108 protein-coding genes, 1 tRNA gene, 1 other RNA gene and 1 pseudogene (2 of these 111 only partly in view) are annotated in these 113,269 nt (G+C 64.2%); 54 read left to right on the top strand and 57 right to left on the bottom strand.

Annotation, left to right across the window (positions count from 1 at the left end; all coding sequences use genetic code 11):
- Both nusA and rimP read right to left on the bottom strand, forming a co-directional pair.
- Positions 1 to 1,145, bottom strand: the 5' portion of a protein-coding gene (gene nusA / locus A9K66_RS14640) for a transcription termination factor NusA (protein WP_066996346.1). Its footprint begins 448 nt before the window's first position; 1,145 of the gene's 1,593 nt are visible here — the first part of the coding sequence; it begins with the start codon at positions 1,143 to 1,145; its stop codon lies beyond the left edge, outside the window.
- Between the two features lie 45 nt (positions 1,146 to 1,190).
- Positions 1,191 to 1,826: a ribosome maturation factor RimP gene (rimP, locus tag A9K66_RS14635; RefSeq protein ID WP_067324531.1), complete on the bottom strand. Its 636-nt coding sequence runs from the start codon at positions 1,824 to 1,826 to the stop codon at positions 1,191 to 1,193.
- A gap of 294 nt (positions 1,827 to 2,120) precedes the next feature.
- On the opposite strand from rimP, the gene A9K66_RS30755 reads away from it, so the two are divergent.
- Positions 2,121 to 2,270, top strand: coding sequence for a hypothetical protein (locus A9K66_RS30755; protein WP_164750404.1), 150 nt, complete (start codon positions 2,121 to 2,123; stop codon positions 2,268 to 2,270).
- A gap of 101 nt (positions 2,271 to 2,371) precedes the next feature.
- Here A9K66_RS30755 and A9K66_RS14625 read toward each other — a convergent pair whose 3' ends face one another.
- The 20 genes from A9K66_RS14625 to A9K66_RS14530 form a co-directional block, all read right to left on the bottom strand.
- Entirely contained in the window at positions 2,372 to 2,881 is a 510-nt protein-coding gene (locus tag A9K66_RS14625; protein WP_067324527.1) for a GNAT family N-acetyltransferase, read from the bottom strand.
- Positions 2,882 to 2,884: 3 nt separating this feature from the next.
- Positions 2,885 to 3,184, bottom strand: coding sequence for a DUF1778 domain-containing protein (locus tag A9K66_RS14620; RefSeq protein ID WP_067324525.1), 300 nt, complete (start codon positions 3,182 to 3,184; stop codon positions 2,885 to 2,887).
- Positions 3,185 to 3,356: 172 nt separating this feature from the next.
- Entirely contained in the window at positions 3,357 to 4,058 is a 702-nt protein-coding gene (locus tag A9K66_RS14615) for a tRNA (guanosine(46)-N(7))-methyltransferase TrmB (RefSeq protein WP_067324523.1), read from the bottom strand.
- A 20-nt stretch (positions 4,059 to 4,078) separates the two neighbouring features.
- The gene (gene metK / locus A9K66_RS14610; protein WP_067324521.1) at positions 4,079 to 5,356 is read right to left on the bottom strand and encodes a methionine adenosyltransferase; all 1,278 of its coding nucleotides are present in this window, start codon (positions 5,354 to 5,356) and stop codon (positions 4,079 to 4,081) included.
- A gap of 167 nt (positions 5,357 to 5,523) precedes the next feature.
- Positions 5,524 to 5,946 carry a helix-turn-helix transcriptional regulator gene (locus tag A9K66_RS14605; protein ID WP_066996325.1) on the bottom strand — a complete coding sequence of 141 codons (423 nt, stop codon included), beginning with the start codon at positions 5,944 to 5,946 and terminating at the stop codon, positions 5,524 to 5,526.
- A 139-nt stretch (positions 5,947 to 6,085) separates the two neighbouring features.
- Positions 6,086 to 7,675, bottom strand: a complete 1,590-nt coding sequence (lnt, locus tag A9K66_RS14600; RefSeq protein ID WP_067324519.1) for an apolipoprotein N-acyltransferase — start codon at positions 7,673 to 7,675, stop codon at positions 6,086 to 6,088.
- Between the two features lie 97 nt (positions 7,676 to 7,772).
- Entirely contained in the window at positions 7,773 to 8,243 is a 471-nt protein-coding gene (locus A9K66_RS14595) for a VOC family protein (RefSeq protein ID WP_067324517.1), read from the bottom strand.
- A 9-nt stretch (positions 8,244 to 8,252) separates the two neighbouring features.
- Positions 8,253 to 9,329: a hemolysin family protein gene (locus A9K66_RS14590; protein ID WP_067324766.1), complete on the bottom strand. Its 1,077-nt coding sequence runs from the start codon at positions 9,327 to 9,329 to the stop codon at positions 8,253 to 8,255.
- 27 nt (positions 9,330 to 9,356) lie between these two features.
- Positions 9,357 to 9,854 (bottom strand): rRNA maturation RNase YbeY, encoded by a 498-nt coding sequence (ybeY, locus tag A9K66_RS14585; RefSeq protein WP_066996319.1) that lies wholly within the window; start codon positions 9,852 to 9,854, stop codon positions 9,357 to 9,359.
- A 10-nt stretch (positions 9,855 to 9,864) separates the two neighbouring features.
- Entirely contained in the window at positions 9,865 to 10,857 is a 993-nt protein-coding gene (locus tag A9K66_RS14580; RefSeq protein WP_245299624.1) for a PhoH family protein, read from the bottom strand.
- Between the two features lie 137 nt (positions 10,858 to 10,994).
- Positions 10,995 to 12,404 carry a tRNA (N6-isopentenyl adenosine(37)-C2)-methylthiotransferase MiaB gene (miaB, locus tag A9K66_RS14575; protein ID WP_067324515.1) on the bottom strand — a complete coding sequence of 470 codons (1,410 nt, stop codon included), beginning with the start codon at positions 12,402 to 12,404 and terminating at the stop codon, positions 10,995 to 10,997.
- A gap of 74 nt (positions 12,405 to 12,478) precedes the next feature.
- A complete protein-coding gene (locus A9K66_RS14570; protein WP_067324513.1) occupies positions 12,479 to 13,291 on the bottom strand; it encodes a lysophospholipid acyltransferase family protein in 813 nt (270 codons plus the stop codon).
- Between the two features lie 27 nt (positions 13,292 to 13,318).
- Positions 13,319 to 13,813: a ribosomal protein S18-alanine N-acetyltransferase gene (gene rimI / locus A9K66_RS14565; RefSeq protein ID WP_067324509.1), complete on the bottom strand. Its 495-nt coding sequence runs from the start codon at positions 13,811 to 13,813 to the stop codon at positions 13,319 to 13,321.
- On the bottom strand, positions 13,813 to 14,541 hold the full coding sequence (gene tsaB / locus A9K66_RS14560; protein WP_067324508.1) for a tRNA (adenosine(37)-N6)-threonylcarbamoyltransferase complex dimerization subunit type 1 TsaB: 729 nt from the start codon (positions 14,539 to 14,541) through the stop codon (positions 13,813 to 13,815). Before tsaB ends, rimI begins: the two co-directional genes overlap by 1 nt.
- Positions 14,542 to 14,674: 133 nt before the next feature.
- Positions 14,675 to 15,781 (bottom strand): DUF1513 domain-containing protein, encoded by a 1,107-nt coding sequence (locus tag A9K66_RS14555; protein ID WP_067324762.1) that lies wholly within the window; start codon positions 15,779 to 15,781, stop codon positions 14,675 to 14,677.
- A gap of 4 nt (positions 15,782 to 15,785) precedes the next feature.
- Complete coding sequence (locus A9K66_RS14550; protein WP_082953862.1) at positions 15,786 to 16,865, bottom strand: imelysin family protein; 1,080 nt, start codon at positions 16,863 to 16,865, stop codon at positions 15,786 to 15,788.
- Positions 16,865 to 18,466, bottom strand: a complete 1,602-nt coding sequence (locus A9K66_RS14545; RefSeq protein ID WP_067324506.1) for a di-heme oxidoredictase family protein — start codon at positions 18,464 to 18,466, stop codon at positions 16,865 to 16,867. The genes A9K66_RS14550 and A9K66_RS14545 overlap by 1 nt, the downstream gene beginning before the upstream one ends.
- Before the next feature lie 12 nt (positions 18,467 to 18,478).
- Complete coding sequence (bfr, locus tag A9K66_RS14540) at positions 18,479 to 18,964, bottom strand: bacterioferritin (protein WP_067324504.1); 486 nt, start codon at positions 18,962 to 18,964, stop codon at positions 18,479 to 18,481.
- A complete protein-coding gene (locus A9K66_RS14535) occupies positions 18,930 to 19,241 on the bottom strand; it encodes a (2Fe-2S)-binding protein (protein ID WP_066996295.1) in 312 nt (103 codons plus the stop codon). Before A9K66_RS14535 ends, bfr begins: the two co-directional genes overlap by 35 nt.
- Before the next feature lie 109 nt (positions 19,242 to 19,350).
- The gene (locus A9K66_RS14530) at positions 19,351 to 20,667 is read right to left on the bottom strand and encodes an imelysin family protein (RefSeq protein WP_067324502.1); all 1,317 of its coding nucleotides are present in this window, start codon (positions 20,665 to 20,667) and stop codon (positions 19,351 to 19,353) included.
- A gap of 428 nt (positions 20,668 to 21,095) precedes the next feature.
- Between A9K66_RS14530 and A9K66_RS14525 the strand changes: the two genes are divergently transcribed.
- Genes A9K66_RS14525 through A9K66_RS14515 form a run of 3 tightly spaced genes read left to right on the top strand, consistent with a single transcriptional unit; the run spans position 21,096 to position 22,948 of the window.
- On the top strand, positions 21,096 to 22,349 hold the full coding sequence (locus A9K66_RS14525; RefSeq protein WP_067324500.1) for an FAD-dependent oxidoreductase: 1,254 nt from the start codon (positions 21,096 to 21,098) through the stop codon (positions 22,347 to 22,349).
- Positions 22,350 to 22,387: 38 nt separating this feature from the next.
- A complete protein-coding gene (locus A9K66_RS14520) occupies positions 22,388 to 22,618 on the top strand; it encodes a type II toxin-antitoxin system ParD family antitoxin (protein WP_067324498.1) in 231 nt (76 codons plus the stop codon).
- Positions 22,619 to 22,948, top strand: a complete 330-nt coding sequence (locus A9K66_RS14515) for a type II toxin-antitoxin system RelE/ParE family toxin (RefSeq protein WP_067324496.1) — start codon at positions 22,619 to 22,621, stop codon at positions 22,946 to 22,948. It begins immediately after the preceding gene.
- A 57-nt stretch (positions 22,949 to 23,005) separates the two neighbouring features.
- Here the strand turns inward: A9K66_RS14515 and A9K66_RS14510 are convergent, their stop codons facing one another.
- From A9K66_RS14510 to ffs, 12 genes are all read right to left on the bottom strand, one after another.
- On the bottom strand, positions 23,006 to 24,283 hold the full coding sequence (locus A9K66_RS14510; protein ID WP_067324759.1) for a 4-aminobutyrate--2-oxoglutarate transaminase: 1,278 nt from the start codon (positions 24,281 to 24,283) through the stop codon (positions 23,006 to 23,008).
- Positions 24,284 to 24,678: 395 nt separating this feature from the next.
- Entirely contained in the window at positions 24,679 to 25,425 is a 747-nt protein-coding gene (locus A9K66_RS14500) for an ABC transporter ATP-binding protein (protein ID WP_067324757.1), read from the bottom strand.
- A complete protein-coding gene (locus A9K66_RS14495) occupies positions 25,422 to 26,282 on the bottom strand; it encodes an ABC transporter ATP-binding protein (RefSeq protein ID WP_066996477.1) in 861 nt (286 codons plus the stop codon). Before A9K66_RS14495 ends, A9K66_RS14500 begins: the two co-directional genes overlap by 4 nt.
- Positions 26,283 to 26,306: 24 nt before the next feature.
- Positions 26,307 to 27,227: a nickel transporter permease gene (gene nikC / locus A9K66_RS14490; RefSeq protein ID WP_067324493.1), complete on the bottom strand. Its 921-nt coding sequence runs from the start codon at positions 27,225 to 27,227 to the stop codon at positions 26,307 to 26,309.
- Positions 27,224 to 28,291: an ABC transporter permease gene (locus A9K66_RS14485; protein ID WP_067324491.1), complete on the bottom strand. Its 1,068-nt coding sequence runs from the start codon at positions 28,289 to 28,291 to the stop codon at positions 27,224 to 27,226. The genes nikC and A9K66_RS14485 overlap by 4 nt, the downstream gene beginning before the upstream one ends.
- An 18-nt stretch (positions 28,292 to 28,309) precedes the next feature.
- Positions 28,310 to 29,947 carry an ABC transporter substrate-binding protein gene (locus A9K66_RS14480; RefSeq protein WP_067324489.1) on the bottom strand — a complete coding sequence of 546 codons (1,638 nt, stop codon included), beginning with the start codon at positions 29,945 to 29,947 and terminating at the stop codon, positions 28,310 to 28,312.
- Between the two features lie 275 nt (positions 29,948 to 30,222).
- Positions 30,223 to 31,497 (bottom strand): lytic murein transglycosylase, encoded by a 1,275-nt coding sequence (locus A9K66_RS14475; protein WP_067324487.1) that lies wholly within the window; start codon positions 31,495 to 31,497, stop codon positions 30,223 to 30,225.
- 184 nt (positions 31,498 to 31,681) lie between these two features.
- Positions 31,682 to 32,287: a recombination mediator RecR gene (recR, locus tag A9K66_RS14470; RefSeq protein ID WP_066996262.1), complete on the bottom strand. Its 606-nt coding sequence runs from the start codon at positions 32,285 to 32,287 to the stop codon at positions 31,682 to 31,684.
- Between the two features lie 121 nt (positions 32,288 to 32,408).
- Positions 32,409 to 33,398 (bottom strand): cell wall hydrolase, encoded by a 990-nt coding sequence (locus A9K66_RS14465; protein WP_067324486.1) that lies wholly within the window; start codon positions 33,396 to 33,398, stop codon positions 32,409 to 32,411.
- 216 nt (positions 33,399 to 33,614) lie between these two features.
- Positions 33,615 to 33,938, bottom strand: coding sequence for a YbaB/EbfC family nucleoid-associated protein (locus A9K66_RS14460; protein ID WP_066996259.1), 324 nt, complete (start codon positions 33,936 to 33,938; stop codon positions 33,615 to 33,617).
- Between the two features lie 92 nt (positions 33,939 to 34,030).
- A complete protein-coding gene (locus tag A9K66_RS14455; protein ID WP_067324484.1) occupies positions 34,031 to 35,842 on the bottom strand; it encodes a DNA polymerase III subunit gamma/tau in 1,812 nt (603 codons plus the stop codon).
- A gap of 106 nt (positions 35,843 to 35,948) precedes the next feature.
- An RNA gene (gene ffs / locus A9K66_RS14450) (signal recognition particle sRNA small type) lies at positions 35,949 to 36,045 on the bottom strand.
- 180 nt (positions 36,046 to 36,225) lie between these two features.
- On the opposite strand from ffs, the gene A9K66_RS14445 reads away from it, so the two are divergent.
- The 3 genes from A9K66_RS14445 to A9K66_RS14435 are packed head-to-tail and all read left to right on the top strand — an operon-like array spanning position 36,226 to position 37,939.
- The gene (locus A9K66_RS14445) at positions 36,226 to 36,645 is read left to right on the top strand and encodes an HIT family protein (RefSeq protein WP_066996253.1); all 420 of its coding nucleotides are present in this window, start codon (positions 36,226 to 36,228) and stop codon (positions 36,643 to 36,645) included.
- 39 nt (positions 36,646 to 36,684) lie between these two features.
- Entirely contained in the window at positions 36,685 to 37,626 is a 942-nt protein-coding gene (gene nudC / locus A9K66_RS14440) for an NAD(+) diphosphatase (RefSeq protein ID WP_067324482.1), read from the top strand.
- A 10-nt stretch (positions 37,627 to 37,636) separates the two neighbouring features.
- Positions 37,637 to 37,939, top strand: a complete 303-nt coding sequence (locus tag A9K66_RS14435; protein ID WP_067324480.1) for a Dabb family protein — start codon at positions 37,637 to 37,639, stop codon at positions 37,937 to 37,939.
- Positions 37,940 to 38,209: 270 nt separating this feature from the next.
- Here A9K66_RS14435 and A9K66_RS14430 read toward each other — a convergent pair whose 3' ends face one another.
- Positions 38,210 to 39,073 carry a prephenate dehydratase gene (locus tag A9K66_RS14430; protein ID WP_066996244.1) on the bottom strand — a complete coding sequence of 288 codons (864 nt, stop codon included), beginning with the start codon at positions 39,071 to 39,073 and terminating at the stop codon, positions 38,210 to 38,212.
- A 26-nt stretch (positions 39,074 to 39,099) separates the two neighbouring features.
- Positions 39,100 to 39,828: a 3-deoxy-manno-octulosonate cytidylyltransferase gene (locus A9K66_RS14425; protein WP_067324478.1), complete on the bottom strand. Its 729-nt coding sequence runs from the start codon at positions 39,826 to 39,828 to the stop codon at positions 39,100 to 39,102.
- A gap of 192 nt (positions 39,829 to 40,020) precedes the next feature.
- Here A9K66_RS14425 and A9K66_RS14420 point away from each other — a divergent pair, with 192 nt between their 5' ends.
- The 8 genes from A9K66_RS14420 (at position 40,021) to A9K66_RS14385 (ending at position 49,715) form a co-directional block, all read left to right on the top strand.
- Positions 40,021 to 40,695 carry a cytochrome c family protein gene (locus tag A9K66_RS14420; RefSeq protein WP_067324476.1) on the top strand — a complete coding sequence of 225 codons (675 nt, stop codon included), beginning with the start codon at positions 40,021 to 40,023 and terminating at the stop codon, positions 40,693 to 40,695.
- 156 nt (positions 40,696 to 40,851) lie between these two features.
- On the top strand, positions 40,852 to 42,729 hold the full coding sequence (locus A9K66_RS14415; RefSeq protein ID WP_067324474.1) for an extracellular solute-binding protein: 1,878 nt from the start codon (positions 40,852 to 40,854) through the stop codon (positions 42,727 to 42,729).
- Positions 42,729 to 44,606, top strand: a complete 1,878-nt coding sequence (locus A9K66_RS14410; RefSeq protein ID WP_067324472.1) for an extracellular solute-binding protein — start codon at positions 42,729 to 42,731, stop codon at positions 44,604 to 44,606. Before A9K66_RS14415 ends, A9K66_RS14410 begins: the two co-directional genes overlap by 1 nt.
- The gene (locus A9K66_RS14405; protein WP_067324470.1) at positions 44,593 to 44,886 is read left to right on the top strand and encodes a hypothetical protein; all 294 of its coding nucleotides are present in this window, start codon (positions 44,593 to 44,595) and stop codon (positions 44,884 to 44,886) included. Before A9K66_RS14410 ends, A9K66_RS14405 begins: the two co-directional genes overlap by 14 nt.
- Positions 44,886 to 45,980: a microcin C ABC transporter permease YejB gene (locus tag A9K66_RS14400; RefSeq protein ID WP_066996227.1), complete on the top strand. Its 1,095-nt coding sequence runs from the start codon at positions 44,886 to 44,888 to the stop codon at positions 45,978 to 45,980. Before A9K66_RS14405 ends, A9K66_RS14400 begins: the two co-directional genes overlap by 1 nt.
- Positions 45,980 to 47,119, top strand: a complete 1,140-nt coding sequence (locus A9K66_RS14395; RefSeq protein WP_067324468.1) for an ABC transporter permease — start codon at positions 45,980 to 45,982, stop codon at positions 47,117 to 47,119. Before A9K66_RS14400 ends, A9K66_RS14395 begins: the two co-directional genes overlap by 1 nt.
- Entirely contained in the window at positions 47,116 to 48,744 is a 1,629-nt protein-coding gene (locus A9K66_RS14390; protein ID WP_067324466.1) for an ABC transporter ATP-binding protein, read from the top strand. Before A9K66_RS14395 ends, A9K66_RS14390 begins: the two co-directional genes overlap by 4 nt.
- Positions 48,745 to 48,773: 29 nt before the next feature.
- Entirely contained in the window at positions 48,774 to 49,715 is a 942-nt protein-coding gene (locus tag A9K66_RS14385) for a glyoxylate/hydroxypyruvate reductase A (RefSeq protein ID WP_067324464.1), read from the top strand.
- Here A9K66_RS14385 and A9K66_RS14380 read toward each other — a convergent pair.
- On the bottom strand, positions 49,709 to 50,092 hold the full coding sequence (locus A9K66_RS14380) for a hypothetical protein (protein ID WP_067324462.1): 384 nt from the start codon (positions 50,090 to 50,092) through the stop codon (positions 49,709 to 49,711). The genes A9K66_RS14385 and A9K66_RS14380 overlap by 7 nt on opposite strands.
- A 75-nt stretch (positions 50,093 to 50,167) precedes the next feature.
- Positions 50,168 to 51,085 (bottom strand): methyltransferase domain-containing protein, encoded by a 918-nt coding sequence (locus tag A9K66_RS14375; RefSeq protein ID WP_067324460.1) that lies wholly within the window; start codon positions 51,083 to 51,085, stop codon positions 50,168 to 50,170.
- A 108-nt stretch (positions 51,086 to 51,193) separates the two neighbouring features.
- Between A9K66_RS14375 and A9K66_RS14370 the strand changes: the two genes are divergently transcribed.
- Both A9K66_RS14370 and A9K66_RS14365 read left to right on the top strand, forming a co-directional pair.
- Positions 51,194 to 52,204 carry a ligase-associated DNA damage response exonuclease gene (locus tag A9K66_RS14370; RefSeq protein ID WP_067324755.1) on the top strand — a complete coding sequence of 337 codons (1,011 nt, stop codon included), beginning with the start codon at positions 51,194 to 51,196 and terminating at the stop codon, positions 52,202 to 52,204.
- Positions 52,205 to 52,442: 238 nt separating this feature from the next.
- On the top strand, positions 52,443 to 54,044 hold the full coding sequence (locus A9K66_RS14365; protein WP_067324458.1) for a cisplatin damage response ATP-dependent DNA ligase: 1,602 nt from the start codon (positions 52,443 to 52,445) through the stop codon (positions 54,042 to 54,044).
- A 104-nt stretch (positions 54,045 to 54,148) separates the two neighbouring features.
- Here A9K66_RS14365 and A9K66_RS14360 read toward each other — a convergent pair whose 3' ends face one another.
- Positions 54,149 to 55,351, bottom strand: a complete 1,203-nt coding sequence (locus A9K66_RS14360; protein ID WP_067324456.1) for a hypothetical protein — start codon at positions 55,349 to 55,351, stop codon at positions 54,149 to 54,151.
- Positions 55,352 to 55,697: 346 nt separating this feature from the next.
- Between A9K66_RS14360 and A9K66_RS14355 the strand changes: the two genes are divergently transcribed.
- The 10 genes from A9K66_RS14355 (at position 55,698) to A9K66_RS14310 (ending at position 63,669) form a co-directional block, all read left to right on the top strand.
- Positions 55,698 to 55,773: transfer RNA gene (locus tag A9K66_RS14355), tRNA-Thr, on the top strand.
- A gap of 476 nt (positions 55,774 to 56,249) precedes the next feature.
- The gene (locus tag A9K66_RS14350; protein WP_067324753.1) at positions 56,250 to 57,995 is read left to right on the top strand and encodes an adenylate/guanylate cyclase domain-containing protein; all 1,746 of its coding nucleotides are present in this window, start codon (positions 56,250 to 56,252) and stop codon (positions 57,993 to 57,995) included.
- 172 nt (positions 57,996 to 58,167) lie between these two features.
- A complete protein-coding gene (locus A9K66_RS14345) occupies positions 58,168 to 58,356 on the top strand; it encodes a DUF2158 domain-containing protein (RefSeq protein WP_067324751.1) in 189 nt (62 codons plus the stop codon).
- 155 nt (positions 58,357 to 58,511) lie between these two features.
- Complete coding sequence (locus A9K66_RS14340; protein ID WP_067324454.1) at positions 58,512 to 58,937, top strand: acid-shock protein; 426 nt, start codon at positions 58,512 to 58,514, stop codon at positions 58,935 to 58,937.
- Between the two features lie 45 nt (positions 58,938 to 58,982).
- On the top strand, positions 58,983 to 59,516 hold the full coding sequence (locus A9K66_RS14335) for an RNA polymerase sigma factor (protein ID WP_067324453.1): 534 nt from the start codon (positions 58,983 to 58,985) through the stop codon (positions 59,514 to 59,516).
- 59 nt (positions 59,517 to 59,575) lie between these two features.
- On the top strand, positions 59,576 to 60,025 hold the full coding sequence (locus tag A9K66_RS14330) for a hypothetical protein (protein WP_067324451.1): 450 nt from the start codon (positions 59,576 to 59,578) through the stop codon (positions 60,023 to 60,025).
- Entirely contained in the window at positions 60,022 to 60,468 is a 447-nt protein-coding gene (locus A9K66_RS14325; protein ID WP_067003693.1) for a periplasmic heavy metal sensor, read from the top strand. Before A9K66_RS14330 ends, A9K66_RS14325 begins: the two co-directional genes overlap by 4 nt.
- A 109-nt stretch (positions 60,469 to 60,577) precedes the next feature.
- Positions 60,578 to 60,862: a hypothetical protein gene (locus tag A9K66_RS14320; protein WP_067324449.1), complete on the top strand. Its 285-nt coding sequence runs from the start codon at positions 60,578 to 60,580 to the stop codon at positions 60,860 to 60,862.
- Positions 60,863 to 60,962: 100 nt separating this feature from the next.
- Complete coding sequence (locus A9K66_RS14315) at positions 60,963 to 62,414, top strand: DUF1800 family protein (protein ID WP_197507468.1); 1,452 nt, start codon at positions 60,963 to 60,965, stop codon at positions 62,412 to 62,414.
- A 16-nt stretch (positions 62,415 to 62,430) separates the two neighbouring features.
- Positions 62,431 to 63,669 carry a DUF1501 domain-containing protein gene (locus A9K66_RS14310; protein WP_067324447.1) on the top strand — a complete coding sequence of 413 codons (1,239 nt, stop codon included), beginning with the start codon at positions 62,431 to 62,433 and terminating at the stop codon, positions 63,667 to 63,669.
- A gap of 354 nt (positions 63,670 to 64,023) precedes the next feature.
- Here the strand turns inward: A9K66_RS14310 and A9K66_RS14305 are convergent, their stop codons facing one another.
- From A9K66_RS14305 to A9K66_RS14280, 6 genes are all read right to left on the bottom strand, one after another.
- A complete protein-coding gene (locus A9K66_RS14305; RefSeq protein ID WP_067003684.1) occupies positions 64,024 to 64,287 on the bottom strand; it encodes a hypothetical protein in 264 nt (87 codons plus the stop codon).
- Positions 64,288 to 64,373: 86 nt separating this feature from the next.
- Entirely contained in the window at positions 64,374 to 65,957 is a 1,584-nt protein-coding gene (locus A9K66_RS14300) for an indolepyruvate oxidoreductase subunit beta family protein (RefSeq protein WP_067324445.1), read from the bottom strand.
- Entirely contained in the window at positions 65,950 to 68,103 is a 2,154-nt protein-coding gene (locus A9K66_RS14295; RefSeq protein ID WP_067324443.1) for an indolepyruvate ferredoxin oxidoreductase subunit alpha, read from the bottom strand. The genes A9K66_RS14300 and A9K66_RS14295 overlap by 8 nt, the downstream gene beginning before the upstream one ends.
- Before the next feature lie 50 nt (positions 68,104 to 68,153).
- Complete coding sequence (locus tag A9K66_RS14290) at positions 68,154 to 68,636, bottom strand: MarR family transcriptional regulator (protein ID WP_067324441.1); 483 nt, start codon at positions 68,634 to 68,636, stop codon at positions 68,154 to 68,156.
- Entirely contained in the window at positions 68,636 to 70,207 is a 1,572-nt protein-coding gene (locus tag A9K66_RS14285; protein WP_067324439.1) for an NAD(P)/FAD-dependent oxidoreductase, read from the bottom strand. Before A9K66_RS14285 ends, A9K66_RS14290 begins: the two co-directional genes overlap by 1 nt.
- Before the next feature lie 300 nt (positions 70,208 to 70,507).
- The gene (locus A9K66_RS14280; RefSeq protein WP_067324437.1) at positions 70,508 to 71,299 is read right to left on the bottom strand and encodes a cyclase family protein; all 792 of its coding nucleotides are present in this window, start codon (positions 71,297 to 71,299) and stop codon (positions 70,508 to 70,510) included.
- Between the two features lie 118 nt (positions 71,300 to 71,417).
- Here A9K66_RS14280 and A9K66_RS14275 point away from each other — a divergent pair, with 118 nt between their 5' ends.
- From A9K66_RS14275 to A9K66_RS14190, 18 genes are all read left to right on the top strand, one after another.
- The gene (locus A9K66_RS14275) at positions 71,418 to 72,992 is read left to right on the top strand and encodes an NAD(P)/FAD-dependent oxidoreductase (RefSeq protein ID WP_067324435.1); all 1,575 of its coding nucleotides are present in this window, start codon (positions 71,418 to 71,420) and stop codon (positions 72,990 to 72,992) included.
- Between the two features lie 109 nt (positions 72,993 to 73,101).
- The gene (locus A9K66_RS14270) at positions 73,102 to 74,628 is read left to right on the top strand and encodes an ABC transporter substrate-binding protein (RefSeq protein WP_067324433.1); all 1,527 of its coding nucleotides are present in this window, start codon (positions 73,102 to 73,104) and stop codon (positions 74,626 to 74,628) included.
- Positions 74,629 to 74,729: 101 nt separating this feature from the next.
- Complete coding sequence (locus tag A9K66_RS14265) at positions 74,730 to 75,737, top strand: ABC transporter permease (protein WP_067324431.1); 1,008 nt, start codon at positions 74,730 to 74,732, stop codon at positions 75,735 to 75,737.
- The gene (locus A9K66_RS14260) at positions 75,730 to 76,578 is read left to right on the top strand and encodes an ABC transporter permease (RefSeq protein WP_067324429.1); all 849 of its coding nucleotides are present in this window, start codon (positions 75,730 to 75,732) and stop codon (positions 76,576 to 76,578) included. Before A9K66_RS14265 ends, A9K66_RS14260 begins: the two co-directional genes overlap by 8 nt.
- Entirely contained in the window at positions 76,575 to 77,465 is an 891-nt protein-coding gene (locus A9K66_RS14255; protein ID WP_082953861.1) for an ABC transporter ATP-binding protein, read from the top strand. Before A9K66_RS14260 ends, A9K66_RS14255 begins: the two co-directional genes overlap by 4 nt.
- Entirely contained in the window at positions 77,458 to 78,288 is an 831-nt protein-coding gene (locus A9K66_RS14250; protein WP_067324427.1) for an ATP-binding cassette domain-containing protein, read from the top strand. Before A9K66_RS14255 ends, A9K66_RS14250 begins: the two co-directional genes overlap by 8 nt.
- Positions 78,289 to 78,370: 82 nt before the next feature.
- The gene (locus A9K66_RS14245; RefSeq protein WP_067324425.1) at positions 78,371 to 78,970 is read left to right on the top strand and encodes a VOC family protein; all 600 of its coding nucleotides are present in this window, start codon (positions 78,371 to 78,373) and stop codon (positions 78,968 to 78,970) included.
- Positions 78,971 to 79,157: 187 nt separating this feature from the next.
- Positions 79,158 to 81,452 carry a bifunctional salicylyl-CoA 5-hydroxylase/oxidoreductase gene (locus tag A9K66_RS14240; protein WP_067324423.1) on the top strand — a complete coding sequence of 765 codons (2,295 nt, stop codon included), beginning with the start codon at positions 79,158 to 79,160 and terminating at the stop codon, positions 81,450 to 81,452.
- A gap of 169 nt (positions 81,453 to 81,621) precedes the next feature.
- Complete coding sequence (locus A9K66_RS14235) at positions 81,622 to 82,380, top strand: SDR family NAD(P)-dependent oxidoreductase (protein WP_067324421.1); 759 nt, start codon at positions 81,622 to 81,624, stop codon at positions 82,378 to 82,380.
- Positions 82,374 to 82,838 carry a MarR family transcriptional regulator gene (locus A9K66_RS14230; RefSeq protein WP_067324419.1) on the top strand — a complete coding sequence of 155 codons (465 nt, stop codon included), beginning with the start codon at positions 82,374 to 82,376 and terminating at the stop codon, positions 82,836 to 82,838. The genes A9K66_RS14235 and A9K66_RS14230 overlap by 7 nt, the downstream gene beginning before the upstream one ends.
- The gene (locus A9K66_RS14225; protein WP_067324417.1) at positions 82,835 to 83,647 is read left to right on the top strand and encodes an enoyl-CoA hydratase family protein; all 813 of its coding nucleotides are present in this window, start codon (positions 82,835 to 82,837) and stop codon (positions 83,645 to 83,647) included. The genes A9K66_RS14230 and A9K66_RS14225 overlap by 4 nt, the downstream gene beginning before the upstream one ends.
- Before the next feature lie 231 nt (positions 83,648 to 83,878).
- Positions 83,879 to 85,027, top strand: a complete 1,149-nt coding sequence (locus tag A9K66_RS14220) for an acyl-CoA dehydrogenase family protein (protein ID WP_067324415.1) — start codon at positions 83,879 to 83,881, stop codon at positions 85,025 to 85,027.
- Positions 85,028 to 85,069: 42 nt separating this feature from the next.
- A complete protein-coding gene (locus tag A9K66_RS14215; RefSeq protein ID WP_067324413.1) occupies positions 85,070 to 85,465 on the top strand; it encodes a RidA family protein in 396 nt (131 codons plus the stop codon).
- Positions 85,466 to 85,691: 226 nt separating this feature from the next.
- On the top strand, positions 85,692 to 86,420 hold the full coding sequence (locus A9K66_RS14210) for a GntR family transcriptional regulator (RefSeq protein WP_067324745.1): 729 nt from the start codon (positions 85,692 to 85,694) through the stop codon (positions 86,418 to 86,420).
- A 155-nt stretch (positions 86,421 to 86,575) separates the two neighbouring features.
- On the top strand, positions 86,576 to 87,715 hold the full coding sequence (locus A9K66_RS14205) for an aminotransferase class V-fold PLP-dependent enzyme (RefSeq protein WP_067324411.1): 1,140 nt from the start codon (positions 86,576 to 86,578) through the stop codon (positions 87,713 to 87,715).
- Positions 87,716 to 87,799: 84 nt separating this feature from the next.
- A complete protein-coding gene (locus A9K66_RS14200; protein WP_067003647.1) occupies positions 87,800 to 88,585 on the top strand; it encodes an ABC transporter substrate-binding protein in 786 nt (261 codons plus the stop codon).
- Between the two features lie 108 nt (positions 88,586 to 88,693).
- Positions 88,694 to 89,368, top strand: a complete 675-nt coding sequence (locus tag A9K66_RS14195; RefSeq protein ID WP_067324409.1) for an amino acid ABC transporter permease — start codon at positions 88,694 to 88,696, stop codon at positions 89,366 to 89,368.
- A 39-nt stretch (positions 89,369 to 89,407) separates the two neighbouring features.
- Positions 89,408 to 90,688, top strand: coding sequence for a cysteine desulfurase-like protein (locus A9K66_RS14190; protein WP_067324407.1), 1,281 nt, complete (start codon positions 89,408 to 89,410; stop codon positions 90,686 to 90,688).
- A 21-nt stretch (positions 90,689 to 90,709) separates the two neighbouring features.
- Here the strand turns inward: A9K66_RS14190 and A9K66_RS14185 are convergent, their stop codons facing one another.
- Genes A9K66_RS14185 through A9K66_RS14165 form a run of 5 tightly spaced genes read right to left on the bottom strand, consistent with a single transcriptional unit; the run spans position 90,710 to position 95,966 of the window.
- Positions 90,710 to 91,534: a dipeptide ABC transporter ATP-binding protein gene (locus A9K66_RS14185; protein ID WP_067003757.1), complete on the bottom strand. Its 825-nt coding sequence runs from the start codon at positions 91,532 to 91,534 to the stop codon at positions 90,710 to 90,712.
- Between the two features lie 13 nt (positions 91,535 to 91,547).
- Positions 91,548 to 92,399, bottom strand: a complete 852-nt coding sequence (locus A9K66_RS14180) for an ABC transporter ATP-binding protein (protein ID WP_082953860.1) — start codon at positions 92,397 to 92,399, stop codon at positions 91,548 to 91,550.
- On the bottom strand, positions 92,399 to 93,283 hold the full coding sequence (locus tag A9K66_RS14175) for an ABC transporter permease subunit (RefSeq protein WP_067003755.1): 885 nt from the start codon (positions 93,281 to 93,283) through the stop codon (positions 92,399 to 92,401). Before A9K66_RS14175 ends, A9K66_RS14180 begins: the two co-directional genes overlap by 1 nt.
- A gap of 26 nt (positions 93,284 to 93,309) precedes the next feature.
- Positions 93,310 to 94,317: an ABC transporter permease subunit gene (locus tag A9K66_RS14170; protein WP_067324405.1), complete on the bottom strand. Its 1,008-nt coding sequence runs from the start codon at positions 94,315 to 94,317 to the stop codon at positions 93,310 to 93,312.
- A gap of 50 nt (positions 94,318 to 94,367) precedes the next feature.
- Positions 94,368 to 95,966 carry an ABC transporter substrate-binding protein gene (locus tag A9K66_RS14165; protein WP_067003638.1) on the bottom strand — a complete coding sequence of 533 codons (1,599 nt, stop codon included), beginning with the start codon at positions 95,964 to 95,966 and terminating at the stop codon, positions 94,368 to 94,370.
- Between the two features lie 473 nt (positions 95,967 to 96,439).
- Between A9K66_RS14165 and A9K66_RS14160 the strand changes: the two genes are divergently transcribed.
- Together A9K66_RS14160 and A9K66_RS14155 are read left to right on the top strand one after the other, a co-directional pair.
- A complete protein-coding gene (locus A9K66_RS14160; RefSeq protein ID WP_067324403.1) occupies positions 96,440 to 98,413 on the top strand; it encodes a long-chain fatty acid--CoA ligase in 1,974 nt (657 codons plus the stop codon).
- Complete coding sequence (locus tag A9K66_RS14155) at positions 98,410 to 99,120, top strand: 50S ribosomal protein L11 methyltransferase (protein WP_067324401.1); 711 nt, start codon at positions 98,410 to 98,412, stop codon at positions 99,118 to 99,120. The genes A9K66_RS14160 and A9K66_RS14155 overlap by 4 nt, the downstream gene beginning before the upstream one ends.
- Here the strand turns inward: A9K66_RS14155 and A9K66_RS14150 are convergent, their stop codons facing one another.
- Complete coding sequence (locus tag A9K66_RS14150) at positions 99,121 to 99,846, bottom strand: HAD family hydrolase (RefSeq protein WP_067324399.1); 726 nt, start codon at positions 99,844 to 99,846, stop codon at positions 99,121 to 99,123.
- 5 nt (positions 99,847 to 99,851) lie between these two features.
- Complete coding sequence (pgi, locus tag A9K66_RS14145) at positions 99,852 to 101,495, bottom strand: glucose-6-phosphate isomerase (protein WP_067324398.1); 1,644 nt, start codon at positions 101,493 to 101,495, stop codon at positions 99,852 to 99,854.
- 304 nt (positions 101,496 to 101,799) lie between these two features.
- Between pgi and A9K66_RS14140 the strand changes: the two genes are divergently transcribed.
- Together A9K66_RS14140 and A9K66_RS14135 are read left to right on the top strand one after the other, a co-directional pair.
- The gene (locus A9K66_RS14140) at positions 101,800 to 103,293 is read left to right on the top strand and encodes a PLP-dependent aminotransferase family protein (protein ID WP_067324396.1); all 1,494 of its coding nucleotides are present in this window, start codon (positions 101,800 to 101,802) and stop codon (positions 103,291 to 103,293) included.
- A gap of 221 nt (positions 103,294 to 103,514) precedes the next feature.
- On the top strand, positions 103,515 to 105,104 hold the full coding sequence (locus A9K66_RS14135) for a trimethylamine methyltransferase family protein (protein ID WP_067324395.1): 1,590 nt from the start codon (positions 103,515 to 103,517) through the stop codon (positions 105,102 to 105,104).
- 18 nt (positions 105,105 to 105,122) lie between these two features.
- Here the strand turns inward: A9K66_RS14135 and A9K66_RS14130 are convergent, their stop codons facing one another.
- Positions 105,123 to 105,521, bottom strand: a complete 399-nt coding sequence (locus A9K66_RS14130; RefSeq protein ID WP_082953859.1) for a hypothetical protein — start codon at positions 105,519 to 105,521, stop codon at positions 105,123 to 105,125.
- A gap of 132 nt (positions 105,522 to 105,653) precedes the next feature.
- Positions 105,654 to 107,459: an IlvD/Edd family dehydratase gene (locus A9K66_RS14125; RefSeq protein ID WP_067324393.1), complete on the bottom strand. Its 1,806-nt coding sequence runs from the start codon at positions 107,457 to 107,459 to the stop codon at positions 105,654 to 105,656.
- Between the two features lie 150 nt (positions 107,460 to 107,609).
- Here A9K66_RS14125 and A9K66_RS29500 point away from each other — a divergent pair.
- Positions 107,610 to 107,741: pseudogene (locus tag A9K66_RS29500) on the top strand (SRPBCC domain-containing protein); the annotation flags it as partial.
- Between the two features lie 18 nt (positions 107,742 to 107,759).
- On the opposite strand, the gene A9K66_RS14115 reads toward A9K66_RS29500, so the two are convergent.
- On the bottom strand, positions 107,760 to 108,938 hold the full coding sequence (locus A9K66_RS14115) for an Mrp/NBP35 family ATP-binding protein (RefSeq protein WP_067324388.1): 1,179 nt from the start codon (positions 108,936 to 108,938) through the stop codon (positions 107,760 to 107,762).
- Positions 108,939 to 109,147: 209 nt separating this feature from the next.
- Here A9K66_RS14115 and A9K66_RS14110 point away from each other — a divergent pair, with 209 nt between their 5' ends.
- The gene (locus tag A9K66_RS14110) at positions 109,148 to 109,525 is read left to right on the top strand and encodes a VOC family protein (RefSeq protein WP_067324386.1); all 378 of its coding nucleotides are present in this window, start codon (positions 109,148 to 109,150) and stop codon (positions 109,523 to 109,525) included.
- A gap of 9 nt (positions 109,526 to 109,534) precedes the next feature.
- On the opposite strand, the gene A9K66_RS14105 is transcribed toward A9K66_RS14110, so the two are convergent.
- Positions 109,535 to 110,539 carry an inorganic phosphate transporter gene (locus A9K66_RS14105; RefSeq protein ID WP_067324384.1) on the bottom strand — a complete coding sequence of 335 codons (1,005 nt, stop codon included), beginning with the start codon at positions 110,537 to 110,539 and terminating at the stop codon, positions 109,535 to 109,537.
- A gap of 3 nt (positions 110,540 to 110,542) precedes the next feature.
- The gene (locus A9K66_RS14100; RefSeq protein WP_067003620.1) at positions 110,543 to 111,184 is read right to left on the bottom strand and encodes a DUF47 domain-containing protein; all 642 of its coding nucleotides are present in this window, start codon (positions 111,182 to 111,184) and stop codon (positions 110,543 to 110,545) included.
- 156 nt (positions 111,185 to 111,340) lie between these two features.
- Between A9K66_RS14100 and A9K66_RS14095 the strand changes: the two genes are divergently transcribed.
- The 3 genes from A9K66_RS14095 to A9K66_RS14085 form a co-directional block, all read left to right on the top strand.
- The gene (locus tag A9K66_RS14095) at positions 111,341 to 112,240 is read left to right on the top strand and encodes a LysR family transcriptional regulator (RefSeq protein WP_067324381.1); all 900 of its coding nucleotides are present in this window, start codon (positions 111,341 to 111,343) and stop codon (positions 112,238 to 112,240) included.
- A 194-nt stretch (positions 112,241 to 112,434) separates the two neighbouring features.
- Positions 112,435 to 112,914 carry a formate dehydrogenase subunit gamma gene (locus A9K66_RS14090; RefSeq protein WP_067003616.1) on the top strand — a complete coding sequence of 160 codons (480 nt, stop codon included), beginning with the start codon at positions 112,435 to 112,437 and terminating at the stop codon, positions 112,912 to 112,914.
- Positions 112,911 to 113,269, top strand: partial view of an NADH-quinone oxidoreductase subunit NuoF gene (locus tag A9K66_RS14085; RefSeq protein WP_067324378.1) — the 5' portion only. It continues 1,198 nt past the right edge of the window; the window shows 359 of its 1,557 coding nt (coding positions 1-359); the start codon lies at positions 112,911 to 112,913; its stop codon lies off the right edge, out of view. Before A9K66_RS14090 ends, A9K66_RS14085 begins: the two co-directional genes overlap by 4 nt.

Here is a 113,269-nt window from a genome sequence, read left to right as displayed (position 1 = left end):
AAGCCTTCCGAGGCAAGCACCTGGCCGACCATCTCGTCGACATCGAGGGCTTCCATGAAGAGGGCCGAACGCTCGACGAATTCCTTCTGGCGGCGCTCGCTCTCTTCCTGCTCGGTCAGGATGTCGATGTCCCAGCCGGTGAGCTGCGAGGCAAGACGAACATTCTGGCCGCGGCGGCCGATGGCCAGCGACAGCTGGTCGTCCGGCACGACCACCTCGATGCGCTCGGCATCCTCGTCGAGCACCACCTTGGCGACTTCCGCCGGCTGCAGCGCATTAACGATGAAGGAAGCGGCCGAAGGCGACCACGGAATGATGTCGATCTTCTCGCCCTGCAATTCGCCGACCACCGCCTGGACGCGGCTGCCGCGCATGCCGACGCAGGCGCCGACCGGATCGATGGAGGAATCCCGCGAGATGACGGCGATCTTGGCGCGCGAGCCCGGATCGCGGGCGACCGACTTGATCTCGATGATGCCGTCGTAGATTTCCGGTACTTCCATGGTGAAGAGCTTGGCCATGAACTGCGGATGCGTGCGCGACAGGAAGATTTGCGGGCCGCGCTGCTCGCGGCGCACGTCGTAGACATAGGCGCGGACGCGGTCGCCATATTTGTAGTTCTCGCGCGGGATCAGCTCGTCGCGCCGGATGATCGCCTCGCCGCGGCCGAGGTCGACGATGACGTTGCCATATTCGACGCGTTTGACGGTGCCGTTGACGATCTCGCCGATGCGGTCCTTGTACTCGTCATACTGACGATCGCGCTCGGCCTCGCGCACCTTCTGGACGATGACCTGCTTGGCCGACTGCGCGGCGATGCGGCCGAAATCCATCGGCGGCAGCTGTTCGGCGATGAAGTCGCCGAGTTGGGCGTCGGGATTGCGCTCGCGCGCCGTGGAAAGGGCGATCTGCGTCGCGTAATCCTCGACCTTCTCGACCACTTCCATCAGCCGCTGCAGCTTCATCTCGCCCGTATTGGGATTGATGTCGGCACGGATATTGGTTTCCTGCCCATAACGCGAACGCGCCGCTTTCTGGATCGCATCGGCCATCGCCGCGATGACGATCTGCTTATCGATCGACTTTTCACGCGCGACCGCATCGGCGATCTGCAGCAGTTCGAGCCTGTTGGCGCTTACAACCATTGTCTTTCTCCCGACTTCGCTCCGGGCATCGGCCCTGAAGCTCGATCAACTTTCCTGTTCGGTTTCGCTTTCTTCGCCGGCGACTGCATCTTCTTCCGCTTCGCCTCGGCGTTTTTTTGCTTCCTTGCGGGCCCTGTTGTCCTTCGACAGGGCCTCGCGAATAAGATCGTCGGTCAGCACCAGACGCGCCTCGGCAATCGCGTCATAGGGCACGCGCACCGTCGGCTCTTCGCCATAGGCCGCCTTGTCGCGCTCCAGCAAGATGCCGTCGGAGTCCGCCTCGGCGATCTTGCCTTTGAAGCGCTTGCGGTCGCCGATGAGGACCGACGTCTCCATCTTGACCAGATGGCCGGTCCAGGTGGTGAAATCCGATTTGCGCACCAGCGGCCGGTCGATGCCCGGCGACGAGACTTCGAGATGATACGCCTTTTCGATCGGATCTTCGACATCGAGCGCGGGCGAAACCGCGCGGCTGACCTCTTCGCAATCCTCGACGGTCATGGTGCCGTCGTCGCGCTCGGCCATGATTTGCAGCGTCAGCCCGTTCTGGCCGGTCAGTTGCACCCGCACGAGGCGGAAGCCGATGGCCTTCAGCACCGGCTGTATGATCAGCGCAATGCGCGCATCGATACCGCTTTCGCGGATGATACGGTCGTCGGCCTCGCTTGCCGCTGCGGTCATAAGTTTCCTGTCGCCTTGTCGCTCCGGCCGGCAGGTAACAAAAAAGAGCGGGACCGGGTGGACCCACTCTTCGTCATACCGACCAAGAATTTGAGGCTGATATAAACGATCCCGTCCGGCGTTTCAAGCCTGACGATGCATCGGAAGCCCGACGGTAGCAGCGTTGCGTGCCGAGCATGGCAGCCATGCGCCGGCGCCTCTGTAACCTTCGCCTGCCGACAACCATCTATGTTGCGGTGCAGAAAGAAAGGTCGGGCGCACTGGCGCGCGAAGGTATTTGTCATGGACCGTGGATTGTTTTTTGTGATTGGCGATTTTCTTGGCACGTTCGGCAGCGCGGCTGCCGCATCGCGGGCCGTCGAGGCGAACCGCAAGCCGCGCCGCAGCGACCTGAAGAAACTCGGCATCGACCCGGCCGCTTTCGACAAGCTCGGCCGCTTTTAGGCCGCCCACGGAAGAAACGGACAATAGCTGAGTTCGAGCTTAAGCCTCGAGGCGCAGAATTCGTTGGCGGTCGCGGCTTCTTCGCGAGGCAGCCCTCGCCCCTACTTCTGGGCTTCTACGAGCGACGCTGCGATTGCAGCAATCGAACGGAACAAGACAAGCGGATCGTCCTTCGTCGGCAGAAATCCCCGTCTTTGCCAGAATTGCGCCGCCTCCCCGTCGATTGCATCGACCATGAGCGCACGTCCTCCAATCAGATCTGCAGCCTGAACGCAGCGCTGGAGCGCGTGCTTCAGCAAGCCAGTGCCGACACCGCGCCCAGCCCATTCTGTATCGGTCGCAAGCTGGCCAAGGAGAAGACAGGGCACCGGATCGGGCGGTTGCCCTGTGCGAATCGACCGGGGCAAGATCGACGGCACCACAGCCGTCGGCGCCAAGCCATAATATCCGACCACTCGGCCGGCCTTGTGGACAACGAGAACGGCCGTGAAGCCTTTCTCCTGATTGGAGAGCGCGCGCGTTTTCAGCCAGTGATCAAGTGTAGGTTTCCCGCAGGAAAACCCGGAAACGTCGTGAGCTGCGCCAAGCGGTTCGGGAGCCGATAAGGCCACGGCCTAGCGCTTTGCTGCGTAACCGGCTTCCCAGGGCGCGGGCCGCTTTGCCAATTCCACCATGTCGGGAACCGGAGCGACCGGGGCTGACAGAACCTCGATAAACTCCGCGAAGCCTTCCGGGCTCATGCGGATAAGGCGGCTGTCCATCAACACATCTTCGGCCGCGCGCACGGCAGCATCGCGCACGAAATCCGTGCGGGACCGGCCGCGGAGAGCGGCGGCACGATCAATGATCGCCACGTCCGCCTCCGGCAGGCGCATCGAGATCGGATATTCCTTACGTTCCACCGTGGCGGCCATAGTTAATCTCCCTGCCGTTAATATGGCAGCATGTAGCGCGAACTGCAATACATCAACCGTCCAAGCCGGCCGCAAGCCGAGTTCTCTGCGACCGGAAGACCGCTTTGGCAAGCGGTCCCCCCGCTGCTGAGCGGCTGGTTACCGGTTCCTGGGAAGTTAGTGCTCGGTCGGCCTACTTCCGGATGAAGGTCAGATAGGCGGGCCGTCTTCCCTCGCGAAGGGCCTTGGCCTCGTAGCGGGTGCCGGGCCAGCACTGATAGGGCGTGTGCCAGTCGGCAGCCTCGTTTGCCTGCCAGGCGAAACTGCCATTGGCGCGGCAGGCGAGCAGCGTCCAGTTCACATAGCTGTCGATATCGGAGGCGACGCGGAATCTCCCGCCCGGCTTCAGCACCCGGGCGAACCGGTCGAGATTGGCGGGGCTGACAAAGCGCCGCTTCCAGTGCTTCTTCTTCGGCCACGGATCGGGATAGAGCAGGTCGATGCCGTCGAGCGAGGCTGGCGGCAGCCAGTCGAGCAGACGCGTGGCGTCGTCGTCATAGACTTTCAGATTGGCGAGCGGGCGCTTGTCGAGCGCCGTCATCATCTTGGCCATGCCGTTGACGAAGGGCTCGACGCCGATGAAACCGGTCGCCGGAGCCTCCGTCGCGCGATGCAGAAGATGTTCGCCGCCGCCGAAGCCGATCTCGAGCCGACAGGCTGAAATCTGCGCCTTGAACAGCGTTCCAAGGTCCGCGGGTGCCTCCGCCGTCAGGTCGAGGCGATAGGCGCGCAAGCCACGTTCAAGCGCCTCGGCCTGCTGCGGACGAATGGTCTTGCCGTGCCGGCGGCCGAAAAAACCTTCGGTCGCGCGGCTTGGCCTGTCGGTCGGCTCCATGAACAGGTCTGGCGACGCCGTCAGGCGGCAATCGCATCGGCAACCGCGTCCTTGAGCGCCTTGGCAAGGTCCGTCTTCTCCCAGGAGAAGGAACCGTCCCGGCCGGCCTTGCGGCCGAAATGGCCATAGGACGAGGTTTTCGCGTAGATCGGCTTGTTGAGGCCGAGATGACGGCGGATGCCGGAAGGCGAGAGGTCCATCACCTTGCGCAGCGCCTCCTCGAGCCTGGCCTCGTCGACTCTGCCGGTGCCGTGCAGGTCAACATAGACCGACAGGGGCTGGGCGACGCCGATGGCGTAGGAAAGCTGGATGGTGCAGCGGTCGGCGAGCTTGGCCGCTACCACGTTCTTGGCGAGATAGCGCGCCGCATAAGCCGCCGAACGGTCGACCTTCGTGGTATCCTTGCCGGAGAAGGCGCCGCCGCCATGGGGCGCAGCACCGCCATAGGTATCGACGATGATCTTGCGGCCGGTCAGGCCGGCATCGCCGTCTGGCCCGCCGATCACGAACTTGCCGGTCGGGTTGATGTACCAGTTGCAGTCGTCGGCGACCTTGAGTTCGCCAAGCGCCTCGCGGACGTATGGCTCGACGACATTGCGGACCTTCTTGGAATCCCAGCTCGAGTCGAGGTGCTGGGTGGAAAGCACGATCTGCGTCACTTCCGCCGCCTTGCCGTTGGCATAGCGCACGGTGACCTGGCTCTTGGCGTCCGGGCCGAGCTTGGCGGCCTCGCCGTTGCCTTCGTGGCGCGCGGCGGCAAGCAATTCGAGGATCTTGTGGCTGTAGTAGATTGGTGCCGGCATCAGGTCCGGCGTCTCGCGGCAGGCATAGCCAAACATGATGCCCTGGTCGCCCGCGCCTTCCTCGCCCTGGCGGTCGGCGGCATTGTCGACGCCCTGGCCAATGTCCGGCGACTGGCCGTGCAGCAGCACCTCGATCTTGGCCGTCCTCCAGTGGAAGCCAGCCTGCTCGTAGCCGATCTCACGGATGGCCTTGCGGGCGACCGATTTGAACTTGGTCGGATTGACGACTGGGTGGCCCGCCGCATCCTTGAGGATGTTGCCTTCCTTGTCCTTCTTCAGCAGCGTCTCGGGAACCCTGACCTCGCCGGCGATGACGACGCGGTTGGTGGTGGCCAGCGTCTCGCAGGCAACGCGCACCTTCCACGGGTCCATGCCCGTCTTCCTGGCCTCGCGATAGACGAGATCGACGATCTCGTCGGAGATACGGTCACAGACTTTGTCGGGATGGCCTTCGGAGACGGATTCCGAGGTGAAGAGATAGTTCTGCCGCGTCACGGGTGTCCCCTCTTGAAAAGGATCGGCAAGGCTGCCGATTTTGGCGCGCCACGTGTTAGCGGTGCCGGGCGCCGCTCGTCAAGCGGCGCGACAGATCTGGCATGACTATCGGCACAATCAACTTGTGCCACCGGCGGCAGGGCACCGCCGGCGACATGAGCCTGGATTCACTCGGCGTCGTCCGGCGAAAGGGACTTCACAAGATCGATAATCCGGCGCCGCACCTTGACGTCGGGAATCTTGACGAAGGCACGATTGAGCTGAAGCCCTTCCGGGCTGCCGCAGAATTCGATCGCGAAAGTCATCGAGGCATCCTCGGCAAATCCCCGGTTGCCGGCGACGGCCTCCTGACCCGGGGCGTCCTCGAAGAAGAAGGCGACAGGGACGCTCAGGATGGAGGCGATTGCCTGCAGGCGGCTGGCGCCGACCCTGTTGGTCCCCTTTTCGTACTTCTGTATCTGCTGAAACGTGATGCCGAGATTTTCACCCAGCTTTTCCTGGCTCATTCCAAGCATATTGCGACGCAGCCGAATACGACTGCCGACATGAATGTCGATCGGATTCGGCTTCTTCTTGTTCTCTTCTGTCATTTTTTCCTCGCCGAATTTTTCCGGCTTTTTCTATTTTTGCCGCCCAAACGAAACCGGAGCCACCTGCCCCAACAGACCCCTCCAACCGACTTCGAGAAAATTTTAGGCGTTACAGTATGAGTTTCTAATGTGCCGACTGTCAATTCACCCGTAGCCGCTGCCTTACATTCAATGTGAGGGCCGCGAGGGCAAACAGCAACATGATCAGCAATCCGTTAATTCGCCGCTGATCGGCGGTTAGCAGGGCGCGCCCGGAAACCGGCACATGGGCGTCGATGGCGCCGCGCGCATCGACCGCCAGGGCATCGACGATGCGCCCACGCGAATCGACAACGGTGGAGATGCCGTTGTTGGCCGCACGCAACAAAGGCACTCCATTCTCCACCGCACGAATCTGCGCCTGCCTGAAGTGCTGGTAGGGGCCTGGCGTGTCGCCAAACCAGGCGTCGTTGGTGACGTTCACAATAAGCTCGGATGACGCTGCATCGATTGCAACGAGGTCAGGAAAGATGACCTCGTAACAGATGAACGGAACGGCGCGCAGGCCGTTCGGCACCGCGATCGGATGGCGTTCGTTGCCGGCGGCGAAATTCATCGGTCCGGCAACGAGCTGACCTATGCCGAAACGCTCGAACAGGCCGGCAAAAGGCAGATATTCGCCGAACGGCACCAGATGCACCTTGTCGACAGCATCGACGATCTCGCCCTTGTCGTTGATCGCCACCACGGAGTTGTAATAACGGCTGCCGGCATTGCCTGCGCCACCCTCCTCGCGCACCACGCCGGCAATCAGCATCTGGCCGTCGCCCAGCATATCCCCCAAGGCCGTCAGCGCGTCCGGACGCTCCGTGAACAGGAACGGCACGGACGTTTCCGGCCACAGGATCAGTTGCGGCTTGGCATGGCCTTGCTCCGGTGCCTTCGCCGAAATCCCCATCAGCGTGGCGAAGATGCGGTCGCGCACCGAGGCATCCCATTTCTCGGTGAGGTCGACGGCGGGCTGAACGATGCGCACGTCGATCGAGCGGGTGGCCGGCGGGGCTGGGACGGCAAGCCTGAAATAGCCGAAGCCGACGTGAGCGGCAACGAGAGCGACGAACAAGGCCAAGCCCAGCCTGAGATGCCGGCGCGCCGCGACAAGCGCCGGCAGGGAAAAGACAAAAACGGCGAGCGCGTTCATGCCGATCATGCCCGTCACCGACACGCTTTGCATCAGGAGGGGCACCGGCATTGCGGCATAGCCGACGGCATTCCAGGGAAAGCCGGTGAACAGGAAATCGCGCAGCCATTCCGCAAGGCCGAAGCCGAAGGCAAGTGCGGCGATGCGGCCGATATCACTGCTCCAGCAAAGCCGCGCCACGAGCGTCGCAAAACCATAGAAGAAGGCGAGCCCAAAGGGGATGCCGACGACGGCGAAGGGCAGCGCCCAGGCGAAGCTGTCGGCCTCGACAAGAAGGGCCTGGCCGATCCACCAGAGGCCGGCGAGGAAATAGCCGAAGCCGAACCACCATCCGATGGCGAAAGCCGGGCGAAGGCGACGCAGCCAGCCGTCGGAGGCTTCACCGGTGGCGCCGTCGAGCAGCCAGACAAGCACCGGAAACGAGACGAAACAGACGGCGAAGAAATCGTAAGGCGCCTGGGCGAGAACCGCGAGCGCTCCCGCGACAAACGCTACCAGCGACCGCCGCCACCCCCACAGCAGAATTATCCGGCCGGCAAAGCGCTGCATTCAACTTTCCAAGTCGCGCGAATCAGGCAGCCAGAGATTTAACAGGCCGAGCCGGATGCTCCAAACACGAGTAAGCGCAACCAAATTCACGGTCGCGCTAACGGTGCCACCCTTCAATGCTGAGGCCGCTCAGTCGCTCGGCCTCCTCTTTGGGCACAATGCGCACGGTCTGTGTGAAGGTCCAGACATGGCCTTCTGGATCGCGGGCTCGATATTGCCGTTCGCCGTAGAAGCGATCGATGGGCTCCTCAACGATTTCTGCCCCCGCGGCGCGCGCTTTCTCGCAATGGGCGCCGAGGTCTTCCCTCAATCGGATATAAACCGACTGCGTGTTCTTGCCGCCGACAGAGGCGGGGCTGGCAATATGCGCGGCCCATTCGCCATCGACGATGATATAGGCGTCGCCGAACCGCATTTCGGCATGAACAAGTCGCCCGTCGCTGTCGCTCGCCAGCATGCTCGGCTCGAAGCCGAACGCCGCCTGAAGCCAGGCCAAAGCCGCGCGGGGATCTTGATAGAAGACGCCGGAGCCGAGGACAGCGTGCTTGAACGGGTCGTCGATCGGCATGAGCGAATATCAGGCCTGCTCGGTGCGCGCCGCGCGGCGGCGCTGCCGTTCGCCCTTCGGGCTCTGCACGATGCGCACCCGCTTGACGCGGCGCGGATCGGCGTCGAGCACGTGGAATTCGAAGCCCGGTATGGCCTGCACCACTTCGCCACGGGCCGGAACCCGGCCGAGCGTGTTGAAGATCATGCCGCCGATGGTGTCGACATATTCGCCGTGCTCGCCGGCGGCGAAATCCTCGCCGATCATCTTGGCGACCTCGTCGATCTCGGCCTTGCCGTCGACCACGAACACGCCCTCTCCGATCCGGGTGATCATCGGCTCGTCGTCGTCGTGCTCGTCCTCGATGTCGCCGACCACCATCTCGACGATGTCTTCCAGCGAGGCGAGGCCGTCGGTGCCGCCATATTCGTCGATGACCAGCGCCATCTGGGTCCGCGTCGTCTGCATGCGCCCCATCAGGTCGGAAGCAAGCATCGATGGCGGCACGAACAGCACCGGACGGATCAGGTCGAGATCGCCGATGGTGCGGGCGAGATCGACCTGGGCCAGATCGAGGATGGTCGGCGCCTGGGTCTTCCTGTTCGCCCGGCCCTTCTTGACGCGGGCGACCTTGGTAATGTGGGCAAGAACGTCGCGTATGTGGACCATGCCGCGCGGATCGTCGAGCGTTTCGGAATAGACCGGCATGCGGGAATGACCGGACTGTTCGAAGAGGCCAAGCAGATCGCCAAGCGAGGTGGTGATCTCGACCGCCTCGATATCGGCACGCGGCACCATGACGTCCTCGACGCGCACTTCGCGCAGCCGCAGGATGTTGTTGAGCATCGCACGTTCGCCGGGCGAGAAGGATTCGGCATCGGTGGCCGTCTCGGCCAGCGCGTCGGCGATCTCCTCGCGCAGGTTGGTGCCGTTGCGGTGCCTGAACAGGCCTAGCACGCGATCGAAGAGAGAAGGACCGGCATGCGGAGGCTCGGCGGCCACGCTGCCGGTCGGAATACTCGGACTGGAGCCCTCTTCCGATTTTTCGGAAGGCTTGGCCGCACTGCCGGCGTCCGGACGGGCGGCAGTTTCTGGTTTATCGTTCATCGCCATCAGGTCAATTGGTCTTTTTTGTTACGCGTAGGGATCGGGAATGGCAAGCCTCGCAAGCGCCGCGCGCTCGATCGCTTCCATCTCCTCGGCCTCGGCGTCGGTCTCGTGATCATGGCCCAGAAGATGCAGCAGGCCATGGATGACGAGATGGGTGATATGGTTCGCCAGCGGCTTGTCTTCCAGTGCGGCCTCACGCGCAACGGTCTCGGAAGCAAGCACGATGTCGCCCAACATCGGCGGCAGCTCGGCGCCTTTCGGAACGGAAAAAGCTGGGAAAGACAGCACGTTGGTCGGCTTGTCCTTGCCGCGCCATTCGGCGTTGAGAGTGCGGATATGGGCGTCGTCGGAAAAAACGACGCTGAGCTCCGAAGCGCCGCTCGCGCCGGTTTCGGCAAAGGCGGCAGCGACGGCCTGATCGACCAGGTGCGCCAGCTCGGCCTCAGGGGGCCAGTCGCCGGCCTCGACGAAAATATCGATGTCGACCGGCGTCTTGCCGCTGGATCCCGGATTTTCAGCCATGGGGCTTGGATCAGCTCTCGGCGCCGAGGCCCCTGGCGAACTTGCCGTCCCGGTCATAGGCCTTGACGATCTCGGCAACCAGTGGATGGCGCACGACATCGCCCTCGTTGAAGCGGACCGTGACTATGCCCGGCACGCCGTCGAGGATGCGCAGCGCCTCGACCAGGCCCGACTTGGTGTTGGGCGGCAGGTCGATCTGGGTCGGATCGCCGGTGACGATCATGCGCGAGTTCTCGCCGAGACGGGTGAGGAACATCTTCATCTGCATCGGCGTGGTGTTCTGCGCCTCGTCGAGGATCACCGCGGCATGCGCCAGCGTGCGGCCGCGCATGAAGGCTAAAGGCGCGATCTCGATGACCTCGGCGGCGATCGCCCGCTCGACCTTGTCGGCCGGCATCATGTCGTATAGCGCGTCGTAGAGGGGCCGCAGATAGGGGTCGACCTTCTCCTTCATGTCGCCGGGCAGGAAGCCGAGCCGCTCGCCGGCTTCGACCGCCGGGCGCGACAGCACGATGCGCTCGACCATGCCGCGCTCGAGCAGCATCGCCGCATGGGCCACCGCCAGATAGGTCTTGCCGGTGCCGGCCGGGCCGATGCCGAAGACCATTTCGGAGCGCTCCAGCGCGCGCATATAGGCGTCCTGGTTGAGCGAGCGGGCATAGATCGTGCGCTTGCGCGTGGCGATCTGGGCGGCCGAAACCTTGCCCTTGCGCTCCATGGTGGGCAGCGTCAGCTGGTCGTCGGCGGCGATCGCCATGCGCACGGCGCCGTCGACGTCGGACTGGCCGATATCGACGCCCTTCTGCAGAATGCCGTAGAGCGTGTCGAGCGCGCGGCGCGCCTGCTCGGCGGCCGAAGCCGTGCCCTTGATCGCAAGCTGGTTACCGCGCGAACGGATGTCGACGCCGAGCTTCTGCTCGAGACGGGCCAGATTCTCGTCGAACTGGCCGTATAGGGCGCTGGCAAGCTTGTTGTTGTCGAAGGTCAGTACGATGTGCGCCATGTCGGAGGCCCCGGATGCCTGGTTCTGGGGCGGATTCTTCAGTTCAGCAGCGCTCAACCGTCTCTCCTCATCTGCCGAGGCTTGTGGCTATGCATGTCGTTGTCCCGAAACCGCGAGCACTTTTTGGGCGACATGCATCAGGCCAACTCGGCGAACAGGCTGTTGGGACCTGTCTTCGTGATTCGTACGTCGATAATGTCACCGATTCCGCCGGCCTTGTCGTCAACAATAACAGGCTGCAGCCAGGGCGAGCGGCCGACGATCTGACCGGCATGGCGGCCGGGCTTCTCGATCAGCGTGCTGACGGTGCGGCCGACCAGGCTGGCGATGAATGCCTTCTGCTGCTCGTTGACCAGCGCCTGCAGGCGCTGCAGCCGCTCGTCCTTCACGGCTTCCGACACATGGCCGTCCATCTCGGCGCCCGGCGTGCCGGGACGCGGCGAATATTTGAACGTGAAGGCCGAAGCGTAATTCACCTCGCGCACCAGTTCGAGCGTTGCCTCGAAATCCGCTTCCGTCTCGCCGGGGAAGCCGACGATGAAGTCGCCGGACATGGCGATATCGCCGCGGGCGGCGCGGATGCGATCGATGAGGGCCAGATAATCGCGTGCCGTATGCCTGCGGTTCATCGCCTTCAGTATCCGGTCGGAGCCAGACTGCACTGGTAAATGCAGATAGGGCATCAAGGCCGGCAGGTCACGGTGCGCGGCGATCAATTCATCATCCATGTCGCGCGGATGGCTGGTGGTGTAGCGCAGCCGCGCCAGGCCGGGAATTTTCGCCAGGCGGAAGAGCAGGCGGCCGAGGCCCCATTCCTCGCCGTTTTCGCCCTCGCCGTGCCAGGCGTTGACGTTCTGACCGAGCAGCGTCACCTCGCGCACGCCAGCCTCGGCGAGGCGCTCGGCCTCGGCGACGATCTGGGCCACCGGCCGCGAGACTTCGGAGCCGCGCGTATAGGGCACGACGCAGAAGGTGCAGAACTTGTCGCAGCCCTCCTGAACGGTAAGGAAAGCGGTGACGCCGCGCTTTGCCAGCTCGGCGCGCTTCGGCTGCGGCAGATGCTCGAATTTGTTCTCAATGGCGTAGTCGGTCTCGACGATCTTCTCGCCGCCGCGTACCCTCGCCAGCACGTCGGGCAGCCGGTGATAGGTCTGCGGGCCGATGACGAGATCGACGGCCGGCGCACGGCGTATGATTTCCGCCCCTTCGGCCTGTGCCACGCAGCCGGCGACGCCGATCAGCAGCTCACGGCCGGCCTCGGCGCGCTCGGCCTTCATGTCGCGGATGCGGCCAAGCTCCGAATAGACTTTTTCGGCTGCCTTCTCGCGGATGTGGCAGGTGTTGAGCAGCACCAGATCGGCGTCTTCGACGGCGTCGGTGGCGACATAGCCGTCGGCCGCCAGCGCATCGGTCATACGCTGGGAATCGTAGACATTCATCTGGCAGCCATAAGTCTTGACGAAGACTTTCTTCGCCGCCCCGGCATGCACCGGCTCGCGCTCAGGCGCGGTGCCGATGTCGTGGCTTTCAATCGTGTTCAATTCCATCGGGCGGCTTCTAACGCCTTTCCGCGACAAAAAACAGCCGATTCCGGCAGGCTACGGCGCCGCGCGTCGGTTTTTCAAGCTATGCGCTGACGACTGGGACGCGGCTCGGCGAGCGCAGCCTGCATCATCTCGCGCACCCTGGCTTCCATCAATCTTGCCGTTTCCTTGCGGTTTGAACCCTTGGAGAAGGGCACCGGATCACCGAAATGCACTTCGGCATCGAGCGAGCCTTCGGCAAGCAAACCCTTCAAATGCGGCATCAGGTCCTGGTCGCCGATCCAGGCGGCGATCGGCCGGTGACGGCGGCCCATCGGCACGCCATGCAGGCGCGTATAGGCGATCGCCACCGGCTGGATAAACACTTGGTCCGCCGCCCCTTCCGAAATCGCCATCGAGGCGGCACCGAACAAGGTGCTCTTGAACGGCAGCACCAGATTGCCGTCGCCGGTCGAACCCTCGGCGAACAGCACCATCGCATCGCCCTTGGCCATGCGTTTGGCGATCTCGCTCGCCTGGTCGCCGGAGGTGCGTTTGCGCTCGCGCTCGATGAAGACGGTGCGCTGCAGCTTGGACAGCATGCCGATCATCGGCCAGCCTTCCATGTCGGCCCTGGCGATGAACTTCACATCGACAAAGGAACCGAGCACCATGATGTCGGTCCAGGAGATGTGGTTGGCCGCGATGAGCAAGGGGCGCTCCTTCGAGAGCGCGCCTTTGACGTGCACGCGCATGCCGAGCGCCTTGAGGATCATGCTGTGCCAGATTTTGAGGACCACCGTCTCCGGCCAAAGCCTCGTCTTCATCGACAGGAGCTGCAGCGGCGCCAGCACCAGCGTGCCGGCGGCGACGAGGCCGAACGCCAAGAAAATCCGCAATTTCTTGATCATTCGCTCCGGCCCTATCCCACGGTCTGGCTAGCGAAGATCGCGGCGCATGACAAGCGCGCCGGTCGGGCCGTGCTCGGTCGACCGGTAGTAGTTCGGACGCTGGCCGACCTGACGGAAGCCGAGCCGGCGATAGAGCGCGATGGCCGGCGTATTGGTCTCGTCGACCTCGAGGAACAGCGCCTCGGCGCGCTGCGCATGCAATTCGCGCAGCACCGCATCGATCAATTGCCAGCCAAGCCCCTGGCGCCGATGGGCGCGAGCCACCGCGACCGTAAGGATCTCGCCCTCGCCTGCCGCGAGCCGCGCCAGCACGAAACCGACCGGCGGCTTCGCACCCTGCCCGGTCTCGCGCGCGGCGAAACCGAACACGGTTTCCTGTTCGAGCAGTGCCGCGAACTCGCCATCGGTCCAGGGGCGAACGAAATCCTCGCGATGCAGCACCGCAACGGCGGCGCTGTCGGCCACCGTCAGCGGCTCCAGCGCATAATCCCTGCGGCGCGGCTGAAAGAAAGGGATGCGCATCAGGATTTTTTTCCCTTTGGTGCATGATCTTCTCCAGAACCCGGCTTCCCGGATTCATGGCTCCGCCTTGGCAGAATGAAACCGGCCTGCGGCTTGGCGTCGGCGCCGCGCAGATAGAGCGGCTTCGGCTTTGCGCCTGGCCCTTTCGCCGCGGCCAGTCGGGCATAGGTCGCTATGTCGGCTGTGGCAACGGCCGGCCCGGTGTCGAAACCATGTCCGCTCGCCGCGATCAGCGGCGCGGCGGTGCCGGTGAGGACCGCTTTCGCATCGACTGCCATTCCGGTCGCTTGGGAAAGCGTGGCCACCATTGGTCCGTAAGTCAGAACTAACGCTTCATCGAAAAGTGCCGCATGGAGTTCCTCGCGGCCGGCGTCGAGCGCCGCCAGCACGGCGCGGCCGGGAAAGGCATTCGCGGCCTCCGCCGCCAACGCTTCCAGCGTCGTCACGCCGATGGCCGGGATCTTCAGCGCCAGGGCCAAGCCGCGCGCGGTCGAGACGCCGACGCGCAGGCCAGTGAAAGAACCGGGGCCGATCGAGACGGCTACAGCGTCCAAGCCTTGGTAGCCGATCCCGCTGGCCTTCAATGCCGCCTCGATGACGGCCATCAGATGCTCGGCATGCCCTTTGCCGAGGTCGAGCACCTGGCGGCCAAGCTCGATGCCAGCGTCAGCGTCGTGTACGCAGGCGGCGCAGAGATTGGCGGCGCAGTCGATGGCGAGCAGCTTCATAGGGCCGGTTAACCAACTGGATCAAAACACATTCCCTGTGCCCGGCATGGCCCGCCGCCGCAAGGGCCACGCCGCATAAATGTTATGCGGCTTGGCTTTAGCGCGACATCAGCGAAGCTGGCCTTGACAGCGATCAGCCCGCAGCCGCGATGCGCAGCACGTGGTTGTCCCAGACATAGTCAGGTTCGGCGCGCGACCCGCCCGCACCGCCGACGATCTCGCCAGCGCCAGTCGTTGCCATGAAGTCGGCGCCGTCCGGCGCGAGACCGCAAACTTCGACCAGCGACTTCGTTGCGACAACGCGTCCGCTGGCGGCATCGATGACGGCCAGCGAATTACCCTCCGGCGAGGTCACGGCGACGGTGCCGGCATCGGGATTGGCGGCAACCGAGCCGATATAGTTGCGGAAGCCCGACAGCACGTCCTGCGGCATCTCCAAAAGCTCGAGCTCCTTGCCGCGCGCGGCGCGGCCGACCAGTGCCGGCCGGTCAGTCGCCGGCCCGCGATACTGGCAGCCGAACCAGACGGTGCCCGCCTGGTCGCGGTCCATATGACGGATCGACAGCTGATGCAGCGCCGGCGGCAATTCGTGCTTTTCGATCAGGTCGCCAGTGATGCGGTCGACCAGCGTGTAGGAAGGCTTCATCGTTGCGATGTTGAGCTCGGCGCGGCCGAAATCCGGATGCGTTTCGATGCCGCCATTCGCGACGGCGAGCGTCCTGCCGTCGCCGAGCAGCAGTAGTTCGTGCGGACCCGTGCCGTAGGTCGGGAACTCGCCGATGCGGCTGAACTTCGCCCGCGCGTCATAGACGCCGACGACGCCGGCGGCGTTGTCGAAATCATTTTCCGTTGCATAGAGCAGCGCGCCGTCGGGCGAGAACACGCCGTGACCGAAGAAGTGCCGGCCGGCGATGCTGGCGATGGTCAAAGGCTCCTCGCGGCCGGTGTGGTCGAAGACCATCGCAAAGGTGCCGGGCTGGCGGGCGAAGACGATCGAGCGTTTCGACACCGGATCGAACGCGACGTCGTGGCCACGGTCGGGCAGATCGAGCGTGTGCAGGATCTTGCCGGCCTCGGAGAGCACGGCGGCGCCGAAGCTGCCGTCGCGCCTGACGAAGGCCGTGGCGAAGACGGCGTCCGTTGCAAGCGTCTCCGCCCAGGCGCGCGGCGCCATCGCCGCGGCGAAGCCGGCGCCGGCGGCACGCAGAAAGTCGCGGCGATCGATGAGCGGCGTCGTCACGGCGTCAATCACCATCCAGCGACGAAAAGCCGGCGGTCAGGCCAAACTCGGCGGTCATCCTGGTGCCGATCAGGGTCGAGAGGCTGGAGGTGATCAGCGCGAGATGCTCGAGCTTGTCGCGTAGCGCCGGATCGGCGAGCGCCTTGTCGATCGGGCCGCTAACAGACTTCGCCGTCGCCACGCCGTTGGTCAGCTGGATGTGGATGGATTCGGCCATCCACCGCGCATCGGCGGGCAGCGCACCGCCAAGCTTCGAGGCCTGAAACAGCTTGTCGATGCCGGACAGATTTCCGGCCAGCGAATTCAGCGTGTTCTGCGAACGCCAGTAGATCGCCTGCTTCGGCTTGTCAGCATCGGGCTTCGCGCCAAGAAAACCTTTGAGCCGCACGTCGCGGATCATTTCCAGCTCATTGATGAAAACGCCGACCAGTTCCGTGACCGCTTCGGTGCCATCACGATAGAGCGGGTTCTTCGGCCCCGGATTGGCCCAGAGCGAGGCAAAACCATCGGGCTTGCTCCATGCCTCGCGGACCTCGCCGGCAATCGCCTGGATGTTGCTGGCCACCGCCGCCCCGTAGGCGCAGCGATAGGGATCGTCCTTACTGGCAAGCGTTTCGGCACCATCGCCGAACAGCACATATTCCAACGCACCGAGGCCCTGCATGGCAACGCTCTTTCGCGCGAGTTGCGCCGGATCGTCGGCGGATGGATCCTTGGCAACGAGGGTCGACTGCACCTGCCTCAATCCGATGCTCTTGCGGTCCGGCCAGTACAGCATGCGCTCCAGCCGGTTGTTTTCCTTGATGGGCCCGAAGGCGATGATCTCGGCCACCGACCAGGCTTCGACTGTGGCGGAAAACTCGGTACGCGCCGCGTCGAGATTTTGCTGGGACGGCGCATTGCAGAGCTGGCGCATCGCCTGGGTCAGGGTCCCGGCATGATCGTCGAGGCTGGCGTAGGCCGGGCGGACGAAGCCGTCGATCGCGCGTCCGATAAGATCGGAAGCTTTGACCGCGGCCTGGGTCGGCAAGGCCGCGGCCAGCAAGAAAGGAAGGGCAAGCGCGGCGGCACGTCGGTTAAACATCAGAGCGACTCCAGGAATTTGATCAGCGCATCGCGGTCGGCCGCAGCTGCGCCGGCAAAGCGGTCGCGCGCCTTCTGGCCCTCGCCGCCATGCCACAGGATCGCCTCTTCGAGCGTCCGCGCGCGGCCGTCATGCAGATAGAAGCTGTTGCCATTGACCGTGGCGGTCAGGCCGATGCCCCAGAGCGGGGGCGTGCGCCATTCGCTGCCGCTCGCTTCCCCCACGCGCTGCCCGTCGGCGAGACCCTCGCCCATGTCGTGCAGCAGGAAATCGGAATATGGCCAGATCAGTTGGAAGGCTTGCGCCTTGTTGGGCGTGCCGCGCATGGTGACGAATTTCGGCGTGTGGCAGGAAATGCAGCCCATCTCGTAGAACTGCTTCTTGCCGGAAAGAACCTCCGGCTTGTCGAGGTCGCGCCGCGCCGGCACAGCGAGGTTCTGCGAATAGAAGGTGACGAGGTCCATGACCGGGGGCGGCGCTTCCGCCGCGCCCAGGCGCTCTTGGACGCCATTCGGCAGGGTAAGGCACGCCTTCTCAGCCTCGGTGCAATCGCCCCAATGCTTCGGCACTTCAGGCGTCGAGATGCCGATATCGCCGGCAAAGGCATCGGCGGCCTGCTGCCGGATCGATGCGGCCTGAGCTTTCCAGCCGAAGCGGCCCAAAGTTATCGCGCCGCTCAACTCCTCGCGAACTATGTTCGGCCGGCCGGAGATGCCGTCGCTGTCGCGGTCATGCGGATCGGCAAGGGCAAGGATGTCGGCCGGGGCGATCTGCTCAATCAGGCCGAGCCCGATCATCGGCGGCGTCAGGCGCGGCGACAACGTCGTGCGCGGGTCGAGCGGGCCATAGCCCGGATTCTCGACCGAGTAGCGGGGCTTGCGCAGCAAAACGACGGCACCGTCGCCCAGCGTTACCTTCTCTTCCGAATAGTCGATGCGCATGCGGCCTTCACCCTTGAGGCCGGGAACGGCCAGATCCTGCAATTGCGAGCCATAGACAGGATCGGGGAAATTCAGCAGCTTATGGTTGGCAAGTTCGGCTCTCTCCTCGGCATTGCTTGCGTCGCGCGCCAGCCGCAAGAACATCGAGGTCGAGCCTGCGCCGCTTCCCGGCGGTCGGCCGCGACCATCCTTCAGATGGCAGTTCTGGCAGGCGCGTTCGTTGAACAGCGGACCGAGCCCGTCGGACGCCTGGGTCGATGACGGCGACGACACCCAGTTCTTGCGGAAAAGCGCATTGCCGAGCTTGAAGGTCCCTTCCTCCTCGAAGGTGATGTTGGCGGAAGGCTGCGAGAAGGCGTCGCGGTTGACGCCCTTCCTCGACGTGCCGGCGCCGCCCTGCATCAGCTCGAACGGTTCGGGCTTTGTAAAGTCGGTCGTAGGCTTGGTGACCGCCAACACCCGCGCCTGATCCTCCGGCGTCAGATCTGTGCGGCTCGTCGGCAGACCCGCCGGCTCGCCCGCCATGGCGGGAGCAGAAAGCGTGATTGCCAGCAGGAGCGTGGCACCGCGCCAGATCCGGTATCGCGGGTTCCTCGGGAGCAGCAGGCCGGCTATCTCGGCCCGCCATGAGCGGCGCGAAAAATCTATCGGGCGCCGCATTCCCGCATGTCCTTACTCCGCCTCGTTGGCCGAGTCGGCGTTGAGCTGGCCGTACTTTTCCTCGCCGATCGAGGCGAGCAGGTCGAGCTGACTCTCCAGGAAGTCGATGTGGCCTTCCTCGTCCGTCAGCAGATCCTCGAACAGTTTCATCGACACATAGTCGCCCGCATCCTGGCAAATCTCGCGCGAGCGCTTGTAGGAGGTGCGCGCGTCATATTCGCCGGCGAGATCGGATTCGAGCACTTCCTTTACATTCTGGCCGATACGCAACGGCGCGACCGACTGCAGGTTCGGATGGCCTTCGAGGAAGATGATGCGGGCAACCAGCCGGTCGGCGTGATGCATTTCTTCGATCGATTCCGCCCGCTCCTTCTTCGCCAGCTTGGTGTAGCCCCAGTCTTCGAGCAGACGATAATGGACCCAGTACTGATTGACGGCACCAAGCTCCAGAAACAGGGCTTCGTTAAGCCGCTCGATGACCTGCGGTTCGCCTTTCATGGGTTCTGCTCCCGAATTGGCCGCGCAGTCCTCTGACGCGGTCCAGGTGTGAAACGATATCCGCGCCGCTCCCCTCTGAACGGGCGTGGTAATTCTCGGTGACCCGAATGATCGTTTCCACCACATTTGGAAAGCAGCCGCAACAGCGGCCGCGCTTGCGCATGGCATGATAGACCTTGGCCGGCACGATAAGCTGCCAGGGATCTTCATCCAGCAGACCGATGATCGTCTGCTCGATCTCCTTCTCGGTGATGATGTTGCAATGGCAGATCAGCATTCACTTGCTCTGGCTGGCGGCACTGTTCTGGCGCCGTTTGGCTTGTTTCTCAATTGAGCATGATCTTGTCCAAAAACCGGCTTCCACTTTTTGGGATCATGCTCGGGTGCTACTTGAACACCTTGTCCGGAGCATCAAGGCTGTCGGAGCCCTCGAACGCGATGGCATTGAGCTTGAGTGAGCCGACCGCGCGTTCGATCGACTTGGTCTGGTCGATCAGCGCGTCGATCGCCGCCTGCACCGTGGCGTTGCCTTCCGCATTGCCCTCGGCGATCTGCTGGTCATAGGCCTCGCCGGCCAGCGCCCGCGCCTTGATCGCTTCCATCTTGGCGACCGAAGTATCGAGCTTGTCCGACAGTTCCTTGTCGATCGCCGGATCGGCCACCTTCATCATGTCCGACACCGACGGGCCGGAAACCACGGTGCCGTCGAGACGCGTATAGTTGGCGTGATAGGCGGCGCGGATGCCGATCGCATCATAGAGATGCGAGTTGTAGGTGTTGTCCGAGAAGCAGTCCTGCTCCTCCTCCGGATCGTGCAGCAAAAGGCCGAGCTTCATGCGCTCGCCGGCCAGTTCACCATAGGAGAGCGATCCCATGCCGGTGAGGATGGTGGAGATGCCGGAATTCGGCTCGCCATCGACGAGGGTCTTGCGCGCGGCGCCGTCTTCCTTCCAGTTGTTGACCATCTCCTGCAGGTCGGAGACCAGAAGGTCGCTTGCCGACTTCAGATATTCCGCGCGGCGGTCGCAATTGCCGCCAGTGCAGTTCTTGAGATCGTAGTCGGTGTACGGGCGCTCGCCGGCGCCTGGACCGGTGCCGTGCAAATCCTGGCCCCAAAGCAGGAATTCGATGGCGTGATAGCCGGTCGCGACATTGGCCTCGACGCCGCCGGCTTCCTGCAGCGTGCCTGACAGGAACTCCGGCGTCAGCTTCGAGGCGTCGACCTTCTTGCCGTTGATCTCGATCTCCTTGTTCGCAATGACGTTCGCCGTATAGAGCGAGTTCTCGTCCGACTCGGTGCCGTAGCTCTTGGCGACATAGTCGATCAGGCCTTCGTCCAGCGGCCAGGAATTCACCTTGCCTTCCCAGTCGTCCACGATCTTGTTGCCGAAGCGGTAGACCTCGGTCTGCTGGTAAGGCACGCGCGCCGCCTTCCAGGCGTCGCGTGCAGCGTTGAGCGTCTCTGCCGAGGGCTTGGCGAGAAGCGCGTCGACGGCCTTGTCGAGCGCCTCAGCCGTGATCAGCGAATCCTCGTATTTGGCGAGCGCGATGTCGGCATAGGTCTTGATCACCGCCTTCGCATCGGTTTCGGCCTTCGCCGGCAGCACGAACACGGCCGCCGTCAGCGCCGCGGTGGCGCCGATCGCGGCAAGCCTGGTGCCCCAACGTAGCGCAATAGTTCGCGGCGTGATTATCGCTTTCATCAATCCCATCTCCTCAAAAATTCAATGACATAGGCATGCGGCCGCCGGCGCGCGGCGCCAGCGCAAGCACGAATGAGCGGAAAGGCAAAGTTGCCGCGCAATGGCGCGGCCAATCAGCAAAAGACACCGAAATGCCTCCAATCGAAAGGGTTCAAGGCCCAGACATCAAAGGAATGCGCCAGCGGCGCAGCCCTCCATAAAGCGGCGGAGCGGCTGGAAGTCAACTGGCGGTACAGAGAAAATTCAATTGAAACAACAGTTTAGAATTATTCTAAACTGGAATTATCAACTTTAAGGCGGCGCATGCGGCGGACATCCGGATTGACAGGCGGCCATCCTGGGTGCGACCCGGACCACGGCTCTTGCGGCGGCGGCAGACAATCGCCACTTGGCGGAAGATCCTAGATTTGAAGGCAAAAAGGGCTGCGATGAAGAACGGGGTGGTCATTGTCGGTGCGGGTCATGCGGGCGTGCAGGCGGCCGCTAGCCTGCGTGAGGAAGGCTATGACGGGCCGGTCATCCTGATCGGCGACGAGAACGAGCCGCCCTATCACAAGCCGCCGCTGTCCAAGACCTTCATCAAGGATGCCGACGCCAAGCCGCAGCCTTTGCGCGGCGAGGCCTTCTATTCCGGCAATGCCATCGACTACCGGCCGGGCGTTTGGATCGACAGGATCGATGGTGGCGAGCGCAGGCTGGACGTTTCCGGCGGCGGCACAATTGCCTTCGACCGGCTGGTGCTGGCCACCGGCTCGCGGCCGCGCCTCCTCAAGCTCGATGGCGCGGAGCTCGCCGGCGTGGTGTCGCTGCGCTCGCTGGCCGATGCGCGGCTGATCCGCGAGTTGAGCGCGCAGAGCGAAGAGGTCGTCATCCTCGGCGGCGGCTTCATCGGCCTCGAAATCGCAGCGACGCTGAGGGCCGCCGGCCGCAGGGTCACCGTCGTCGAGGCGCTCGACAGGCTTCTCGGCCGCGCCGTGGCGCCGGCAATCGCGGCGCATGTGCGCCAGCGCCTGGAGGCGATGGGCGTGCGCCTGCTCACCGGCACCACGGTTGCCCGTCTGGAAGGCGAAGGCGGCCGCGTTTCGGCCGCGATCACGTCAAGCGGCGAGCGCCTGCCGGCGCAACTGGTGATCATCGGCATCGGCGTGGTGCCCAATGTCGAGCTGGCCGAAGCCGCCGGCATCGCGATCGCCAACGGCATCCGCGTCGACCAGCATATGCAGAGCTCGATCCCGGAAATCCTCGCCGTCGGCGATGCCGCCTCCTACCGGCACTGGTTCACCGGCGGCGACGTGCGGCTGGAATCGGTGCAGAACGCCACCGACCAGGCGCGGCTTGCCGCGCGCACCATCGTCGGCCATGCCGAACCCTTCGCGGCCGTGCCTTGGTTCTGGTCGGATATCGGCGACATGAAGTTGCAGATGGTCGGCCTGACGCAAGGCGGCGACAGCCATGTCGTGCTGGGCGAGCCGGCCGAGAACAGGTTCTCGATCTACCACTATGCCGGCAACCGGCTGCTGGGCATCGAATCCGTCAACCGCCCGGCCGACCACATGCTCGGCCGCAAGATGCTCGGCGCCGGCTTCTCGCCCGCGCCTCACACCGTGGCAGCCGGGCCGGATGCGCTGAAGGCGGCGCTTGCGGCCTTCAGCCAGGACGAGCCGGCAAGGGCCAGCGCGTAGAGATTGCCAATTTTTGCCATCAGCCTTACATTGGTTGAATGAGCACGATGAATATCTCACTGCCCGACAGCTTGAAGCATTTTGTCGATCAGCAGGTGACGGAGCGCGGCTACGGCACGAGCAGCGAATATGTGCGTGAATTGATTCGCCACGATCAGGATCGTCAGCGTTTGCGCGGTCTGCTTCTTGAAGGCGCTTCGTCCGCGCCAGGCGCTCCTGTCGGTGACGACTATTTCGCGGCGCTGCGCAAGCGAGCGCTGGGCCAATAATTGGTTGCCGTAAAGGCAATTATTCCTCGTGCCCTTGCCTTGCGGGATATCGAAGACACTGTCGATTATTATGCACGCGAAGCTGGTTCGCACGTGGCGCTAGCCTATGTCGAGGATCTTCAAACTGCCTACAAAGTGATAGCCAACCATCCTGCATCGGGCTCGCTGAGATATAGCTATGCGATTGGACTACCCGGTCTGCGCAGTGTGCAATTGAAGCGCTATCCGTACCTGATTTTCTATGTCGAACAGGCCGATCATATCGATGTGTGGCGGGTCCTGCACGCCAAAATGGATATTCCAGCCTGGTTACAGAATCCGAACTCCTGACGGCGAGTTGCCGCACCGGCCTGGGCCGCCAGGAGAATCATTCGCACCGTCCGCCCCTTAGGCCGCGCGCGCCTCGCGGATCGAGGTCTCCAATATATCCAGCGCCTCCGTCATGACGCCGTCCTGGATGGTGATTGGCGACAGGAAGCGGATGACGTTGCCGTAGACGCCGCAGGTGAGCAGGATGAGGCCCTTGTCGAGCGCCTTCAGCCGCACCGCATTGGCTAATTCCGCCGAGGGCAGGCCCTTCTTCACATCATTGAACTCGACGGCGTTCATGAAGCCCGGGCCGCGGATGTCGACGATCTCCGGCACGTCCTCGCGGATCGACGCCAGCCGCTGCTTCAGCCTGGCGCCGAGCGCGTTGGCGCGCTCGCACAGCTTTTCTTCCTCGATGACGTCGAGCACGGCATGCGCCGCGGCGACGCCGATCGGGCTGCCGCCATAGGTGCCGCCGAGCCCGCCCGGTCCAGGCGCGTCCATGATCTCGGCGCGGCCGGTGACGGCCGACAGCGGGAACCCGCCGGCGAGGCTCTTGGCCATGGTGGTGAGATCCGGCGCCACGTCATGGTGCTCCATCGCGAACATCTTGCCGGTGCGGGCAAAGCCGGTCTGCACCTCGTCGGCGACAAGAAGGATGCCGTGCTGGTCGCAGGTCTTGCGCAGTGCCGTCATGAAATCGCGCGGCGCCTCGTAGAAGCCGCCCTCGCCCTGCACCGGCTCGACGATGATGGCCGCGACCCTGGCCGGATCGACATCGGCCTTGAACAGCTTGTCGAGCGCTGCAAGCGAATCCGCGACCGACACGCCGTGCAGCGCGACCGGGAACGGCGCATGGAAGACATCGGCCGGCATGGCGCCGAAGCCAACCTTGTAAGGCACGACCTTGCCGGTCAGCGCCATGCCCATGAAGGTGCGGCCGTGGAAGCCGCCGGAAAAGGCGATGACCGCCTGGCGACCGGTGGCGTTGCGCGCGATCTTGATGGCGTTCTCGACCGCCTCGGCGCCAGTGGTGACGAAGACGGTCCTCTTGTCGAACTTGCCGGGCAGCATGCCGTTCAGGCGCTCGGCGAGGCGCACATAGCTCTCGTAAGGAACGACCTGATGGCAAGTGTGGGTGAAGCGGTCGAGCTGCGCCTTGACCGCCTCGATCACTTTCGGATGGCGGTGACCCGTGTTGACCACCGCAATGCCCGACGAGAAGTCGATGTAGCGGCGGCCCTCGACGTCCCAGATTTCCGAATTCTCGGCACGATCGGCGTAGATCTGCGTGGTCATGCCGACGCCGCGCGAGATCGACTGGTTCTTGCGTTCGGAAATGGCTGAATTCTTCATCTCACACCTCATCGGGCCGGCGCCCGCTCCGTTTTGATGCCGTCAAAGCCTCTTCTGACCTTATTTCAGGTTTTCCTCAAGTCGGCACATTGGCCCAGTCGATTGGACCTGCCGCAAGGCCGAAATCGATCTCGACCAGCCAGTCGATCGTCAGGCAGAAACAGTTTCCTTTTCCGGCCGATCGATTATCCTCGCTGCAGCCGCGACGTGCCGCTGCCGGGAGCGGCTTCCCGCGGGCCGAGGGAACCATGAGCAGGAACGCGACATCGTCCGCCTTGCCGTCCTTGCCGCTCCGCCCTGCATGTCGGGTGCGGGATGGCGCCAAAGCAGACGTGATCGTTGCTGCGGAGAGTTAAAAGCCAGGTCGCACCCCGTCGCGAACCTGCGAGAGAAAACTACACCCTCACAAACCCCTCGCTCGCCCGAAGCAGGTTGCGCGTATAATCCTCGCTCACGCGGTGGCCGATCAGCTGGCTTGCGGTCAGCGTCTCCACCGCTTCGCCGTTCTGCATCACCATCAGCCGTTCGCACATATGGGTGATGATGGCGAGGTCGTGACTGACCATCAGAAAGGTGAGCTTGCGCCGCCGCCGCACCTCTTCGAGCAGGTTCAGCACCTCGGCCTGGACAGAAGCATCGAGCGCCGAGGTCGGCTCGTCGAGCAAAAGGATCGAAGGTTCGAGGATCAGCGCGCGGGCGATCGCGACACGCTGGCGCTGGCCGCCGGAGAGCTGGTGCGCATAGCGGAAGCGGAAACCCTTGCCGAGGCCGACTTCGTCCAGCGCGCGCTCGATGCGCTTCTCGCCATCCTGGATTGCGTGAATGGCGAGCGGTTCCTGCAGCAGCCGGTCGACGGTCTGGCGCGGATGCAGCGACCCATACGGATCTTGGAAGACCATCTGCACGTCGCGGTAAAAGGCCTTGTCGCGGGTCTTGCCAAGCGTCTTGCCGTTGATAGCGATGGTGCCGGCAGCGACAGGCGCAAGGCCGGTGATTGCCTTGAGCAGGGTCGACTTGCCGGAGCCGCTTTCGCCAACCAGGCCGTAGGACTCGCCTTCCCTGACTTCGAGTTTAACGCCCTTCAGCGCGCGGAAGCGGTCGAAAATCACCTCCAGCCCTTCGATGGTGATGGCGGCCGTCATGCCGCCCACTCCGGCTTGCGGTCGAGCACCGGCAGCGGGTGTCGCTCGAAGCCGATCCTCGGCATGCAGTTGAGCAGGCCGCGCGTATAGGGATGCTGGGCCTCGCGCAGCTCGGACGCCTTGAGCTGCTCGACCACCTTGCCGGCATACATGACGACCACGCGGTCGCAGAAGGAGGACACCAGGCGCAGATCATGCGAGATGAAGATCAGCCCCATGCCGCGCTCGGCGACCAGCCTATCGAGAATGTTCAGCACATCGAGCTGCACGGTGACGTCGAGCGCCGAGGTCGGCTCGTCGGCGATCATCAGTTCCGGCCCGGCGATCAGCATCATGGCGATCATCGCGCGCTGGCCCATGCCGCCCGAGACCTCATGCGGGTGAAGGTCGAAGACACGGGCCGGATCGCGAATCTGGACCGCCCGAAGCATCTCCAGCGCGCGCTCGCGCGCTTCGGCCTTTCCAACTTTCTCATGCGTGCGCAGCGTCTCGACGATCTGGCGGCCGATGGTCATCACCGGATCGAGCGAGTATTTCGGGTCCTGCAGGATCATGGCGATGCGGTTTCCCCGCAGCGCACGGCGCCGGCTGGATGACACCGAGAGCAGGTCGATGCCGTCGAAGCGCAGCTTTTTCGCCGACACCTCGGCCTGCGGCGGTGTCAGGCCCATGATGGCGCGGCCGGTCTGCGACTTGCCGGAGCCGCTCTCGCCGACGATGCCCAGCCGCTCGCGGCCGAGCGAGAAGGACACGCCGCGCACCGCCTGCACGATCCCGGTGCGTGTCGGGAAAGTGACGCGCAGATCGTCGACTTCGAGCAGCGTGCCTTTCGTTTGCCTATCGGAATTGCCGCTCATTGGTTGCCGCTCATCGGTCGCCACTCATTGGTCGCCGCTCCGGGGATCGAGCGCGTCGCGCAGGCCGTCACCGAGCAGGTTGAAGCCGAGGCTGACGATGAGGATGGCAACGCCTGGTGCGGCAGCCACCCACCACTGGTCGAGGATGAAGCGGCGGCCGGACGCGATCATCGCGCCCCATTCGGGCAGCGGCGGCTGCGCGCCGAGGCCGAGGAAGCCGAGGCCTGCGGCGGTGAGGATGATGCCCGCCATGTCGAGCGTCACCCGGATGATCAGCGAGGAGATGCAGAGCGGCATGATGTGGCGCAGCACGATGCGGAAGGGCGAGGCACCCATCAATTGCACCGCCTTGATGTAGTCGGAATTGCGCACCGTCAGCGTCTCGGCGCGCGCGATACGCGCGTAAGGCGGCCAGGAGGTGATGGCGATCGCCAGCACCGCGTTCTCGATGCCGGGGCCGAGCGCCGCAACGAAGGCCAGCGCCAGTACCAGCTTCGGGAAAGCCAGGAAGATGTCGGTGATGCGCATCAAAATGGCATCGGTCCAGCCGCCGGCATAGCCTGCGACGGTGCCGACCAGCAGGCCGATGGGCGCGGCGATGATGGCGACGAGGATGACGACATAGAGCGTCCAGCGCGAGCCGTAGAGGATGCGCGAGTAGATATCGCGGCCGAGGTCGTCGGTGCCGAACCAATGCGCGGCGCTCGGCGCCAGCAGACGGGCATTCTTCAGGTCACCCACGGTTGGCGAGTAGGGTGCCAGCACGCCGGCAAGCGCGGCTACCACCACCAACGCGAGAATGATGAGCAAACCGATGAGCGCGAGCCGGTTGGCTGTGAAGCGCCGCCAGGCCACATAGGCGCGGCCGAGCCTTGCCTGCATGCGCGAGGACGGCCGCTCGCTGAGCAGCCATTCGCGACGGGTTTGCATCGTCTCGGCGCTCATTCGACTTTCGTCCGTGGATCGAGGAGCCGATAGAGCAGGTCCGACAGAAGGTTGATGGCGATGAAGACCGAGCCGATGATGATGGTGCCGCCGAGCACCGCGTTCATGTCGGCGTTCTGCAATGAATTGGTGATGTAGAGGCCGATGCCCGGCCAGGAGAAGACGGTCTCGGTCAACACCGAGCCTTCGAGCAGGCTGGCATAGGAAAGCGCGATCACCGTCACCATCGGCACAGCGGCGTTGCGCAGCGCGTGGCCCCAGATGATGCGCGTCTCCGACAGGCCCTTGGCGCGCGCGGCGACGATATATTCCTGCGCCATCTCGTTCAGCATGAAGGAGCGCGTCATGCGGCTGATATAGGCGAGCGCGAAATAGCCAAGCAGGGAGGCCGGCAGGATGATGTGGCGGTAGGCGTCGTAGAAGACATCCCACTGTCCCTGCATGGCCGCATCGAGCAGGTAGAAGCCGGTGATCGGCGTGAAAGTGTATTCGTAGACGACGTCGAGCCGCGCCGGAAAGGCGACCCATTGCAGCTTGGCGTAGAACAGGACGAGGCCGAGCAGCCCCAGCCAGAAGATCGGCACGGAATAGCCGATAAGGCCGATGATGCGCACGATCTGGTCGATAAGGCTGCCGCGCCGCACCGCGGCCAGCACGCCGAGCGGCACGCCGATGACGGCGCCGATGATCGTGCCGAGCGTCGCCAGCTCGATGGTCGCCGGAAAGACGCGGCGGATGTCGGACATCACCGGATTGGTGGTCAGCACCGAAGTGCCGAAATCGCCGCTGAGCGCGTTTTTGACGTAGATGTAGAACTGCTGGATCAGCGGCAGGTCGAGCCCCATCTCGCGGCGCGTGCGCTCGACGACGGCTGTCGGGGCCCGGTCGCCGAGCACGGCCAGCACCGGATCGATCGGGATGACGCGGCCGATGAAGAAGGTCACCGCGAGAAGACCGAGATAGGTCGTCACCGCGATGACCAGGAAGCGGCCGATCGACGACAGAAGCGCGACGGCACGGGCGCCGCCGCGCCCCGCCGCCGCCTGGTTCTCAGCTACGCTCACGCGGCGCGTCCGAAAGCGCTATTCCTTCGAGACCGGCCAGACGAAGTTGGTGTCGAAGCTCGGGCCGAGCTTGAAGTCCTTCAGGTTCTTGCGCAGCCCCGCCACCTCCAGCTGCTGATGGATGATGACGAAGGGGCTGGTGTCGAGGATCTTCTTCTGCAGGTCCTTGTACATGTCGGCGCGCTTGGCGGAGTCCTTCTCGAGCAGCGCCGCCTCGGTTTCCTTGGTCAGGTCCGGAATATCCCAGGCATTGCGCCAGGCCAGTGTCTTGATCTTGGCACTGTCGGAATTGTCCGGGTTCGAGGCGAAAGTCTGCGCGTTGGAGTTCGGGTCGAAATAGTCCTGGCCCCAATTGCCGATATAGATGTCGTGGTTGCGGGCGCGGTATTTGGTCAGCGTCTGCTTGCCGTCGCCGGGGATGATCTCAAGCTTGATACCGGCCTGGCCGAGCGTCTGCTGGATCGATTCCGCCATGCCGGTGGTCGGCTGGCCGGTGCGCACGTCCATGGTCACTTTGAAGCCATCAGCCAACCCGGCCTTTGCCAGCAGCTCCTTGGCCTTGGCGACGTCGAGCTTGAACGGATTGTCGTCGATCGCGCCGAGGTCGCCCTTGGGCAGGAAGGACTGGTGGATCTCGCCGATGCCCTTCAGGATGGTCGAGGCCATCGCATCATAGTCGATGAGATATTTGAACGCCTGACGCACCTCAGGCTTGGCGAGGTTCGGGTTCTTCTGGTTAAGGCTGATGTAATAGACCGTGCCCTTCGGCGCGCTTGTCGTGGTGAGATCGGCGTTTTTGGAGATGGCATCGAGATCGTTCGGTTCCAGATTGCGGGCGACATCGATGTCGCCGGCCTCCAGCGCCAGGCGCTGCGCCGAGCTCTCCTTCATGTTGCGGTAGATGACGCGGGCGAGCTTGGCCTTCTCGCCATTGTAATTGTCGTTACGCTCCAGCACGACAGCCTCGTTGGCGCGCCATTCGCGCAGCTTGTAGGGGCCAGAGCCGGCATAGCCGGTCTTCAGCCAGGCGTTGCCGAAGTCGTTGTCCCATTTGTAGTCGGCGCTCGGCGTGACGGCGGCGACATGCTCCTTGACCAGCTTGCTGTCGACGACCGAGGCGACGGTGGCCGACAGGCAGTTCAGCACGAAGCTCGGCGCATAGGCCTTGTCGACAACGAACTGGAAGGTGGTGTCGTCGACCGCTTTCGCCTTCTCGGTGACATTGTCGCCACTGATGCCGAACTGATTGATGATGAAGGCCGGGCTCTTATCGAGCTTGATGGCGCGCTCGAAGGAATAGGCGACATCGGCCGCGGTGATCGGATTGCCGGAGGCGAACTTCATGCCGGGCTTGAGCTTGAAGGTATAGGTCAGGCCGTCATCCGAAACGCTCCAGCTTTCGGCGAGATCGCCCTTGACCTTGGAAGTATCGTTGAGGTCGAGGCGGACCAGAAGATCATAAGTATTGCCGGTAACCTCGGCGGTCGACAGCTCGAACGCTTCGCCCGGATCCATCGAGATGATGTCGTCGATTGCGAAACCTTCGACCAGCGTGTCGGCAGGCGAGACCGCAAAGGCCGGCACCGCGAGCAGCGCCGACATCGCCACACCCGCGAGCAAGCCACGAGAGCGAAGAGCAAACCTTTCCAGCATCATGGTAGTCGTTCCCTGTTTTGTTGATTGTTGACCTGAGTTCCCGGCTCAGGGTTGCAGAATTCCTTGGGACCGATCGACGGCCCACCGACCTTACCGTCGTGGTTTTTGTCCAGTTGGTCAACACCCTATTCGGCGGCGTTCGAACCCGCAACGCGCATTTTTCGAGACAGCTTATTGGGCCAGAATGGGCCACCGCGAGTCGACCCAGGCGCCGGCTAGCCGAAGCCGTCGATTGGGAAAAATCTGCCAAATCTTGGCCGCTTGGAAGTCGCCCGTCATTTCAGCTGCGCGACCAGGTTCGCGTCCGGAAAGCAGGTGGCGGTCTTGCCGTTCTTCGCTTGCCAGACGCCGATCGAGCGGCGTGTCTTGAAGCCGGGCAGGCCGTCGGCGCTGCCGACATCGTAGCCCTTCGCCTCCAGCGCTTGCTGGAGGGCAGCGATATCGGACCGGTGGAGATCGCCCACCCGCCCCCAGGTACCGGCAAAGGTGGCGTCGCCTTTGGCGATGCGATCGGCGGCGTGGCCGATGAACAGCGCATAGAGATCGCTGGTGTTGTATTGCTTCAGCACATAGAAATTCGGCGTGACGATGAAAGCGGGGCCGCTGCGTCCGGCCGGCATCAGCAGGAAACCCTCGGCCTTGAGTTCACTGGCCGGAAACGCCTTTCCGTCGGCGCGCCTGATGCCCATCGCCACCCAGTCAGAAATCTTCTTACCCTGGTCGGGTCCTTCGAGCGCGCAGGAGACGTTTGCCGGCGCAATCACCTCGGTCCCCCAGCCGCGCCCCCTCACCCAGCCATAGTGGACAAGATAGTTGGCGATGGAGGCGAGCACGTCCGGCGTCGAATTCCAGATGTCGGGCCGGCCGTCGCCGTCGAAATCGACGGCATGCTTGAGGAAGGACGTCGGCATGAATTGCGGCTGGCCGAGCGCGCCGGCCCAGGAGGACTTCATCGCATTGACCGGAGCGAGCCCGCGCTCGACGATCTCTAGTGCGGCCAGCACCTCGGTGCGGAAGAAATCCTTCTTCGTCGACATGAACGCCTTGGTGCCTAGCACCTCGAAGGCGTCGTAGGGCATTTTGGCGGCGCCGAAGCCGGTCTCGCGACCCCAGATCGCCAGCACGATCTCGCCAGGCACGCCGTAGCGCTTCTCGATGAGCCCAAGCACGCGGGCGTTGGCGCTCTCGCGCGACCGTCCTCCGCCGGTGACGGCCCGAATGGTCTTCTCGGCGAAATAATTGGCGGGCGGACCGAACTCCGCCTGGTGCTGTTTTTGCGGCGTCGCCGGCTTCTCGCCGGGCATGACGAGATCCGGCAGTTTCAGGTTCGGCTTCACGCCGATGAAGGCGGCGTCGAAGGTCTTTTTGGAAATGCCTTTGGCCTTGGCCTCGGGCCAGAGGTCGTTTTGCAGCCAGGCCTGGAATTGGTTGTCGATGGGCGTGGCGCGAGCGGGGAGGGTGAGGAGGACGGCAAGCGCCGCAAGGAAAAATGCGAAGCCGAATTTGGAAAAGCCGCGTTCTGTCGCGCCCCCCTCTGTCTTGCCGGACATCTCCCCCACTTGGGGGGAGATTGGCTGTTTCGGTGCCCCGCCTCTTCCTGCGACCTTGGATATTGGCGAAAGCCGGCGTGACGTCTGATCTCCCCCCTTGCGGGGGAGATGTCCGGCAAGACAGAGGGGGGTGGGACGGAGTGCGGCCTTTCCGGGAAAAACGCCAGTCACCAATCCCCTCCCCTCAAAACGCCGTCCTCGAGCGCAGCGCCGCGGCAAGCGTGCCTTCGTCGAGATAGTCGAGTTCGCCGCCGACCGGAACGCCATGCGCGAGCCTAGTCACCTTGACCTCGAAACCCGAGAGCTGATCGGTCAGGTAGTGCGCCGTGGTCTGGCCCTCGACGGTGGCGTTGACGGCAAGGATCACCTCCTTCACCTCGCCGCCGGCGACACGGTCTACCAGCGAGCGGATGTTGAGCTGGTCCGGGCCGATGCCATCGAGCGGCGACAGCGTGCCGCCGAGCACGTGATAGCGCACATTCATGGCGGCGGCGCGTTCCAGCGCCCAGAGATCGGAGACGTCCTCGACGACGATAAGCGTGCCGGCATCGCGGCGTGGATCGGTGCAGATCATGCACGGGTCGGAGGTGTCGACATTGCCGCAGGTCGAGCAGATGCGCACTTTATCGGCCGCCTCGCCCATGGCTGCGGCTAAAGGCTCGAGCAGCTGCTCCTTCTTCTTGATGAGATGGAGAGCCGCGCGCCTTGCCGAACGCGGCCCGAGCCCCGGCACCTTGGCCAGGAGCTGGATCAGGCGTTCTATCTCTGGACCGGCGATTCTTTTCGACATCGCTCTGATCTAGAGCAATTCCGGGAAAAGTGCGAAACGGTTTTCAGAGCGCTTTGGTGACATCCGCAACAGGAAATGATCCGCCATGCCGTCAAGGCGGATCATTTGATGGCGGGTTGGCTCAGTAGGCTTCGAGCGGCCGGGACTGGCTGACAATCAGCGCGCCGATGGCGTCGGTGTTCTCAGGCGTCGACTGGAATCCCATCGCCGCTTCCTGCGGAGCGCTCGGAACGGAGGTGATGTAGCGACCTTTCAACGTGCCGCCGAAGCGGGAGGCGTCGGGCTCCTCCATCGGCTCCTGCATCGCCACCATGATCGGCTTCGCCGTGACGCGGCCGGCCTTCTGCCCTGGCGCGGCGGAGGCCGTCACATAGGTCTGCTGGGCAGCAACGGTTGTGGTCTTGGCCGGAAGCGCTGGCGCGGCAGCCGCGGTCGTAGCGGCCTGCTTGGCCGGATCAGCATGAACGATCGTCTTGACCACCGGCTCGGCGGAAGCGACGAGGACCGGAGCGGTGGGGTCGGTCTTCTGCGACTTGCCGGAGGCCATGGCGACCATCGGCTCATCCGGCAACGGCTGCCAGTTGCGGCCGCGCTTCTCATAGAAGGCATTGCCGCCGGCCACCATCGTGTAGTGCATGTTCTTGTAGGGGAAACGCAGGCCGGCGGTGTGGAAGAACATCGTGTTCTTGAGCTTGGCCTTGCGCTCGCCTTTCAGCACTGCCTCGGCGGCTTCCTCGACATCTGGCAATGCCCGCGAATTCATCGGGCGCGTCAGCACGCCCGGGGCGAACTGGCCCTTTTCGCCGACGACCTCGCAGATCGTGCTGCCATGCTGTCCCGAGCGTAGCCGATTCATCACGACCGTGCCGACGGCGATCATGCCGTCACGGCTCGACCGGTTGGACTCGAAGAACATCGCCCTTTGCAGGCACTCCTTGTCCTTCATCGAGTATTTATAGGAACGCGAGCTGAGGAAGCTCGGGGTGACGGCGTCGGTCAGGCTCGCCACCGACATGCCATGTGAAGCGGTCTGGCTGCAGCCGGCCAGGAGCAAGGGGGAAGCGGCGATGCCGATAAGCAGCAGCGGCGTCTTCCATCGCGTCGCGATCAACAAAAAAGCCTCATTTCCAGATGCCAGCCCGCCCCGAGATGTGGCAAGAATGAGACTCTTTCAGGCAAAAAGATGGCTAGATGGTTAGCAATCTCTGGACTTGGGTAAAACTTTATGAATGTCGCGAAATGAGCCCGTGAGCATGCCGGCAAAATGGTTAATATTGCGGCCCGGGCTCAATTTTCGTTCACAATCAATTAACTGGTGGCAGATGCCTTAGAACGGCAATTTCATTCCGGGCGGTATAGGCAAGCCCGCAGTCAATGCCTTGGTCTTTTCCTGCATGACCAACTCGACCTTATTTTTGGCATCATTGTGAGCGGCCAACAGCAAGTCTTCGAGGATCTCCACCTCGTCGTCCTTCAGCAAGGACGGATCGATCTTCAGCGCCTTCATTTCGAACTTGCCGGTCAGGGTCACGCTGACCAGGCCGCCACCCGCCTGCCCAGTGGCTTCCAGGGTGGCGATCTCATCCTGCATGGCCTGGAACTTGGCCTGCATTTCCTTTGCCTTGCCCATCAGGCCGAGAAGATCCTTCATCGTGAAACTTCCTCTTGTTGGAATCTACGTTAACGCGAGTATGATCTTGACCGAAACCGGTCCGTACTCTTTCCCTGACGCGTTCGTCAGCTCTAAATCTCTTCGTCGTCGGCAGCCGGCTCAATCGGCAGGTCGGCGTCAGCGCCTTCCGCTTCCGGCACATCGGGAATGCGCACGTCGATGATCTTGGCGCCGGGAAAGCGGGCGAGGATGGCGGCGACGGTCGGATCGCTCCTGGCATCGGAGAAGGCGTTCTCGCGCTTTGTCGTCTCCATCTCGGCCAGCGTCTTGCTACCCTCTTCCTTCGACAGCGAGACCAGCCAGTTGCGGCCGGTCCAGGCACGCAGCTTGGAGGTCAGGTCGTTGAGCAGCATCTTGGGCGCATCGTCGGTCAGGCAGACGTCGATGCGGCCAGGCTCGATGCGCACCAGCCGCACGCAGCGCTTGACCAACACCTTGAAGGCGATGTCGCGGTTGGCATCGGCCAGGGCCGCGATGTCGGCCAGCGACTTCACCGGAACGGCCGGTGTTTCGATGACCGGTTCGGGCGCCGGGACGAAGGCGGCGGGCGCGGGCTGCATCTCGACCAGCCGCATGGTCTGCCCTCCGCCGTTAGAGGCCGGCATCCGCGCCGGCGCCACGGCATTTGTGCCGCCGCCACTGCTTGCCGGCGCTCCATTGGCGCGCGGAGCGCCATTCGGCACAGGGGCCGCCCCCTCGAGCGATTTCAGCGCTTCGTCCAGCGTCGGCAGGTCGGCGGCGTGCGCCAGCCGGATCAGCACCATCTCGCCGGCGCTGACCGGACGGTTGGAGGACTGCACCTCGGGAATACCTTTCAGGAGCATCTGCCAGGTTCGCGAGAGCACGCGCACCGACAGCGTGCTCGCAAATTCGGCGCCGCGCCGCCGCTCGTCCTCGGAGAGCGAGGCATCATTGGCCGCGGCCGGCACGAACCGCAGACGCGTAACGAGGTGGTTGAATTCCGCCAGGTCGGTGAGCACCGCGGCCGGATCGGCGCCGGTATCGTATTGTGCGCGGAATTCGGACAAGGCCGCCGCAACATCGCCCTTCATGACGTGCTCGAACAGGTCGATGATACGGGCGCGGTCGGCCAAGCCCAACATGGCGCGAACGGCGGCGGCGCTGACGGTGCCGCTGCCATGGGCGATCGCCTGATCGAGGATGGAGAGCGAATCGCGCGCCGAGCCCTCGGCGGCCCGCGCAATCATCGCCAAAGCCTCATCATCCACGGAAATGCCTTCCTTGGCGGCAATCGAGGAAAGATGCGCGACGAGCGCGCCGGCATCGATGCGCCTCAGGTCGAAGCGCTGACAGCGCGACAGAACCGTGATCGGCACCTTGCGGATCTCGGTGGTGGCGAAGATGAATTTGACATGCGGCGGCGGCTCTTCCAGCGTCTTCAACAGGCCGTTGAAGGCCTGGGTGGAGAGCATGTGCACTTCGTCGATGATGTAGACCTTGTAGCGGGCCGCGACCGGCGCGTAGCGGACGCGGTCGATGATGTCCCTGATGTCGTCGATGCCGGTATGGGAAGCCGCGTCCATCTCGATGACGTCGACATGGCGGCCTTCCATGATCGCCTGGCAATGCTCGCCGGGGGTCGAAAGGTCGACGGAGGGCTGGTCGACAGTGGCGGTTTTATAGTTCAGGGCGCGTGCGAGAATGCGCGCCGTCGTCGTCTTGCCGACACCGCGCACGCCGGTCAGCATCCAGGCCTGGGCGATGCGGCCAGTGGCGAAGGCATTGGTGAGCGTGCGGACCATCGGCTCCTGGCCGATCAGTTCGGAGAAATTGGAGGGGCGGTATTTGCGCGCCAGCACGCGATAGGCGCCGGCCTTACCTGTCTCCAGGCTTTCTGGCCCCGAATTTCCGGCTTCGCTCATTCGCCGTCAAAAGCTCCAAGGACCGCGACGGAAGGCGGCCGATTCCTGCGCATAGTCTCGCCCGCACGGCTCGGCGCCGTCAATGTCGCGGGAGAAAGGCGAAGAGGCGGGAGGCTGGAACAATGACCCGTTCCGGGCTCGTTAGGGCTGCTTCCTTCCGGACCTGACCCGGTTGGCGAGTGGATCGTCCACCACCAACCTCCCAAGCTCCATATCGGCAATTCAGCGGCGAAATGCAAGGGTCGTAGTGGATCACCGGCCAGGCCATGCGGTGCAGACGACCTTCAAATCCGCAGGAGCGGTCAATGATTCGCTTGCAGCCACCTTGCCGTCGCTCTAGCGTTCAGGGTTTGAAGCATTCTCGAAAAGTGAGGGAAACGCCCATGCTGCCTGGCCTAAAGGCCGGTTTCACACTGGACGCCCGATTGGAGGCGGACAGTGAGCAGCTCATGTGGCTCGGCCTGTGCGAGCTCCGGCTGATGAACGATCGCCGCTGGCCGTGGCTGGTCCTGGTGCCGCAGCGGCCGGGCGTGGAGGAAATCCACGACCTGACGCCGCTCGACCAGACGATGCTGACCTTCGAGACCAATATGGTGGCGCACGCGCTGAAGCGGGTGACCGGCTGCACCAAGATCAACACCGGGGCGCTCGGCAACATCGTGCGCCAGCTGCACGTCCATGTCATCGCCCGCAGCGAGAGCGACCCCGGCTGGCCAGGGCCGGTCTGGGGGCATGGCATGCGCGAGCCGTATGAGCGCTCCGACATCCGCCGGTTTGCCGAAAAGATCAAGGCAGCGCTATAAGCCCATCAGTGTCCATTCCTGCCCCTCCTCGAGTCTCCTATGAACTTTCGTCTGTTTGACGCGCCTTTGCGCGAGCCGAGCCAATTCGTCGGTTTCGCCGGCAACCGGATCGACCGGCAATCGGAAAACCGCGCCGACGACGCGGTCGAGAAGGCGCTTGGCGAGCGATCGGCGCGGCTGATGCTGATGCATGGCGGCAGGCTTTATCTGAAGCTCGACGACGGCAAATTCGACCCATGGTTCGAAGCGGCGGAAAGCCAGGCCTTCGAGGTTTCGCTCGACGGCGGCGTGCTGCTCGGCCTTTCGGAGAGCGGCCCGGTGCTGGCCGTGCCCGCCGGCATCGAACCGGAAAATCTCCCGGAAACGGTGAAGGCGATCGACTACCGCTCCGTCTATATGCAGGGGCTGATAGACGAAGCGGCGGCCGGCGCGCTGGCGCAGGGCGCTGCGCTGCTCGCCTGGCATGCCAGCCACGCTTTCTGCAGCAAATGCGGCAATCGCTCGGAGATGCGCGCCGGCGGCTACAGGCGGCATTGCGCAGCTTGCGGCACCGACCATTTCCCGCGCACCGATCCGGTGGCGATCATGCTGACGGCGACGCGCGAGAAATGCCTGCTCGGGCGCGGCCGGCATTTCGGGCCCGGCATGTATTCGGCCCTTGCCGGCTTCATCGAGCCCGGCGAGACGATAGAGGCGGCGGTGCGCCGCGAGACGCTGGAGGAGGCCGGAATCCGGCTCGGCCGCGTCGTCTACCACGCCAGCCAGCCCTGGCCGTTCCCCTATTCGCTGATGATCGGCTGCTTCGGCGAGCCGCTCAACGAGGACATCCAGGCCGACCTGAATGAGCTCGAAGACTGCCGCTGGTTTTCGCGCGATGAGGTGCGCTCGATGCTGGAGAGAACGCACCCCGGCGGCCTGATCACGCCGCCGAAAGGAGCGATCGCCCACCACCTCATCCGCGCCTGGGTCAACAGCGAATAGGAGCCGAGAAATGATCCGTCATACCGTCGTGTTCACGCTGAAGCATCCGCCGCATTCGCTGGAGGCGAAGCGGTTCCTCCACGATGCCAAGAAGATCCTGACGGCGATCAAGGGTGTGACGCATTTCGAGCAGCTGCGCCAAGTGAGCCCGAAGAACGACTATCAGTTCGGCTTCTCGATGGAGTTCGCCGACCAGGCTGCCTACACCAGATACAACGAGCATCCCGACCACGTCGCGTTCGTGCGCGACCGCTGGGTGCCTGAGGTCGAGAAATTTCTCGAAATCGACTATGTCCCGCTCGGCTTTGGCTGAGATTGGATCGAGCGCCGGCGTCTAAGATTGACGCGGACCTCCATGAGGTCGTCATCCCAGGGCGGAGCGACGCGAAGCGGAGCGCAGACCCTGGGGATCCATGCCGTTACCTCAGTCGAGGGGCGCAGCGGAGCAGAATCTGGACCGTCCTAACGCGTTGAAGTCCGGGCATGGATCCTCGGGTCTGCGCCGCGTCGCTTCGCTCCTTGCTTCGCCCGTGGATGACGAAGCATCAAGTCCTTTGCCAATCTCGAAGGTCCTAGGAACCACCTAATCGGCGACCTTCCACTGCTCGCGCGACGCGCTTGCCGGATAGACGCCGAGAATGCGCATCTCGCGCGAGAAGAAGCGCAATTCGTCGAGCGCCAGCTTGACCAGCGGATCATCGGGGTGGCCCTCGATGTCGGCATAAAACAGCGTCGCTGTGAAAGCGCCGAGCTGGTAGCTCTCGAGCTTGGTCATGTTGATGCCGTTGGTGGCGAAGCCGCCCATGGCCTTGTAGAGCGCGGCCGGCACGTTGCGGACGCGGAAGATGAAGGTGGTCATCATCTTGGCTTCCAGCGAGGGGCGCTCGGCCCATTGCTTGTTCTTGGTCAGCACGACGAAGCGGGTGACGTTCGAGTCGGTGTCCTCGACATTCTTCTCGATGATGTCGAGGCCGTAGAGCTCGGCGGCAAGCGCAGGCGCAAGCGCCGCCATCGTGCGGTCCTTGACCTCGGAGACCATCTTGGCCGATCCCGCCGTGTCGCCGGCGACAACCGGCTTCCAGCCATTCTTGCGGATGTATTTGCGGCATTGGCCAAGGGCATGGATATGGCTGTGCACGCTTCTGATCTCTTCGCGTTTCACGCCCGGCAGCACCATCAGCTGGAAATGGATGGGCAGGAAATACTCGCCGACGATGTGCAGGCGCGATTCCGGCAAAAGATGATGGATGTCGGCGACGCGCCCGGCAATCGTGTTCTCGATCGGGATCATGGCGAGCTCGGCCTTGCCGGTCTCGACCGCGTTGAAGGCGTCTTCGAAGGTGGGACAGGGCAACGGCTCCATCGAGGGGAACATGTTGCGGCAAGCGGTATCGGAATTGGCGCCCGGCTCGCCCTGGAAGGATATTCTGTTGGTCTTTTCAGGCATGCGCCAAGGTCTCGCTTACGGATGTCTCAGTTTGAAAGAATTTGCCTGGCGCGCTCGAGATCGTCGGGCGTGTCGACGCCGAGCGGCAGCGACCGGACGATCTCGGCATCGATGCGCATGCCGGCTTCCAGCGCTCGCAGCTGCTCCAGCCGCTCACGGCGTTCGAGCGGCGACGGCTTCAGCGCCACGAAGCGTTCCAGCGCTGTCCGGCGGTAGGCATAGAGGCCGATGTGGTGATAGAGCGGGCCCTCCCCCCACGGCGCCGTGGCGCGCGTGAAATAGAGCGCCTTCAGCCTTGTCGCCGAGAGCGGCGAGCCGACGATCTTGACCACGTTCGGATTGGTCCTTTCCTCGTCGCGCACAATCTCGACGCCGAGCGTGGCTATGTCGACCGACGGGTCGGCGAAGGGCCGCAGCGATGCGCCGATGATCTCAGGATCGATGGTCGGCAGATCGCCCTGGACGTTGACGATGGTTTCGACCTTTTTCTCCGGGTCCAGCAGGGTGAGGGCCTCGAAGATGCGGTCGGATCCCGATTCGTGGTCCGCGCGCGTCATCACCGCCTCGAAACCGTGATCCCTTACCGCCGAGGCGACCGCTTCGGTGTCGGTCGCCACCACCACACGGCCGAGCCCAGCCTCGGCGCCGCGGCGGGCGACATGGACGATCATCGGCGCGCCGGCGATGTCGGCCAGCGGCTTGCCCGGCAGGCGCGTCGAGGCCATGCGGGCGGGGATCAGGATCAATGTCGACATGGGACTTCTGGGACAGCCGGGGAAGCGGATGGAAAAGTGGCAAAACGTCTCACTGGAAGCGCCCTTATAGGTGTTGCAACGACGAAGCAAAAGACCTAGTTTCCGCGCGATTTAACGGGCCCGTTGGGGCCTTCGCTATACCGACGGACGGAGTGGACGGGACGGTCCGCCGGAAAAGGGAGCAAGGGGCGTATGGATTCCAACGAAGTCAACAAGCTGCTCGCCGGATTCCTCGGAACCTGTTTCGTCGTCTTTTCCGTGGGCATCGTTTCCGACGGGCTGTTTGCCTCCCCCGCTCCCGAGAAGCCGGGCTTCGCCATCGAGGCGGCCGAGCCGGCCGAAGGCGGCGGCGCTGCCGCGCCCGCGGCCGAAGCCAAGCCGATCGCCGACCTGCTCGCGACCGCCAATGCCGAGACGGGCGCCGCCATTTTCAAGAAGTGCCAGGCCTGCCATTCCGGCGAAAAGGGCGGCCCCAACAAGGTCGGTCCGGACCTCTGGGACATCATCGATCGCCCCGTCGCCGAGCATGAGGGCTTCGCCTATTCGGCCGGCATGAAGGATTTCTCCAAGGGCGGCGCCGAGAAGTGGACCTACGACAACCTCAACCACTTCATCAACGCGCCGAAGAAGTTCGTGAAGGGCACGGCGATGGGCTTTGCCGGCCTGCCGAAGGATGAGGACCGCGCCAACGTGATCGCCTATCTGCGCACGCTGTCGGACAATCCGAAGCCGCTGCCGCAGCCGGGCGCTTCGGCGGAAGCCAAGCCCGCCGAAGGCGCCGCCGCGGCGAAACCGGCCGCAGGTACGGCACCCGCCAAGCCGGCCGAAGGTGCCGCCCCGGCCAAGCCGGTCGCGCCCGCGCAATAAACATTTCGTCATAAAGACACCTTGGAAAAGCCGGGTTCGTCCCGGCTTTTTTGTTCGGAAAGCCGCATATGCTGAGACAAAAGCCGGCGCTTGCGGTTTTCACCGGCGTCAAATGATCTAGATTGCCGGTGGGTACTGTTGCGACGAGGAGAACGCATGACGGTCGGCCGCTCCCGGACGTTTTTCGCATCGATGCTGGCGATCGCCTTCGCCGCCAGCCTGCAGGCCAGCCTCGCTGATGAGTGGCACACCACGTCCTCGCTGACCGGCCCGTCCAAATACGGCGAAAATTTCCAACGCTACGACTATGTCAATCCGGACGCTCCCAAGGGTGGCGCCCACGACTCCGTCGTTGTCGGCACTTTCGACAGCTTCAACCCCTATATCGTGCCGGGGTCGCCGGCCGCGGGGCTCGCCGGGTTCGGCGGCGGCCTGCTCTACGACACGCTGATGGACCAGGCGACCGACGAGGGCAGCGTCAGCCACCCGCTGGTTGCCGAGGCCTATAAATACCCGCCCGACTATTCCTCGGCGACCTACCGGCTCGACCGGCGCGCCAAATGGCATGACGGCCAGCCGATCACCGTCGACGATGTGGTCTGGTCGTTCCAGGTGCTGAAGGCCAACGCTCCCCAATACAACCGCTATTTCGAGAACGTTACCGACGCGGTGGCGATTTCCGACCGCGAGGTCGAGTTTCATTTCAACCAGAAGGGCAACCGCGAGCTGCCCAAGATTATCGGCGATCTGGTCGTCCTGCCGAAGCACTGGTGGGAGGGCACCGATGCCAGCGGCAAGAAGCGCGACATCACCAGGCCGACTCTCGAGCCGCCGCTGGGATCAGCCGCCTACAAGATCGCCAGCTTCAAGCCGGGTTCCGAGATCGTCTGGCAGCGCGTGGCTGATTACTGGGGCGCCAAGCTGCCGGTGAAGATCGGCCGGGAGAACTTCGACACTCAGCGCTTCACCTACATACTGGACGAGAATGCTGCGTGGCAGGCCTTTACCAAGGGCGGGCTAGACGACATCAAGGCCGAAAACAGCTCGCGGCGGTGGGCGACGGCTTACAACTTTCCGGCGGTGAACGCCGGCGACGTGATCAAAAAGGAATTCAAGACCACTTCGCCGGAGCCGATGCAAGCCTTCATGCTGAACCAGCGCCGGCCGCTGTTCCAGGATCGCCGGGTCCGCGAGGCGCTAACCTATCCCTATGACTTCGAGACGATGAACCGAACGCTGTTCTTCAATTCCAACACGCGCACCCAAAGCTATTTCCAAGGTACGGAACTCGCGTCGAGCGGATTGCCGCAAGGCAAGGAACTCGAAATCCTCGAGAAGTATCGCGACAAGCTGCCGCCTGAACTGTTCACCCAGGAATTCAAGCTGCCGGTCTACGACTCACCGCAAGCGGAGCGGAAATATCTGAAGCAGGCTGTCGACCTCTTCGCCCAGGCCGGCTGGGTGATCAAGGGCGGCAAGATGATGAACGCCAAGAGCGGCGCGCCATTCAAATTCGAGATCCTCGGCACGTCCGACACGGATCAGATCCTCTCCGGCAACTATATCGCCAATCTGCGCAAGATCGGCGTCGATGCGACGCTGCGCATCATCGACCCCAGCCAGTACGTCAACCGCGTCAACAATTTCGACTACGACGTCATCACCAACGTGCTGCAGCAGTCGGATTCGCCCGGCAACGAACAGCGCGATTTCTGGAGTTCGAAGTCCGCCGATTCACCCGGCTCGCGCAATTACTCCGGCATCAAGGACCCGGTCGTCGACGCGCTGGTGGACCGCGTCATCTTCGCCACCGACCGCGACGATCTCGTCGCCGCCACTCATGCGCTCGATCGCGTGCTGTTGTGGAACTACTATACCGTGCCGCAATACTACCGGGCGGTGGTCTGGCTTGCCTACTGGAACAAGTTCGGCATGCCCGAAAAGCAGCCCAGCTACCGTGGCGCCGATATCGACTCCTGGTGGATCGATACGGCGAAGGAAAAGGCATTGACCGCCAAATACAGGGGTAACTGATGAGGCGGCAGACATTGCTTCCTCGTCGTGACTTCCTGGCGCTCGGCGCGGCGGCGACTGCCGCAGTGCTGCTGCCGGGTCGGGCTTTCGCTCAGACCCCGACCGGTGTCAAATTGCATGGGCTGTCGGCGTTCGGCGATTTGAAATACAAGCCTGACTTCGCGCATTTCGATTATGTCAATGTCGATGCGCCGCAAGGCGGCACCTTCAATTTCCAGCCTTTCAACTGGGTCGCGAACCAGACCCCGCTGACCTTCAGCACCCTGAATTCATTCGTCCCCAAGGGCGATGCGCCGCAGCGCACGGAAATGTGCTTCGATGCGCTGATGGTGCGGGCGCTTGACGAGCCCGACGCCGTCTATGGGCTGATCGCCGACGGGGTCACGATTTCCGACGACCGCAACGGCTTCACCTTCTCGCTGCGCCCGCAGGCCCGTTTCCACGACGGCACGCCGCTGACGGCCGAGGATGCCGCCTTCACCTTCAAGCTGCTGAAGGACAAGGGGCACCCAGACTATTCGCTGTCGCTGACGCATCTGGAGGACGCCGTAGCGGTGGACGCCCACACGCTTGAACTCAAATTCTCAGGCAAGCAGGCCTCCCGCACGATTCTCAACGTCGTCCAGATGCCGATCCTGTCGAAAGCCTTCTATACGGCCAATCCGTTCGATTCCTCGCAGATGAATCCTCCGTTGGGTTCAAGCGCCTACAAGATCGGCCGCTGGTCGGCCGGGGCCTGGATCGAATATGAGCGGGTGGCCGACTATTGGGGCAACGATCTTCCGGTCAATCGCGGCCAGAACAATTTCCAGCGCATTCGCATCGAATCCTACCAGAACCGCAACGCCGCGTTCGAAGCGTTCAAGAAGGGCGAGATCCTCTACAGGGAAGAATCCGTTTCGCGTGTCTGGGCCACGGGTTACGATTTTCCGGCTGTCACGGCCGGCAAGGTGGTGAAGCACGAATTCCCGGCGGAAAAGGTGCCTTCCATGCAGGCCACCGCCGTCAATCAAAGGCGGGAACAGTTCCGGGACTCCCGCGTTCGGCAGGCGATCGCACTCTGCTTCGACTTCGAATGGACCCGACGCAATTTCTTCTACGGCTCATATGAGCGCTCGCAGTCTTGCTTCGAGAAATCGGATTTTCGCGCCGAAGGCGTGCCGTCGCCGCAGGAACTGACTTTGCTGGAGCCGCTGCGGGATCAGATTCCGCCCGAGACTTTCGGCGAAGCCGTGACCCAGGCTGTATCGAACGGCTCAGGCCGCGACCGCCAATTGCTGGGCAAGGCGGCGAAGCTTCTCGCCGAGGCCGGCTGGAAGCGATCCGGCGCGTTTGTCGTGAACGACAAGGGCGGACGGCTATCAGCCGAAATCCTCGTCGACGACGACGCGTTCGTGCAGATTTACTCGCCCTGGGTCGACAATATGAAGGCTGTCGGCATCGATGCCTCAATCCGGCTGGTCGATGCCGCGCAGTATCAATTGCGACAGAACACATTCGACTACGACATGATCTCCGCCGCCTTCTCCTTTAGCGCAACCCCGACCCGTGATGACCTCGAGACCTTCTTCCATTCGCGAAGCGCGTCGGTCTCAGGCTCTCGGAACCTGCCGGGCATAGCGAGTCCGGCTATAGACGCGCTGATCGACGCCGTCGGCGCGGCCAAGGACCGTGAGAGCCTCACCGTCGCCATGCGGGCGCTCGATCGGGCCTTGCGCGCTCGGCGCGATTGGATTCCAAGTTGGTATCTGGCGAATCACCGAAGCGCCTATTGGGACATGTTCGGCTTTCCCGAGCAGAAGCCCGATTTCGGCTTTCCGGTCGAAGCGCTGTGGTGGGTCGACAAGGGCAAGGCGGCGAAAATTGGCAAAGGGTGAATTTCTTGCGGGCGTCGGTGCCGCCCCTCACCTGCCTGCCGGCATCCTCTCCCCGTATAGTGACGGGGAGCGGGAAGCCTTCATCTATGGTTTCGCCAATCACAAGCGCCGTGGCGAACGTGCCGAGATCGCGGCCAGCCCCTTTCTCCCCGTCACTTTACGGGGAGAAATGTCCGGCAGGACGATGAGCGGCGGCGCCGACGCCGACAATTGGTCTGAAGCGATTGCCTCGGGGACGCCTCCAGATACAGTGGTCTTCCCCAAGGAGGGCAACATCTGATGGGCGCCTATATCCTGCGCCGCATCCTGCTGATGATCCCGACGCTGTTCGGCATCATGGCGATCTCCTTCGCCGTCATCCAGTTCGCGCCGGGCGGCCCGGTCGAGCAGGTCATCGCCAAGCTCACCAACCAGGGCGGCACCGATCGCCTCGGCGGCGGCGGTGGCGACGCGGGCGCCACCAATTTCGACGTCGCCGGCGATGTCGGCTCGAAATATCGCGGGGCCCAAGGGTTGGACCCCGAATTCATCAAGAAGCTCGAAAAGCAGTTCGGCTTCGACAAGCCGCCGCTCGAGCGCTTCGGCATGATGCTGTGGAACTATGCCCGCTTCGACTTCGGGGACAGTTATTTCCGCGACATCTCGGTGCTCGACCTGATCCTGGAAAAGATGCCGGTGTCGATCTCGATCGGACTCTGGATCACGCTGCTCTCCTACCTGATCTCGATCCCGCTCGGCATCCGCAAGGCGGTGCAGGACGGCTCGACCTTCGATGTCTGGACGAGCGGCGTGGTGATCGTCGGCTATGCCATCCCCGGCTTCCTGTTCGGCATCCTTTTGATGGTGCTGTTTGCCGGCGGCTCGTTCTGGGATTGGTTCCCGCTGCGCGGCATCGTTTCCGACAATTGGGACCAGCTGTCCTGGCCGGACAAGATCATCGACTATTTCTGGCACATGACGCTGCCGCTGACCGCACTTGTGCTGTCGGCCTTCGCCACGACGACGCTTTTGACCAAGAACTCGTTCCTCGAGGAGATCCGCAAGCAATATGTGGTGACGGCGCGCGCCAAGGGTCTGTCGGAGCGCAAGGTGCTTTATGGCCATGTCTTCCGCAACGCCATGCTGATCGTTATCGCAGGGTTCCCGGGCGCCTTCATCTCGGCCTTCTTCACCGGCTCGCTGCTGATCGAAAACATCTTCTCGCTCGACGGGCTCGGTCTGCTCGGCTTCAAGTCGGTGATCGACCGCGACTACCCGGTGGTCTTTGCCAATCTCTACATCTTCTCGCTGCTCGGCCTGTTCGTCGCCCTGCTCTCGGACCTGATCTACACCTGGGTCGATCCGCGCATCGATTTCGAGCGGAGAGACGTCTGATGACGGCAGCTTCGGCAGAAGCCAAGCCGGCCCGCGCCGCCCGGCCGTGGTTGTCGCCGCTCAATCAGCGGCGGCTGCAAAACTTCAAGGCGAACCGGCGCGGCTACTGGTCGCTGTGGATCTTCCTGTTGCTGTTCGTGCTGTCGCTGTTTTCCGAATTGATCGCCAACGACAAGCCCATCATCGCCTCCTACAGGGGCGAGATCCTGTTTCCGGTGCTCGTCGCCTATCCGGAGGAGAAATTCGGCGGCTTCTATGCCGTCACGGACTATCGCGATCCGGTGATCCAGGACGAGATCAATGCCAATGGCTGGATGATCTGGCCGCCGGTCCGCTACTCCTATCAAACGGTCAACAACGCCATCCCAGAAGCCGCACCCGCCAAGCCGTCCTGGCTTTACGACAAGAAGACGCGCTGCAGCCAGTATCCGCAGGGCGAAGCCGATCCCAACTGCGTCGTCGGCAACTGGAATTGGCTGGGCACCGACGACCAGGCGCGGGACGTGCTGGCGCGCGTGCTTTACGGCTTCCGCATCTCGGTGCTGTTCGGGCTGATCCTGACGCTCGGCTCCTCGCTGATCGGCGTCGCGGCGGGCGCGGTGCAAGGCTATTTCGGCGGATGGACGGACCTTCTGTTCCAACGCTTCATCGAGATCTGGTCGGCGATCCCGGTGCTTTATCTGCTCCTCATCGTCTCCGCGATCCTGCCGCCCGGCTTCTTCATCCTGCTCGGTCTGATGCTGCTGTTCTCCTGGGTGGCGCTGGTCGGCGTGGTGCGGGCCGAGTTCCTGCGCGCGCGCAACTTCGAATATGTCAACGCGGCGCGCGCGCTTGGCGTGCCCAACCTCACCATCATGTTCCGCCATCTCCTGCCCAACGCCATGGTGGCGACGCTGACCTTCCTGCCCTTCCTGCTCTCGGGCTCGATCTCGACGCTGACCTCGCTCGACTATCTCGGCTTCGGCCTGCCGCCGGGTTCGGCCTCGCTCGGCGAATTGCTGAAGCAGGCGCAACGCAATCTCAACGCGCCCTGGCTCGGCATCTCCGGCTTCATCGTGATTTCGCTGATGCTGTCGCTGCTGGTCTTCATCGGCGAGGCGACGCGCGATGCCTTCGATCCGCGCAAGACGTTCAAATGAGCGAGCCTCTGCTTTCCGTCCGCGATTTGAGTGTCGCCTTCGCGCAAGGCGGCACGCAATCGATCGCCGTCGACCACGTCTCCTTCGAGATCGGCAAGGGCGAGACGGTCGCGCTGGTCGGCGAATCCGGATCCGGCAAATCGGTCTCCGCGCTGTCGGTGCTGAAGCTGTTGCCCTATCCGTCGGCCAGCCACCCCTCGGGAAAGATCCTGTTCCACGGCGCCGACCTGCTCCACGCCAACGAAAGGACGCTGCGCGGCGTGCGCGGCAACAAGATCACCATGATCTTCCAGGAGCCGATGACCTCGCTCAATCCGCTGCACACGATCGAGCAGCAGATCGTCGAGGTGCTGAAGCTGCATCAGGGGCTGGGCGATCGCCAGGCCCACGCTCGCACGTTGGAGCTGCTCACCGAGGTCGGGATACGCGACCCGCAGAAGCGGCTCGATGCCTATCCGCACCAGCTCTCCGGCGGCCAGCGCCAGCGCGTCATGATCGCCATGGCCTTGGCCAACGAGCCGGAACTCTTGATTGCCGACGAGCCGACGACGGCGCTCGACGTGACCGTGCAGGCGCAGATCCTCGAACTGCTCGCCGGCCTGAAAAGCCGCAAGCGCATGTCGATGCTATTCATCACCCATGACCTCGGCATCGTCAGAAAGATCGCCGACCGCGTCTGCGTCATGACGAAGGGCAAAATAGTCGAGACCGGGCCGACCAAGGAGATCTTCGCCAACCCGCAACACGCCTATACCAAGCACCTCTTGGCCGCCGAGCCGAAGGGCAAACCGCCGGCGGCGAATGCCGATGCCACGGCCGTCATGACCGGCAAGGACATCAAGGTCTGGTTCCCGATCAAGCGGGGCTTCTTCCGCCGCACCGTCGACCATGTGAAGGCGGTGGACGGCATCGACGTTACCGTACGCGCCGGCCAGACGCTCGGCGTGGTCGGTGAATCCGGCTCCGGCAAGACGACGCTCGGCCTGGCGCTTGCGCGGATGATCTCGTCCACGGGCGCGATCAACTTCAACGGGCGCGACATCAACCAGCTTTCCTTCAGCGCCATGCGGCCGCTGCGGCGCGAGCTGCAGATCGTGTTCCAGGACCCGTTCGGATCCTTGAGCCCGCGCATGTCGGTCGCGGAGATCATTGAGGAAGGGCTGAAGATCCACGCGCCGAAACTCTCGCCCGATGAGCGCGACGACAAGGTCGTCGAGGTGTTGAAGGAAGTCGGTCTCGACCCGGAGACGCGTCACCGCTATCCGCATGAATTCTCGGGCGGCCAGCGCCAGCGTGTCGCCATCGCCCGCGCCATGGTGCTCAACCCGCGCTTCGTCATGCTCGACGAGCCGACCTCGGCGCTCGACATGAGCGTGCAGGCGCAGGTGGTCGATCTGTTGCGCAACCTGCAGGCCAGGCACAACCTCGCTTATCTCTTCATCAGCCACGACCTGAAGGTCATCCGCGCCCTTGCCAATGACGTGATCGTCATGCGCAATGGTCAGATCGTCGAAGCCGGGCCGTCCGAACAGATTTTCGACCGCCCGCAAACCGACTATACGAGGGCGCTGATCTCGGCCGCGTTCCGGATCGAAACGGCACCGACCGGGGTCGTCAGCGAGTAGGCTGGAAATACAGGAAAGACACTCCACGAATGGAAAAAGGCAAAGTTCTGCTTGCCCTCACCGGCTTTCACCCGCAGCGCTGGCGCGAACTGCTCGCGGCCGAGCGCGAGGTGGTGCTGGAGCCCGATGGTCCGAGCGATCCCTCGATCGCTTATGCAGTGGTGTGGAAGCAGAAACCGAATCTGTTGTCGTCGCTGCCCAATTTGCGCGCCATCTTCTCGATCGGCGCAGGCGTCGACCATATCTTCGCCGACCCCGGCCTGCCCGAGGTGCCGATCGTCCGGGTCGTTGCCGACAATCTCACGCAATACATGACCGAGTATGTCGTCTGGCGCGTGCTCGACCACCATCGCCAGGGCATGCTCTACCGAGCGCAACAGCAGAAGAAGACCTGGCACGAGCCGCCGCAACGCCCGGCCGGCGACATCTCGGTCGGCATCATGGGTCTCGGCAACCTTGGCCGCGCCGCGGCATCGGTGCTTTTGGCGCTAGGCTTCGCCGTGAACGGCTGGTCGCGCACCGAGCACCCGATGCAGGGCGTGTCGACCTATTCCGGCGAAGGCGGGCTGATCCCCTTCCTCAACGCCACCGACATCCTGGTGGTGCTGTTGCCGCTGACGCCGCGCACGCAAGGCATCGTCAATTACGCCGTTCTGAAGGAATTGCGCAAACGCAACGGCCTCGGCGGCTCGGTGCTGATCAACGCCGGGCGCGGGCGGCTGCAGAAGGATGCCGACATCCTGCGCGCGCTGGACGACGGCACGCTGAAGGAAGCGAGCCTCGACGTGTTCGAGGTCGAGCCGCTGCCGAAGACGAGCCCGTTGTGGAGCCATCCGAAAGTGTTCGTGACGCCGCATGCGGCGGCGACCTCGGACCCGGCCCATCTGGTGCCGATCATGCTTCGGCAAATGGCCGCCTTCGAGCGCGGCGAAAAGCTCGAAAACGTCGTCGATCGCGAAGCGGGTTACTGAGTAGACGCCGGCTTCGAGCCCGGCAGCGCGAACTTGTCCTTCTTCTTCGGCTTGCCGCAATCGCGCCGTTCGATCGAACGGTTCATTGCGTCGATCTCGCCGCTCGCCTTGTCGCTGTCGCGCTGCGCCCTGGAGCGCATGTCCGGCGTAAACGGGCCAAAACCCATCGCCGGATTGGAGAAAGCCGGTTTTGCGGTGACCGGCAGGTTGTATTGCTGCGCCAGCGCGTTGCGATTGGCTAGCAGCTGGTCGCAGGGCACGCTGTCATATTGCAGCGAGGATTGGACGTTTTCGTCCTGGCGCTCCGCCATCGAAGTGCCGCCAACGCAGCCGGCCGTCATCAGGCAAGATGCCAACACAGCCATGGTCCAGCGCATGGTAATTCTCCGTGCCGTATCGCCACGCCCTAAGCCGACACGCGATTCGGGCTTTTTCGCGAGCAGCCGTCGCCCTCATTCCGCCGGCCTGCGACGGGCTATCACCGCAAGGCCTCCTACTGGCTCGCCGCGGTCATGCCGGATGGTCGTGCTTTCCAGCGACAGGATCGCAAACCCGCTGTCGGCGAGAACGCGCCGCACATAGGCCACGGAATGCGCGTAGCGCCGCGAGGGCAGCAATGCAAAGTCATCGCCACAGGCAAGTGTCTCGACCGAGAACGCAAAGAGGCCTTCATCGACCAGACTGTTGGCAACTGCTCCAACAATGCGTTCGAGCGCCCCGACATAGATGAACACGTCGGCGGCGACCACGAGGTCGGCTTTCGAGCCAGGTCGAGAGAAATGCTGGAGATCGGACTTGGAGAGCTTGTCGTAGATGCCTTTGGCGCGCGCCTTCCGCAACATGCTGCTCGAAATGTCATAGCCTTCCAGCCGGTCGACGATCGGGCGCAGCCTTTCGCCCATCAGGCCGGTGCCGCAGCCGAGGTCGAGCGCCAGCCGGAACCGGCCCGGGCTCGCCGCGCGAATGGCGCGATCGAGAAACTCTGGCATTCGATAACCGAGTTTCCCGACCAGCGATTGCTCGAAATTGTCGGCATAGTGATCGAACAGGGTCTCGACGAAAGCACTGGGCGGAGCCGCTGCCACCGGCGCATGGCCGATCAGCTGCAGCTTGAGCGCGGAACCCAGCCGGTCCGCGGGATCGAGCTTCAAGGCCATCGCCCATGCCTGGGCTGCCTGGTCGGGAAAACGTGCGGCCTCCTGCATCTCGCCGAGCCGGAACCAGCCCGCCGCCCATTGCGGCGCCAGCTCCAGCGCGCCAAGCAAAAGCTCCGCCGCCTGCGCAGGCTCGCCGGAGGCCAGCAGCATCTCGGCGAAGTCGGCGCGACGGTCGGCGGTCAAATAGCCGGACGAGGCCTGAAGTGGTTTCATGGTTCCATTGGTCCCGCCGGTGTGCGAACCGGCGGCCGGCTGTAGGACGAGTCAGCAGTCTGTTGCAACAGGCTTCCCGCGTCGAATTTAGCCACTATGTTCAAGGCCATGCGCGCCAGCGACCTGCTCAAGCCACGACCCGAAGGGCTCTACTGCCCGCCAGGCGATTTCTTCATCGATCCGGTGCGGCCGGTCAGCCGCGCACTGATCACGCACGGCCATTCCGATCATGCGCGCTCAGGCCACCGCTCGGTGCTTGCCACCCAGCAAACGCTCGACATCATGGGCCTGCGCTATGGCGAGGATTTCGCCGAAACCACGCAGGCAGCCGTCATCGGCGGGACGATCGATATCAACGGCGTCTCCGTCACTTTCCATCCGGCCGGGCATGTGCTGGGTTCGGCGCAGATCGTCGTCGAGCATCAGGGCCTGCGCATCGTCGCCTCCGGCGACTACAAGCGCCAGAAAGACGCTACCTGCCTGCCATTCGAGCCGGTGCCTTGCGATGTCTTCATCACCGAGGCGACCTTCGGGCTGCCGGTGTTCCGGCACCCGCCGGACCATGAGGAGATCGCGCGCCTCCTCAAATCGGCGATGCAATTTCCCCAGCGTTCGCACCTGATCGGCGCCTATGCGCTGGGCAAGGCGCAGCGCGTCATGCGGCTGCTGCGCGAGGCCGGTTACGACAGGCCGATCTACATCCACGGCGCGCTCGCCAAGCTCAGCGAATATTACCAGAGCCAAGGCATCGATCTGGGGCAGATCGAACCAGCGACGGTGGAAAGCGGCGGCAAGGCCGATTTCGAAGGCGCCATCGTCGTCGGGCCGCCGGCCGCCTTCGCCGACCGCTGGGCGCGGCGCTTCCCCGACCCGATCGCCTGCTTCGCTTCAGGTTGGATGCGCATCCGTCAGCGCGCCAAGCAGGGCGGCGTCGAGCTGCCGCTGATCATTTCCGACCATTCCGACTGGGACGAGCTCATCGCCACGATCAAGGAAACCGGCGCCGAGGAGATCTGGGTGACGCATGGCCGCGAGGAAGCGCTGGTGCGCTGGTGCGAGCTGGAGGGCATCGCCGCGCGGCCGCTGCATCTTGTTGGCTACGAGGACGAGGGCGATTGATGGAACAGTGTTCGCCAATCGCCGCCGCCGAGTTCTACGGCGCCCCCCTCTGTCCTGCCGGACATCTCTCCCTCAAGGGGGGAGATTGGCAATTTCAGCGCCGACGCATCTCCCGCGACGCGAGAGATTGGCGAAAGCCGGCGCGGCATCTGATTTCCCCCCTTGAGGGGGAGATGGCCGGCAGGACAGAGGGGGGCGCCTTGCGCCTGCTCTTGCGATCGGCATGGCGCAACCAACGATGAACCGCTTCGCCGAGCTCCTCGACCGGCTGGTGCTGACGCCTTCGCGCAACGGCAAGCTGACGCTGCTCACCGACTATTTCCGCAGCGTCGAGGATCCCGACCGCGGGCTGGCGCTGGCGGCGATCACCGGCGATCTGTCGATCGCGGCGGTGAAGCCGGCGATGCTGCGCGCGCTGGTGGTCGAGCGCATGGACCCCGTGCTGTTCGGCTATTCCTACGATTATGTCGGCGACCTCGCCGAGACGGTGTCGCTGGTCTGGCCGCAGCCGGCCGGCCACATGCCGAACCACGCACCGACGCTCGCCGAAGTGGTCGGCAAGCTCCAGGCGGCGAGCCGCTCCGACGGGCCGCAGGTGCTCGCCAGGCTTCTCGACAGCGCCAGCATCTCTGCGCGCTTCGCCATCATCAAGCTGGTTACCGGCGGGTTGCGCATCGGCGTGTCGGCGCGGCTTGCCAAGCAGGCGTTGGCCGATCTCGGCCAAGTCGATGTCGTCGAGATCGAGGAGCTCTGGCACGGGCTGACGCCTCCCTACACGGCGCTCTTTGCGTGGCTGGAAGGCCGGGCGGAAAAACCGAGAAGCGCCGCGCTCGCATTGTTCCGGCCGGTGATGCTGTCCAACGCGGTCGACGACGGCGATTTGGAAAAGCTCGAACCGGCCGATTATGCGGCGGAGTGGAAATGGGACGGCATCCGGGTCCAGGCGGTGTGCGAGGGCGGCATCCGCCGGCTGTATTCGCGCACCGGCGACGATGTTTCCGGCGCCTTCCCGGACCTCGCCGCGACGATGGATTTCGAGGCGGCGCTCGACGGCGAATTGCTGGTCGGCGACCCGCGCGAGGCGACCGGAACCTTCTCCGACCTGCAGCAGCGGCTGAACCGCAAGAGCGTCTCGCCAAAAATCCAGCAGCAATATCCGGCCTTCATGCGCTGCTACGACGCGCTGCAAATCAACGGCGAGGATTTGCGCAGCCTCCCCTTCGCCGAGCGCCGCACCCGGCTCGGAGCCTTCGTCCAGACGCTCGATGCCAGCCGCTTCGACCTTTCGCCGCTGGTCGAATTTTCGGATTGGGAGACGCTGGAGCGGCTGCGCCAGGCGCCGCCGCATCCGATCATCGAAGGGGTGATGCTGAAGCTCTGGGATTCGCCCTATCTTGCCGGCCGGCCGAAAGGCCCCTGGTTCAAGTGGAAGCGCGATCCGCACACGATCGACGCGGTGCTGATGTATGCGCAGCGCGGCCACGGCAAGCGATCGAGCTTCTATTCCGACTACACTTTCGGGGTCTGGTCAGGCCCGGAGGGATCGGAAGAGCTGGTGCCGGTCGGCAAGGCCTATTTCGGCTTCACCGACGAGGAGCTGCGGCAAATCGACAAATATGTGCGCGACCATACGATCGAGCGGTTCGGGCCGGTGCGCTCGGTGCGCGCCGATCGCAAGAATGGGCTGGTGCTGGAAGTGGCCTTCGAAGGGCTCAACCGCTCGACGCGCCATAAATCTGGCGTCGCGATGCGCTTTCCGCGCATCTCACGGTTGCGCTGGGACAAGCCCTCCGCCGAGGCCGACCGGATCGAGACGCTGCAGGCGTTGCTCGACAGCTAGAAATCTGCCGATGCTTCACCCCACCCGGCGCTTCGCGCCGACCTTCCCATCAAGGGGAGGTCGGTCGCATCCCTGGAGATAGCCCCTCGCTGCCGATGCCGAGGTCACTCCGCGATCGATACGCGGATCTCGTAGATGTCGACGGACTTGCCCTGCTTGTCGAAGTCGGAGTTGACGGCGATGGTGCCGGCCGCACCCGGGTGCTTGTTCGGGAACTGCACGTCGAACAGGTATTCGTTGCGCTCGTGGCCAACGGCATAGCGCTTGCGGCCGCAATCGCCGAGCTCGCCGAAATTGCAGTCGACCGAGATCTGCGTCTCCTTGCCTTCTTCCGAGCGGGCGATGATGTCGAACATGGCATGCTTGCCGGCGAGCTTTTCCAGCACGCCCTGGCCGACATCGAAGGCGATGGCCGAGCCGGATGCGCCCGAGCGGACGCGCAGGAACTGACCGGTGTCGTCCTTCATGACATCGGCGGCGGCGTCGGACGGTGTGCTGACATGGGTCGGATCGCTGGGCGAGAAGACGTTGATCCAGTTCTTCGACTGATCCGCCTCGCCGGGCTTCTGCGGCGAGCCGGTTTCGGCTGGCTGCGAGGAGTCTTCGTCTTCCAGCGTCGGGGTCGGCTCGGGCGGACCGGTGTTGAGTTCAGCCGCCGTCTTGAAGACGCCGGTCTGCTTGGCGAAATAGAGGCCGATGCCGGCAGCCGCCAGCAGCGTCGCCGCGACAAAGATGGCGGTGAGCGGCAGGCGCCGGCCACGGATACGCCGTTCATCGCGATCCGGCGCCACTTCGGCGCCGTTGCCGATGGACGCTCCGGGAGAGTCATCAAGCGTCGGCGCGTTCGGAAGCGCCTCGTCCGGCATGATGTCGGGCACGCGGGGCAGCACGCGCGAGCGCGGCGCATCCGATGTGTCGGGCTGCACCGGACCGTCGACGGTAATCGACGGCGACGGTGCCCCCTGGTCGGGGCCCCGCGGGGCATCCACCGGCGGCGCGGGAGACTGGCTCGGCGTGTCGACCGCGGGCCCCGGCGCGGCGTTGCCGACGAATGGACCGCTGTCCAGCGGAAGCGTCACGTCAGGAACGGCCTGGACAGCCGGCAGGAATTCGGATTCGATCTCGGTGATCTTGGCCTGCACCGCCTTGCGGCGGTTGATGGCGGCTTCCACCGTCACGTTGGGGTTGGCCTGCAGCACGCGATCGAGCGCGGCAAAGGCCGAGCGATAGACCTTCTCGCGAAACGCCCGGTCCTCGGGATTGCCTTTCTCGAAGGCGTTGCGGATCGCTTTCTCGATGGCGTCCAAGCGAGCTCCCTCTGCGCGTTCGCTCACAGTTATCGATCGTTAGCCGCAGGCGACCAGTCAATCAACGGGCGGGCGGCTGCCTTGCCGACGCATCCAATGCCCATTTCGGCGTTTTTTGTTGAAGAATCAACATTTTTGTCGCCGCCGCCGGATCGGCCTGCAACGAAATCGGAGCCTCCCGCCGGCGAGCCCGCAAGCCGTGCTGGCGCGGGGCTTAAGGCTGTCGCGCAGCGGCAAGCGACGGAATTGCCGCGCATGAGCGCAGGATTTCGCCGCCAGCCATCTTGAATTAGCTGGCGGTTGAGTCTATCAACCGGCGCATCTTGGAAGCCCAGCGGCTTCCCGGGCCGCTTTAGCTCAGTTGGTAGAGCACATCATTCGTAATGATGGGGTCGCGTGTTCGAGTCACGCAAGCGGCACCAGTTTCCTAAAAGCGTGTAATTCCAATACCATACGTGTCGGGTGGATTTGGGTTCGCCCATAAACCCACCCAAGATCGCCCTAAGCCGAAACGCTGCGGCGTCGTACGGCAGCATTTCGCCGCTTGCCGACCTCAGCACCTCCAAGCGTGAGTGTTCGGTGTGATGCCGATACAAAAGCGCCGCCACGGTGGCGTCAACCGGTTACACAAGCCAGCCAACATCCCCGGCCTTCTGGAAGTGGCGTCAGCGTCCCCAGAGGCTGCGTGGGCGGGTCGTTGGTTGACTGTAGCGCGACTGAACGCTCCACGCTTCGCAAGCTGGATAGCGGAATCTCGTGAGGGCAAGGTCAAGTTGCTCTCCGTTCCAGCGACGGGCGGAGATTGGGAAAGATGGATAGCGTGCAGGTGAGGCGCATGGAAGCCGGCAGGACATGGACGCGGGACGGCCCGCGTGCAGGCGCCTGGCTGAGCCGTGTAATGAGCACGCAGCGCCACCTCGCAGCGATCCTGGCTTGCGACGTGGTTGGCTATTCGCGCCTGACGGAGCGCGACGAACGCGGCACGCTCGAGCGGCTGAAGGCCTACCGCAAGGACCTCCTCGAGCCGCTGGTATCCGAGAACCAGGGACGCATCGTCAAGCTCACCGGCGACGGCATGCTCTGCGAATTCGCGAGCGTCGTCAATGCGGTGACATCGGCGGTGGCGATCCAGCAGGCTGTGGCGGAACACGAGGCGGAAACGCCGGAGGAAGAGCGGATTCGCTTGCGCATCGGCGTCAATCTCGGCGACGTGGTCTGCGAGGAGGACGGCGACCTCTACGGCGACGGGGTCAACATCGCCGCCCGCCTCGAAAGCGCCGCCGATCCCGGGACCGTGGTCGTCTCGGGCACCGCCTACGACCACCTCCAGGGCAAGCTCGACTGCGGCTTCACGCCGCTCGGCAACCTGCGCCTCAAGAACATCGAGCGTCCCGTGCGCGCCTACCGCGTCGAGACCGACGCCAGCGCCTCGGTGGCTGCACCGCCTCCCCTGCCCGAGAAGCCCTCGATCGCGGTTCTGCCTTTCACCAACATGAGCGGCGACCCTGACCAGGAATACTTCGCCGACGGGCTGGTGGAGGACATCATCACGGGATTGAGCCGGGTGAACTCCTTCTTCGTGATCGCCCGCAACTCGTCCTTCACCTACAAGGGCCGGGCGGTCGACCTGCGCCAGGTCGGGCGCGAGCTGGGCGTCCGCTACGTGCTCGAAGGCAGCATCCGCAGAGCCGGATCGCGCGTGCGCATCAGCGGGCAGTTGGTAGACGCGATCAGCGGTCACCATGTCTGGACCGGCCGCTTCGAAGGCGACGTGAGCGACATCTTCGACTTGCAGGACAAGGTGACCGAGAGCGTCGTCGGTGCTGTCGAGCCGAGCATCCGGCTGGAGGAGATCAAGCAGGCGCGCATGAAGCCGACCGACTACATCAGCGCCTACGACCTCTATCTTCGCGCACTGCCGCGCTTCTACAGCATGACGCGCGAAGGCTTTGCCGATGTACGCCGACTCACCAACGAGGCGCTCAGCATCGACCCGGGCTTCACCTTGGCGAAGGCACTCGGCGCCTATATCCGCAGCTTATCTGTGAGCCAGTGCTGGCACGAACCCGACGATGTGCGAGTCGCCGCGCGTATGGCGCGCGAGGTGCTGGCGGAAGCGCGCGACGACCCCACGAGCCTGCGCTTCGCGGCGCAGGTGATCGCCTACAGCGCGAAGGAATACGAGATGGCGCTGGGCACGATCGAACGGTCCCTGCTGCTCAACCCCAATTCGGCGCAGGGCCATACCGGCAGCGGCTGGGTGAACGCGCATTCCAGCCGCCCGCTCGTGGCGATCGAGCACTTTCACAGGGCGATGCGGCTGAGTCCGGTCGACCCCGAGAAAGGCATCGCGCTCTCCGGCATCGGGATGAGCTATCTGATGCTCGAGCGCTACGAGGAAGCGCTGGCATGGGGAGAACGCGCGCTGCACGAGATGCCGAACTACGGCTCCTCGCACCGCGTGGTGATCATGGCGCTGGTCAAGCTCAACCGGCTGGACGAGGCGCAGGCCGCGGCGCGCCGCCTGATGGAGGCGTTCCCGACCTTCACGCTCACCCTGCAGAGACAGATCAACCCGTGGCTGGACAAGGTGTTCGCCGAGCGCTACGTCGAGGCGCTGGGCATCGCCGGCGTGCCGGAGTGATCGCCGCGGCTGCGACGATGCCCTCTCCTGCGCGCCGCGTGCGGCCAGGCGACCTCCTTTACCCAGAGGCTGAAAGCGGAACGCACGCTCTTCCGGGCTTTGCAGCGAATCTCGGGCATTGTCGAGAATCGCTGTTGGTGGGAAACTCCCGGTCTCTAGCAAGGAGGCCAAAATGCCCAACACTTTCAAGACCGGTGACATCGTCAGGCTAAAATCCGGAGGCCCGGAGATGACGGTGAGTGATGGCGCTGCCTCGGGCACGTATCTGTGCCACTGGTTCAACCGTGACGGCGACGTCTGGACCCCGCAACATGCCGGCTTCAAGCCGGATCAGCTGATGGTGGTCGACGAACGGAAATAGTTTCGCTCACCCTCGTTCCCGATCGGCTCCGGCCCGGCTTCTTGCCGGACTCTTGCTAATTGTCTCGTCAGAAACGACCGACGGATTTTCCCTGTTGCCGCGTTTAACGGCTGAAGCGTGGCCGCCAATGGCCATGCGCAACCGGAGACGAGAGCATGATCCGCCGTTCGATATTTGTCGTTGCCCTTGGCCTGCAGGCCGCCGCCGCGGCCGCCCAGACAGCGACGCATGCCACCGCGCCGGCGCAGCCGGCGCCAATCGCATCCGCCTCCGCCAGGCCGGGCATCACGCTGGAAAAGTTCGAGGCGCGCCGGGAAAAGGCTTTCATGCGGGCCGACACCGACGGCGACGGCAAGGTCAGCCTCGCCGAGTGGACGGCGTTCCAGACCCAGCGCAAGGCCAAGGCCGATCCTGCCAAATCCTTCGCGCGCATGGACGCCAACAAGGACGGCTTCGTCGACAAATCCGAGCTCGACGCCTTCTTGGCCAAGCGCTTCGCCAGGCTCGACAAGAACGGCGACGGCGTTATGAGCGCCGAGGAACGGCCGGGCCACAAAACCGCTCCCAATCAGGAGCAATGACCGAGAGGTTATGCAGCACGATGGCCATTGGGAGCGCCCCGATTGATGGGCGCCGATCCGGACGAGGAACTGGTACGGCGCATCGGTGCCGGCGATCAAGCCGCCGTGCAGGCGATGGTGGCGCGCAAGCTGCCGCGCCTGCTTTCGCTCGCCACCCGCATGCTCGGCGATGCCGCCGAGGCCGAGGACGTCGCCCAGGAGACCTTCGTGCGCATCTGGCGTCATGCCTCGGGCTGGCGCCAGGGTCATGCGCGTTTCGACACCTGGGTCCACCGGGTGGCGCTCAACCTCTGCTACGACCGGCTGCGGCGGCGCCGCGAATGGGTGACGGACGAACTGCCGGAGGCGGCGGATGAGGCACCGCTTCCCGACGCCGGAGACGAAGGCCGGCGCGTCCAGCAGGCGCTGCTGCGCATCGCGCCGCGCCAGCGCGAGGCGATCGTGCTCGTCTATTATCAGGAGATGTCCAACATCGAGGCCGCCGGCGCCATGCAGGTCAGCGTCGATGCGCTGGAAAGCCTGCTCGCGCGGGGTCGACGCTCGCTGCAAGCCATGCTCATCGGAGATGGCGATGACTGAGCAGCTGGCGGCGGTTGGGACTTGGGTGGCCACGTCAAACCCGTGGAAGGGGAAACGAGATGGCTGACGAAAGAAAGGCCGCTGACGGGGCGATGAGTGCCCAACGCTTCGCTGCACTTGCGGACGCCTATGGCAGCGCCCTGCATCGCTGGCCGCGGGCCGACCAGGCTGCCGCCACGCTGTTTGCGGAGAGCGAAGAGGGTCGCGCCATTCTGGCGACCGCCGGCAGGCTCGATGCCATTCTCGACCGTCATCACGTCGAAGCCCCAAGCCGGACGCTGCATGGCGAGATTGTCGCACGGGCCACCACGCAGCTCAGCCAGGGGCGGCGCCGCCGGTTTTGGTGGCTGGGCTTTGGACTTGCCGGCGTCGGCCTTGCCGGCGCCGTGGTCGGGCTGGCGCTGGTCACCGTTGTCACGCCAGATGCCACGTCCGACCATTATGTGATGGATGCCAACGCAACGTCGTTCGGCGATGCCGGTCCCGACGCCGACACGGAGGACCTATGAGCGCTCGTCTTTTCGCGGCATCGCTGGTGCTGAACGTCTTCCTGATCGGTGCCGTCGCCGGCGGTGCAGGCTGGCTGATCGGCCGTTCCGGAGGCGGCTATTCGCTGGAATCGGCCGGCGGTCAGCTTCCCGCCAGCGACCGCAAGGTATTCCGCCAGGCGTTGCGCGAGGTTCGGCGCGAGTCGCGCGCAGTCATCCTCGACGGACAGCAGGCGCGGCGTGAGGCGGCCAACCTCTTGCAGCAGCCGACGCTCGACGCCAACGCTCTGGCCGCAGCCCTGGAGCGGGCGCGCAATGCCGACGCCACCATCCGCAGCCGGCTGGAACAGCGCATCGTCGAATTCGCCGCGTCGAGCCCGCTAGATGACCGTAAGCTGCTGGCCGACGCCCTATTGCGTCATGTCGGCAGGCAGCGGCCCATCCCGGCAAAAAATACGCCATAAGAGCGACGGAAAGCGCCGATCGTCTCCGTTCAAAGAAAAAGAGGGACACGCCTGCCGCCACGCGAACGCGACGTGGCCGGTTCAACCTCGAGAAACTTCGGAGTATCCCATGAATGGTCTGACGAAATATTCTGTTGCGGCTGCGCTTGCCATCGGCGGGACTGCCGCGGCAAGTGCAGCCTCGGCAATGCCGCTTGCGGCGCCTGCGGCGCCTGCGATTGTCGAGCATGTGGCCTGGGGCTGCGGCCCCGGCTGGTACCCCAACCGGTGGGGTCGCTGCGTGCCCAACCGCCGCGTGATCTATCCGGGCTATTACTACTGGGGTGGCCCAAGCGTCTATATCGGCCCGGCCTGGCGTCCGTGGCACGGCGATCGTTACTGGCGCCGCTGGTAAGCCCCTGCCGGCCTCATCATGTCGACTCCGGCATCATAAGGCTTTTCGACCGTGGAGATACCGCCGACGCGACCTGCGTCGGTCCGCGACGGAGGCTCTGTTGGCTCCATCCGTTCCAAATGCCGTTCTGCCCGATCCAGCCTTGGTCGCGCTCAACCGCTTCGGGCTTGGCGCGAAACCTGGTGACGATCTCGGCAAGATTGCGGCCGATGCGCGCAGTTATCTAAAGGCCGAGCTCGAGCTGTTGGATGTCGCGCTTGTCTCGGCCGACGATTCAAAAAATGCCGGCTTGTTGGACAGCACCGCCGCGATCCAGGCCAGCATGGCCGCCGCCGCGGAGCGCAAGGCAGCGCGGGAGAAACCAGCGCCCGCCATGCAGCCTGCGGCAGACACTTCGGACGGCTCAGCCGAGGCAAAACGCAAGTCAGGCGTGCCGCCGGTCGAGGCCGACATCTATCGGGATGAAGCGCAAGCCCGTTTCGACAAGGCGCTCGGTGCCGCACCCGGCTTTGTCGAAAGACTGGTCGGTTTCTGGTCGAACCATTTCTGCGTCTCGACCGCCAAGGGCCAGCTCGTGCGGGCCTGCGCCGGCGCTTTCGAGCGCGAGGCTGTCCGCCCCTTCGTGCTCGGCCGCTTCGCCGACATGCTGCTGGCCGTCGAGCATCACCCGGCGATGCTGTTCTACCTCGACAACCGACAATCGACCGGACCGGATTCGCGCGCCGGAAAAAGGCGCGGCCGCGGCCTCAACGAGAACCTCGCCCGCGAGATCCTGGAATTGCACACACTCGGCGTCGACGGCGGCTATAGCCAGGCGGACGTCACGAGTTTCGCGGGAGCGCTCACCGGCTGGACGATGGCCGGGCGGAAGGGCCGCCTCGGAGAGCCCGGCACATTTGTGTTCGACCCCGATGCGCATCAGCCTGGCGAGGCGGTGCTGCTCGGCAAGACCTACCCGGCCGGCGGCATGGGCCAGGCCGAGGCCGCGCTCAACGACATCGCCCGCCAGCCGGCGACCGCGCGCCACATCGCTACCAAGCTCGCCCGCCATTTCTTTGCCGACGATCCGCCGGCGGCTGTAGTCGACCGCCTTGCCGAGATCTTCACCAAGACGGACGGCGACCTGCGCGCGCTGGCGCTTGCCCTGGTCGATCTGCCTGAAGCCTGGTCGCTGCCGCTGACAAAATTGCGCTCGCCGTTGGACTATGCCGTAGCGGTCCGGCGGGCGATCGGCTCCACCGCCGGGAAAGAGCCGCAACGAACGCTGCGCTGGCTAAGGGCGCTGGGCGAGCCGCTCTGGCAACCGCCCGGGCCGAACGGCTTTTCCGACCGGACGGATAGCTGGGCGTCCGCCGAAGGCCTCAAGACGCGCCTCGACATCGCCTGGCAAGCGGCTCGTCAGGCGAGCGACATCGGCAATCCCGATGACATGCTTTCCACCGTGATCGGCGCCTCCGCCTCGGCCGAGACGCGCCAAGCGATCGCGCGCGCCGAGTCCAAACAGCAAGGCCTGGCGCTGCTGCTGATGGCGCCGGAATTTCAACGCCGGTGAACAATGGAGAAGCGGCATGAGTCTTCTTTGTGAAACGCCGAACCCATCTCGGCGCGCCGTGCTGATGACAGGCGGCGCGCTGTTTGCCTGGGCCTATCTGCCACGCTTCGCCCGCGCCGCCGACCATCGCGATCCGCGCCTGATCGTCATCATATTGCGCGGCGCGCTGGATGGGCTGTCGACGATCGGCCCCCTCGGTGACCCCGACTATGCCGGCCTGCATGGCGACATCGCGCTGTCGCTCTCCGGCGCCAATGCGGCGCTGCCGCTCGACAGCTTCTTCGCGATCAATCCCGCGATGCCGGTGTTCGCGCGGCTGTTCAAGGCAGGTCAGGCGGCCGCGGTGCACGCGGCCGCGACCGGCTACCGCGAGCGCTCGCATTTCGACGGCCAGGATGTGCTGGAGAGCGGCCTGCCGGGCCCTGGCAACGCCACAACCGGTTGGCTGAACCGCGCGATAGCCAGCCTCCCGGCAGGTGAAAGAGTGGCCAAGCTCGGCGGGCTGGCGGTAGGCCCATCGACGCCGCTGGTGATCCGTGGCGCAGCACCCGTGCTCGGCTGGGCGCCGCAGGCGCTGCCGACGCCCAGCGATGCGCTGGCGGAGCGTGTACTCGACCTCTACAACCATCGCGACCCGGTGCTGGCAGCGGTGCTGCAGAAGGGCCTCGACGCCGACCGCATGGCGATGAGCGACCAGCTCGATGGCAGCACGAAGAAACCCCGCGGCGGCCTCGCCAACGCCGCCTGCATGCGCCAGTCCGCGCAAGGCGCGGCGAAACTGATGGCGGCCGACGACGGGCCGCGCATTGCGGCGCTGGCCTTCGACGGCTGGGACACGCATGTCAACGAGGGCGGCGCCACCGGGCGGCTCGCCAAGCTGCTCGGCGGCCTCGATGGCGCCTTCGAGGAATTCGAGAAAGGGCTCGGCGAGCGCTGGAAGGACACCGCGATCGTCGCCATCACCGAATTCGGCCGCACCGCCCGCGTCAACGGCACCGTCGGCACGGACCACGGCACCGGCACGGTAGTGCTGCTCGCCGGCGGCGCGATCAAAGGTGGCCGCGTCATCGCCGACTGGCCGGGGCTGAAGCCGGCTCAGCTCTACCAAGGCCGCGACCTCGCGCCGACCAGCGATGTGCGCGCGGTGCTGAAGGGGTTGCTTGCCGAGCAGTTCGGGCTCTCCGCCGCCGTGCTCGGCGACAAGGTGTTTCCGGACTCAGGAGAGGTGAAGCCGATGCGGGATTTGGTGGCGTGAGCCTCGACTTTGCCCATCGGTGACAGGTGCGGCGTCTGCTGTCATTCGTCATTGTCGGGCGGAGCAAGGAAGCGAAGCGACGCATGCAGATCCTAGCATCCATTCTGTGAAGTTGAGGCGTCGCTGCGAGGCAGAATTCTGCTCCGCTGGATTCTACGATTAAAGGTAACGGCATGGATCCTCGGGTCTCCGCGTCCGCTTCGCTCCCGCTCCGCCCGTGGATGACGCAGCCGAGGGACTTCAGCAAATTAGTCTAGGACCGCTTTCGGGAAGCCCACCGACATGACTGCCTCGTGTAAGTCGAAAAAGCCCGCGCCGTTGCCAGCGCGGGCGTCGATGGCGATCCGAGAGCGATCACCAGCTCCAATAGCCGGGATGCCAGCGGTGGTGATACCGGAAGCCCGGATGCCAGTGGCGCACGGGCCGGATGAACCGGCGACCGTTCGGCACGCATCTGCCCCAGTGATTCACGTGCCAACCAGGACCGCAGCGCCAGCCGACCGTCTCGACCGGCAGCGGCGCAGCGCTGGGCTTTGCCATCGGCATGGCCTGCGCGCCGGCGGAGAGCATCAAAGTGCCGGCGGCCAATGCGAACGGCAGCAAATATTTGGTGAGCATAAAGTTCGTCTCCGTGATTCATCCCTACCGCCGTGAAACGGACGACAGGGTCGAAATCCGTCGGAGGAGGATGGATCACATCCTCGTTATCGGGCGGCGTCGTCGAGCGTCGCCACGGTCTTCAGCGCGCCGTCGAGCACGTCGCCCTTTTCGTCCTTCAGCGCCGCTTCGCGCAGGCGGCGGATCCAGTCGGCGGCGTCTTCGCGGCCCTCGAGCATGACAAGCGCCGAGAGCACGCGGTCGAATTTCGACTGGGCACGGGCGTGGGTGTCGCTGTAGCCCTTGATCAGGCGGCGGCAATTCAGGATCTCCAGCCCAAGCGCATAGTTTTCGCGCGCATGGGCAAGCGCCAAGCCGTACCAGCGCTCCAGATGCTCGACCTCGACCTTGTGGCGCAGCAGGCGGCGGCGCCAGCGGCGCAGGCCGCCGATGAACCAGAGCATGGCGAAACCGGTGAAACTGTCGGTGCGGATATGGCGGCCGCGGTTGATGCGGCGGTCAAGGAAGGCGGCGAGCTTCGGGCGGTTCTCGATGTAACTGCCGATTGCTAGCGGCAGCGTGCCGCAGAATTCCTCGATGCGCGGATGGAAATATTCAGTGACCTGCAGGACCAAGCCTTCCCTGACACCGACTTCCTTGCGCACGCGCCTGTCGCGGGTCGAACGCGTCTTGAGGTCGGCGACGCGGATCATGTCGTCATAGCACATGGCGTTGGCCAGATGTTTCGCCGCCGCGACCGACAGCGCATGGCCACGCTCCGCATTGTCCAGCGCGATCGCCTTGTCCAGCCGGTCGAGATATTCGCCGCCATAGGCGATGTCCTGGAAGTCGACGACCTTCCTCAGGCCGCGCTCGGTCATGTCGCGCACCGGCGCGGGCAGCGCCGCAACGCGGGCGACGAGTTCCTGCCAGCCCTTCAGCAGCGTTTCGGGACCACTGATCTTCGCCGTTGGTGTGGTGTCGGGAGCGGCAGGCTTCCCGGTTGCGTTATCCCCGGCTGTCGCGACCGCGATGCCGCGCGCCCGGTCATAGGCGGCGCCGAAGGCGGAAAGGCTGGCCTTCACGCCACGGCCACCGGCGCCGATCGCCTGCTCGTAGTTTTCGCGCGCGAAGGGCAGCGCGTCAGAACCGGCCAGCGCGCCGAGCAGGCTGGCCGAGATCATCGTGCCGTGCTCGGCGGCGATCTTTTCCATGTCGAAGGCGATGAAGCGCTTGGCGGCCGCCTCGGCCGTCGCATGCACCTTTTCCGACGAGGCGCGGCCGTCGCCCGGCTCGATCTTTTCCGAGACGGCGGCGATGCGGTGCGAGGAGGCGATCAGCGTCGTGCGCTCGGGCGTGACGAAACCGCGGATGATGGCGCGGCCAGCCTCCATCAGCTCGGCGGCGATCAAGATGTCGACGTCGCCCTGCGACGGCGACAGCGCGAAGACCGGCAGCCGGCCGGTGTCGCGGGCCATCTCGATGTAATAGATCGTGGCCCCCGTGCGCTGGGCGACTCCCGCCACCGACGTCGATTGCGCAATGTAGCCGCTGCGCTCGGCGACGTCGGTGATCCAATCGGCGAGCACGCCGCCGCCCTGGCCGCCGACGGCAAGCACGGCGAGTTTTATCACCCGCTCGTCATCAGAGGCGCCCGGCTTCGGGCGCAGCGGTGAAGCCTGCTCAAGCATCGGCGAACATCAAACGGCGACTCTCGCGGCGGCGCTGCAACCGGCCGATCGCGGCGCGGCGCGCGCTTTCCAGGAAACGGTCCCAGCGGCTCGGATTGTGCACGACATCGGCGCGGTAGAAGGAGGGACAGAGCACGGCCGCATCCGCCACCTCGCCGCAATTGCCGCAGCCGACACAGTTCTGGTCGATCGAAGCGACCGGATCGTCGCGCAGCGGATCGTCGAGCGACTTCACCGAGAGCGACGGACAGCCGGAGAGCCGCATGCAGGCGTGGTCGCCGGTGCAGACGTCCTCGTCGACGCCGAATTTCGGCTTGACGACCCGCTCGCCGCCCTTGACCGCCTTGTCGACCAGCGGCCTCTCGCGGCGCTGGCGGTTCAGCATGCATTCGGACGAGGCGACGATGACCTTCGGCCCCTTCTCCTCGGTGGTCAGCGCCTCGCGCAGCGTGTCGCGCATCTTGCCGACGTCATAGGTGCGGTCGATGTGGCGCAGCCATTTGACGCCCATGCCTTTCACCGCTTCGGTGATCGGATGTTTTGTGGACTTGGTGCGGTTCGAGGCGCGCGAGGACAGGATGTCCTGGCCGCCGGTGGCGGCCGAGTAAAAATTGTCGACGATGACGATGACGCCGTCATTCTTGTTGAAGACGGCGTTGCCGATCGAGGAGGTGAGACCGTTATGCCAGAAGCCGCCGTCGCCGACGAAGGAGATCGAGCGGCGTTTCGCTTCCGGCGAATTGAAGGCGGAAGCCGAGGCCGGCCCGAGGCCGTAGCCCATGGTGGTGGCGCCGAGCTCGAAGGGCGGCATGATCGAGAACAGGTGGCAGCCGATGTCGGAAGCGATGTGGTGCTTGCCAAGCTCCTGCTCGACCAGCTTGGTCGCAGCGAAGATCGGCCGCTCCGGACAGCCGATGCAGAAGCCCGGCGGGCGGCCGGGAACGACATTGATGAGATCGGCCGTGTCGACGCCCTCGCCCAGCTTGTTCGGCGCACGAACCTCGCCGGGCAGCAGATGCGGAGCATAGGCGCGCAGGAAGGAGCCAATGCCGTCCAGCATCACCTGCCCGGTATATTCGCCAGCCATTGGCAGATGCTCCTTGCCGACCAGCTTGGTGCCGCGCCCGGCCTTGTGCAGCATCGCGGCAAAGGCCTGCTCGATATAGTTGGGCTGGCCTTCTTCGACGACCAGCACCGCCTGTTTGCCCTCGCAGAAGGAAAGGAACTCGTCATCGACGAGCGGATAGACGGCGTTCAGCACATAAAGCGGCACGTCGGTGTCGCCATAGGTGTCGGCAAGGCCGAGCCGCTGCAGCGCGCGGACGACCGAATTGTACATGCCGCCCTGCATGACGATGCCGATCGAGCCATTGTCCGGCCCAAAGACCTCGTTGATCTTGCGGCTCTTGATGAAATCGACCGCCGCCGGCCAGCGCTTGGCGACCTTCTCCTTCTCGTGCAGGAAGGAGGCAGGCGGCAGCACGATGCGGCCGGTGTCGCGACGCGGGGCCGACAGCGCATCGGCAACCGACATAGGCGGCCGCTTGTTGTCCTTGGCGATGAAGTGGCCGTGGACGTGGCAGCAGCGGATGCGCACCTGCAGCATGACCGGCGTGTTGGAGGCCTCCGACAGCTCGAAGCCATCCTCGACCGCCTTGACGATCGAGGGCAGGTTCGGGCGCGGATCGAGCAGCCAGACCTGGCTCTTCATGGCGAAGGCGTGGCTGCGCTCCTGCATGATGGAGGAGCCCTCGCCATAGTCCTCGCCGATGATGATCAGCGCGCCGCCGGTGACGCCGCCCGAGGCGAGGTTCGCCAAAGCGTCCGAGGCGACATTGGTACCCACCGTCGACTTGAAGGTGGCGGCACCGCGGATCGGGTAGTGCACGGATGCGGCCAGCATGGCGGTGGCGGTTGCTTCCGAGGCGCTCGCCTCGAAGTGCACGCCGAGCTCGCCCAGAATGTCCTGCGCGTCGGCGAGCACATCCATCAGATGGCTGATCGGCGCACCCTGATAGCCGCCGACATAGCCGACGCCGCATTGCAGCAGCGCCTTGGTGATGGCGAGGATGCCCTCGCCCGCGAATTCCTGGCCGGCGCCAAGCCTCAGCTTTTCAACTTCCTTGGCAAAAGACCGTTCGGCCATCTCTGCCTCCTTCCGTTACCGCCGTTTGGACGGCGGCGCGTACGTCAAACTTAAATGTCGTGCTTGCGGATGTTCTTCAGCATCTTCTGCAGAATCGCGATCAGCGCGGCATATTCGGCATCGTCGACGCCGTCGAACATCGCTTCGAAGGCATCATGCATGGCCGGCCAGGCGCGGGTGAAAAGCGCCCGGCCGTCATCGGTCAGGAACACATGGCGGAAGCGGCTGTCGGCGACGCCCTGCTCGCGCCGCACGAGGCCCTGGCCTTCCAGCGCGTCGAGCGTGCGACTCAAGGTCGATTGCTCGATCACCGTATAGACCGAGAGGTCGTTGACGGTGATGCCGTCGGTGACCGAGAGCACGGCCAGCGTGCGCACCTGCGGAATGGTCAGGCCCTGCTTGCGAAAGTCTTCTCGCAGGGTGGCGTTGTAGCGGCCCATGATGCGGTTCATCAGATAGGGCGCGAATTGTTGCAGGCCGATCTGGCCGAGGGTCGAGATGCGCTGGCGCTTTTCCGGAAGCTTCTGTTCCATCAGAGCCTCCCCGCCAGCAGGAAGCCGGAGCCGCCGCCGAGCCCCGCGCCCGGGTGCGTCGACGCGCCGATGTGGTAGAGGCCCTTGATGCCGGTCTCGTGGTTGCGGCTTGCTTTGAACGGCCGCCACAGGAAGGCCTGGTCGATGGTCGACGAGCCGCCATAGGGATCGCCGCCGACCAGGTTGATGTTCATCGCTTCGAGATCGGCCGGCGAATAGGCGCGGCGCGCGATGATCGTGTCGCGAAAACCATCGATGTGATGAGCGAGGATCGCCTCGACGCGGTCGGCGTAGGCCTCGCGCAGCGCCTCGCTCCAGCGGCCATCGGCTGGGGCCTCGAGCTTGCCGGCGGCATCGCCCTTGATGTGGCGCGGCGCTTCCGGAAGCTGCAGCCACAGGATTGCCTTGCCCGGCGGACAGCGCGACGGATCGAGCGCGTGGGGCTGGCCGACGCAGATCGTCGGCACTTCCGGCAACAGGCCGCGCACCGCTTCGTTGCAGGCTTTCGACACACCATCGAGTCCCGGCGTCAGATGCAGCAGCGCCACCTTGTCGAGGCCCTCGCCGCGCCAGGCCGGCGGCTTGTTCAGCGCGTAGTGGAGCTGGAAGTTGCCCTTGCCGTAGCGGTAGGACTGCGTGGCCTTGGTTGCTGCGTCGGGCACATCGTTGCCGAGCAGACGGCCATAGAGCTGCGTCGGCGTGAGCGAGCAGATGATGCCCTTTGCCGCCGTCAGCGTCTCGCCGGAGGCGAGCCGGACGCCGGTGGCACGGCCGCCGGCCTGGACGATCGAGGCGACGTCGGCGTTGACGCGGACTTCGCCGCCGCGCTCCTTGATCAATGCCTCGAAGGCGGCGAGCAGGGTCTTCGCCCCGCCCTTGACGATCGGTGCGCCGGCCGCCTCCAGCGCGAAGGCGATGACCTTGGCGATCTGACCGGAGAAGGCGTCTTCCGGCCCAAGCCCGGCATGCAGCACCCAGGGCGCCCAGAGCGCGCGGACGGTATCGGACTTGTACGCGGTCTCCAGCCAGCCCCGCGCCGGCACCAGCGCCTCGCCCAGGACGGCGGCAAGCTGGCGCGGACCGCGCCGCCACGCCTCGCCGGCCATGAGCTTCGTCGTCGGATAGGACCAGAGCGCGCCACCGAGCAGGCCGAAGAGCAGTCCGGCATTGCGTTCGATGTCGCCGACATCGCCGCCATGACGGTCGCCATCGCCGGAGGCAAAGGCGTTCAGCGCCGCGATATTGGCGGCCCGGTCGGTGGTGAGCACGGCATGACTGCCATCGGGCCGAAGCACGCCGGTGGGTGTGGTCGTGTGACAGAATACCAGCCCGTGCCGCGCAAGATCCTTGCCGAGCGCGGCATAGGCCGGCGAGGTGATGAAGAGGACGAAGGTCGTCGCCATCACGTCATGGACGAAGCCGGGCGCCGTGATCTCATCGGTGCGCATGCAGCCGCCGATGCGGTCGTTGCGTTCGAGCACGAGCACCTTGGCGCCCTTGGCGCCAAGCATCGCCGCGCAGACCAGGGCGTTGATGCCGCTGCCCACGATGATGTGATCGGCAGCGGTCATTGCGCACTCGCAATCGAGAAGTGAACGTCAATCGCACTAAGGCGAGTTCCTTCGCGCCCCCCTCTGTCCTGCCGGACATCTCCCCCACTTGGGGGGAGATTGGCAGTTTCGGCGCCCTGCTCAATCCTAGGACGTCGGAGATTGGCGAAAGCGGAGGTGACGTGCAATCCCCCCCCTTGTGGGGGAGATGTCCGGCAGGACAGAGGGGGGCGCCGTAGAGCGTCAGCGTCGCTCCGATCCCACCTCTCCACTACTCCATTGCGCGCGAGCATGATCTTCTCCCGAAGACCGCCACCTCGCCTATCGGCCCGGCACCAGCGCCAGGGCGCGGATCGGGCTGCCGGTGCCGTGCTCGATCTTGAGCGGGGCGGCGATCAGGATCGCGCCTTTCGGCGGCAGCTGGTCGAGGTTGCAGAGGCTGGCCAGCCCATAGCGATTGGCTTTGTGCATCAGCGTGTGCGCCGGGAAAGGCGGCTCCATGCCGCCGGCCTTGCCGGCATCGGTGCCGATCGTCTCCGAGCCCCAGCCCTTGATGTCCTTGCTGATCAGGAACTGGATGGCTTCCGCTGTCGGTCCGGGTGTATGCGGGCCGGTCTCGTTGGCGTTGAGGAAGTCGGCTTCCGAACCGTTGCGCTTGTACCAGTCGGTGCGCATCACCACCCATTCGCCGGCATTGATGGTGCCATGCTTGGCCTCCCACGTCTTGATGTGGTCGACGGTGAGAAGGAAATCGTGATCGGCGGCGGCTTCCACTGAGCAGTCGATGACATTGACCGGACCGACGAAATTCTGCGCCGGGATGGTGTCAGTGGCGCCGTCCGGATAGTCCTTGCCGGTGATCCAGTGCTGCGGCGCGTCGAAATGCGTGCCCGAATGCTCGCCGAGCTTCAGCCAGTTCCAGGCCCACCACGGACCATTCTTGTCATACTTTGAAATGGGGTGGATCTCGACCTTCGGCGTGTCGACGGCGAGTTCCGGCGGCAGCTTGATTAGCGGCGTGTTGGGCCCGAGCGGCGCCGACAGGTCGACCACCTTGATGGCGCCCGAAAGCAGCTGGCCGGCGACCTCGCCGAGGAGTTTCTGCGTGTCCATTGTCTTCGTTCCCTCTTGTTCGTGCTCATCAAGGCTCGTTGCGGCCCTTAATATCCTACTAGACGAAAACATATGCATCTGCAATTATCTTTAAGCATAAAGCATTTTGGGGCAGGGCGTGAGCGAGTTCGACGCCATCTTTGTCGGGGCGGGCCACAACAGTCTGGCCTGCGCCGCGCATCTGTCGCTCAAAGGCTGGAAAACCGCAGTTTTCGAGCGCAACACAACTATCGGCGGCGCGGTCCGGACCGCGGAATACACGCTTCCCGGTTTCAGGCACGACTTCGGCGCGATGAACCTGAGCCTGTTCGCTGGCTCGGCCTTCCACCGGAAATATGCAAATGAATTGAAAAGCCACGGGCTGGAATTCGCGCCCGTCACCGATTGTTTCGCCAGCGCCTTCCCGGATGGGAATTGGTTCGGCGTCAGCAACGATCTCGAAAAGACCGCGGCGCGGCTCGCCGCCTTCTCCGCGGCCGATGCCGCTACATGGCGTCGGCTGGTCGGCGCCTTCCCGGGCGAGGCGGAGCACCTGTTCCGGCTGCTCGGATCGCCGATGAACCCGCGGGCGCTCGCCGGCACGGCCTGGAATCTTTGGCGCAAGAAAGGCATTGGCGGCGCGCTCGATACCGGCCGCTTCTTGCTGTCCTCACCCCGCGCGTGGCTCGAGGACAATTTCGAGACGCCGCATGTGCAAGCCACGCTCGCCGCCTGGGGCATGCATCTCGACTTCGCGCCCGACATCGCCGGCGGCGCCGTGTTCCCCTATCTGGAATCAATGGCCAACCAGAGTTTTGGCATGGTGCTCGGCAAGGGCGGCGCCGACACCATCATCCGCGCGCTTGTCGGCATGGTCAAAGCGGCCGGTGGCAAGATCATGGCCGGCGCGGAGGTGGCGGAGATCACCGTCGCCGGCGGCCGCGCGACCGGCGTGCGGCTCGCCTCCGGCGATTTCCATGTCGCCAGCAAGGCCGTCATTGCCGGCGTCGCGCCCAAGGCGCTGACTGGCAAGCTGTTGCCGAACGGATCCGGCGATGCCGGCTTTGACGCGGCGATGAAAAAGTTCCGCCATGCGCCGGGCACGATGATGATCCATCTGGCACTGGACGATCTGCCGGACTGGAGCGCTGGCGCCGAGCTTCGCCACTTCGCCTATGTGCATCTGGCGCCTTCGCTCAATGCCATGTCGCGCACCTATCAGCAGGCGATTGCCGGCGTGCTGCCCGATCAGCCGGTGCTCGTCGTAGGACAGCCGACCGCCGTCGATCCCTCGCGGGCGCCAGAAGGCAAGCACGTGCTCTGGGTCCAGGTGCGCATGCTGCCGGCGGAAATCCTTGGCGATGCCGCCGGCAAGATCGCGCCCGGTTCCTGGGACGCGGTCAAGGACGCCTATGCCGAGCGCGTGCTCGACATCATCGAGAGCTATGCGGCTGGTTTGCGCCAGAAGATCCTCGGCCGCGCGATTTTCTCGCCGCTCGACCTCGAGCGCGAGAATCCGAACCTCGTCGGCGGCGACCAGATTTGCGGCAGCCACCATTTGGCGCAGAACTTTCTCTTCCGTCCGGCGCGCGGCTTCGCGCGCTGGAACACGCCGGTGTCGAACCTCTACCTCACCGGCGCCGCGACATGGCCCGGCGCCGGCACCGGTGCCGGATCCGGCTTCATGCTGGCGCAACAGCTGGGAGGGCACTAGCAGCAGAATTCCAGGATGGACAAGGCGCGGTTGCCCACCAGACCTTGCGAATGAACAACGCCGCGCGACAATGAAAGTCAAAAACCGACAACCAACAAGGGGAACGACCATGACCATCAACAGACGCGATTTGCTTGGGTTTGGCGCAGCAGCGCTTGGCGCGGCGACACTCGGACTGCCGAAGGCAGCCAAGGCGGCGGACGAGCTCACCATCGCCTACAACGTGAACCTGCCATCCTGGGACCCGACGACCGGGCCTTCGGCGGTGAACCCGACCATCCAAGGCCTCTACCAGTCGGTGTTCGACCAGTTCATCCCGCAGAAGCCGGACCTTTCCTTCACACCCGGCCTGCTCACCGAATGGGGTTGGAACGACGATCGCAGCAAGGTGACGATGACGGTCCGCGACGGCGTGAAATGGCATGACGGCTCGCCCTTCACCGCCGAGGACGTTGTCTGGTCGCTGCAGCGGGCGGGCGACGAGAAGACCGGCAATCCGATCCAGTTCGTCTGGAAGAACGTCAACAACTTCAAGATCGACGGCAACAAGATCACCGCCGACGTCGTGCAGTTCGATCCGGTCTATTTCAAATGGATGTCTTTCCTGACCGGCTACATCATGCCGAAGGCCTATTACGAGAAGGTAGGCGCGGAAGGCTTCGAGAAGGCGCCGATCGGCACCGGGCCCTATATGGTCGACAAATTCGAGCGCAACGCCTTCCTGCGGCTGAAGGCCAATCCGAATTACTGGGGTGCCAAGCCAGCCTTCGAGAACGTGACGATCAAGTTCGTCACCGACGCGGCAAGCCGCGTCGCCGAGGTCGAGTCCGGCTCCTCGCAGGTGACGCTCGAAATCCCCTATGAAGAATATGACCGGCTGATCGCCAAGGACGGACTCGCCGGCTCGATCAAGAATGTCTCCGACATCGGCATGATCTTCTTCAACGACATCGAGGCGATGCTCGACAAGAACGTCCGCCAAGCGGCTGTGATGGCGGTGGACAAGGAGCTCTTGGTCAAGCGGCTGCTGCGCGGCTACGGCCAGCCGATCGCCACGCTGGAGACGCCGGAATACACGGCCTTCGACGCGTCGATCAAAGTCGAGCACAATCCGGAAAAGGCCAAGGAACTGCTCGCCGCTTCAGGGTATTCGCCCAAGAAGCCGGTCAAGTTCACCATCCAAACGACCAAGGGCTTCAAGCCCAAGGATTATGAGATGATCCAGGCGATCGTCGGCATGTGGCGCAAGGTCGGCATCGAGGCCAATATCGAGGTCTACGAGATCGCCAAGCATTACGAGCTGCGGGCCGCCGACAAGCTGGCGCCGGCCGCCTTCTACAACTGGGGGAATGCGATCGGCGATCCGACCACCTCGACCGGCTTTGCCATGTATGGACCTAGCCCGCATTCGGTGTGGGACAGCCAGGACCTGATCGACATGATCAATCCGCTGTGGGGCGAGAAGGACGAGGCCAAGCGCATCGCCGGCTGGAAGGCCGTCGACAAATACATCGCCGAGCAGGCCTATGTGCTGCCGCTGATGCAGTATGCTCAGCCGATCGTGCACTCGAAGAAGGTCAATGTCGTGCAGCATGTATCGGGCGCGCTGCTGCCGGCGCTGATGACCCCGGCCTGATGACATCTGGGAAGCTGCGCTGGCGCAGCGCACCTTCTCCAACGACGCAAGGCCCCCCTCGTCCGGCCGGTGAGGGGCCGAATGCATTAGGCTCAGCGAGCATGCTGCTGCAGAGATTTCTTGTTCGTCTGATGACGATGCTGGTCACGCTGTTCGGCGTCGCCGTCGTCGTCTTCGTCGTCATCCGCGTGGCGCCCGGCGACCCGATCGCGATGATGCTGCCACCCGGCGCCAGCAATGACGACATAGCGCGTCTGCGCGCGCTCTATGGGCTGGACAAGAGTATTGCGCAGCAGTTCTTCATCTGGCTCGCCGGCGTGCTGCATGGCGATTTCGGCACTTCGATCTCGCTGCGCCAGGATGTGCTCGGCCTCGTCTTCAACCGGCTGCCGGCGACGTTGGAATTGGCCACCGTCGCGCTGTTGATGGCGGTGGCGATCGGCGTCTCCGCTGCGATCCTCGGTGCGCGTTCGCGTGGCACGGCCGTCGAAGCCGGCATCGACATCGCCAGCGGCGCGACGCTCTCCATCCCCGATTTCCTGTGGGGCTTGGTGCTGATCCTGCTGTTCGGCGTGCTCATCCCGGTGTTCGACATTTCCGGTCGAGTGTCACCGCAACTCGACCTGCCCTTCGTCACCCAGTTCTATCTCGCCGAGAGCATTCTCAGGCTCCGCTTCGACCTCACCTGGGACCTGCTCAAGCACATGCTGATGCCGGCGATCGCGCTGGCGTTGCCGCTGGCGGCGATCATCGCGCAACTCCTGAAACAGTCGCTGAAGGAAGTGCTCGACCTCGACTATGTCGTGCTCGCGCGGGTCAAAGGCTTTTCCGAAACGCAGGTTATCCTGCGCGAGGCGTTGAAGAACGCGGCGCTGCCAACGCTGACGCTGGTGGGCGTGCAGTTCACCTTCCTGATCGGCGGCACGGTCATCGTCGAGCGGCTGTTCTCCTATGAGGGTCTCGGCAATATGGCGATCGATGCCGTCATCAACCGCGACCTGCCGCTGATCCAGGGCATCGTGCTGGTCTTCGCGCTGCTCTTCGTGCTGATCAACCTTGCCGTCGACATGATGTATGCGCTGCTCAATCCGAGGCTGCGTCATGGATGAGGCGCGCATTTCGCGACGGCGCTTCAGCCCGCGGCTATGGCTGGCCGGCGGCTGGCTTCTGCTGGCGCTGCTTGCGGCCATCTTGGCGCCGCTGATCGTACCGCAAGATCCGCTGGCGCAGGACCTGATGCTCGAGCGTCTGCCGCCCTTCTGGCTCGATGGCGCCGAGCCCGGCTATTGGCTGGGCACCGACAGCCTCGGCAGGGATCTCCTGTCACGGCTGATCTTCGGCGGCCGCATCGCCTTCATCGTCGCCTTCGCCGCGGCGGCGTCCGCCTGCATCATCGGCTCGGCGCTCGGGCTCATTGCCGGCTATTTCGGCGGTTGGGCCGACCGCGTCATCTCGCGCATCGTCGATGTCTGGATGGCGTTCCCGCCGGTGCTGTTCGCGATCCTCCTGGTCGCGGTGCTGGGCACCGGCTTGAGCTCCGTCATCATCGCCATCGCCGTCATCGACTGGACGCGCTTCTGCCGCGTGATCCGCGCCGAGGCGATGAGTCAGGCGCGCATGGACTATGTCGAGAGCGCGCGCATCGCCGGCTATGGCCGCATCGGCATCATGCTGCGCGAAGTCCTGCCCAATGTGCTGCCGTCGGTGGTGGCGCTCTTGTCGCTTGAGATGGGCATCGCCGTCATCGTCGAGGCGATCCTCTCCTTCGTCAATCTGTCGATCTCGAGCGACGATCCGACCTGGGGCGGCATCATCGCCGAGGGCCGGCTGTCGATCCATCAGGCCTGGTGGGTGCTGGTGTTCCCGCTGATTACATTGATCCTCACCGTGCTGTCCTTCAGCCAGTTCGGCGAAGGATTGAAGGCGCGATTCGATCCGGTGCTGCGATGAGCGCCAATATGGAACCATGCCTCGAAATCCGCTCCTTGAGCGCCGTGCTGTCCAACGGCCAGCGCGTGCTGCGCTCGGTGTCGCTCACCGTGCAGCCGGGCGAAGTCCGCGCGCTGGTCGGCGAGAGCGGCGCCGGCAAGACGATGATTGGCAAGGCGGTGCTCGGCGTGCTGCCGAAGAGCGTGCGCATCGTCGAGGGCGAGATGCTGATCGAGGGCGAGGATCTCGGCCGCCTCGATGCGAAGGCGCGGCGGACGCTGATCGGCGCGCGTACCGCGCTGATCCCACAGGACCCGCTCACCGCGCTCAACCCGTCGCGCCGCATCGGCCCGCAGATGACCGACCGGCTGGTGCGCATCCTCGGCTGGAGCGGTGAGAAGGCAGACAAGCGTATCCGGCAGTTGCTCGACGAGGTGCAGATCCGCGAGCCCGAACGTGTTCTGAAATGCTATCCGCACGAGCTCTCCGGCGGCATGCGCCAGCGCGTGCTGATCGCGGCCGCCTTCGCCGCCGAGCCCAGGCTGATGGTCGCCGACGAGCCGACGACGGCGCTGGACGTGACCGTGCAGAAGCAGATCCTGCGCCTCATCGCGCAATTGCAGCGCAACCACGGCACGGCGCTTCTGTTCGTCACGCACGATCTCGGTGTCGTCGCCAAGATCAGCCAGAAAGTGTCGGTGCTCTATGCCGGCAAGGTGGTCGAAGAAGCCGCGACCGCTGACCTCTTCGCATCGCCGCAGCACCCCTACACGCGGGCGCTGATCGCGGCGACGCCGCGCTATACCGATCCCTACGCATCGCTGAAGCCGGTGAACGAAACCGTGCTGGCCGGGCTCGCGGACGAGATCGCGGGCGCCGACAGGGCGTGGAGGCCAAGCCATGGCTGAGCCACTGTTTTCCGTCCGCGGGCTGAAGGTGGCGCTGCCCGACATGACGCGCAAGCCGCTGATCGGCCGGGCGCCACTGGCCGAGATCCTCAAAGGACTGGACTTCGACCTGCCCAAGGGATCGGTGACCGGCATCGTCGGCGAATCCGGTTCCGGCAAGTCGACGCTCGGCCGCGCGCTGGTGCGGCTGATCGAGCCGAGCGCCGGCTCGATCAGCTTCGAAGGGCGAGACATCGGCCATCTTTCGGAAGCGGAGCTCAGACCGCTGCGTCGCGACCTGCAGATGATCTTCCAGGACCCGATGTCCTCGCTCAACCCGCGGCACACCATCTTCAACATCATCGCGGCACCCTTGAGGCAGAACGGGCTTGGCGACCGGCTGAAGGAGCGCGTGGCGGAAGCCCTGCAACGCGTCGGCCTGCCGCAGAGTTTTGCCGGCCGCTACCGCCACGAGCTGTCCGGCGGGCAACGCCAGCGCGTCGGCATCGCACGGGCGCTGGCGCTGTCGCCGAAATTCGTTTTGGCCGACGAGATCGTCTCGGGCCTCGACGTCTCGACGCAGGCACAGATCCTGACGCTGCTGGAAAAGCTCGCGGCCGAGATGGGGCTGACGGTCGCCTTCATCAGCCATGATCTGTCGGTGATCCGGCGGCTCTGCCGGCAAGTCATCGTCATGCGCGAGGGAGGGATCGTCGAAGCCAGCGCAACCGACGCGCTCTTCGACAATCCGAAGGAGACTTACACGCGCGACCTGCTCGCTGCCATCCCGCTGCCTGAGATCGATGCGGACTGGCTGCAGCCGCCTGCAAAGGCACCGGCATGAGAAAGGCAAACCTTGTCCGCACACCGAACAGCGGGCCTCGGATGTGCATGGGAGCAAAGTCAGCCCGCCAAAGGAGGGTGACATGAAATACGCCACAAGCGGCGCAATGGTCGGCGCAATCCTGTTCGGCTCAATGGGAACGGCTTCGGCCGACTCGATCCCCGGCATGCGCGGCCACGACCATACCGGCGTCACCGTGCCCGACATGAAGCAGGCCGTCGACTTCTTCACCAATGTGGTCGGTTGCAAGAAGGCGATGTCCTTCGGCCCGTTCGCCGACGACAAGGGCACCTTCATGCAGGACCTGCTCGGCGTCGATCCAAAAGCGGTAATCGAGGAGATCACCCTGGTGCGCTGCGGCTATGGATCGAACATCGAATTGTTCAAATACACCGCGCCCGACCAGAAGGACCTGACGCCGAAGAACAGCGACATCGGCGGCTTCCATATCGCCTTCTATGTCGACGATGTCGCCGCCGCGAAGGCCTATCTCGACGCCAAGGGCGTGAAGACCAGGATGGGTCCTCTGCCGGTCAAAGAAGGACCGGCCGCCGGCCAAACCATCCTCTATTTCCAGGCGCCCTGGGGACTGCAGCTGGAAGCGATCAGCTATCCCGACGGCATGGCTTACGAGAAAGGCGCCGAGACGGTGCTGTGGAGTCCCAAAGATCCAGCCAAGTGAGCTGATCGCGCCGCAATTGTTCAATTATGAAACTTTAAGCTTGAAATAATTGCCGGCAGGCGCGATACTGATGTTGGAACCGCCGGCCCCCCGGCGGTCCCTGATGCCCTTTGAGCGTTTGACGCAATTCCGGACGGGAAACCGCTGCGCACTTTTCCTGGAATTGCTCTAGAGGAGATCGCAAGACATGAAGGTTGCGGTTCTCGGCGGCGGACCGGCCGGCCTCTATTTTGCTATCTCGCTGAAGCTGCGCGACGGCTCGCATGACGTGACGGTCTACGAGCGCAACCGCCCCGACGATACGTTCGGCTGGGGTGTGGTGCTGTCGGCCGAAACGCTGGAGAACCTGACCAGGAACGACCCTGTCAGCGCGGTCTGGATCAGGAAGCATTTTGCCTACTGGGATGACATCGCCGTCATCCATGACGGCGTGCGCACGGTGTCGACCGGCCACGGCTTCTGCGGCATCGGCCGCAAGCGGCTTTTAATCCTGCTCCAGCGCAGAGCCCGCGAGCTCGGCATCAAGATGATGTTCGAGACCGAGATTTCCGATCCCAGGCCGTACATGGAAACGCACGACCTTGTCGTTGCGGCCGACGGATTGAACTCGAAGTCGCGCGCCACCTTCGCCAACGTCTTCAAGCCCGACATCGACACGCGCAAATGCAAGTTCGTGTGGCTCGGCACCACGCAGAAATTCGACGACGCGTTCACCTTCATCTTCGAAAAGACTGAGCACGGCTGGGTGTGGGCGCATGCCTACCAGTTCGACAGCGAGACCGCGACCTTCATCGTCGAATGCAGCGAACAGACCTGGGCTGCCTTCGGTTTCGGCGCGATGACGCAGCAGGAATCGATCGCGGTCTGCGAGCGCATTTTCGAAAAGCATCTGGGCGGCCATCCGCTGATGACCAATGCCAACCACATCAGAGGTTCGGCCTGGATCAACTTCCCGCGCGTGCTGTGCGAGCGCTGGTCTTACAAGAATCTGGCGCTGATGGGCGACGCGGCGGCATCGGCGCATTTCTCGATCGGCTCCGGCACGAAGCTGGCCCTGGAAAGCGCAGTCGCGCTCGCCGACTATGTCGAGTCCGAGTCCGACCTCGAAGCGGCCTTCCGCAAATACGAAGATGCTCGCCGCACCGAGGTGCTGAAACTGCAATCGGCGGCGCGCAACTCGCTCGAATGGTTCGAGGAAGTCGAACGTTATCTCGGGTTGGATCCAGTTCAATTCAACTATTCGCTGCTCACCCGCTCGCAGCGCATCAGCCACGAGAACCTTCGTCTGCGCGATGCCGAATGGCTGGCGGGCGCGGAGCAATGGTTCCAGCGCAAGGCCGGCGCCGGCGGCAACATGCTGCGCCGCGCGCCGATGTTCGCGCCATTCAGACTGCGCGAGATGGCGCTCACGAACCGCATCGTCGTCTCGCCGATGGCCCAGTACAAGGCGGTCGACGGCTGCCCGACCGACTGGCATTTCGCCCACTATGCCGAGCGCGCCAAGGGCGGGGCCGGGCTCGTTTATATCGAGATGACTTGCGTCAGCCCGGAGGGACGCATCACCCCGGGCTGCACCGGCTTCTACCAGCCCGAGCATGAGGTCGCCTGGAAGCGGCTGGTCGATTTCGTCCACGCCGAGACCGAAGCCAAGATCTGCGCCCAGATCGGCCATTCAGGCCCGAAGGGCTCGACCCGCCTCGGCTGGGAAGGAACGGACGAGCCGCTGCCGTCCGGCAACTGGCCGGTGATGGCGCCTTCAGCCGTGCCGTGGTCGCCGCAGAATCAGGTGCCGAAGGCGATGAACCGCGCCGACATGGACCTTGTGCGCGACCAGTTCGTCGCCTCGGCGGAGATGGCCGAGCGCTGCGGCTTCGACATGCTGGAGATCCATGCCGCGCATGGCTATCTGCTCTCCGCCTTCATCACGCCGCTGACCAACAGGCGCACCGACGACTATGGCGGCTCGCTGGAGAACCGCATGCGTTATCCGCTGGAGATCTTCCACGCGGTGCGCGCCGTGTGGCCGGCCGAAAAGCCTATCTCGGTGCGCATCTCGGCCAATGACTGGGTAGGGATCGAAGGCGTCACGCCGGCCGATGCGGTCGAGATCGCCAAGCTTCTGCATCAAACCGGCGTCGATCTCTGCGACGTCTCGGCCGGCCAGACCACAATCGCCGCCAAGCCGGTCTATGGCCGCATGTTCCAGACGCCGTTCTCCGACCGCATCCGGAACGAGGTCGGCATGGCGACGATGGCGGTCGGCAACATCTACGAGCCGGACCACGCCAACTCGATCCTGATGGCAGGACGCGCCGATCTGGTGGCGCTGGCCAGGCCGCATCTCAGCGATCCCTATTGGACGCTGCATGCGGCGGTCACCCTCGGCGATCGCGGCGTCAAATGGCCGGATCCTTATCTGCGCGGACGCGACCAGATCTACCGGCTGGCCGAACGCGAAGCGGCGGCAGGGCTGAAGGTATGAGCGCATTTATGTTTTCACGTCGGCGCCGCCCCTCATCCGCCTGCCGGCACCTTCTCCCCGTGAAGGACGGGAAGAAGGCACAAGCTCAAACGCTGGCGGCCCCCTCTCCCCGTCCTTCACGGGGAGAGGGTAAGGATGAGGCGCAGCGCCTTGCCTGGAGGACTGGCGCATGATTGCCGGCAAGCATGCGCTGGTCACCGGCGGCGGCTCCGGCGTCGGCCGTGCGATCGCACTGTCGCTGGCGGAAGCCGGCGTCGCCGTCACCATCTGTGGCCGCCGCAAGGCCGCGCTGAATGAAGTCGCGAAGGCAAACGACCGCATCTTCGGCATCGGCGCCGATGTCACCGACGAAGCCGACATGACGGCGCTGTACGAGAAGGCCGAGGCGGCGCGCGGTCCCTTCGAGATCGTCGTCGCCAATGCCGGGATGGCTGTCAGTGCGCCGGCGCACAAGACCTCGCTCGCCGACTGGCAGCGCTCGCTCGACGTCAACCTCACCGGCGCCTTCCTGGCGGTGCAGCCGGCGCTTGGCGGCATGCTGGCGCGGAAGACAGGCCGTATCGTTTTCATTGCCTCGACCGCCGGACTGAAGGGCTACGCGTATGTCGCGCCCTACGTAGCGGCCAAGCATGGCGTCGTCGGGCTGATGCGGGCGCTCGCAGCCGAGGCCGCCAAGTCCGGCATCACCGTCAACGCCATCTGCCCGGGCTTCGTCGAAACCGACATGCTGGAGGAATCCATCCAGCGCATCGTCGAGAAGACCGGCCGTTCCGCCGATGAGGCACGCGCGAGCCTTTCGGCTGCGAACCCGCAGGCGCGTTTCATCCAGCCGGAAGAGGTCGCCGCGGCGGTGCTCTGGCTCTGCGGCGATGCGGCGCGGTCGATCACAGGACAGGCGATCTCGGTCTCGGGAGGCGAGACATGGTAGCGGGACCGACGTCTATCGGGCCGGGCAAGGACAGGCTGCGGCTGTGGATCCGCCTGCTGCGTGCTTCGCGCACGATCGAGGCCGAGCTGCGCGAGCGGCTGAAGAAGGAGTTCGACACCACGCTGCCGCGCTTCGACGTCATGGCGGCGCTCTACCGCTCGCCGGAGGGCATGCTGATGAGCGACCTGTCGCGATTCCTGCTGGTGTCGAACGGCAATATCACCGGCATCGTCGACCGGCTGGTCTCCGAAGGGCTGGTGACGCGCGCGCGCCGCAACGGCGACCGCCGCACCTCGATGGTGCGGCTGACCGAAGAAGGTTCGAAGTCTTTCGCGGCAATCGCCGCGGCGCATGAGAACTGGGTCGGCGAGCTCCTCGGCACTGTCAGCGAGGACGAAGCGCGCCGGCTGACCGGCATGCTGAAATCGTTCCGCAGCAATTGGGAGGGACGCGAATGAGCGCCATGGCCAAGCTCAAGCCGAAGCACTTCCTCTGGGAGGTGGAAGGCAGGGTCGCGAAGGTCCGGCTCGACCGGCCGGAGCGCAAGAACCCGCTGACCTTCGACAGTTATGCGGAGCTGCGCGACACTTTTCGCGATCTCGCTTACGCCGATGATGTCGATGCCGTGGCGTTCCTGCCCAACGGCGGCAATTTCTGCTCGGGCGGCGATGTCCACGACATCATCGGACCCCTGGTCAAGATGGACATGAAGGCGCTGCTCTCCTTCACGCGCATGACCGGCGACTTCGTCAAGGCCATGCTGAATTGCGGCAAGCCGATCATCGCGGCGGTGGATGGCGTCGCCGTCGGCGCCGGCGCGATCATCGCCATGGCCTCCGACATCCGCATCGCGACGCCGGAAGCAAAGACCGCCTTCCTGTTTACCCGCGTCGGCCTCGCCGGGTGCGACATGGGCGCCTGCGCGATCTTGCCCCGCATCATCGGCCAGGGCCGCGCCGCCGAGCTGCTTTACACCGGCCGCACCATGAGCGCGGCCGAAGGCGAGCGTTGGGGCTTCTACAATCGGCTGGTCGATGCAGCGGCGCTCGAGGCCGACGCGCTCGAGATGGCAGCGCGGATCGTCTCCGGCCCGACCTTCGCGCATTGCATCACCAAGACGCAGTTGAACCAGGAATGGTCGATGGGTCTCGACCAGGCGATCGAGGCGGAAGCGCAGGCACAGGCGATCTGCATGCAGACCGGCGATTTCGAGCGCGCCTACAAGGCGTTCGTGGCCAAGGAAAAGCCGGTGTTCGAGGGGAAATGAGGATGGCTCTTTTAACGGAGACGTTTGCGGGACAGCGCCCCCCTCTGTCCTGCCGGACATCTCCCCCACAAGGGGGGAGATCAGCTGTCGTCTCTGCCTTCGCCAATCGCCAAGGTCGCAAGAATGAGCGGGGCGCCAAAACTGCCAATCTCCCCCTTTGTGGGGGAGATGTCCGGCAGGACAGAGGGGGGCGCCATAGAGCAGAGGCCTTGAAGAGTAGCGGAGGCACCGATGCCTGACCGTTCCTTCCTTAACTGGCCCTTCTTTGAAAGCCGCCATCGCGAACTTGCCGAAAATCTCGACGCCTGGTGCGCCAAGAACCTGCCCGTCGATCACCACGATGTCGACGCGGCCTGCCGCAATCTCGTCTCCATGCTCGGCCGCGACGGCTGGCTGAAGCCGACGGCGCTCGATCCCGACAAGCCGGAGCCGCTCGACGTGCGCACGCTCTGCATCACCCGCGAGACGCTGGCGCGCCATGACGGGCTCGCCGACTTCGCCTTCGCCATGCAGGGCCTTGGCACCGGCGCGATCTCGCTGTTCGGCACACCGGAGCAGCAGCGCTGGCTGGAAAAGACGCGGGCGGGCCAGGCGATCGCAGCCTTTGCGCTGTCGGAGCCGCGGTCGGGATCGGATGTCGCCAACATGGAGATGGCGGCTGTCCGCGACGGCGACTTCTATGTGCTTTCGGGCGAGAAGACCTGGATCTCCAATGGCGGCATTGCCGACGTATACATTGTTTTCGCCCGCACCGGCGAGGCGCCCGGCGCCAAGGGAATTTCCGCTTTGATCGTGCCTGCGGACACCAAAAGCGTTGGCATCGCCGAACGATTGGAAGTTATCGCCCCGCATCCACTCGCGCGGCTCTCCTTCGACAATGTGCGCGTTCCGGCTTCCGCCCTGATCGGCAAACCCGGCGACGGTTTTCGGATCGCCATGTCGGTGCTCGACGTCTTCCGCTCGACGGTGGGTGCCGCGGCGCTCGGCTTTGCTCGAAGAGCGTTGGACGAAAGCATCAAAAGGGTGTCCGAGCGAAAACTGTTCGGCGCGCCGATGGCCGAACTGCAGATGGTGCAGGGCCACATCGCCGACATGGCGCTGGATGTCGACGCCGCCGCCCTGCTCGTCTATCGCGCCGCCTGGACCAAGGATATGGGCGCCGCCCGCGTCACTCGCGAGGCGGCAATGGCCAAGCTGTTCTCCACGGACAAGGCGCAGGAAGTGATCGACAAGGCGGTGCAACTGCATGGCGGCGACGGCGTGCGCAAGGGCCACATCGTCGAGAGCCTCTATCGCGAGATACGCGCGCTGCGCATCTATGAGGGCGCTTCCGACGTGCAGAAAGTGGTGATCGCCAGGCAAGTGATGGGAGCGGCGTGAGATCATGCTTGCGGACCGCATTTCACTTAAGGGAGGCTAGACATGCACACGATCCTGCAGCCGGAAGGCTGGGCCAAACCGATCGGCTATGCCAACGGCGTTGCCGCGCGTGGCCGGCTGGTCTTCATCGGCGGCCAGGTCGGCTGGAATGCCGAGTGCCGGTTCGAGACCGACGATTTCGTCGATCAGGTGCGCCAGACCCTCACCAATGTCGTCGCCGTTCTCGCCGAGGCCGGCGGGGAGCCGCAGCACATCACCTCGATGACCTGGTATTTTACCGACAAGGCCGAGTACCTCGCCAACCTCAAAGGGATCGGCGAAGTCTACCGCGCCGTCATCGGCCGGCATTTTCCGGCGATGGCCGCCATGCAGGTGGTGGCGCTGGTCGAGGACCGGGCGAAGGTGGAGATACAGGCAATCGCAATTATTCCGGAGTGAGTCGGAGGCGCTACTGGCTTCTATTTCGCAATGGCCTGAAGCGGCGAAGGCGGCTACTCCAACTCGGCGCGCTCGAGGGATCGTGTCTGCCTTCCGTGCGTCAGCATTGCCGTGACAGTACGGCAAGGGCCGCTTGGCTGCCGCCACAATCTGTGATCAGATGATCATACCCGCGTCGGGCGGATATTCGCACATAAACTTTGCCGGCACCAAGGAAAGCAAAAGCGTGGCTCTGGGCTTCGAACCAGTATCGGGACGCATTACTGTCCAGGACGGCGTCTACCAGCAACTTCGCCATGCCCTGATGGTCGGCAGCTTCGATCCCGGGCAGGTGCTGACCATCGCCTCGCTGGCGGAGGCTTTCGGCACCTCAAACATGCCGGTGCGCGAGGCGTTGCGGCGGCTGGCGGCGGAGAACGCGCTGGAAATCTCGCAGAACGGCTCAGCCTGCGTGCCGGTGGTGACGCGGGCGCGGCTCGACGACCTCTGCCGGGCCCGCCTCGCCGTCGAGGGGCTGGCCGCCGAGCTTGGCGCGCCGCGCCTGACCGCAGCCGAGATCGGCTTGCTGCAAAGGGTTACTGACGACCAGCGGGCGATCGGCCGCGACGGCAGCATCTACGAGCTGATCGCCAAGAACCAGCAGTTCCACTTCACCATATACCGCGCCTCCGGCTCCGATGTGCTGTTTCAGCTGATCGAGACGCTGTGGCTGCGCTTCGGTCCGTACATGCGGCTGTTGTCCAACCATGTCGCGCCGCTGATGCGCGCCGGCACCATGGAGCCTTCGGGCCGGCACGTCGCGATCATAGCGGCCATCAAGGACAAGGATTTCACCCGCGCGCGCGACGAGGTGGTGGCCGATATCACGGCGACGCAAGCGACATTGCGGGCGATCTGTCCTGACGTGCCGGAGCCCAGACCGGTCGATTTTGCCGCTTTCGGAAGGGCGCCTTGATAGGCGGCCGCCGCAGAGTGGCTTTGAAGCCGCCTGGGCCAAGCTCCTGGACCAAGAGAACAGCCGGATTGTGAGGCGCTGACCCGCATTTCTTCAGCCGCGGCGCATTGATCCCTGTCCGTATTTGTGATCACATGATCACAGGGAGACAGCGAATGTCCGGCTATTTTCTCTATCATTCGATCGGCACCTTCCCCGGCAAGGCCGAGCGAATGGCCGCCTCGCTGACGGATTTCTCCAACATCTGGTCGGCGGAAGACGACGGTCAGTGGCCTGCCGCGCTTGCGGCGCGGCAACGCTTCATCGATGCCTGGAGGCGGCTGATCGAGGCGCCGCAAGGCACGCTGACCACGGCCGAGAATGTCACCGCCGCGCTCTATAGCCTGATCGGTGGCTTGCCGACGGAGCGGCTGGCGGGAAAGCGGCTGCTGGTCGCCGCCGACTGTTTTCCTAGCCTGCATTTCCTGCTGGCGGGCTTGGGAGAGCGTTTCGGCTTCACCCTCGACACCGTCCCATTGCGGCCTGGCGAGACCTGGGTTCGCGACCAGGATTTCATCGACCGCTGGCAGGCGGATGTCGGGCTCGCGCTCATTACCTTCGTCACCTCGACGGCCTCGCACCGCTGCGATGTCGGCCGCCTCGCCGCGCATGGCCGCGCCGTGGGCAGCATAGTCGGCGTTGATGTCACACAAGGCATCGGCGTGGCGCCGTTTTCGGTTGCCGCGACGCCGGTCGATTTCGTCGTCTCGACTTCGCTCAAATGGCTGTGTGGATCCTCCGGCGCCGGCCTTTTGCAGGTCGCGCCTGACCTTCTGGCGTCCTGCCGGCCGGAGTTGCGGGGCTGGTTCAGTCAGCCGAACCCGTTCTCCTGGGACCTCGACGCTTTCACTTACGCCGACGATGCGCGCCGCTTCGATCATGGCACGCCGGCGATCCTGGCAAGCGTCGCCTCGCTGCCCGGGCTGGAGTGGGTGGAACAGACCGGCATCGACATCATCCGCGCGCAGAATGCCGGGCTCGTCGAGCGTATCATCGGCGCCGCGCTGGAGAATGGCTGGGAGATCCGCTCGCCGCTCGATGCCAGTGAACGTGGCGGCAGCGTGATGCTCGGCCTGCCGCAAGGTACCGAGCCGGCGAAGATCATAGCTGCGCTTCGCGACGAGCGGCTTTACTGCGATGCGCGCGGCACGACGCTGCGGCTGTCTCCCGGCATGGTCACCACAGAGACGGCGGTCGACGCGCTGATCGCGCAACTCACGAAGCATATCGGTTCGCGGCGACGCCGCGCGTCGTGAAATTCAGGTACCGCCTCGCCTGCGGCGCCCGGGAGTTTGGCGCCGGAAAGGGGCGGATCAGGAACCGAACCAGAGGGAAGCAAGATGTTGAAACGTCTAGGACTGATTGGGATGGCCGTCGCTGCCGGCCTTGCCTTTGCGGCGCCCGCCTTCGCCGACAAGATCATGGTGGGCGCCTATCCGGCCAACCCGCCATGGGAATACAAGACCGATTCCGGTGCCTTCGAGGGGTTTGAGATCGACGTCGCCAATGATGTCGCCAAGCGCATCGGCGCAGAGGTCGAGTTCCAGGACCTCGGCTTCCAGGCGCTGTTCGCAGCGACCGCTTCGGGCCGCATCGACTTTGCCGTGTCCTCGATCTCGGTCACCAAGGAGCGGCTGCAGAACCAGGGCTTCACGCAAGCCTATTACGACAGCGACGGTACCATCGTCGGCAAGGCGGATTCCGCCATCAAATCGCTCGACGATCTGAAGGGCAAGACCATCGGGGTCATCGCCGGCTCGACAGGCGAAGCCTACATGAAGGAGAACGCCGCCAAGCTCGGCGTTGCAGAGACCAAGAGCTACAACGCCCAGCAGGACCTTCTGCTCGACGTGCAGAACGGCCGCATCGACGGCGGCGCGGGCGAGCTCGCCGGCTTCCTGTTCGCCATCAAGCAGATGCCAGCGCTAAAGATCCTGGTGCGCATCCCGACCGGCGAGCGCTTCGCCATGATGACCAAGAAGGGCCATCCGCTGCTTGAAAAAGTCAACGACGCCATCAGCGAAATGAAGAAGGATGGCACCATGGCCGCGATCCACAAGAAGTGGTTCGGCGTCGATCCGGAAGCCGGCACCAGCACGGTGACGCCTGGCCCGATCCCGCAATAAGCCGGCTAATCAGAAATTCCGACGAGAGCGGCAGCAAGAGTTGGCGCTCTCGCTTCGACCATTTGGGTCTCGCCCAACACGGCGAACCTTGTCTCACGGTGAGCGCCGATGGAACTGATCGACACCTTCTTCAACTGGGGCATCCTGGTCCGATCGTTTCCGATCCTGATCCGCGGTCTTGGCAACACCATTCTGCTCGGCTGCGCGGCGATCATCTTCGGCACGATCGGCGGGCTGGCGATCTGCCTGGTGCGGCTCTACGCGCCGAAGCCGCTCAGGCGGCTGGCGACGCTCTATATCGACATGTTCCGCGCGCTTCCGATCCTGGTGGTGCTGATCCTGATCTACTACGCCCTGCCCTTCATCGGCATCCGCCTGTCGTCCTTCGTCTCGGCAGCACTTGCGCTGTCACTGGTGTTGGCGGCCTTCACGGCGGAAGTCTGCCGCGCCGGCATCGAGAACATTCCGAAGGGCCAGTTCGAGGCGGCGTCGGCGCTCGGCCTGCCCTTTTGGGTCGCCATGCGCAAGGTGATCCTGCCGCAAGCGATCCGCGTCGTCATTCCGCCGCTCACCAGCAACTGCGTCTCGGTGTTCAAGGACACCGCGCTCGCCTCCGTGGTGGCGATGCCGGACCTCTTGAAGCAGGCGACCGACGCGCAGGCGCTGATGGCCAATCCGACGCCGCTGATCGGCGCGGCGATCATCTATCTCGCCTTCCTGTGGCCGCTGGTGCGGCTGGTCGGCTACCTCGAAGAGCGCGGCAAAGCTCGGTCCGCGCACTGATCCCCTTAGAATGACCTCGATTAGCTCAAGGAGACTCCCGTGAACCAGCACCATGTTTCGAAGGCGCAGGAGAGCGCCGCTTCGTTCCCGGTCGAGAAGATCCGCGCCATGTTCCCGGCGCTCCGGCAGGCCGGCGACTTCATCTTCATGGACAACGCCGCCGGTGCGCAGATCCCGCAAAGCGTGCTCGACGCGGTGACCAGCCATCTGGTGGCGCACAACGTGCAGCGCGGCGGCCGCTACGGCCGCAGCGTCACCGTCGACCAGTCCGTCGCCGAAGCGCGTGAGAGTGTGGCGCTCCTGATCAACGCCTACAGCCCGTCCGAAATCTGCTTCGGCATGAACGCCACCTCGTTCATCCGCCTTGTCAGCGTCGGCATCGGCCAGATGCTTTCGGAACGCGACGAGATCGTCGTCACCGACATGGACCATGACGCCAACATCGCCACGTGGTTGGCGCTGGAGCAGGCCGGCGCCAGGTTCAAATGGTGGCGCATGCGCGAGGACGGCAATCTGCATGTCGACGACCTCAAGCCGCTGATGTCGGACCGCACCCGGCTCGTCGCCTGCACGGTGACCGCGCACTCGATCGGCTCGATTGTCGATGTCGCTTCGGTCGCCAAGATCGCGCATGCGGCAGGCGCGGAAGTGTTCCTCGACTGCGTGCATTACGGGCCGCACGGGCTGATCGACGTGCAGGCCTGGGACTGCGACTATCTCGTCTGCTCAGGCTACAAGAATTTCTCGCCGCATATGGGTTTTCTCTGGGGCCGCTTCGAAACGTTGAAGCGGCTGCCGACCTTCCGCGAGGACTTCATCCCGGATGAGCCGCCCTACAAGGTCGAGGCCGGCACCTTCATCTACGAGAATGTCTCCGGCATGGACGCAGCGGTGCGCTACCTGGAGTCGATCGGCCGCAATTTCTTGGCCGAGAACAACCGCTCGCGCCGCGACAACATCGCCGCCGGCATGAACGCCATCCGCGAGTACGAGCTGACGCTGGCGCGCGAGATGATGAAGGTGCTGAAGGCCTGCGGCGCGACAATTTACGGCGTCGCCGACGAGGCGCGCATCCATGAGCGCGTGCCGACCTTCTGCTTCAACATCGGCACACTGTCGCCGCAGAGGATCGTCGAGGAGATGGCGGCCTTGCAGATCGGCATCCGCGACGGTCATATGTACGCGCCGCGGCTGATGAAGCGGCTCCACCTGTCGATGGACAGCGGCGCGATCCGCGCCTCGCTGGTGCACTACAACACGGTCGAGGAAGTGCACCGTTTCGGCGAAGCGCTGCGGGCAATCATTGCGAAGCTGTCGTGACGCCCGGACGTCTGGTCGAGCCTACGCCGCCTTCTTCGCCAGCCTCGCCTTGATGCTTGCCACGTCGGCGCGCGGCGTCGCGGCGAAAAGCGTCTTGGTGTAGCTGTGCTTGGGGTCCGAGAAGACCTCGTCGCGCGAGCCGTATTCGACCGCCTCGCCGAAATACATCACCATCACGTCGTCGGCGATATAACGCACCACCGACAGATCGTGGCTGATGAAGACATAGGTCAGCTTGAACTCGTCCTGCAGGTCGGCGAGCAGGTTGAGCACCTGCGCCTGCACCGAAAGATCGAGCGCCGAGACCGGCTCGTCCAGCACCAGCAGGCTCGGGTTCAGCATCAGTGCGCGGGCAATGGCGATGCGCTGGCGCTGACCGCCGGAGAACATATGCGGATAGCGGTTGTAGTGCTCGGGGCCGAGGCCGACCTTCTTCAACATCTTCATCGCTAGGTCGCGGCGTTCCTCGGCCGGCTTGTCGGTATTGATCAGCAGCGGCTCGCCGAGCACGTCGCCGATCTTTTGACGCGGGTTGAGCGACCCGTAGGGATTCTGAAAGACGATCTGCACCTTGCGGCGCATTTCCTTGGTCAATCCGTCCTTGGCGATGTCGACCTTGTTGCCGTCGATGAACAAATCGCCGGCGGTCGCAGGATCGATCAGCGTGATGATGCGGGCGAGCGTGGACTTGCCGCAGCCGCTTTCGCCAACGATGGCGAGCGTCTTGCCCTTATCGACGCTGAAGGAGACGCCCTTCACCGCATGCACCGTGCGCGCGGGGCGGAACAGGCCGCCGCCGACATGGTAGTCGCGTTTGATGTTCTTGCCTTCGACAACCTTGGTCATGCGCCGGCTCCGGTCATGCACTGGCTTCTGGGGGCGCCGGCTCGAACAGCATGTCGGAGACGGTCGGCAGCCGGTCGCCGACGGCGTTCTCCGGCAGCGCCGACAGCAGCGCGCGCGTGTAGTTGCTCTTGGGGTTCTCAAACAGCGACAGCACGTCGGCCTCTTCCATCTTGCGGCCCTTGTACTGGACGATGACGCGATCGGCGGTCTCGGCGACCACGCCCATATTGTGGGTGATCATGATCAGGCCCATGCCGTATTTGGCCTGCAGCGACACAAGCAGGTCGAGAATTTGCTTCTGGATGGTGACGTCGAGCGCGGTGGTCGGCTCGTCGGCGATCAGCAGCTTCGGATTGCAAGCAATGGCCATCGCGATCATGACGCGCTGGCATTGGCCGCCCGACATCTGATGCGGGAAGGAGTTGAGCCGCTCGGCCGGCTCCGGGATGCCGACCTGCTTCAACAACTCGATGGCGCGCGCCCGGCGCTGTGCGCGATCCATGCCGAGATGGAAGCGCAGCACTTCCTCGATCTGAAAGCCGACGGTGAAGCAAGGGTTGAGACTGGCGATCGGCTCCTGGAAGATCATGGCAATGTCCTTGCCGATGATCTTGCGGCGCTCGGCCGGACCCATCTTGAGGAGATCGCGGCCGCCGAACGTCATGCGGTCGGCGGTGACAGTGGCGGTCCAGGGCAACAAGCCCATAACCGCCAGCATCGACACCGATTTGCCGGAGCCGGATTCGCCGACGATGGCGAGCACCTCGCGCTCGTCGACACGGAGCGAGACGCCGTCGACGGCGCGGAACGGGCCGGAGGCGGTCTGGAACTCGACGACGAGGTTCTGGATGTCGAGCAATGCCATCACGACCTCCTGAGCTTCGGATCGAGCGCGTCGCGCAGGCCGTCGCCGATCAGGTTGATGGCGAGCACCGTGATAAGGATGGCAAGGCCGGGGAAAGTCACCACCCACCAGGCGCGCAGGATGAATTCGCGCGCCGAGGCGAGCATGGTGCCCCATTCCGGCGTCGGCGGCTGCGCGCCGAGACCAAGGAAGCCAAGCGCTGCGGCTTCCAGGATGGCGTTCGAGAAAGACAGCGTGCCCTGGACGATCAGCGGCGCCAGGCAGTTCGGCAGGATGGTCCTGAGCATCAGCCTCAGGTGCCCGGCGCCGGCGACCTTGGCAGCCACGACATATTCGCGGCTCTTTTCCGCCATCACCGCAGCGCGCACCAGGCGGGCGAAATGCGGCTGCAGGACAAGCGAGATCGCCAGCATCGCATTGAACAGGCCGGGCCCGAGAATGGTGACCAGCACCAGCGCCAGAAGCAGCGACGGGAAGGCCAGGATCAGGTCCATGACGCGCATGATCGCGACGTCGACCCAGCCTCGGAAATAGCCTGCCAGCAAGCCGAGCGTGATGCCGCCGACGAGGGCCAGCGTGACGACGACGGCGCCGATGAGCAGCGAGAAACGCGCGCCATAGAGCAGGCGCGAGAGGATGTCGCGGCCGACCGGATCGGTGCCGAGGATATATTGCGAGCTGCCGCCCGCCTGCCAGGCCGGCGGCCTGAGGAAGGCGGTCTTGTCCTGCACGTCGGGCGCATAGGGCGCGAGCAACGGCGCGAAGAGCGCCGCCAGCACCAGCAGGATGAAGACGACCAGGCCGATGACGGCGCCGCGGTTCACCGAGAAATAGTGCCAGAAGGTCTTGAAGCCGGTCAGCCGGTCCGGGCTGCCGGCGGCCATCGGGGCGATTTCCGTAGACTGGCTCATCACGCCGCCCTGATGCGCGGGTTGATGACGGCGTAGAGCACGTCGACGATGAGGTTAACGGCCATGACGATAAGTGCGATCAAAAGCAGACCTGACTGCACGACGACATAGTCGCGCTTGAAGATGGAATCGACCATCCACTTGCCGATGCCCGGCCAGGCGAAGATGGTTTCGGTGAGGATGGCGCCGGCAAGCAGCGTGCCGACCTGCAGGCCGATCGTGGTGACGACCGGGATCAGGGCGTTGCGAAGTGCGTGCGCACCGATGACGCGGGCGGCGGAAAGGCCTTTGGCGCGGGCGGTGCGGACATAGTCTTCACCGAGCACCTCGAGCATGGCCGAACGGGTCTGGCGCGCGATCACCGCCAGCGGAATCGTGCCGAGCACGATCGCCGGCAGGATGAGATGGCTGAGCGCCGAGCGCAGCGCGTCCCATTTGCCGTAGAGAATGCTGTCGATGGTCATGAAACCGGTGATCGGCTTCAGGAAGAACTGCAGGCCCATGCGGCCCGACACCGGCGTCCAGCCGAGATAGCCGGAAAAGAAGATGATGAGCAGCAGGCCCCACCAGAAGATCGGCATGGAATAGCCGACCAGCGCGGCGCCCATCAACGACTGATCGAACCATGAGCCGCGTTTGACGGCCGCGAATATGCCGGCCGGGATGCCGATCGCCATGGCGAAGATCATGGCGAAGAAGGACAATTCCAGCGTCGCCGGGAAGAGCGTCTTGAACTCCTGGAGCACCGGGCGCTTGGAGGAAATCGAGACGCCGAAATCGCCGGTCGCGACCTCGCCGACATAGCGCGCATACTGCTCCCAGACCGGCAGATTGTAGCCGAACTGTTCCTTGAGCTCTTCGTAGCGGGCGGGGGTGACGCCATGCTCGCCGGCCATGGCCAGGATCGGATCGCCGGGCAGCAACCGGACAAAGGCGAAGGCGCAGATGGTGATGCCGACGAGCGTCGGGATCAGAAGTGCGATTTTGTTGAGGAGATATCTGAGCATCGTGAAATGGAATGGGGCGGCGACAATTCGCGCCGCCCCGTTCGCAAATATTACTCGGCCTTGTCAACGCCGTCGAAGCGATGAATGCCGAGCGGGTCCATCTTGAAGCCGCTGACGTTGTTGCGGACAACGGCATAGACCTGGCTGTGAGCCAGCAGGAAGGCCGGCGCCTGCTTGGCGAAGATTTCCTGCGCCTGCTCATAGAGCTTGGTGCGCTCGCCCTGGTCGCTGGTCTTCTTGGCCTTCTGGATCAGGTCCTCGAAGTCCTTGTCGCACCAGCTGGAATAGTTCGAGACGCCGATGGCCGAGCACGCGAAGAGGGTGGCGAAGAAATTGTCCGGATCGCCATTGTCGCCGGTCCAGCCGATCTGGAAGGCGCCGGGACGCTCCTTCTTTTTGCCTTCCTCGCGATACTTGGTCCACTCGTAGTTGACGATCTCGGCCTTGACGCCGACCTTGGCCCAGTCGGCCTGGATCAGCTCAGCCGCGCGCTGGAAGTTCGGGTTGTAAGGACGAACGCGATCGGAAGCCCAGAGCTGGATTTCCTTCAGCCCGGCGTCGGCCAGCACCTTCTTGGCCGCTTCCGGATCATAGGAATCGAACTTCACATCCTTGTTCCACGACCACATGGTCGGCGGGATCAGGTTCTGCGCCGGCGTCGCGCCAGCGTCCTGGAACAGCGACTTGATCAGCGCTTCCCGGTCGATCGCCTGGTTGAGCGCGTGACGAACCTCCGGCTTGTCGAGCGGCGGGATCGTGGTGTTGTAGCTCATGTAGCCGATGTTGAGGCCGGCCTGATCCATGAGGGTCACGTCCTTGTTGGCCTTGATGGTGGCGATGTCGGCCGGGTTCGGATAGGGAGCGACATCGCATTCGCCGGCCAGCACCTTCTGGATGCGGGCGGTCGCGTCAGGCGTGATGGCGAAGACCAGATCGTCGATCTTTTCCTTGCCCTTGAAGTAGTCGGGGTTCGCCGCATAGCGGATGACCGAATCGAGCTGATAGTCGACGAACTGGAACGGCCCGGTGCCGATCGGCTTGGTCGAGAAGTCGGCCATCTTGCCTTCCTTCTCGAGCTGGTCGGCATATTCCTTCGACACGATCGAGGCGAAGTCCATGCCGAGATTGGCCAGCATCGGCGCGTTCGGCTCGGTCAGCGTCAGCTTGACGGTGAGGTCGTCGACCTTTTCCCACTTGGCGACGTATTTCGGCATGTCCATGCCGGTGTAGTAATCCCAGGTCAGGTTCGGCAGATACTTCTCGCCGTTCCACGGATTCTGCTTGTTGAACTGCCGGTCGAACGAGAAGACGACGTCATCGGCGTTGAGGTCGCGGGTCGGCTTGAAATAGTCGGTGGTCTGGAACTTCACGCCAGGGTGCAGGTGGAAAGTATAGACCAGGCCGTCGTCGGAGATTTCCCATTTGTCGGCGAGGCCGGGCTCGATCTCGGTGCCGCCATGCTTGAACTCGACCAGGCGCGAATAGACCGTGCGCGACGAAGCGTCGAAGTCGTTGCCGCCCGTCGTCGTACCCGGATCGAAATTGGCCGGCGACGCTTCCGAGCAATAGACAAGCGTCTTTGCATTGGCCATCCCGCCGAGGACGCTTGCAGCCAGCAACGCGGCTGCAAAAGTCATTGTCTTTTTCATTGAGCACTCCCTGATGTTCTTCCAAGCCCCTCTATCAGGCTCGCGAAGCGCGCATATAAGCACCGTTTTTGGGGCTTTGGAACACCCCGTTTGCGTACCCCACGGTAAGCAGGAAAAGAATCCGCATTTTCCTCAAATAGAAGAAAAAATGAGCAGAATTTTTCGCTCACGCTAATGTTAACAACCTCATTTTTTTATTGATTGAGCCTCTTCCGAAATGGAACGAGGAGCTCCTGCCTGCGATCCCAGGTCCTCGTCGGGACGCGCCGAAGGAGGCGTCGAGGAATGACATTTCGGCAAATCTTTCCGCCGCTGCCGCTGGGGCAAGACTTGCACGGCCGCCGATAGAGGCAATACATAGACGCCAGGCCGGATTTCTTGGAATCCGCAATCGGCCGCAGCGGAGGAACGCTTCCGAAATCGGAAAGAGATGCGGCGCAAGCAGTAAGACTAGGACACCAGGGAGGGATTTGGTGGCAAAAGCAGCAAAGACAACGCCCCCGGCGAAGGCAACAGCCAAGGCCGCGCCCGTCGATGCGGGCGCGCCCAAGGCTTCATCTTCCAAGACCGCTTCGCCAGCCAAAACGCCGTCACCTGCGAAGGCCGGCTCCAAGCCGAAGACCACTGCGAAACCGGCTGCCGCTGCAAAGAAGACGAACCCCACATCCGCCGCCAAGGCTGCAACCGCAAAGACCGCCAGGCCTGCGGCAAAGGCAGCCTCGGGGTCGGCCAGGCGGCTGCCCAAGGCGATCACGGAACTCGCGGCAGGGTTGCCGGAAAAGCCTTGGCTGAAAAACTACCCGAAGAACATGCCGGCGGAGATCGGTCCGCTGCCTTACGATTCCATTGGCGACTTCCTCGTCGGCGCCTGCAAGCAGTTCGCCAGCCGGCCGGCGTTCGTGTGCATGGGCAAGTCGATCTCCTATGCCGAGCTCGAGCGGCTTTCGGCGGCCTTCGGCGCCTATCTGCAGTCGAAGGGACTGGAGAAGGGCGCGCGCGTGGCGCTGATGATGCCGAACGTTTTGCAATACCCGGTAGCGATGATGGCCGTGCTTCGCGCCGGCTTCACGGTGGTGAACGTCAACCCGCTCTACACGCCGCGCGAGCTGGAGCATCAGCTCAAAGATTCCGGCGCGCAGGCCATCGTCATTCTGGAGAACTTCGCCAACACGCTGCAGGCGGTGATCGCCAGGACGCCGGTCAAGCATGTCGTGGTCGCGGCGATGGGCGACATGTTGGGCGGGCTGAAAGGCGCGATCGTCAATCTCGTCGTGCGGCGGGTGAAGAAGATGGTTCCCGTCTGGTCGCTGCCCGGCCACGTCAAATTCAACGCCGCGCTCAAGGCGGGCTCGGCAAGCGCCTTCAAGCCGGCGGCGGTATCGGGCGACGATATCGCCTTCCTGCAATATACCGGCGGCACGACCGGCGTGTCGAAAGGCGCGACGCTGCTGCACCGCAACGTCTTGTCCAACGTGGCGCAGAATTCGCTCTGGGTGGAGGACGCCTATACGGTCAAGCCGAAGCCGGCGCATCTCAACTTCGTCTGCGCGCTGCCGCTCTACCACATCTTCGCGCTGACGGTGAACGCGCTGATGGGCATGCAGCAAGGCGCGCAGAACGTGCTCATTCCGAACCCGCGCGACATTCCGGGCTTCGTGAAAGAACTGCAGAAATACCCGGTCCACATCTTTCCCGGCCTCAATACGCTGTTCAACGCGTTGCTCAACAATGAGGATTTCCGCAAGCTCGACTTCAAGCCGCTGATCCTCACTCTTGGCGGCGGCATGGCGGTGCAGAAAGGTGTGGCCGAGCGCTGGAAGGCGCTGACGGGCTGTCCGGTGAGCGAAGGCTACGGTCTTTCCGAAACCTCGCCGGTGGCGACCGCCAACAAGTTCAGTTCCAGCGACTTTACCGGCACGATCGGCCTGCCGCTGCCTTCGACCGAGATCGCCATCCGCGACGACGACGGCAACAACGTGCCGCTCGGCGAAGTCGGAGAGATCTGCATCCGGGGTCCGCAGGTTATGGCCGGCTACTGGAACCGGCCGGACGAGACGGCCAAGGTGATGACCAAGGACGGGTTCTTCAAGTCGGGCGACATGGGCTTCATGGATGAACGCGGCTACACCAAGATCGTCGACCGCAAGAAGGACATGATCCTGGTCTCCGGTTTCAACGTCTATCCGAACGAGCTGGAAGAAGTCGTGGCGCAGCACCCGGGCGTGCTCGAAGTGGCGGCGATCGGCGTGCCGGACGAGCACTCCGGCGAGGTGCCGAAGCTGTTTGTGGTCAGGAAGGATCCAGCGCTCACCATCGAGACGCTGACTGTCTATTGCCGCGAGAACCTGACCGGCTACAAGCGGCCGAGATACATCGAATTCCGCGCCGAACTGCCGAAGACGCCGGTGGGCAAGATCCTGCGGCGCGCGTTGCGGGAGCAGATTTGAACGAAAATGTTGCCGGCCTGACGCCAATACATCGCGCCGACCTCGACCCCGCCGAATTCATCAAGGCGAACATGCGGCTTCAGCCGGTGCCGTCGCTGCCTGAAATCCGGCTCTATACGGCCCATCCCGGCAGTGGGCTGAGGCGGCTGCTGGAACCGGAGGACGGGTCGCATGAGCACGCGGCCGAGCCGCAGCCGCCCTACTGGGCCTATGCCTGGGCGGGCGGCGCAGTGCTGGCGCGCTATGTTCTCGACCGGCCGTCAACCGTTGCGGGCCGGCGCGTGCTCGACCTCGGCGCCGGTTCCGGCCTTGTCGGTATCGCCGCGGCGCGAGCCGGGGCTAGGGAAGTGACCGCGGCGGAGATCGACCGCAACGGCATCGTCGCGCTCCGCCTCAACGCGGAGGCCAACGGCGTCGCCATCATCATAATCGGCGAGGACATCAGCGCCGGTCCGCCGCCGTCGGTCGATGTTGTGCTCGCCGGCGACGTTTTCTACGGGCAAGCGGTCGCGCGGCGGATCGTCCCATTCCTCGACCGCTGCCTTGCCGCGGGCATCGAGGTGCTGGTCGGCGACCCGGGCCGCGCCTGGCTACCCAGGCGGCGGATTCGCCTGCTTGGCGAGTATCAGGTGTCTGATGTCGGCGGAAACGGCGGTAGCGCGCCGAAACCGAGCGGGATATTTGCGTTCCTTCCCAGCGAGCCCTGATCAGCCCGCCGGCACACTCATCCGCGCGGCGAGAAAATCCGGCAGGTCGGCGACCGAATCCAGGATGACGTCGGCCATCGGCGACAGCGAGTCACGCGTGCCCGTGCCGGAAAGCACGCCGATCGCCAGGCCGCAGCCGCCGGCGCGCGCCATTTCGAGATCGTGGCGATTGTCGCCGACCATGGCGATCTCGCCAGCCTTCAGTCCCGTCAGATCGCAGAACGCGATGACCGTGTCGGGCGCGGGCTTCGGGTTCGCGACCGCATCATAGCCGAAGGCGGCGTCGAAGAGCTGCGCGACACCGAGCGTGGCGAGCGTCTTCTCGGCGCCGCTGGTGGAATCGTTGGTGGCGACGCCCAGCCGGAAGGATCGCTTGTGCAGCGCCCGCAGCGATTCGACGATACCGGGCAGAGCGACAGCCATCGACGAGCCCTGAACCGAGGTGATCTCGTTGAAGCGGGCGACGGCCAGCATCTGGTCCTCCTCCGACAGGCGCGGGAACCAGAGCTCGACGACGTCCATGTTCGAGCCCGAGGCAAAGATCGAATCGGGCTTGAAGCGCTTGCTGACGAAATCGAAGCCGGCGGCGGCGAGCAACCTGTCGGCTTTCCAGCGATCGCCTTCGGCGGCGTCCATGGCCATGAAATCGGCAATGCCGAGCCAGGTAGCGTTGAAGTCGACAAGCGTGCCGTCCTTGTCGAACAGAATTCCCCTGATATCCGCCAATCCGTTTACTCCGCGCCACGCAATTGGTGGATATGAGCCACCAATCCGGCAGTCGAGGCGTCGCGTTTTGCGGCAGTCTCCTTGCCTTCCACGACAGGCAGCAGGCCTGTCGCCAGTTCCTTGCCGAGTTCGACACCCCACTGGTCGAACGAGTTGATGTTGAACAGCGTGCCCTCGACGAAGACGCGATGCTCATAGAGCGCGATCAGGCGACCGAGCGTGCGCGGATCAAGCTTGCGGTAGAGGATGGTGAGCGACGGACGGTTGCCCGAAAAGACGCGATGCGGCGCGATGCGATCGACATCGGCGGGCTTCATGCCCTTGGCCAGCATCTGCGCGCGCGCCTCTTCCAGCGTGCGGCCCTTCATGAAGGCTTCCGACTGCGCCAGGCAATTGGCAAGCAAGAGATCGTGGTGGGTCTTCAGCTCGGGCTCGTGGCTGACGGCTGCGGCAAGAAACTCGACCGGGATGAAATCGGTGCCCTGGTGCAAAAGCTGGAAAAAGGCGTGCTGGCCGTTGGTACCGGGCTCGCCCCAGACCAGCGGGCCGGTCGGCGTCGTCACCTGGCCGCCGTCCAGTGTCACGCTCTTGCCGTTCGATTCCATATCGAGCTGCTGCAGATAGGCCGGCAGGCGCGACAGGCGCTGGTCGTATGGAATGACGGCGCGGGCCGGGTATTTGCAGACGACGCGGTGCCACCAGCCGATCAGCCCCAGCAAAACAGGCAGGTTCTTCTGCAGGGGGGCCGAGCGGAAATGCTCGTCCATCTCATGCGCGCCGTCGAGGAAGGCGCGGAAATTGCGCAGGCCGATGGCGATCATCACCGGCAGGCCGATGGCGCTCCAGACCGAGTAGCGGCCGCCGACCCAGTCCCAGAAACCGAAGACGCGGTCGGAGGCGATGCCGAACTTGGCCACTAGGTCGAGCGCGGTCGAGACGGCGGCGAAATGCTTGCCGATCGCTTGCTTGCCCAGCGCCTTTTCCACCCATCTGCGCGCCGTCTCGGCATTGGTCATCGTCTCGACAGTGGTGAAGGTCTTGGAGGCGATGATGAACAAAGTCGTCTCGGGAGACAGGCCCTTCAGCGTGTCGTGGATGTGGGCGCCGTCGACATTGGAGACATAATGCGCACGCGGGCCGTCATGGTAGGGAGCGAGCGCCAACGTCACCATCGCCGGGCCAAGATCCGAGCCGCCAATGCCGATATTGACGATGTCGGTGATCTTCTTGCCGGTGGCGCCGGCCGCCTCGCCGGAGCGGATCGCATCAGCGAAGGCGCCCATTGCGTCGAGCACGGCGATCACATCGGCGTTGGTGTCCTGGCCATCGACCACGACGCTCTTGCCGGTCAGATTGCGCAGCGCCGTGTGCAGTACGGCGCGGTTTTCGGTGATGTTGATCTTCTTGCCTTCGAACATCGCGGCGCGTCGGCCTTCGATGTCGGCGGCGCCGGCGAGCTTCTCCAGCATTGCCATCGTGTCGGCGTCGACCGCGCATTTCGACCAGTCGAGCAGAAGATCGCCATCGGTCGCGGAGAATTTCTCGAAGCGCTTGGGATCGGCGGCGAAGGCTTCGCGCATCGTGCCCTTGGCTGCCGCGCGCTGCTCACGCAGGGCGGTGACCTGCTTGTCGAAGGCTGACTGATCCAATGGTGGCTCCTGGCGGGTTTTTAGACCATTTTAACAGGCCCGATGTTTCCGGCGCGTGTCGTCGCGACAATGTATTGAGCCGGATTTCCGTTTCGTTCAAGCGCGGCAGTGACGCACTGCATCACGCTTTTATGATGCCCCGCAACATCCGCTTCCCTGGCGGACGCGCCCCTTTCGTGACCAATGGATCACTGGCATAAATCCCAGCGATCAGAAAAATTGATTGGCGCAACCCCTTGTGCCACCCCTACACTCGACTGGTCCAGCCAAGTGAAAACAGCTGGCCATCCGAGGATGATCTCCCATGCCACAGCGCAATGACACGGCCATATGGTCCGGCCTGTTCCGGATTTCGGCCGAATCCGGACAAACTCTCCAGGCACAGATCCGCCAAGCGATCGTCGCAGCCATCCTCGACCGGCAGATCGCCGCTTCGATGCCGCTGCCATCCTGTCGGATTCTGGCGGAAAAACTGGGCGTTGCCCGCGGCACGGTGGTGCTTGCCTTCCAGCAGCTGGTCGACCAAGGTTTTCTTGTGGCGCGCGAGCGGCGCGGCCACTTCGTCAACCCTGAAGTGCTGGCCACCCCCGCCAAGCCGCACCAGAAGGCGCCCGACCAGCAGAATGAGATCGACTGGAAGGCGCGTCGGCAGATCGCCGCCAGCGACATGCCGCCGCCGGCCAAGCACGACAACTGGATCAAGTCCTCCTACCCGTTCGTCTACGGCCAGTTCGATCCGGCGCTGTTTCCGACCGCGGAATGGCGCGAGTGCAACCGCATGGCGCTCGCGGTGCTGGAGATCCGCAACTGGGCATCCGACATGGTCGACCGGGACGATCCGCTGCTCATCGAGCAGATCCAGGCCCGGCTTTTGCCGCGCCGCGGCATCTTCGCCAATCCGGACGAGATCATCGTGACCCTGGGCGCGCAGAACGCGCTCTATATGCTCGCCTCGCTGTTGATGACCAAGGGCTCGAAGGTGGCAATGGAAGACCCCGGCTATCCGGATGCCCGCTCGATCTTCCGGCTCGCCGGCGCAGATATCCAGCCGGTCCCGGTCGACCAGTCGGGCATCGTGACCTCGGCGATTCCCAGCGATTCCGGCTTTGTCTTCGTCACGCCCAGCCATCATTGCCCGACGATGGTGCCGTTGTCCGCCGAGCGGCGGCAGGATTTGCTGGCGCGCGCCAACCGCAACAACCAGATCATCATCGAGGACGGCTATGACAGCCAGCTTCTCGACGAGGCGCCGCAGCAGGCGCTGAAGAGCCTCGATCGCTCGGGCCGCGTCATCTATGTCGGCTCGATGTCGAAGACGCTGGCTCCGGGTCTGAGGCTCGGCTACATCGTCGCTTCGGCAGGACTGATTGCCGAGCTTCGCGCGTTGCGTCGCTTCATGCTCAGGCATCCGCCGGCAAACAACCAGCGCGCCGTTGCGCTGTTTTTGTCGCTCGGCCATCACGAGGCGCTGGTGCGCAGGCTCTCCGCCGCCTTCGACCAGCGGCGCAAGCGTCTGGTCCATGCGATTTCCGCTTTCCTGCCAGAATGGCGCTCGACCGACTCGGCGGGAGGCACATCGTTGTGGCTGGAGGGCCCGCGCGGTACCGATTCACGAGGGCTCGCCGAAGCGGCCGCTTCCCGCAGCGTCATCATCGAACCCGGCGACCGGTTCTTCGACCGCAGCGAAAAGCCCTCGCGTTTCATGCGTTTGGGCATCTCCTCGATCTCGCTGCAGCACATCGAGCCCGGGATTCGGGAGCTCGCCACAGCCGCCGGCCGCAGGCCCGCTGCCGCCTGATCACCACGGACTGCCACATCAAGAGCCGGCGTTTTTGCCGGCTCTTTTATTTTGGCGCGCCTCAACGCTTCAGCATCCTGGCATATTCGACGGGATTGACTGGCTCATAGGCTGTGCCAATGCCGACGGCATAGTCGAGGCACAAAGGGGACGAGGCAGGCCGATGGTGGACCAACCGCCGCGCATCCTGCCCCTGAAAAAGCAAAGGTGGAGTGCTTTCCATGTCAGTGGCTCTTGAGAAGCAGGAAACGACGTCGGACCAGCGTTCGCGGCGGTCCGGCGGGCGCGAAGCGCGCCGCGCGATGCGGGCAGCACCGCTCGCAGACGACATCCGTCCGGTGCGAGCCGGCCTCGAAGGCGGCAGCTACGGGCCATTGAGCCAGAACGACAAGGAACGCATCCATGAAGCGGTGCTGACGCTTCTGGAGACGGTGGGCTTCGCCAACGCCATCCCCTCCTGCATCGAGGCGCTGACCCGGGTCGGGGCGAGCTATGGCGACGACGGCCGCATCCGCCTGCCGCGCGCGCTGGTGCTCGACACGATCAAGAAGGCGGCGCGCCACTTCACGCTCCACGGCCAGGATCCCAAGCACGACATGGTGATCCAGGGCAAACGCGTGCACTACGGCACCGCGGGCGCGGCGGTGCATCTGGTCGATGTCGAGAAGCGCGAATATCGCGAATCGCAGCTGCAGGACATCTATGACGCCGCCCGTCTCGTCGACGGGCTCGACAACATCCATTTCTTCCAGCGCACCATGGTGCCGCGCGATATCCCCGATCCGCTCGAGATGGACTTCAACACGCTCTATGCCTGCGTAATGGGGACATCCAAGCATGTCGGCACCTCGTTCACCGTGCGAGAGAACGTCAAGCCGGCGCTGGAAATGCTCTATGCGATCGCCGGCGGCGAGGAGAATTTCCGGGCGCGGCCTTTCGTGTCGAACTCGAACTGCTTCGTGGTGCCGCCGATGAAATTCGCCGAGGACGCCTGCGGCGTGCTCGAAGCCTGCGTCGAGGGCGGCATTCCGATCCTGCTCTTGTCGGCCGGCCAGGCCGGCGCCACGGCTCCCGCCGCGATTGCCGGCGCCGTCGTGCAGGCGGTGGCCGAAGTGCTGATGGGCCTGGTCTATGTCAACGCCATCAAGCCCGGCCATCCGGCGATTTTCGGCACCTGGCCGTTCGTCTCCGATCTCCGGACCGGCGCCATGTCCGGCGGTTCGGCCGAGCAGGCCGTGTTGACCGCGGCCTGCGCGCAGATGGCGCAATATTACGACCTGCCGGGCGGCTCGGCCGCGGGCATGACGGATTCGAAGCTGCCGGACATCCAGTCCGGCTATGAAAAAGGCATCACCGATGTGATGGCCGGTCTTGCCGGCCTCAACCTCGTCTATGAATCGGCCGGCATGCATGCCTCGCTGCTCGGCTTCTGTCTCGAAAGCCTGATCATCGACAACGATATGCTCGGCCACTGCCTGCGATGCGTGCGCGGCATCGAGGTGACGGACGAGGCGCTGTCGATCGACACGATCGCCGATGTCTGCCTTAAGGGCCCGGGCCACTATCTCGGCAACGAGCAGACTTTGAAGCTGATGCAGACCGAATATTTTTATCCCGCAGTCGGCGATCGCTTCTCGCCCAAGGAATGGAACGAGAAGGGCCGGCCCGACATTTTGCAGCGGGCGATCGCCGAGAAGAAGCGCGTGCTGGCCGAGCGGTTTCCGCGCCATGTGTCGCGGCTCGTCGACGACAAGCTGCGCGCGCGCTTCGGCGAGATGATCAAGCTGCCGCGCAACAAGATGGGCGGCTGATCTTTCCGCTCTCGCAGATCACTCCGCACGCAGCCGATAGCGCTCGACGACTTCGGCGTTGATCAGCTTCGCATGCAGCGTCAACAGTACGATCTGCGCATCGAGGCTGTCGCCGGCATCGAGCGCGGCCTCGATGCGGCGCTCGGCTTCCAAAGTGTGCTCCCTGCCATTGGCCCGCTCGAAGGTTTCCGGTCCGGCGACGCAATAGCCGCAGAGTTGCGCCACCGATTGATAAGCCTGGGGCGGCGGCTCCTCGGGCCAATGATCCTTCATCAGGTTGACGATGGTGAGCTTGACGCCCTCAGGCACCAGTGCCGGATGCAAGTCGGCCTTGCGCAAGGCGTGGTCGAGCTGGCGCAAGTCGCCCGAACGGCCGAACATGCCGAGGAAGCCGAGGGAAGAGCGCCGTTTCGCCATATATAGCCTCTCTTCGTAGGACCGCCGAGATCGGGCTAATCTGTAGATGCCCCGCGGCCGAAACAAGGGCCATGAGAAAGGGCGGTCCGCCGGAAAGCGGACCGCCCTTCGATTTTTCGCCGTGCTCTGAATTCAGTGGTTGTCGCGCGGGACGCCCCTGGTGTGCGCGACATCCTGATATTTCACCGCCGGCTTCAGCACCATGCCGGCGGAGAACTGGTCGACCATGCCGCGCTGGATCTCCTGCCAGGGCGTCTGGTGCTCGGGATAGTCATAGCCGCCAATGCCCTGCAGCGCTGCCCGCCGCCTGGCGATCTCCTCGTCGCCGACAAGGATATTTGCGGTGCCCTTCCTCAGGTCGATGCGGACGCGGTCGCCGGTCTTGAGCAGCGCCAGCCCGCCGCCGACCGCTGCCTCCGGCGAGGCGTTGAGGATCGATGGCGAACCCGACGTGCCGGACTGGCGACCGTCGCCGATGCAGGCCAGCGAATGGATGCCCTTCTTGATGAGATGGGCCGGCGGCTGCATGTTGACCACCTCGGCGCCGCCCGGATAGCCGACCGGGCCGGCGCCGCGCATGAACAGGATCGTGTGCTCGTCGATGCCCTGCGCCGGATCGTCGATGCGGGCGTGGTAATCCTCCGGGCCGTCGAAGACCATGGCGTTGCCTTCGAAAGCCTCCGGATCGTTCGGGTTCGAGAGATAGCGCTCGCGGAATTCGGGCGAGATGCCGCTGGTCTTCATGATGGCGGAATCGAACAGATTGCCCTTGAGGTTGATGAAGCCGGCATTGCTCTTGAGCGGCTTGTCGACGCCGCGGATGACATCGTGATTTTCGTTGACCGCGCCGCGGCAATTGTCGCCGATCGACTTGCCGTTGGCGGTGATCGCGTCGGGGTGCGGCAATAGTCCGCCCTTCAGCAGTTCGGCCACGACGGCCGGCACGCCGCCGGCATGGTGATAGTCCTCGCCGAGATACTCGCCCGTCGGCTGCAGGTTGACGATCAGCGGCACGTTAAGGCCGATGTTCTGCCAGTCGTCATTGTCGAGCGGCACGCCGAGATGGCGGGCGATGGCATTGAGGTGGATCGGCGCGTTGGTCGAGCCGCCGATGGCCGAATTGACGACGATGGCATTCTCGAACGCCTGGCGGGTCATGATGTCCGACGGCTTCAGGTCCTCATGCACCATATCGACGATGCGCTTGCCGGTCTCGTAGGCAATCTGGCCGCGCTCGCGATAGGGCGCGGGGATCGCGGCCGAGCCCGGCAGCTGCATGCCGAGCGCTTCGGCCAGCGAGTTCATGGTGGTGGCGGTACCCATGGTGTTGCAATAGCCGGTCGACGGCGCCGAGGAGGCGACGATGTCCATGAACTCGTCATAATTGATCTCGCCGGCCGACAGCCGCTGGCGCGATTCCCAGACAATGGTGCCGGAGCCGGTGCGCTTGCCCTTATGCCAGCCATTGAGCATCGGGCCGACCGAAAGCGCGATCGCCGGAATGTTGACGGTCGCCGCCGCCATCAAGAGCGCGGGCGTAGTCTTGTCGCAGCCGATGGTCAGCACGACGCCGTCGAGCGGATAGCCGTAGAGCACCTCGACGAGGCTGAGATAGGCGAGGTTGCGGTCGAGCGCCGCCGTAGGCCGCTTGCCGGTCTCCTGGATCGGATGGCACGGGAACTCGAAGGGGATGCCGCCCATCGAGACAATGCCTTCGCGCACGCGCTTGGCGAGCTCGAGATGGTGCCGGTTGCAGGGCGAGAGATCAGAACCCGTCTGCGCGATGCCGATCAGCGGCTTGCCCGACATCAGCTCGGCGCGCGTCAGCCCGTAATTGAGGTAGCGCTCGAGATAGAGCGCCGTCATGCCCGGGTTGTCGGGATTGTCGAACCACTCCTGCGAGCGAAATTTCTTCTTCTTGGTGGGGGCGCCTGCCATCGTGGTCTCCGTATTTGTATGACAAATCGATATGACAACGCGCCCATGCAGGCAAGAGGCAGACACGCCGCAGACCCGCACTTTGGTGCGATAGACATAGAAAGGGCCGCGGCTTGGGACCAATCGACGTCATCAATCCGGGAGGTCTTGATGGCTGTAGTGATCGAAGGCGAGGAGCGGATCGCCGCACCTGTCGAGAAAGTGTGGGAAGCCCTCAACGACCCGGAAATCCTGAAGGAGGCGATTCCCGGCTGCCGGAGCCTGGAAAGGAAATCGGACACCTAGCGCCGGCCCGGCGAATTACTCGAACACGATGCTGGGCACTGCCGCCTCGGCGGCGCCGCGTTCCTCTTGCACCCTGTCCCATACCCTCGCGGCGATATCGCGATAGATCTTCGCCTCGGCGCCGTCCGGCTTGGATGCGACCACCGGGGCGCCGGCGTCCGAGCTTTCGCGGATGCCCATCTCCAGCGGCACCTCGCCAAGGAAGGTGACGCCGAGCCGTTCGGCCTCGCGGCGCGCGCCGCCATGGCCGAAGATGTCGTAGCGCTTGCCGGTGTCGGGCGCGAGGAAATAGCTCATGTTCTCGACGATGCCGAGCAGCGGCACGTCGACCTTCTTGAACATGTTGAGGCCCTTGCGCGCATCGATGAGCGCCAGGTCCTGCGGCGTCGAGACGATGACGGCACCGGCCAGCGGCACCTGCTGGGCCATGGTGAGCTGGGCATCGCCGGTGCCGGGCGGCATATCGACGACCAGCACGTCGAGCGGTCCCCATTCGACCTCGCGCAGCATCTGGGTGAGCGCCGACATGACCATCGGGCCGCGCCAGATCATCGGCGTCTCCTCGTCGACCAGGAAGCCCATCGACATCACCTTGAGGCCGTAATTCTGCATCGGCTTCAGAATCTTGCCGTCGACCGTCTGCGGCCGGCCGTGAATGTTGAGCAGCCTCGGCATTGACGGCCCGTAGATATCGGCATCGAGCACGCCGACGCTTAGCCGCTTGGCGGCAAGGCCGAGCGCCAGGTTGACGGCGGTGGTCGATTTGCCGACGCCGCCCTTGCCGGACGCCACCGCGATGATCGCATCGATGCCGGGCACGCCGCGTTTGCCGTGACTGTGAGAAGCCGGCGCCTGCGGGCCAGAACGCTGCGGCGCTGCCTGGGGGGCAGGTCGTGGCGGCGCTGCCTGGGGAGCCGGCCGAACCGGCGCCTCCATGCCGCCGCCCTTCTTCTCCGCCGTCAGCGCGACGACGGCGTTGGCGACGCCGGGGATCGCCTTGACGACACGCTCGGCGGCGGCGCGCAGCGGCTCCATCTCCTGGGCGCGGGCGGCGGGAACGGTAATCGAGAAAAACACCTTGGAATCGGCGATGAAAATCTCAGATACCAGGCCGAGGTCGACGATGTTGCCGGTGAAGTCCGGTCCATTGACCGTCCTCAGGCGCTCGATGACGGTTTCCTTGGTTACAGCCATGGTCTTTCCTCGGAGTTTGGCGTTCCAGATAGTGCAGTTTCCCGGCAGAACCAAGCCGTGGCGCAATGGCTCGTCCGGCGTGCTCGGGAAAACGACCGGTGGTGTCGGATTTGCCTAGCGCGTCCCGATCCGCCGATTGCCATGGCCAATCGATCCAGGGGCCCTATCTCGGTTGCCATGAGCGACGGCAACCGGAAAAGGAGACTGTCATGCTCGCAAACAGCAACGCAGCGGCCAATGTGGCGGTGAAAGACCTTTCGAGAGCAAAGGGCTTTTACGAAGGAACGCTGGGCCTCAAGCCTGTCGACGACATGGCCGGAGAACTGATCGTCTACAAAAGCGGCGACACGGTCATCAACGTCTATCGTTCAGAATTCGCCGGTACCAACAAGGCGACGGCGTTGACCTGGACGGTCGGCGACCAGATCGGTGCCATTGTCCAGGCGCTGAAGTCGAAGGGCGTCACCTTCGAGCGCTATGAGATGCCCGGGCTCACGCTCGAGGGCGATGTCCATGTCGGCTACGGCATGAAGGTCGCCTGGTTCAAGGACCCGGACGGCAATATACTGTGTCTTGCCGGCGAGTAGATTTCAGCCTCAGACCGCCAGGCGCGTGACAAAGTAAGTCAACGCCGAAATCGCCGCCGTCGCCGGCAGGGTGATCACCCACGCCACGACAATGTTGCCGGCAATGCCCCAGCGCACAGCCGAGACGCGGCGGGCAGCACCCACGCCGATGATGGCGCCGGTGATTGTATGCGTGGTCGAGACCGGGACACCGAGCCAGGTGGCGGCGAACAACGTTATCGCGCCGCCGGTCTCGGCGCAAAAACCCTGCATCGGGTTCAGCCGAGTGATCTTCGATCCCATCGTGTGCACGATGCGCCAGCCGCCGAAGAGCGTGCCCAGCGCCAGTGCGGACTGGCAGGTGATGACCACCCAGAACGGCACGTGGAAGCTCTGGCCGAGCATGCCTTGCGAATAGAGCAGCACGGCGATGATGCCCATGGTCTTCTGCGCGTCATTGCCGCCGTGCCCCAGCGAATAGAGCGAAGCCGAGAAGAACTGCAGGACGCGAAAGCTGTTATCGACCGCGAACGGCGTCTGCCGAACGAACAGCCATGAGACGATGAGGATAAGGACAAGCGCCAGCACGAATCCGGTCGCCGGCGAGAGCACGATCGCCGCGGCCGTCTTGCCGAGCCCGGACCAGACGATGGCCCCCGGGCCGGCCTTGGCGACGCCGGCGCCGACCAACCCGCCGATCAGCGCATGCGAGCTGCTCGACGGAATGCCGGCGATCCAAGTGACGATGTTCCAGACGATGGCTCCGATGAGCGCGGCGAAGATCACTGCGGGGGTCACGATCTCGGCGTCGACGATGCCCTTTCCCACCGTCTCGGCGACATGCAGACCGAAGAACAGGAAGGCGATGAAATTGAAGAAAGCCGCCCAGAACACGGCATAGTGCGGCCTCAGCACGCGGGTGGAGACGATAGTCGCGATCGAGTTGGCGGCATCGTGCAGGCCGTTGAGGAAATCGAAGAACAGCGCCACGGCGACGAGGCCGACCAGCAGGGGAAAGGCGATCGCGGCGTCCATCTGTTAGACGTTCTCGATCGCGATGCCGCTGATCTCGTTAGCGACGTCCTCGAAACGGTCGACCACCTTTTCCAGCTGGCCGTAAATCTCCGAGCCGATCAGGTAGGCCATAGGGTCGCTGCGACCGTGCCGCTTGAACAGGTCCTTCAGGCCCTGCTCGTGCAGGTCGTCGGCGCGGCCCTCAACGCGCATGACTTCTTCGGCGATGGCGTTCAGCCGCGCGGCGTTGGCGCCAACCTTGCCGAGCAGTGGGATGGCCTCTGCTACCAGCCGGGCGGCCTCGACGATGACGCTGCCCATTTCCCGCATCAGCGGATCGAATTCCCTCATCTCGAACAATTTCACCGTCTTGACGGCCTTGTGCATCGTATCGATGGCATCATCCATCGACTGGATCAGATCCTTGATGTCGCCGCGGTCGAAGGGCGTGATGAAGGAGCGCCTGACGGCAAGCAGCACCTCCGCGGTGATCCCGTCCGCTTCGTCCTCCAGATCGACGATCGTCTGGCACCAGCGGTCGATGTCCCGGCCCTGGAGAAGCTGCTCAAGCGCCTCGGCGCCGCCGACCACCGTGCGCGAATGCCGTTCGAACAGTTCGAAGAAGCGATCCTCGCGCGGCAAAAGTCTGCGAAACCAACCCAGCATCTGCTCCTCCCTGCTTCCGCCTACCCCACATAGCGCCATGCGCGGCGCGGGAAAACAGATAAGCCGGCTCAAAAATGTGGATGAGATCCTATCGTTCATCCGCCTTGCGAAGCAAAGCGATTTCCCCGACCTTGGGCAGACCGTGGATCGGATGACATGATCGACAAGCTGGAATTCTTCATCGCTTTAGCCAGGGAACAGCATTTCGGCCGCGCCGCCGAGGTGTGCGGCGTCACCCAGCCGACGCTGTCGGCCGGCATCAAGCAGCTCGAGGAGCAGCTCGGCGTCATGCTGGTGCTGCGCGGCTCGCGTTTCCAGGGTCTGACGCCGGAAGGCAAGCAGGTGCTGGTTTGGGCGCGCCGCATCGTCGGCGATTCAAGGACCATGCGCGAGGAGATGCGGGCGGCGCGCCACGGCCTGTCCGGCCGCATCCGCATCGCCGCCGTTCCGACGGCGCTCGCCATGGTGGCGCGGCTGACGACGCCATTCCGCGACAAGCATCCCGGCGTCACCTTTTCGGTGCTGTCACGGACGTCGATCGAGGTGCTGACGCTGCTCGGCAATCTCGATGTCGATGCCGGCATCACCTATCTCGACAACGAGCCGCTGGGGCGGGTAACCAGCGTGCCGCTCTATGACGAGCGCTACCAGCTGATCACGGCAGTCGGCAACCCCTATTCCGACCGCGACAAAGTGACGTGGGCAGAGATCAGCCAGTTGCCGCTCTGCCTGCTGACGCCGGACATGCAGAACCGCCGCATCATCGACCAGCATCTGGCGGAAGCCGGCGTGCAGGTGCGGCCGACACTGGAATCCAACTCGATGATCGTGCTGTTCTCGCATATCCGGACCGGCAAGTGGTCGTCGATCATGCCGCTCAACCTTGCGGAAACATTCGGCTTTTCCGAACCGATCCGGGCCATTCCGATAGTCGATCCGGATGCCAGCCACACGGTCGGGCTGGTGGCGGCGCCGCGCGAGCCGCACACGCCGCTGGTGCAGGCGCTGCTGGACGAGGCAATGGCGCTGGCAGACGATTTCCGTTCCCACCGCTAGGCTAGACAATGCGGGCTCAGCGTTTCTGATAGAAAATTTCTATCAAGCGACGAGACTGCTTTATTGATCTCGGAGGTTTCCTCTGATTTCATAAGGACTTAGCGATATTGCGCCCTGTGCATGTCGTTGCCCCAAAACCGCTCTATATTTTGGGGTGACATATGTGTTGGCGCCACGGCCAGGGAGGGCGCTGCATGCCGATGCAGCCTGCAAGTACCGAGATCGCGTCGCGCATAGCGGCGATCATCGAGGAATTGAAGGACCTCGAAGGTCCGTTGCTGCCGATTCTCCACGGCATCCAGGAAGAATTCGGACATGTGCCGCAGGCGGCGCTTCCGGTCATCGCCGACGGGCTGAACCTCTCGAGAGCGGAGGTGCATGGCGTCGTCACCTTCTATCACGATTTCCGCGCCAAGCCGGCCGGCCGGCATGTGCTGAAGCTCTGCCAGGCGGAAGCCTGCCAGTCGATGGGTTCGGAAGCCGTCGCCACCAAGGTCAAGCAACTGCTCGGCATCGATTTTCACGAGACCGCACGCGACGGATCGGTTACACTGGAGCCGGTCTATTGCCTCGGGCTTTGCGCCTGCTCGCCGTCGGCGATGCTCGACGGCGAAGTGATCGGCCGGCTCGACGACGAGAAGATCGAAGAGATCGTCGCGGAGGTGCGTTCATGATCCCGCGCATCTACATCCCTGCCGATTCCGGTGCTCTGGCGCTCGGCGCCGAAAAGGTCGCCAGGGCGATCGAGAAGGAGCTCAAGGAGCGCGGGGTCGAGGCCAAGATCGTGCGCAACGGCTCGCGCGGCGCCTATTTCCTGGAGCCGATGGTCGAGGTTGCGACCGCCGAGGGCCGCGTCGCCTACGGGCCGGTCAAGCCGTCTGACGTGAAAAGCCTGTTCGACAGCGGTTTCCTCAAGGGTGGCCATCACAAGCGCTGGCTGGGCGCTCCAGACAAGATCCCCTTCCTCGCCAAGCAGACGCGGCTGACCTTCGCGCGCTGTGGCGTCATCGACCCGCTGTCGCTCGACAG

Origin of the sequence: Mesorhizobium sp. AA23, assembly GCF_001672435.1 — a bacterium.
Classification (GTDB): Bacteria; Pseudomonadota; Alphaproteobacteria; order Rhizobiales; family Rhizobiaceae; genus Mesorhizobium.
The sequence above is the reverse complement of the archived record's forward strand: the minus strand, read 5'-3'. Positions and strand labels throughout refer to the sequence as shown.

Coding starts and splice junctions, on each gene's coding strand:
- rimP (WP_067324531.1), bottom strand. CDS start 1,826: ATGACCGCAGCGGCAAGCGAGGCCGACGACCGTATCATCCGCGAAAGC.
- A9K66_RS14620 (WP_067324525.1), bottom strand. CDS start 3,184: ATGGCCGCCACGGTGGAACGTAAGGAATATCCGATCTCGATGCGCCTG.
- A9K66_RS14615 (WP_067324523.1), bottom strand. CDS start 4,058: ATGGAGCCGACCGACAGGCCAAGCCGCGCGACCGAAGGTTTTTTCGGC.
- A9K66_RS14605 (WP_066996325.1), bottom strand. CDS start 5,946: ATGACAGAAGAGAACAAGAAGAAGCCGAATCCGATCGACATTCATGTC.
- lnt (WP_067324519.1), bottom strand. CDS start 7,675: ATGCAGCGCTTTGCCGGCCGGATAATTCTGCTGTGGGGGTGGCGGCGG.
- A9K66_RS14595 (WP_067324517.1), bottom strand. CDS start 8,243: ATGCCGATCGACGACCCGTTCAAGCACGCTGTCCTCGGCTCCGGCGTC.
- A9K66_RS14590 (WP_067324766.1), bottom strand. CDS start 9,329: ATGAACGATAAACCAGAAACTGCCGCCCGTCCGGACGCCGGCAGTGCG.
- ybeY (WP_066996319.1), bottom strand. CDS start 9,854: ATGGCTGAAAATCCGGGATCCAGCGGCAAGACGCCGGTCGACATCGAT.
- A9K66_RS14580 (WP_245299624.1), bottom strand. CDS start 10,857: ATGGCGCACATCGTACTGACCTTCGACAACAACAAGCTTGCCAGCGCC.
- miaB (WP_067324515.1), bottom strand. CDS start 12,404: ATGGAATTGAACACGATTGAAAGCCACGACATCGGCACCGCGCCTGAG.
- A9K66_RS14570 (WP_067324513.1), bottom strand. CDS start 13,291: ATGATCAAGAAATTGCGGATTTTCTTGGCGTTCGGCCTCGTCGCCGCC.
- rimI (WP_067324509.1), bottom strand. CDS start 13,813: ATGCGCATCCCTTTCTTTCAGCCGCGCCGCAGGGATTATGCGCTGGAG.
- tsaB (WP_067324508.1), bottom strand. CDS start 14,541: ATGAAGCTGCTCGCCATCGACTGCGCCGCCAATCTCTGCGCCGCCTGC.
- A9K66_RS14550 (WP_082953862.1), bottom strand. CDS start 16,865: ATGTTTAACCGACGTGCCGCCGCGCTTGCCCTTCCTTTCTTGCTGGCC.
- A9K66_RS14545 (WP_067324506.1), bottom strand. CDS start 18,466: ATGCGGCGCCCGATAGATTTTTCGCGCCGCTCATGGCGGGCCGAGATA.
- bfr (WP_067324504.1), bottom strand. CDS start 18,964: ATGAAAGGCGAACCGCAGGTCATCGAGCGGCTTAACGAAGCCCTGTTT.
- A9K66_RS14535 (WP_066996295.1), bottom strand. CDS start 19,241: ATGCTGATCTGCCATTGCAACATCATCACCGAGAAGGAGATCGAGCAG.
- A9K66_RS14530 (WP_067324502.1), bottom strand. CDS start 20,667: ATGAAAGCGATAATCACGCCGCGAACTATTGCGCTACGTTGGGGCACC.
- A9K66_RS14525 (WP_067324500.1), top strand. CDS start 21,096: ATGAAGAACGGGGTGGTCATTGTCGGTGCGGGTCATGCGGGCGTGCAG.
- A9K66_RS14520 (WP_067324498.1), top strand. CDS start 22,388: ATGAGCACGATGAATATCTCACTGCCCGACAGCTTGAAGCATTTTGTC.
- A9K66_RS14510 (WP_067324759.1), bottom strand. CDS start 24,283: ATGAAGAATTCAGCCATTTCCGAACGCAAGAACCAGTCGATCTCGCGC.
- A9K66_RS14500 (WP_067324757.1), bottom strand. CDS start 25,425: ATGACGGCCGCCATCACCATCGAAGGGCTGGAGGTGATTTTCGACCGC.
- A9K66_RS14495 (WP_066996477.1), bottom strand. CDS start 26,282: ATGAGCGGCAATTCCGATAGGCAAACGAAAGGCACGCTGCTCGAAGTC.
- nikC (WP_067324493.1), bottom strand. CDS start 27,227: ATGAGCGCCGAGACGATGCAAACCCGTCGCGAATGGCTGCTCAGCGAG.
- A9K66_RS14480 (WP_067324489.1), bottom strand. CDS start 29,947: ATGATGCTGGAAAGGTTTGCTCTTCGCTCTCGTGGCTTGCTCGCGGGT.
- A9K66_RS14475 (WP_067324487.1), bottom strand. CDS start 31,497: ATGTCCGGCAAGACAGAGGGGGGCGCGACAGAACGCGGCTTTTCCAAA.
- recR (WP_066996262.1), bottom strand. CDS start 32,287: ATGTCGAAAAGAATCGCCGGTCCAGAGATAGAACGCCTGATCCAGCTC.
- A9K66_RS14460 (WP_066996259.1), bottom strand. CDS start 33,938: ATGAAGGATCTTCTCGGCCTGATGGGCAAGGCAAAGGAAATGCAGGCC.
- A9K66_RS14455 (WP_067324484.1), bottom strand. CDS start 35,842: ATGAGCGAAGCCGGAAATTCGGGGCCAGAAAGCCTGGAGACAGGTAAG.
- A9K66_RS14445 (WP_066996253.1), top strand. CDS start 36,226: ATGCTGCCTGGCCTAAAGGCCGGTTTCACACTGGACGCCCGATTGGAG.
- nudC (WP_067324482.1), top strand. CDS start 36,685: ATGAACTTTCGTCTGTTTGACGCGCCTTTGCGCGAGCCGAGCCAATTC.
- A9K66_RS14435 (WP_067324480.1), top strand. CDS start 37,637: ATGATCCGTCATACCGTCGTGTTCACGCTGAAGCATCCGCCGCATTCG.
- A9K66_RS14430 (WP_066996244.1), bottom strand. CDS start 39,073: ATGCCTGAAAAGACCAACAGAATATCCTTCCAGGGCGAGCCGGGCGCC.
- A9K66_RS14425 (WP_067324478.1), bottom strand. CDS start 39,828: ATGTCGACATTGATCCTGATCCCCGCCCGCATGGCCTCGACGCGCCTG.
- A9K66_RS14420 (WP_067324476.1), top strand. CDS start 40,021: ATGGATTCCAACGAAGTCAACAAGCTGCTCGCCGGATTCCTCGGAACC.
- A9K66_RS14415 (WP_067324474.1), top strand. CDS start 40,852: ATGACGGTCGGCCGCTCCCGGACGTTTTTCGCATCGATGCTGGCGATC.
- A9K66_RS14410 (WP_067324472.1), top strand. CDS start 42,729: ATGAGGCGGCAGACATTGCTTCCTCGTCGTGACTTCCTGGCGCTCGGC.
- A9K66_RS14400 (WP_066996227.1), top strand. CDS start 44,886: ATGGGCGCCTATATCCTGCGCCGCATCCTGCTGATGATCCCGACGCTG.
- A9K66_RS14395 (WP_067324468.1), top strand. CDS start 45,980: ATGACGGCAGCTTCGGCAGAAGCCAAGCCGGCCCGCGCCGCCCGGCCG.
- A9K66_RS14390 (WP_067324466.1), top strand. CDS start 47,116: ATGAGCGAGCCTCTGCTTTCCGTCCGCGATTTGAGTGTCGCCTTCGCG.
- A9K66_RS14385 (WP_067324464.1), top strand. CDS start 48,774: ATGGAAAAAGGCAAAGTTCTGCTTGCCCTCACCGGCTTTCACCCGCAG.
- A9K66_RS14380 (WP_067324462.1), bottom strand. CDS start 50,092: ATGCGCTGGACCATGGCTGTGTTGGCATCTTGCCTGATGACGGCCGGC.
- A9K66_RS14375 (WP_067324460.1), bottom strand. CDS start 51,085: ATGAAACCACTTCAGGCCTCGTCCGGCTATTTGACCGCCGACCGTCGC.
- A9K66_RS14370 (WP_067324755.1), top strand. CDS start 51,194: ATGCGCGCCAGCGACCTGCTCAAGCCACGACCCGAAGGGCTCTACTGC.
- A9K66_RS14365 (WP_067324458.1), top strand. CDS start 52,443: ATGAACCGCTTCGCCGAGCTCCTCGACCGGCTGGTGCTGACGCCTTCG.
- A9K66_RS14350 (WP_067324753.1), top strand. CDS start 56,250: ATGAGCACGCAGCGCCACCTCGCAGCGATCCTGGCTTGCGACGTGGTT.
- A9K66_RS14345 (WP_067324751.1), top strand. CDS start 58,168: ATGCCCAACACTTTCAAGACCGGTGACATCGTCAGGCTAAAATCCGGA.
- A9K66_RS14340 (WP_067324454.1), top strand. CDS start 58,512: ATGATCCGCCGTTCGATATTTGTCGTTGCCCTTGGCCTGCAGGCCGCC.
- A9K66_RS14335 (WP_067324453.1), top strand. CDS start 58,983: ATGGGCGCCGATCCGGACGAGGAACTGGTACGGCGCATCGGTGCCGGC.
- A9K66_RS14330 (WP_067324451.1), top strand. CDS start 59,576: ATGGCTGACGAAAGAAAGGCCGCTGACGGGGCGATGAGTGCCCAACGC.
- A9K66_RS14325 (WP_067003693.1), top strand. CDS start 60,022: ATGAGCGCTCGTCTTTTCGCGGCATCGCTGGTGCTGAACGTCTTCCTG.
- A9K66_RS14320 (WP_067324449.1), top strand. CDS start 60,578: ATGAATGGTCTGACGAAATATTCTGTTGCGGCTGCGCTTGCCATCGGC.
- A9K66_RS14310 (WP_067324447.1), top strand. CDS start 62,431: ATGAGTCTTCTTTGTGAAACGCCGAACCCATCTCGGCGCGCCGTGCTG.
- A9K66_RS14305 (WP_067003684.1), bottom strand. CDS start 64,287: ATGCTCACCAAATATTTGCTGCCGTTCGCATTGGCCGCCGGCACTTTG.
- A9K66_RS14300 (WP_067324445.1), bottom strand. CDS start 65,957: ATGCTTGAGCAGGCTTCACCGCTGCGCCCGAAGCCGGGCGCCTCTGAT.
- A9K66_RS14295 (WP_067324443.1), bottom strand. CDS start 68,103: ATGGCCGAACGGTCTTTTGCCAAGGAAGTTGAAAAGCTGAGGCTTGGC.
- A9K66_RS14290 (WP_067324441.1), bottom strand. CDS start 68,636: ATGGAACAGAAGCTTCCGGAAAAGCGCCAGCGCATCTCGACCCTCGGC.
- A9K66_RS14285 (WP_067324439.1), bottom strand. CDS start 70,207: ATGACCGCTGCCGATCACATCATCGTGGGCAGCGGCATCAACGCCCTG.
- A9K66_RS14280 (WP_067324437.1), bottom strand. CDS start 71,299: ATGGACACGCAGAAACTCCTCGGCGAGGTCGCCGGCCAGCTGCTTTCG.
- A9K66_RS14270 (WP_067324433.1), top strand. CDS start 73,102: ATGACCATCAACAGACGCGATTTGCTTGGGTTTGGCGCAGCAGCGCTT.
- A9K66_RS14265 (WP_067324431.1), top strand. CDS start 74,730: ATGCTGCTGCAGAGATTTCTTGTTCGTCTGATGACGATGCTGGTCACG.
- A9K66_RS14260 (WP_067324429.1), top strand. CDS start 75,730: ATGGATGAGGCGCGCATTTCGCGACGGCGCTTCAGCCCGCGGCTATGG.
- A9K66_RS14255 (WP_082953861.1), top strand. CDS start 76,575: ATGAGCGCCAATATGGAACCATGCCTCGAAATCCGCTCCTTGAGCGCC.
- A9K66_RS14250 (WP_067324427.1), top strand. CDS start 77,458: ATGGCTGAGCCACTGTTTTCCGTCCGCGGGCTGAAGGTGGCGCTGCCC.
- A9K66_RS14245 (WP_067324425.1), top strand. CDS start 78,371: ATGAAATACGCCACAAGCGGCGCAATGGTCGGCGCAATCCTGTTCGGC.
- A9K66_RS14240 (WP_067324423.1), top strand. CDS start 79,158: ATGAAGGTTGCGGTTCTCGGCGGCGGACCGGCCGGCCTCTATTTTGCT.
- A9K66_RS14235 (WP_067324421.1), top strand. CDS start 81,622: ATGATTGCCGGCAAGCATGCGCTGGTCACCGGCGGCGGCTCCGGCGTC.
- A9K66_RS14230 (WP_067324419.1), top strand. CDS start 82,374: ATGGTAGCGGGACCGACGTCTATCGGGCCGGGCAAGGACAGGCTGCGG.
- A9K66_RS14225 (WP_067324417.1), top strand. CDS start 82,835: ATGAGCGCCATGGCCAAGCTCAAGCCGAAGCACTTCCTCTGGGAGGTG.
- A9K66_RS14220 (WP_067324415.1), top strand. CDS start 83,879: ATGCCTGACCGTTCCTTCCTTAACTGGCCCTTCTTTGAAAGCCGCCAT.
- A9K66_RS14215 (WP_067324413.1), top strand. CDS start 85,070: ATGCACACGATCCTGCAGCCGGAAGGCTGGGCCAAACCGATCGGCTAT.
- A9K66_RS14205 (WP_067324411.1), top strand. CDS start 86,576: ATGTCCGGCTATTTTCTCTATCATTCGATCGGCACCTTCCCCGGCAAG.
- A9K66_RS14200 (WP_067003647.1), top strand. CDS start 87,800: ATGTTGAAACGTCTAGGACTGATTGGGATGGCCGTCGCTGCCGGCCTT.
- A9K66_RS14195 (WP_067324409.1), top strand. CDS start 88,694: ATGGAACTGATCGACACCTTCTTCAACTGGGGCATCCTGGTCCGATCG.
- A9K66_RS14185 (WP_067003757.1), bottom strand. CDS start 91,534: ATGACCAAGGTTGTCGAAGGCAAGAACATCAAACGCGACTACCATGTC.
- A9K66_RS14180 (WP_082953860.1), bottom strand. CDS start 92,399: ATGGCATTGCTCGACATCCAGAACCTCGTCGTCGAGTTCCAGACCGCC.
- A9K66_RS14175 (WP_067003755.1), bottom strand. CDS start 93,283: ATGGCCGCCGGCAGCCCGGACCGGCTGACCGGCTTCAAGACCTTCTGG.
- A9K66_RS14170 (WP_067324405.1), bottom strand. CDS start 94,317: ATGCTCAGATATCTCCTCAACAAAATCGCACTTCTGATCCCGACGCTC.
- A9K66_RS14165 (WP_067003638.1), bottom strand. CDS start 95,966: ATGAAAAAGACAATGACTTTTGCAGCCGCGTTGCTGGCTGCAAGCGTC.
- A9K66_RS14140 (WP_067324396.1), top strand. CDS start 101,800: ATGCCACAGCGCAATGACACGGCCATATGGTCCGGCCTGTTCCGGATT.
- A9K66_RS14135 (WP_067324395.1), top strand. CDS start 103,515: ATGTCAGTGGCTCTTGAGAAGCAGGAAACGACGTCGGACCAGCGTTCG.
- A9K66_RS14130 (WP_082953859.1), bottom strand. CDS start 105,521: ATGGCGAAACGGCGCTCTTCCCTCGGCTTCCTCGGCATGTTCGGCCGT.
- A9K66_RS14125 (WP_067324393.1), bottom strand. CDS start 107,459: ATGGCAGGCGCCCCCACCAAGAAGAAGAAATTTCGCTCGCAGGAGTGG.
- A9K66_RS14115 (WP_067324388.1), bottom strand. CDS start 108,938: ATGGCTGTAACCAAGGAAACCGTCATCGAGCGCCTGAGGACGGTCAAT.
- A9K66_RS14110 (WP_067324386.1), top strand. CDS start 109,148: ATGCTCGCAAACAGCAACGCAGCGGCCAATGTGGCGGTGAAAGACCTT.
- A9K66_RS14105 (WP_067324384.1), bottom strand. CDS start 110,539: ATGGACGCCGCGATCGCCTTTCCCCTGCTGGTCGGCCTCGTCGCCGTG.
- A9K66_RS14100 (WP_067003620.1), bottom strand. CDS start 111,184: ATGCTGGGTTGGTTTCGCAGACTTTTGCCGCGCGAGGATCGCTTCTTC.
- A9K66_RS14095 (WP_067324381.1), top strand. CDS start 111,341: ATGATCGACAAGCTGGAATTCTTCATCGCTTTAGCCAGGGAACAGCAT.
- A9K66_RS14090 (WP_067003616.1), top strand. CDS start 112,435: ATGCCGATGCAGCCTGCAAGTACCGAGATCGCGTCGCGCATAGCGGCG.